The sequence below is a fragment of the Mucilaginibacter sp. dw_454 genome, assembly GCF_018449775.1.
Classification (GTDB): Bacteria; Bacteroidota; Bacteroidia; order Sphingobacteriales; family Sphingobacteriaceae; genus Mucilaginibacter.
The window spans coordinates 345,140-460,482 of sequence record NZ_JAAVVB010000001.1 but is presented as its reverse complement, the minus strand read 5'-3'; the positions used below and the strand labels follow the sequence as shown (position 1 = coordinate 460,482).

The following is a 115,343-nucleotide window of genomic DNA, read 5'->3' as shown; positions in this document are numbered from 1 at the left end:
GGTTTGTCTTTTAAGGCGATGGCTTTTTTTACATAATTGTAGCCTAACATATTTACCACAACCTGGTAGTTACCCGGGGTTAAGCGGTAAAAAACAAAATGGCCCTGATCGTCAGTCATAGTTGCTTGCTCAGTGCCGGCAATAAATACAGTAGCAGACTGCAGCTTTTTACCTGTAGTGTCTGTAACGGTGCCGCTAATGGTATAGGTAGTCTGTGCGAAAGCCCCGATCTGGAGACAGCACAAAATAATCAGACTAAATAAATACTTCATGGCCAGGCTTAGATTTTTACTAAGCCGAATATATCTATTTTAACTGTAAAGAAATGGTTAGTAATAAAAAAAGTCGCCATTAATGGGCGACTTCTTAAATATGCTTGTGGCTACTATTTCTGAAACTGAGGCTTCAAAAACGCTTTTTCGGCGGCACGCATTTTTAATACTTTGGGTAGCGATACCGACTCGATATAGGCACTGGTAGGGTGCTGTTTAAAATATCCCTGGTGATAACGCTCGGCACCGTAAAAAACGGTAAAAGGTTGTATCAAAGTAACCACCGGAGAATTGTACCGATGCGATGCATTGATATTTTTGATCAGCGCTTCTATCCCGGCTTTTTCTTGTGGCGTACGATAGAAGGCAATGGACCGGTAATCGGTGCCCTCATCAGGTCCCTGGTAATTTAATTCGGTTGGGTTATGAGCGTAAAAGAAAGCCTCAGCCAGTTTCTGAAAACTAATGATTTTAGGGTCATAATAAACCTGTACCGTTTCGGCGTGGCCTGTGGTGCGGGTACAAACTTCGTCGTAAGTGGGATTTTTGGTTGTACCGCCTGCAAAGCCGGCTATAACGTGGTCTACACCCTTTAATTCGGCCATGGCCTCGCCCATGGCCCAGAAACAGCCACCAGCAAAAGTAGCTACCGCCTGCCCGGCTTTGGGTTGCGGCACGGACACTAATTTCAGATCATTGGGATTATCCTGGCCGTTGGCACAACCAACTATCACTAAACTAAATAAAATATACAGAATTGAATTTTTCATAATCAAAGTGTTTAACCAATATACGCATCATTCTGTTTTGCAGATGGTCATGCAGCGGTCATCTCGTCTGCGCCTTCAAAGCATTTTTCACCATGATCAGGATACTGTTTAGTCCGTTGATCTTGATCTCATAAACACTCGACAACATCATGCCCATTTTGCCCGGAGGAAAACCTTTGTTTTTGAGCCACTCGAGATAGTAAACCGGCAGATCGCTGATGAAAGTGCCTTTGTACTTACCAAACGGCATACGGGTTTGTACAATGTCTACGAGGATCTTTGAGTCGGGTTTGATGGGCTCCATTGGGGTAAAGATAGGAGAATGAACTCACCATTAAACTTTTTTTGTCATTGCGAGCGTAGCGTGGCAATCGCAAGGAGAAAAGCTCGCGATTGCTTCGTCGTTCCTCCTCGCAATGACAAACTTGTGTGATTTCCTACTCGTACCTTAATGCCTCAATCGGATCCAATCGCGAAGCAGATTGTGCCGGGTAATAACCAAAAAAGATCCCGGTTATGGCGCAGACAAAGAATGATAATACCACCGAGGATTCAGAAATAATAGTTGGCCAGCCCAGCGTAGCCGTAACTACCCAGGTAGATACAAAGCCCAGGCATACGCCGATAACACCGCCCGTAATACTGATCAGTACAGCTTCCAGTAAAAATTGCATCATGATATCTTTACCACGCGCACCGATAGACATCCGCAGACCAATTTCTTTGGTACGCTCGGTTACCGATACATACATGATATTCATGATACCGATACCACCAATTACCAGCGATATCCCGGCAACAACGGTAAGCAGTACGGTTAATAAGCCACTGGTTGAGCTTAAAGTTGCAATCAGCTCTTGTTGGGTACGAACGGTAAAGTCGTTATCCTCGCTGTCGCGCAGGCGGTGCGAGGCACGCAGCTTATCGGTCATTTCCTGTACGGCTTGATCGGTTACGTCTTCGCTGGCGGCTGATGCGTAGATATTGGAGTAGTAAATGGTCGCCAGAATTCGTTTTTGCACTGTGGTATATGGCGCTATCAGGATATCATCCTGATCCTGCCCGAAAGTATTGAAACCTTTTGGGCTTAATACGCCGATGATCTGGAAAGGAATATGCCCGAAACGAATGATCTTGCCTATCGGGTTTTCGCCATTTGGAAAAAGATTATCAATAACTGTCTGCCCTATCAAACAAACTTTGGCCGATGTCAACACATCGTTCTCTGTAAATGCGATACCATCTTTAACCGTAAGTTTACGGATATCAAGGTACGCCGGATCAACGCCACTCATGGTGGTAGGCCAGTTAAGCGGACCATTGATAGCTTGCCCTTTTGAACTTACCGATGGCGATATTTCAGTGATGTATTGTGGATTGGTTTTTAAGGCCACAATATCTTTTATAGTCAGCGTCTGGAAGCTTGCGCCTGCTATCTTTACACCGCCGTTAAGGTTACTGGCCGGTTGCACGGTAAGCATATTGGTACCCATGCTCGATAGCTGGTCATGAATACTTTGCTTTGAGCCCTGCCCTATGGCCACCATCGCAATAACCGATGCCACACCGATGATAATACCCAGCATGGTCAAAAAGGCCCTCAGCTTATTTCTAAGCAGGGCACGGTACGCAATGCGGAACAGGTTAGCAATATTCATGATGATATGTTATAATCGTCTGTAACAGGTAAGGCAGCCAGCATTTCTTTAGCCGATTTCCTGTTTTCGTTTTTAGTATCTTTTTGGATGATGCCGTCACGCAATTGTATAGTACGGCTGCTAAACGCGGCAATATCCGGCTCATGCGTAACAAATACAATGGTTTTGCCTTGCGCGGTATTCAGATCCTGCATTAATGCCATGATCTCATACGATGTACGGCTATCCAGGTTACCCGTAGCCTCATCGGCCAGGATCATTACCGGCTGATTAACCAGCGCCCTGGCAATAGCCACACGCTGCTGCTGCCCGCCCGATAATTGATTTGGCATGTGGTCGAACCGATTATCCAGCTTAACGGCTTTCAAAGCATCCATGGCCCGGTCGCGGCGTTCGCTTACGCTGATATCTTTATTGTAGAGCAAGGGTAACTCTACATTCTCTAAAGCCGACGTCCGCGCCAGCAAATTATAAGCCTGGAACACGAAGCCTATTTTATGATTGCGCAACACCGCCAGCTCATCGCGGTTTAGTTTTTTAACATCGACACCATCCAGGAAATAATTGCCGATGGTGGGCTTATCCAAACAGCCCAGGATATTGAGCAAAGTGGTTTTCCCCGAACCGCTGCTACCCATAATGGTTACAAACTCGCCGGTATTGATATCAAAAGAGATCCCTTTGAGTGCGCGTACGGTTTCGCTGCCCATGATAAACTCGCGTTTAAGATCGCGGATCTCGAGTGCTTTTTTAGTTTCGCTCATCGGCCACGGCCTCCTCCACCGCCTCCGCCGCCACCACCACCACGGCGCGCCGGCATAAACGGACTACCACCTGCTGCTGTAGCACCACCTGAAGTGCTTAGTTTACCGCCGGTTGCGCTGGTTATTACAATATCATCAGCAGTTAAGCCTGATAATACTTCAACCTGGGTGTTATCATTCAAGCCAGTCTTGATTCGTGTTTGGACAATCTGTTTACCTTTTAGTAACCAAACGTACGATGTTTGTTTAACTACGCCACTGCTATCGCTGCGGCTACTCATGGCGTGTGGGGTTCCACCTGCTGCGCCGGCGGCGGCACCACCTGCTCCTGCACCGGCACGTTTATGTGCTTTATGTGGCAATTTACCCACGATTTGGTAGTCTTTCGACAAAGCAGAATCAGGCTGAAAAGCAATAGCTTTTGCCGAGATCAGCATGGCATCGTTAACCTCTTTGGTGTAGATGATAATGTTGGCTGTCATGCCCGGTTTTAGTTTCATATCATCATTCGGTGTGGTAATGATGGTAGTATAAGTCACCACGTTTGATGATACCGATGGGTGCAGACGAATTTCCTGCACTATACCCTTAAACTGATCGGTTATAAAAGCATCCACGGTAAATGCTACGCGGTTGCCCTGTTTTACCGCGCCGATATCGGCCTCGTCTACATTGGCTTGCACTTGCATTTTGGTAATGTCTTTAGCAATCACAAACAAGGTTGGTGTATTGAAGCTTGCCGCTACGGTCTGACCAACACTAATGCTACGATTTAGCACCACCCCATCAATAGGCGAATAGATATCAGCATAAGATAAATTTTTCTTAGCCGACCGTACCTGGGCCGCTGCACTGGCTACCTGCGCTTTAGCGGCACCGTAAGTATTCACCGCGCTATCATAATCGGCTTTGCTTATCGCATCGGTTTTGTAAAGCAGGCCCTGCCTGTTAAAATTATTCTGGGCAAAGAGCAATTGGCTTTGCGCATTCTGTAACTGGCCGGTGGCCTGATCCAAAGTCGCTTGTAAAAGAGATTTATCCAGTTCGGCCAGTAACTGACCTTTTTTTACCTGCGAGTTAAAATCGGCATATAATTTTGAGATAATGCCCGATACCTGGCTACCCACGGTAACGGTATCTTCAGGCTCTATCCTGCCGGTTGCCGTAACGCTTTGGGCTATGTAGCCGTGCATTGGCTTCTCGGTTTGTAGTACTATGGGGGCCTCGGGCTTACGTATAAAAAAGTACCATATCAACAGCAGTGCTACTACTATTGCTAAGATTATCAATATCCTTCTATAACCTGTTTTCATGTTGTGACGTTATAATTTAATAGGTTGGCCCCGGTAAAAATCGTATATTCTTAAGCTTAATATCAAGTTGTATTTGGCTTGTACAAAGGCCTGTTGCGCCTGCACGTACAAGTTTTTTTGTAATAAAAAGTCTACCGTGTTAGCCACGCCCACCTTTAATTGCTCGCTGGCTATGCGGTAGCTTTCCTTGCTGTATTTAAATTCCTCGTTGGCGGCATCATACTGTCCCTGCGCATTTTGCACGTTAATGTATGCCCGCTCAACTGTTTGCGACAATACATACTTGGTATTCTGTAAATCGAGTTTTGATTGCTGTACGTTGATCTTGGCTTCCTCAACCTGCGTCCGTACTACGCGGCGGGTAAAAATGGGTATAGCCAATGTTAAACCAATTTGCTCGGTTAAACCATTGCCAATCTGGTTAAAGTAACCACTGCCTGAACCCGTAGCATATCCTGAACCTATAGAGCCACCAGCCACGAGCGAAGGCAAATAGCCAGCCTGGGCCTTAGCTACATCATACTGTGATATTTGCACACCCAGTTGCCCATTCTTAATTTCCGGTCGGGTACGGTAGGCGCTGTCTTGTGCTTCATTTAATGGCGTAACAGCCACAGATGAGGATGTCACGATAGTATCCGGACGCACAATATCAAAATCTACATTTGACGGTAACAGCAGGTATTGTTTAAGCGTCAGCACATCGCTGCGTTGTGTGTTTTTGAGGTTGGTTAATGTGTACTGGTCTGCAGCTTGCTGGGCTTGCAGTTGAATCAGATCTTTACGCGCCACACTGCCCACATCATAACGTTGCTGCTCCAGCTTTACCTGCGCTATGGTGGTGTTCACCAGGTCGGTATTGTACAGTATATTTTCTTTGTCTAAAAGTATAGCCAGGTAAGCTTGTGTAATTTGCAGGGTGATATCATTCTCCTGCTGCAAAATATTCAGGTTGGATGATTGCAATACCAAACCCTTTTGACTGATGGTGTTATTGAGCAAGCCGCCGTTAAACAGGGTTACCGATGAATTTACACCGTAATTACCCGATGCCACAAAACCCGAGTTGCCATTGTTATTCAAGCCGCTACCATTATTATTGGTATTATAATGGCTGAAATTTTGTGTAGCAGAAGCCGACAGATCAGGCAATTTAGCGGCCCTGGCCAATTCCAGATCCTGTTGACTTAATTGTTTAGACAGGCGCAGCGAGTTTATCTGGATGTTGTTTTTCTTGGCATAGTCAATGCATTGGCTCAGATCCCATTTGATGGTTTTGCCCACCAACGTGCTATCCTGCGCATAAAGCCGGGTAAGGCCCAAAAGCAGCAGTAACGTACACGTGAATTTTAGTTTTAACAACATATTGTAAAGGCTACTCGGTTGAAATTCATTTGGATGATATAAGCTAAATTTCAGCAAATTGTTTTAACACAGCAGGTTAATTATGTAAAGAGTTTATTACTATCATCCGATAGTATCGATATTATACACAATAGTATACATGATTATGACAAACAGTACCTGGCTCCAGCTGTTTATAAACCCATGGAACAACAATTTAAAGCAACCTTAACCGGTACCGACGGACCTGTTAACGGTACAATAACACACATTACTTTTGAAGGGCATAAAAGAGCTTATCGCTTTGATGCCGTTGACGACACATTGCATTTGGTAATAGCACCCGATGAAAATGGTAACTGGCAAAAAGTTGCCGGTACCGAACCGTATCTTTTTGGTTGGGTAGATGAAATGGCCGAACAAATAACCAAATTGCACGCTTAGATTTAATCTCCCTATGGAAAAAAGAGAATTGGGCCGGTCTGGCATTAAAGTAAGTCCGTTTTGTTTTGGCGGCAATGTTTTTGGTTGGACGATTGACGAAAAGCAATCATTCGAAATTTTGGACGCTTACGTAGATTCAGGACTGGAATTTATTGATACTGCCGATGTTTACTCTAAATGGAAACCGGGTAATAAAGGCGGCGAGTCGGAAGCCATCATAGGCAACTGGCTTAAAAAATCAGGCAAGCGCGACCAGGTGATCATTGCTACCAAAGTAGGTAAACCTATGGGCGAAGGTAAGCAGGGGCTATCAAAAGCATATATCACCGAAGCTGTCGAAGCGTCGCTAACGCGATTGAAGACTGATTACATTGATCTGTATCAATCGCATGATGATGACCCGAACACACCATTCGAAGAAACACTGTCGACCTTTACCGACCTGATTAAACAAGGAAAAGTACGTGCAATTGGGGCATCAAACTATAATGCTGCCAGGTTACAGGAAGCTTTAAAAGTGAGCGAAACAAACGGCTTTGCGCGCTATGAAACATTACAACCTGAATACAATTTGTTTGATCGTGCAGGTTATGAAAAAGAACTGGAACCGCTATGCGTTGAAAACCACCTTGGTGTGATCACCTTTTTCTCTTTAGCCAGCGGATTTTTATCAGGCAAATACCGTTCTGAAGCTGATCTGGAAAAAAGCCAACGTGGTGGCGCCGTTAAAAAATATCTGAGTGATCGCGGTTTTAAAATACTGGACGCTCTAGATCAGGTTGCATCACAATACAACACTACACCCGCAGCGGCTGCGATAGCCTGGGTTATCGCCCGTCCGGGGGGTTACGGCGCCTATTGCCAGTGCAACTTCATTAAAGCAATTGCAGGATACTACGGCTGCGGTGCGATTAAATTTGGATAAAGCGGCGATTGAGTTGTTGAATGTGGCGAGTGGTTATTAATTAAGAGCCTGTCATTGCGAGCGTAGCGCGGCAATCGCGAACTTTATTCCACCACGTCATGGGGAGCGAGTACGAGCGTAACAATCTCCGGATCGGTCGCTTACTTATCGCTTTTATAGCGCTCTTGGCCGCTAGGGCCCATTACTTTTTCCTTGATGAAAAAGTAACAAAAAATCAAGTCAGTCGCAAGGCTTCTTTGCGCTCCGGGCCTCTGCCCTGCAAATCAGGTAAAACCTGGGCAGGGGCCTGTTGCCGCCGGTTGTCGCACCCGGGCCTGCGCTTCAGGCAACATTCCCGACAGCCCTGCAGCCGCACAAGGCCACTATTGTTTTACCCGCTTTCACCCGAAGCTCTGCGTCTGACAGATGTTGCACACGTTATAGATTTGTCATCCTGTACCGAATGTTCGGGACAAGAACCCGCACGCTGAGAGCGATCATTTATAGCGTGATGAGTTCATGTTGTTGTGCAGAGGTCAGCAAACCAGCTTCGGGTGAAAGCAAACAGAATAAGTTGGCCTTGCGGGCGGGAGAAGGCATTCAACTTTTTGCTGAAGCGGAGGACTAGTGCGAGCGAAGCAGGGCAAAAAGATTGCGGCCTTGTGATTCTGTTTGATTTGCAGGGCAAAGGCCTAGCGCGCAAAGAAGCCTTTTTGCTGACTTGATTTTTTGGTTCTTTTGTATCAAGACAAAAGAACAAAGCCTTAGCGGCGATTGAGCGCTAGACGAGCGATAAGCTAATCAAGCGATCCGCAATGATGGATGGAGATCAACAACAAAAAAGCCACCTTACAGTGGCTTTTTCTATTATATATGATGGAGGAAATTGCGCTTATTTACCAAATCTATGTCCCTGGTTTTGATCGCGGTTAGCGGCAAAATGGTCATCGTTGCGTTGTTGCTGGCCATTACCGTTTGAGCGTTGCGGCTGTTTGGTGTTTTGGCCACCGTTATCATTCCGGTTACCTCTGCCACCTTGATTATTCTGATCGCGGTTACCTTGGGTATGTTGTGCACCGCGGGGCTGATCACCTGGTCTTTCAAAACGTGGTTGCGCTTGCTGACGGTTATCGAAACGGTCGTCGCGTCTTGGGGTAAATCTATCGTCACGACGTCCGTCAAAACGGTTATCTACCCTATTGTTATAAGCTCTCCAGTCGTAGGCGCGGCCACTATAACGTTCGCGGTACATATCGGCACGTAAGAACGGACGAGGAGCGCGTACTTCATAGTGACGGGCAGCTCGCCAATCATAGTTACGATATTCACCCGGCAGGTAAGCGGCAGATACCCAGTTGTCGCCATTATTGTAATAATAGGCATGTTCTGGTACGCTATAATAAGCGTCAACATCCGGCAGGTAATAATAATCGTCGGCGTTGTTATAATCAACAGCTACACTTGGGGTAGCCAAAGAGGCTTCAACTACCGGGCGATGACCACCTAAGCGTAAACCAATTTGTAATATTTGTGCATTTGCGCTGGTGTAAAATAAACCACTTAATGCTATTGCTGATACTAAAGCTATCTTTTTCATAATCTTAATTTTTATACCATTAGGACGATACAAAACCGTTAAGGTTTAATCTACGCTTTGCCAATAAACTGTATATATTATCATATAACAAATTAAATATCTTAAAATAAATACAAAACGGAATAATATTTTACAAAGATGAAATTATGAAGCTATGTAAAAGCTTTGCTAATATTTAATTTGGTTGCAGGCCTTAAAATTTATTCCCTTAAATTTGATGAATAAACCATACTACTTGATAAACAAACAAGACAGCTTATGAAAAACAAGAAATTGCTCTCGCTATTGTTGCCGCTGGTGGCAGTGGGCGGATTCTTCACCCTGAACGCCTTAAAGACTGATACTAAACCCGCCGAGGTTCCTATTACCTTACCCGCAGGTTTTAGCTCTACCATTATTGCCGACAATTTGGGAAGCGCGCGCCACCTGGTAGTTACGCCGCAAAATGATATTTATATCCACATGGCAAGCACACGTGTAAGTAAAGGCATCATTGTATTGCATGAGGCAAATAATAAGGCTACCATAAAAACAAGCTTTGCAGACTACGGTGGCACCGGTATCGCCATAAAAAATGGTTACCTGTACGCATCTTCCAAAAATTCAGTTTTCCGTTACAAACTGGATGCCAACAACCAGGTTATTGATCCAAATCACCCGGAAACAATTGTACATGGCCTGGTAGAGATCAACCATCATCAGCCTAAAGCACTTACTTTAGATAACGACGGTAACATCTATGTAAACATTGGCGCCCCAAGCAACATCTGCGAAGAGTATGATAAGAAGAGAACCGGCTGCCCTATCCTGGATTCGACCGCCGGTATCTGGCAGTTTAAAGCCGATAAGCTAAATCAAACTTATAGTAAAGATGCACACTATGCCTGGGGATTAAGAAACGTGGTAGGTATTGCCTGGAATCAACAGGACAATCAGCTTTTTGTAATGCAGCATGGCCGTGACGCCTTGCATGATCTGTTCCCTAAATTGTATACAGCTGAGCAATCTGCAGAATTACCGGCCGAGTGTATGTTCGCTTTAAAAAAAGGTGACAACGCCGGTTGGCCATATGTTTATTATGACTGGCAAAAACATCAAAACATGATGGGCCCTGAATATGGCGGCGACGGCGTGAAAACTGCCGATCCGAAATATATCAACCCGGTTGCTGCTTACCCCGGTCACTATGCGCCTTGCGGTTTATTATTTTACACCGGAAATCAATTTCCCGAGCGTTACAAAAATGGGGCTTTCATTGCATTCCATGGTTCATGGAACCGCGCGCCGCTACCGCAAGCCGGTTACTGCGTAGTATTCCAGCCATTTAAAAATGGTATGCCTGATGGTAAATGGGAAGTTTTTGCTGATGGCTTTGCCGGTACTGCCGAGCAGAAAGCATCAGGCGCGGCGGTACACCGCCCATGCGGACTGGCACAAGGTCCAGACGGCTCCATCTATGTTACCGATGATAACAAGGGAACTGTTTATAAAATCAGTTATCAAAAATAACGCGCGTTAAAATGTTTTAAAGCGCTTTTAAATGTTTTAAAATGCAATAACGCAAAAAAAGCCGTTCTGCTAAGTGCAAAACGGCTTTTTTTATGCGGCGATATTCTGTTTAATAACCTCTATCACGAAATTGTTCTTCAACTCCTTCTCGGCAACCACCATGGCAAAATCGACATAGCGTATACCGTTGTCAATAGGGTATATAGTGTAACCTCTTTTGTTAGCGTCATATTCGCCAAGCTCAAAAAGTTCGTCTGCTTGTTTGCCTTTGATCTTGGCACCACCAACCAGTTGGTACGCATCAAATATATTTTGGAAATTTAAGTTCTTCATAGTGAATAGGGCATTGCAATAAGTTTGCCAAAAAGATTGAGTTATAAGAAACTTATTGTCATTGCGAGGAGGAACGACGAAGCAATCGCGAATAATATATGGCGGTGCCCTTCTACTTGCGATTGCCGCGCTACGCTCGCAATGACAGAGGGGCAATTCGTATTACGACGCTTTTTAGCAGTACTTAAGTGAAACAAAATAAGACTTAAAAGTCATTTTTACTGTTTCATTCTGTTTCACTCAATTCTTACAAACACTTAATTATCAAGAGTTTATTTAAAAATATTGTTTCACTTGTTTCATCTGTTGCAGACACGCGTGAAACAAAACACTCCACCCTCACGTCATCGTGAGCGAGGTACGAGCGTGACGATCTCTGAACGATATTATCCGCCTGGCGTGTAGAGATGGCTTCGTTCCTCGCAATTGACGTGGTGGGTAATAGAATACCAATGAACTAATGACTGTTGACCAATGAACCAACTAAGCAAACCACTCAAACAGATCGCTCTGCTTTAATGCTTTCTTGTGCGTAGCATCAATGTCCTTTAAGATATGCCCCTCACCCATCTGGATAATGCGGGTTCCATGATTGTAGGCATCTTTGAGGTTATGAGTGATTAGTATAGTGGTCAGCTTGTAGGCTGTCGTAAGTTTGTCAGCTATATTGATCACTATCTCTGCTGACTTTGGATCGAGGGCAGCGGTAGGCTCATCCAGCAGTAAGATCTTGCACTCGTCCATCACACTCATGAGCAAGGTTAAAGCCTGGCGCTGCCCGCCCGATAGCGTACCGATGGGTTGTTCCAGCTTGGTTTCGAGGCCCATACCTAGTGCGGCTATTCTTTGCTTTACATCGCGCTTAAAAGCCTCGGTAACGCCAATGTTTAAGCCCTTGGCTTTGGTGCGGATGGCCGCAAGGCGGAAGTTGTCCAGTATGCTCAGTTCGGACGCTGTACCACTCATGGGGTTTTGGAACACCCGGGCTATCCATTTGCTGCGCTGGTAGTCGGCCAGTTTGGTAACGTCGTCGCCATCAATGCTGATAGTACCCGATGATGGAATGACGCTGCCTGAGATGAGGTTAAGCAGTGTGGTTTTACCAGAACCGTTCGATCCTACAATAACCACAAACTCCTCACCATTGATGGTTAGATCAATGCCTTTAACCGCGTTCACCTCGTTGGCCTTGCCACGGTTAAAGGTTTTATGGAGATTGGTGATCTGGATCATGACAGCAATTATAAAAGATTGTCATTGCGAGCGCAGCGTGGCAATCGCGAACTTTGCAGCGTGCGATTGCCACGTCGTTTCACTCCTCGCAATGACAAACCAGGTTAGATACTTATCTTATCCTTAATGTACTTAGCACTTTGCGCAATGCTTACATAAGGGTCGATATTAGTATAGTTCTCTTGCTCAACGATGAAATGTTTAACACCGGCGCTTTTAGCCTGTGCCAATATCTTCACAAAGTCGATAGTGCCGCTGCCTATCTCGGTATTTAGCTCGTGGTTGCCTTTGTCCATATCTTTTATATGCACAAACTCATAACGGCCAGGGTGTTTAGCAAACAACTCTAAGGGATCTTTACCTGAACGTACAACCCAGTAAATATCCATTTCCATGGTCACCAGTTTAGGGTCGGTTTGGTCAATAATGGTATCGTAAAAGGTGGTACCATCAACCGGGCGCCACTCAAAGTTGTGGTTATGGTAGCCTAGTTTCAAGCCTGCTTTTTGACAGATCTCGCCTGCTTTGTTTAGCTGCTCAGCAACCTTTTTGAAATCGTCGACCGTCTTGATGAAATCGCCATTAATAGCCGGAACAATGATGGTTGATTGACCGGTAGCATGCGCAGCCTCGATATAAGTATCCAGGTTATCCGTTTTACCTGACCCAAAGAACTGGTTCATATCATAGTGACCGCTTGCAGTGGTCAGTCCGTTAGCCTTTAATACATCGTTAAACGCCTTTGCATCCAATCCCCAGAAACCTGCACCTTTGCTGTAGCCAAATGGCTCAACTTCTTTATAACCGGCCTGCGCAACTTTAGCTAACACACCTTTTGGATCTTTTGGTAATTGGTCTCGCAGACTATAAAGTTGCAGGCCCACATTTTTAACAGGCTTAGCCGAAAGGAACTTTGGCGCCATCATAGCTCCTGCCGATAGCAAACCTGCCTGGGTTAAGAACGTTCTTCTTGTTGTCATTGTGTTTGTAATTAGTTGGCTAAAATTAGTAATATCTGTGGATGAAGCCTATTAAAAGCATAAAAAAAGCGATGGGTATAAACCCATCGCTTGATAATTAATAACTTTCTAATATTATAAAGCTGCTGCCTTTACTGCTTCTTTATTTCTTGATCGCATATATAAAACCAATCCGCCAAATGCTATGATCAGCCCTACCGGGATTACCAATGTAGTTTTCAATACTTCAGGGCCAGATGCTGACATGGCAGCGTCAAAGCTTTTTGCCAAACCAGTACCTGGTGCAGCCGATCGATACGCATCGAGGCTAGCTCCCGCAGGCAGGTTTTTAGCCATTAGATTATCGTAATAACCGCCCATAAATATCATATACAACGACACCGCAAGCATACCGGCACCGCCCATCAGGTTTAAACCTACTGCACCCGTCCGTGGTAAGTTTTCTGCCACAAAACCGATCATACAAGGCCAGAAGAAGGCCACGCCTAGTCCGAATATCACAGCTGCAAAATAGATAGCTTCACCGTGTAAAGTGATCATTAAATAGATACCAAGAGCAGATAATATAGCCGAGATAAGTAATACTCCCTGAGGCGCAAACTTGTGTACAATCGGGCTTGCAAATGCTCTGCCCAATACTTGCATGGTTGCCACAAACGTCAATATTAAAATGGCATTATCTGTGACTGTCTTAAATAACACGCCAATCCATTGGTTAGTAAACAACTCAGTGATGGCTGTAGCAAACATGCAGATAATCATAAAAATGAAAAGCGGATTTAAAAGCGCTTTATACATATCGCGGGTACTTACACCCGAAGCAACACGTTCTGTAACCGGGAAGTCCAATTTTGAGAACAAGTAACCATAAGTAAGTGTAGGCAACAGCATAACAGCTATCTCCACCTGCGAAACCCAATAAGGTTTTACGTCGGCATGGCCGGCTAATACCTTATCTAACCCAAAAACTACCAGCGTACCAATAACAATACCTGCCGGGAACCATAGGTGAAAGTGATTAAGTTTTGTTGTTTTGTTATCGGTGTACAGAGACGCAACCAGCGGGTTACAAGATGCCTCAACCGTGCCATTAGCTATGCCAATCAACAGCGTTGATGCAAATAAAGTCCAATAACCGTTGGCAAAAATGGTAAGCACGATGCCTATTAAGTGAAAAATAAAAGCGCCAACCAGCAATTTTTTCATGCCGATTATATCAACAATAAAACCGCCGACGATTACTGCTAAAGGGAATCCCCAAAACGCAGTTGCGGTAATAGTACCGATCTCTGAGCCACTAAGATGGAACCGCACGCCCTGGTCGCTTAAGATACCCGCGCGAATACCAAATGATAATGATGTAACTAGCAGGGACAAGCAGCTCGCCCTGAATAGTTGGTCACGATTAATTTGCATTATGTTTTTGTTTAAGTTTATAATTGGTTGGTTAAATATATAGCTTTTAGCTTATTCCTAGTATCCGTTTGTTAAAATCCTCATCAGACCCCGCAGCGGCAAAGTCGTCGAATGCTTTGTCTGTTACACGGATGATGTGGTCTTTTATAAAGATGGCACCTTCTCTTGCACCATCTTCCGGATGTTTTAACGCGCACTCCCACTCCATTACGGCCCACCCGCTGAAGTTATATTGCGCCATTTTACTGAATATCAATTTGAAATCTACCTGTCCATCGCCCAAAGAACGGAAACGGCCGGCACGCTCAACCCAGTTTTGGTAACCACCATAAACTCCCTGGCGGCCTGTTGGATTAAACTCGGCATCTTTAACGTGAAACATCTTGATGCGTTCGTGGTAGATGTCGATATATTCTAAATAATCCAAACACTGTAATACAAAGTGCGACGGATCATAAAGCAAATTAGCACGTTTGTGATTTTTCACTTCTTTCAGGAACATTTCGTAGCTAATACCATCATGCAAATCCTCGCCCGGGTGAATTTCATAGCAAAGGTCAATGCCATTTTCGTCGAAAACATCCAATATTGGTAACCAGCGTTTGCCCAGTTCTTTGAAACCGGTTTCCACAACGCCGGCAGGGCGCTGAGGCCATGGATATACCATCGGCCATAATAAAGCACCGCTAAAGGTTGCATGTGCATTCAGGCCCAAATTTCGCGAAGCCCGCGCAGCGTATTTTAACTGTTGCACCGCCCACTCCTGGCGCGCTTTGGGGTTATTATGATATTGTGCCGGCGCAAAAGCATCGAACAACTGATCATAAACCGGGTTAACCGCAACCAGCTGACCTTGTAAGTGGGTCGACAGTTCGGTAATTTCCAGGCCGTGGCTGTTAACCAGACCTTTTATTTCATCAGCATAAGTCTTGCTTTCTGCCGCTTTTTGTAAGTCGAAATAACTGCTTGCCCAGCTTGGTATCTGTATCCCTTTAAAGCCTAAGCCGGCCGACCATTTACAGATCTCGTCCAAAGTATCAAATGGCGGTTTATCGCCTAAAAACTGCGCTAAAAATATAGCGGGGCCTTTAATTGTTTTCATATATTATACGTTGAATTTAGTCCACTTAATGTCTGATTTACCTGAGGCTATTACATTTTCAATGAAAGCCATCCCTCTTACCCCCTCGTCAATACCCGGATAATCCTGAGCCTCTGGCGATGCTTGCGTGCCTTCAATCTCGGCCTTAACACACAGCGCGAAATTATGGTACAGGTTAGCAAAAGCTTCCAGATACCCTTCCGGATGGCCGCCCGGTGTACGGGTATTATGCGACGCGTAAGAGCTTACATAACCTCCGCCTGTACGGTAGATTTGCCATGGCTCACCACTCATTTTCACCACTAGTGTATTGGCATCCCATTGCTGCCATTCCAGGCTGCCGGTTTCGCCGTATACTCTGATTTTGACGTTATTTTCTTCTCCGGCGGCTATTTGAGTAGCAGTTAATACTGCGCTGGCGCCATTGTTTAGTTTGATCAATACCGCGCCGTCGTCGTCCAGTTTGCGGCCTTCAACTACAATATTGATATCGGCGCATAATTGGGTTACTTGTAAACCGGTAACATATTCCATCAGGTTAAAGGCGTGGGTACCAATATCGCCCATGGCTCCTGCTATACCGCTTTTACCCGGATCTGTGCGCCATGAAGCTTGTTTGTTGTCTTCGCCTTCTAAAAAGGTAGCTAACCAGCCTTGCGGATACTCGACATAGATCTTACGCACTTTACCAATTTTGCCGGCTTTAACCAATTGCTTTGCTTCTTTTACCATTGGGTAACCGGTGTAAGTATGGGTAAGGCAAAATAATTTCCCGCTTGATTTTACCACTTTCTCCAGCTCTTTAGCTTCGGCCAGTGAGAAGGTCATCGGCTTATCCAGCACCACGTGAAAACCATTCTCTAAGGCCAGTTTAGTTGGGCCAAAGTGCATATGGTTTGGCGTAACAATACTGATCACCTGCACACGTTGGTCTGCCGGTAACTGTTTTTCTTTTTCGATCAGTTCTTCGTACGAAGCGTATGATCTTTCGGGCGATAAACCAAGCGCAACGCCGCTTGCTATCGACTTTTCGGCACTGCTGCTAAAAGCGCCGCAAACCAGTTCATAATCATCATCAATACGGGCAGCAATGCGGTGCACCGCACCAATAAACGCGCCTTGTCCGCCGCCTATCATTCCTAATCTTAGTTTCATCTTATTTTGTCAGCCTATTAATTTATCAGTGCCGAATGTAGAGCCGTCATCTAACAAATTGGTTATTAGTTTATTTGTAATAATCTGTTGGTTGTATATATGGTTTAACCGGCACAAACAAGGGTATGTGGGCCTGCTTGCCACAGGTTTACCAAACATAATAACTTTATCATTAAAAATCCTAATGCTATAAAGATATTACGCAATCGATTGTAATTATTCATTGTATAGCTATTTTGCCAGTACCGCTCGTTCGCCGGCCAGTAACGCTACACACGCTTCAATCCCGTCGGGCACAGCAATTCCTGCTACCTCATTTTTGTAATTTTGCTTGATCTCTTTTCGGCGCTTAGCTTCAATAAATCGGCGTACCTGGTCGCGGTTTTCCAGGATTAATCCGGGTATTTGTACAGGTTTGTTTTGTTCGTCCTTAGCCACCATGGTAAAGTAGCTGGTGTTAGTATGATTGATGACATTAGTCTTGATGTTTTCTGACACCACACGAATACCCACTACAAGCGATGTATTACCCACATAATTGATAGACGCCATGAGCGATACCAACTCTCCTACTTCAACCGGCTGCATAAAGTCTACGGTGTCGATAGATGCGGTTACACAATAATTACCGGCATGCTTGGCGGCGCAAACATAAGCTACCTTGTCCATCAGCGATAGCAAGATACCACCATGGATTTTACCGCCAAAATTAGAGTACGACGGGATCATCAATTCGGTTATAGTAGTTTCAGAAAAACGGACGGGTTTAAAGGCGGAAATATCGGTCATAGTAAATCAATTATGCTGCAATATAAAACTTTTACTTGCCAGCATATTCGTTAAAACTTAAATTGCCTTAAATTTTACGCCAGTGAAAAACCTGTTAACCTTACTCTTTTGTTTTTTTTGTGTAGATGCCTGCCTGGCACAACAAGTTCAGGAAAAGAAAAACGTCATTATTGATGATATTATAGAACAATACCAGGCGACGGTAGATAGCAACGGCATAGAAACCAAAGTTGGCAAGTACACCGCGCTTCGCAGCAAAAAAACTATTGCCAGCGGCCAATATAAAAATGGCAAACGCATAGGCACCTGGTATTATTACGACCACGACGGCAAGATGCAGCAGCAGTACGACCACGACAATAACAAGCTACTTTTTGAAGCACCCGAGCCCAACCCATCCAACTTTCATTATTTTATGGATGTCGATGTCAGAAATCAGGACAAACCACAGCAGCCCATTAAGATTGGCGGGCGATATTTTGGTTATTTGCCCTATTTGAAATTGATCAGGCGTATCCATGCGCTGCGAGGCATGGACGAGACCGGTTGTAATGCCGTTTTAACCATATTAGTAAGTCCTTTAGGAAGGATGGCAGATTGCTCGGTACAACTGTTTTGTAATAGTGCCGACCCAATTTATTATACCGTAGATGCTGCTGATTTACCGGAAATAGACAAGACATTTATACCGGGTACCTTTAACGGGCAGAAGATTGCAACACGCATTACTATACTTTGCAAGGCAGATAAAAATAGTGAGGTGAATATTTATTGATAACTCTTACTTTTTTGTCATCTCGAACGGAGTGAGAGATCTATACACACGCTGAGCATTGGCCAACAACTCGTGTATAGATTTCTCCCGTTGGTCGAAATGACAACCGTTATAATAAAAGAGTTCCCTGCTAAATAGCAGGGAACTCTTTTATTATATTCAAAAAATATTTCTTAGTGATGATGATGTCCATCTGCACCGTGTGCATGGCCGTGTGACAATTCCTCGGGAGTTGCCGGGCGAACGTTGATGATCTTACCTTTAAAGTGCAAAGGCTGACCAGCCATCGGGTGGTTCAGGTCTACAATAATAGAATCCTCTGCAACTGAAACAACCTGTCCCTGGAAATGATTTCCCTGGTTATCCTGCAAAGGTAAGATAGCACCAATTTCAGGCAAATCTGCACCCTGGAACATTTCGATAGGCAAATTTGCTACCGCTTCTTCGTCATGTTCGCCGTAGGCGTCTTCGGCGGTTAATCTAAAATCATAAGTATCGTTAGTTGATAGTGTGCTTAGGTTTTCTTCAAACTTAGGCAGCATCTGGCCTGCGCCAAATAAAAAAGTTAGCGGTTGTTCTTCGGTAGCACTTTCTACCAATGCTTCGGTTCCATCTTCCTGGTCAACGTACAGATCGTAAGTTAGTGACACTACATGTTGTGCTTCAATTTTCATTGTTAAATTTATTTTGTAAAATATTGGCACCCATGAGTGCTTGTTGCTTTAATAAATAATGTTTTAAGCCTTAATTTGTTTTAAGGCGTCGGCGATAGTATCGACGGGGAGACCGCAGGTTTTGTCCTTACAGACAAATATTTGCGTCCGGCCAGTAAACTTATCGCGCAGCAAAGGTAAACTTCCTTTTTTACCACCCAAGATAATTTTGTTGGGGACGTAATTTTTTTCCATTTCTATGCGCAGCGCCTCGGAATTTTCGCCCACAATCGCCACTTCCGATGTTCCGAAAACCTCTTCCAATAACAACATCCCCCAGTTTGAGTAAGCCGAACCATATTTGGCCATATGCGGCATAATATTGCGCAATAGCTGCTCGGCTATTTCGGTGTGTTGCTCGTTATCGAAGAGCAATCCTAGCTTGTGCAGGTTACGCGCCATCACCGAGTTTGAAGACGGAATAACACCATCCATGATCTCAGATTTACGGGCGATGAGTTGTTCGTCATCATCGGCAGTAAAAAAGAAAATACCGCTTACATTATCAAAATAATGGTCGATGGCGTTGTCTGCCAACTGCACGGCGTAGGTTAACCATTGCTCATCAAACGTTACCTCATACAAAACAATAAAGGCATCAATCACATTGGCATAATCATCCAGGAACGCTTCTTTACCGCCTTGTTCCGCATTCGCGGGACCTTTATAAACCCGGATAATACGGCCATGATTTAGCAAATGATCGACAATAAAACCGGCATTCTTCAAAGCCAATTCCAAATAATGCGCGTTATTAAACGCGCGATAAGCATCGCACAAACCTTTTAACATTAGTCCGTTCCATGAGGCCAGAATTTTGTTATCCAACCCCGGACGTATGCGCTTGGCCCGTACGTCAAACAGCTTTTTGCGCGATGCAGCAACGCTCTCCAGCATTTCTTCTACAGAGATACCGATTGCCTCAGCCAAATCGTTATCATGGCCCCGTTTAAACAGGATATTGGTTTCCTCCTCTTCCCAATTGCCTTCGTCGGTAATGTGGTAGTAGACGCAGAATAGCTCCGCTTCGGCGCCTAAGACCTGTTGTATCTCTTCTTTATTAAAAGTATAGAACTTCCCCTCTACCCCTTCACTATCGGCATCAAGGGCAGAGTAAAAGCCGTCCTCCGGTGAAAACAGTTCACGGGTAGCGAAGTCTACGGTTTCGGTGACTATCTGCTTGTATAACTCATTGGGTTGCCAGGTATACGCTTCAGAGTATAGACTAATCAGCTGCCCGTTATCATACAGCATCTTCTCGAAATGCGGCACATGCCAAAGGCCATCTACCGAGTACCGCGCAAAACCGCCGCCCAGATGGTCGTAAATCCCCCCTTCTGCCAGCTTTTGCAAGGTAAGTTTCGCCAGTTCGGCAATCTCCTCGTCCTGCATCAAATGCGCATAGCGGATCAAAAACTGCCAGTTATTCGGCATCGGGAACTTAGGCGCGGTGCCAAAGCCACCTTCTGTACAGTCAAAGTACTTCTTCCAGTTATTAACGATGGTTGCCAGATCCTCCTTATTGTATTCCGGCTGGGTAGTTACAAAAGGAATAGACTCATATTTTTGGATACCTTCTGTTAAGCGGGCGGCATATTCTAAGGCGTCCTCTGGTTTCTGTTTATAGTAGTCGGCCAGGTTAAAGAGCAGGCTCGTCCAGTCGTTCTTCTTGAAGTAGGTGCCGGCGTAGATGGGCCGCTGATCTGGCAGGCAGATACAATTCAAGGGCCAGCCGCCGCGACCGCTAATGAGTTGCACGGCGCTCATGTAGATCTGGTCGACATCAGGGCGTTCCTCCCTGTCTACCTTGATACACACAAAGTACTCGTTCATTACCGCAGCCACCTGTTCATCTTCGAAGCTTTCATGCTCCATTACGTGACACCAATGGCAGGCCGAATAACCTATGCTTACAATAATTAACTTGTTCTCGTCTCTCGCCCTCTGCAAAGCCTCTGGCCCCCATGGGTACCAGTCGACCGGATTATTGGCATGTTGTAATAGATATGGCGAGGAAGAATTAGCTAGACGATTCATGGGGTAAAGTTGCGATTATTAAAGTACTTAAATAATAAATGGATTGGCAAACCTAAAGTTTTGACAAATGTGGGATTAAGCAGATTGACAAATCTTAACCTTCTTTCCGCCAAAGGCGAAGAGAGGGTGGTCGAGCGAAGCAAAGACCGGGTGAGTCCCCGCATTAGCGATAGCAGCGGATACCGGCCCGTGATTAAGGCCCTGCGCAGTATGAGCGAATAGCGCGGGCCGCAGGCAATGCCATAAACCATAAGTCCGTACACACAATTGCGCGATATTATGCAATCACATTTTATTTCACTTTATTTGTTGTTCAAAAATTAACTGATCAATGCATTACTTTAAAAACTACTTGCTTTTAGCATGCGGAGTGGTTGCTATTGCCTTCACAGCATCGGCACAAACACCCGGCGACACTGTTAAATACAATCACTCGGACCTTTTCGGCCCTATTACCTGGCCAACTACCAGCAACGGCACCCGGTCTGCCGCCGGCAAACCGGGCCCTAACTACTGGCAAAACCGTGCCGACTATCTGATTCATGCCAGTCTGAATGAAACCGCGATAGATACCACTATTAACGGTGACGTTACCATTACTTATACCAACAACAGCCCTGACCAAATGGATCATTTGTGGCTGATGCTTGATCAGAACCTGTTTCGCCCCGACTCTCGTGGCGCTGCAGTAACCCCTATAACCGGCGACCGTTTCGACGTGAAAGGCTTTAGCCGCGGCGGCGTTAAGGTTGAATCTGTTACCGTTACCTACAAAGGCCAGAGCTACACGGTTACCCCGGTTATCACCGATGCCCGCATGCAGGTGCGGCTGAACGAGCCATTGGGTGCCAAAGGCGACAAGATCCAGGTTAAGGTGAACTATAACTTCTCGATACCTTTCTACGGCGCCGACCGTATGGGCCGCAAGAAGTTTAAACAAGGCTACGTATATGAGATTGCCCAGTGGTACCCGCGCATGTGTGTTTATGACGACGTGGAAGGCTGGAACACCCTACCTTACATGGGCCTTGGTGAGTTCTATTGCGACTATGGCGATTACGACTACTACATCACCGCCCCTGCTAACATGACCGTTGCCGGTTCTGGCGATTTGCTGAATGCCAGCGAAGTGCTTAGCGCTACCCAACAAAAACGTTTAGCCGATGCCCGCCAAAGCGACAAGACGGTAACCATCATATCAGAAAAAGAAGTTGGCGCTGCTGCCACCCATCCGTTTAAAGGTAGCCTGACCTGGCACTTTAAGATGGAGAATACCCGCGATGTATCATGGGCGGCCTCGACAGCGTTTATTTGGGATGCTGCTAAGGTTAACCTGCCGTCCGGACGTGCTTGTATCTCGCAGTCGGTTTACCCAATTGAGAGCGCTGGGTTTCATGCCTGGGGTCGCTCTACCGAATATTTGAAGAACAGCATCGAGATCTACTCTAAAGCTTATATTGAGTATCCATGGAACTCGGCAGTTAACGTGTCTGGTGTGGCTTTGGGTATGGAGTACCCGGGTATCATCTTCTGCTTAAGCGGCTTGAAAGACGGCGGCCTTTGGGGCGACGTTACGCATGAGATTGGCCACAACTGGTTCCCGATGATTGTGGGCAGTAACGAGCGTAAATACATGTGGCAGGACGAAGGTTTTAATACCTTTATCAATGAGTACTCAACCATGATGTTTAACAATGGTGAATATGCGCCGAAAGACGCTGCCAACCACCCGACTATGTATGGTGACGGACACGCACAGCAAGTATTGCGCGGTTATATCAGAAGTAAGGACCCATTGATGACGCCATCTGAGGCTATTGGCTTAAATGACTATGGCCAGTACTACAGCAAAACCGCTTTAGGTTTAGATATGCTGCGCGATGAGATCTTAGGCCCTGAGCGTTTTGATTACGCCTTCCACGAATACATCAAGTATTGGGCAATGAAGCACCCAACGCCTTACGACTTCTTCCGTGCCATGAATGATGCCGCCGGCGAGGACCTGAACTGGTTCTTCAAGCCATGGTTCTTCACTACCTGGAAACTTGACCAGGCTGTTACCGGCGTTAGCTATATGGGCGGAATGGAAAACGGCGCGATCATCACCATAGAGAACAAAGAGAAGATGGCCATGCCGGTTGATCTGTTGATTACGCAGACTAACGGCAAAACCGAACTATTGCACCTGCCGGTTAACGTATGGCAACGCAACGGTATCTGGAAGTTCAAATACCCTTCAACCTCTGCTATCAAATCTATTGTTATAGACCCGGATCATAGATTACCGGATATTGATTTGAAGAATAACGTTTATAAAGCAGAATAAGCGAAAAGCTTAAAGACTAAAGCAGAAAGCTTGTATAGCAAAGCCCCGGTTTCATCCAGAAACCGGGGCTTTGTTTTGTTTCACGCGTGTGTATGCCGGATGAAACAAGTGAAACAGTATTTTTAAATAAGTTATTGATTATTAGATATTTGATAATTCACAGTGAAACAGAATGAAACACTAATCCTGACTTTTAAGTATTTTTTTGTTTCACTTAGTTGTTAAGATTGAAACAAGTGAAACGCTTGCTGCAGCGTAAATTACTATCGCTTAGTAAATAACTTTTCATTCCTTTTAACACGGTTTACAAGGGTTTTTTTCTTTTAACCGAAGCGTATTAATGCTTATTAAAACTTATAGCCCACAGATACACTAATTACCCTGTTCTTTAAAGTATTGGTATCCGAATAAGACAGGTTACCCAGGCCGAGGCCGTACTGAACATCAACCAGGTATTTTTGGAGAACCAGGCCCGCGATGAAGTTTACGCCGTAGTCGGGGTTTTTATAGTAGTTGCCGGCGTAGGTTGGGTCGGCAGAATGGTCGCCGAAGCCGCCGTGGTATACGGTGCCGTCAAATGACTCTTTGGCCGCCAAACCATAGGCAAAATATGGACCGCCGCCAATGTGAAATTCGGCATCGGGCGCCAGCACCGCTTTGTAGAAGAAGTTAACCGGCAGCTCCAGGTACGTTAGTATAAATTTTGATGATGAGGTACCTTCTGTGGTTTGGTTTGCGTCTATCGTCCCGGTTACAAATCGCTCGCCTTTGGTGGTGAAAAACAAACCGGGTTGCAGGTAAAATTTGCCGTAGTCAATGTCGGCAATAACACCTAAGTTATAGTCGGTAAGCGCTTTGGCACCGGTTGGCAGTGTATTAGGGCTTAATACCTGTTTGGCAAAGTTTACGCCGCCCTTGATGCCCCAATTAATGGTTTGGGCGAAGGTGGTTGTTGTAGCAATAAGTAGTGTTAGGGTGATAAGGTTTTTTTTCATTGTATCAGTTAAATTTAGGTTTCGTTTGAAATTTTGTCATCCTGAGCATAGCGAAGGATCTTATCAAGTTTACTCAGCCAGGCGTATAAGATTCTTCGCTATGCTCAGAATGACAGTTTTTGTTTCCCCTCTTGAGAGGGGGCGCGTCAGTCGGTGCGGTGGCAGGGGTGTGTTAATGAAGCGGCTTAGCCTGTCGTCTAAACACACCCCTGCCCCTCTCAAGAGGGGAACCCTACGCGCGCCATCTCCACCACGTCATCGCGAGCATAGCTATCTCTACACGATAGATTGCTGCTTATCCGGAGATCGCCACGCTCGTACCTCGCTCGCGATGACGTGGTGGTAAATTTATCAACCTGACGCCTATTATTAAAATTGTCATCCTGAGCATAGCGAAGGATGTTATTCGTCATACTATTCCCACCGCGTCATCGCGAGTGTAACGTGGCGATCTCTGCGCGATAGGTGAACAGCCGACCTGGCGTGTAGAGATTGCTTCGTTCCTCGCAATGACGTGGTGGTGAGAGCTTACGGTTTCACCTCCACCATTTCCTCGCTCAAATTCCAACCCCTAACACTCACCTTCGGCTTAGCAACCGGCCCGTTGTAATCCAGCACCACCGTCTTTTGCTCACCCGGTAGCACAGACACATAGTTATCCGAGTAAAACACCGGCGTTACCCGTTTCTTGGTTGTAGGATTAATGAGCGACACGCGGTTAAAGAACGCCACAGGCGCGGCTTTTGGATTGCTGAGCGTTACAGCTATTTTGCCTTTGCTTAGTTGTTGGGCGGTAATCATCACTTTTGATGAGGCCATTTCATTGAGGCCCGAGTATTGTCCATATTTATCGGCCAGCCAATAGATATTATCGCTCAGAATTTTTTGACCCTCGCTCAGGCGCACATCAAGGAAAGCGCCATGATCTGCAGCTATAGTTTTGAGCTCTTTACGGATGTTGATGACATCGGCTACGCTGCTGGCATCCAGATCCTGGAAGAGCGTGGTGATGGGTTTTTCTTCGCCGTTGATCTCGTAGAGTTTTACGGTGGCTGTGAGGTGTTTATAGTTGGTAAATGTGTTGTTCACTACCTTCACCGTGCTGTCCGTAGGGTTAAACATAATGTGTACCGGCGCGCTGCCGTTGTGCAGGCCATACAGGCAGGCATTCACATCTAAATAATAATCGTACATCTGCCCGCGCATGGCGCTCCATGGGTTCTGTGTTTTCCAAATGATGGAGCCGGTGTACCAGTCCCACATATGCGAGCTGAAACCTTCCATCAAACCGCGGTATTGGTCGTAGTTAACCAGTTGAGCCTTTTCGGCAAAATCGCGCACATCTTTAGCCTTGCCATAACGGTCAATATAGTCTTGATAGCCAATATAGGTATGATAATCCCAAACAGAATCAGCATGTTCGCGGTGTTTAACGTTATCATATTGCGGCACTATCATGTTAGCTGCAGGTATGATACGTTGTAGCGATTCATAATCGCCTATCCCTACCGAACCTACCTCCGAGTTAAACGGATAAGTGCGCTTGGCCCAGAAAACCGACAAAGGCTGAATGTTATACGGCCCGTCGCCATTGGTGCCTTTTTCAGTTTTCGACATGTCCAGCGAGTTCGAGAAATCCACAAACCAGCGGGTGTTGTCCAATGCCGGCATCAAAGTATCGCGTACGGCACGCAGGATATCATCCGGCTGTGTAATTTCGTTACCACCGCACCATATGGTTAACGATGCGTAGTTACGTACCATTTTGATCTGGTCTTCTATCGATTTGATGTACAGCGCATGGTCGTCCGGGTATTTGCGGCGTGTGGCCTGATCTTCCAGTTTTTTCGGATCTTCCCAACGGCCATTGCAATCGCCCGATCCCCACATATCCTGGAAAACCATAATGCCGTATTTATCGCAGGCCTCGTAAAATTCAGGTCGCTCAATCAAAGCCCCGCCCCAAACGCGGATCAGGTTCAGGTTCATATCATGATGAAAATGCACCTCGGCATCATAACGTGCCTTGGTAAAGCGCAGCATCTCGTCGCTCACGATCCAGTTGCCGCCTTTGATGAAAATGCGCTGACCGTTAATATTGATTTGGCGACTTTGGGTATGGGCGTTCCATTCACTAGTAGTTTGGCGCACGCCTACTTCTATATTTTTTTGGTCGGATACTTTGTTAGCCCCCGTAACAAACTGTAGGTTTAAATGGTATAAATTCTGCGGACCGTAGCCGTTTGGCCACCACAATTTAGGGCTGTGTAACGAATAATCCTGTAACTGCACTTCGGTGGTAAGGCCCGGCTGCAGGGTTACTTTTTTAGCTACCGGTTTGCCATCCAAATTATATTTTAAATAACCGCTCACAGCTTTACCGGTAGCGTTTTGCAGTTGTGCCGATACTTGTATGATGGCCGGTTTCTGCGGACCATCAGGCTGCCTTACGCCTGGTACCAGCGTAACCACATGCGGATCGACTATGCGTACGCCGCCGGTTTTTTCGATAGTCACTTTATCCCAGATGCCGGTATTTCGGTCATGAATGGGTTGAATCCAATCCCAGCCCGGCGTGTATTGAATGCTCACGTTTCGGGCAATGGTGCCATCGCCACCCTGGCCGCCGTTGGGGTTGCCTACCGGGTCGGGCGGGAAGACAATTACTGCCAAACGGTTATTGCCATTCTTTGCCAGCCATTTGGTAATGTTAAAACTTCGGCGCAAAAACATGCCTTGCAGCACTTTGTCATTCAGCTGATGTCCGTTTAAAAAAATATTGTAGCCATAATTTACGCCGCGCATGTTCAGGTATACCTGGTTGCTGCCGGTGGTTTTAGCCTCTTTAAAATCTTTAATGAACCAATAGGTATAATAATCGCGACCCGTTACGTAAATATCCGGTATATGCTTATTATTCATCCCATAAAAAGGATCAGGAATTTGTTTGTTATTGAGTTGCGATGTGAGTACTGTACCCGGAACCGTCGCCGGCTACCAGCCGTTAAGTTGATAATTGGGCGCAGATATAATATTGCCGCCGTCGACCGCGCTTGCCTGTTTGCATTTCCAGCCGCTGTTTAGCTCGTAACTGGTTTGTGCCGATGAGCGCTCGGTCATCGCCATAAAAAATAGGAACGCTAAGATTATTGAGAATTGATTTTTAGGAGTAAAGAGGCGCATAGGCTTATTGGTTTGAAAGCATTGGATGGTAAATATAAAAATAATGCAGTTGCAGACTACAAGCATATTCGTCCGATTTAAAAACTTCGGACAGCGCAGGTAACATATTTTACCGTCATTGCGAGGCACGAAGCAATCTCTGCGCGCCAGGCGGATAATATGGCGCACCTATCGTGTAGAGATTGCTTCGTGCCTCGCAATGACGCGTTTAAATATTAAAACATGGTCTTCTTACAAGCTCCGAATTTTCATATTCCTGAACCTGATCTCATCGCCATGATCTTGCAACAAAATGCGGGTCGGTTTCTTTTTGCCAAAATCCGGTTCGTTTTTAAATTTGCTTTTGGCAATGGCCTTCAACAAAACGTCACCTCCCAGATCAAATTCTACGATCTTTTTTCCGTTTAGCCAATGCTCCACATGGTTGCCTTTTACAATAATGCGCGACTCATTGAACTGCCCGGCGGGATTTAGTTTTTTTGCATCATTAGGCGGAATAAGCGCGTAGAGCGCGCCAGTAGCATGAATGGGGCCGTTTTGCAATACATCCGGATGCCGTTCATCATCAACCAACTGATATTCAAATGCTACCGCGCTGGTGCCATCATCACCATTATACATTAAAAAGCCGGGGTTATGCTGGCGTTCCTGCAGCATGTAATAAATGCCGCTGTTGCCAACCTGCTGAATGTTCCATTCAAAACTAAACTCAAAATCTGTAAACAACTCGTCGGTCATCAGATCGCCGCCACCGGTGCGCGGGCGGCCGTTACCTTTGGCGTTTTTAAGGCAGCCGTCCTCAATTTTCCATCCCTTTGATGGGTTATCGGTTTCATAATAACTGCGCCAACCATTCAGGCTCTTGCCGTCAAAAAGCAGTTTCCAGCCTGCTGATTTTTCGGCGGCTGAAAGGGTATTCACTTGGGAATGTACTGAAGCCGCGCTAAAAATCAAAAAGGTCAGCATGATAATGCCAACGGCGCGTTGTATGTTATTTTTCATTTAGGTAATTGTTTAAGGTTAGGTTTATATAGCGATGGGTTTAGAACCTATCGCTATGGGTAATCTATAATATTAGTCTTTTGGCTCCCAGAGTTCAATGATGTTGCCTTCGGGGTCGAGGATATGAATGAACTTTCCGTAATCGTATTCGGCCAGTTCATCAACAATGGTTACGTTCTCTTTTTTTAGCTCCTCTACCAGCTCCACCAGATTCTCTACCCGGTAATTGATCATGAATTGCTTTTCAGACGGGTTAAAATATTTGGTATCCTGCGGAAAAAGGCACCAGGATGTTGATCCTTCTTTCGTAGTGTCTTCGGCATCCCGCCATTCAAAGGTTGTTCCGTATTCGCTTTGAGGTAGTCCCAAATTTTTGGCGTACCATTCGTTCATTGCTTTGGGGTTATCGCTTTTAAAAAATACGCCGCCCAGGCCCGTTACTTTTTTCATAATTTTGTGTTACAAGTATAAGTCTACGAGCAATTTCCGTGTATTTTGGGACAATAGCAAATGTTTTGTGGTAGTGCCTGAATAATAATATTAACATTAATCACTCTTGTCATTTCGAGCATAGCGAGAAAACTATACACATGCTTAGATTAGCGTGTGTATAGATCTCTCCTTTCAGTCGAGATGACAAAAAGAAGATAAAACGAACGCTAAAAACAGTAGCAAAATCTTTCGGCTTTCGCGGTAAAACCTTAATTTCGCAGACACAGAAAAAGAGGGAAAAGCATTGGACTACCTAGAAGGATTAAACCCCGAACAAAAAGCAGCAGTACAACAAATTAAGGGCCCGGTAATGATTATTGCCGGCGCAGGTTCTGGCAAAACGCGGGTTATTACCTACCGCGTGGCGCACCTCATTCGTAGCGGTGTCGATTCATTTAATATCCTGGTGTTAACCTTTACCAACAAAGCATCGCGCGAGATGCGCGAGCGGATAACCCATCTGGTTGGCCCCGAGGCGAAGAATATCTGGATGGGTACCTTCCACTCTGTTTTTGCCAAAATTTTACGTGTAGAGGCCGACAAATTGGGCTACCCCAGCAACTTTACCATTTACGATACCGACGATAGCAAAAGTGTGATCCGTGCTATTTTGAAAGAGATGAGCCTGGACGATAAGCTGTATAGTGTAAACCTGGTGCTTAACCGAATCTCGGCAGCAAAAAACAACCTGGTATCGTGGCAGGAATACCAGAAAAACGACCAGATCCAGGCCGACGATATTTCGTCAAACCGCCCTATGCTGGGCACCATTTATCAAACCTTTGTGCAGCGCTGTTATCGCGCCGGCGCTATGGACTTTGATGACTTGTTGTTCAAAACCAATGAGCTGCTGAAACAATATCCAGAGGTATTGAATAAATATCAGCATAAGTTTAAATACCTGATGGTGGATGAGTATCAGGATACCAACTTTTCGCAATACCTGATTGTGAAGAAACTGGCCGCTGTTAACGAGAATATTTGCGTAGTGGGCGACGATGCCCAGAGTATCTATGCTTTCCGTGGGGCCAATATCCAAAACATCCTGAACTTTGAGAAGGATTATCCTGATCTGAAGGTTTTCAAATTAGAGCAAAATTATCGCTCCACCCAAAATATTGTAAACGTTGCCAACAGCATTATCGCCAATAACAAAGAGCAGCTTAAAAAGAATGTTTTTTCTGAAAAGGACGAAGGCGATAAGATCAAAGTAATGCGCGCCTTCAGCGATAACGAGGAAGGTAAATTGGTTGCCGAAGAGATTATGCAGCAGCGCAGCTTGAAAGGCATGCGCTGGAATGAGTTTGCTATTTTATACCGTACCAATGCGCAGTCGCGTTCTATGGAGGAAGCCTTGCGCAAGCTGGGGATGCCTTATAAAATTTATGGCGGCCTATCCTTCTATCAACGCAAGGAGATTAAGGACTTGATCTCTTATTTCAGGCTGACGTTTAACCCGAATGATGAGGAAGCGCTAAAACGGGTGATCAACTACCCGCGCAGGGGTATTGGCGATACCACTATTGATAAAATTATTGTAGCTGCCGATCAGCACGGCATAACGCCATGGGAGGTGATTGTCGCACCCGAAAAATATTTGGAAGGCCGTGTATCGGCATCTGTCACCGGTTTTGCGGTGATGATACAGAGCTTCCAGGTACTTACCAAGACACAAACCGCCTATGAGGCGGCTTTATATATTGCGCAGCACTCAGGGCTTCTAAAGGACCTTTACGAGGATAAATCTGTAGAGGGGTTAAACCGCTATGAGAATATCCAGGAGTTACTGAATGGTATCAAGGAATTTAGTGAGCGCGAGGATCTCGAAGAAAAAGGCCTTGATGTATTTATGCAGGATGTTGCTTTGCTGACCAATGATGATAAGGATAAAGACAAAGACGCCGAGACTATATCGTTGATGACGATACATTCGTCTAAAGGTTTAGAGTTTCCGCAGGTTTATGTGGTGGGATTAGAGGAAAATCTCTTCCCGTCGCAGATGGCCTTGAACTCGCGTACCGACCTGGAAGAAGAACGTCGCCTGTTTTATGTGGCCGTGACTCGTGCCGAGCAGAAGTTAACCATTAGTTATGCTACCTCGCGCTTTAAATTTGGTACGCTGATCAGTTGCGAGCCAAGCCGTTTTTTGGATGAGATTGACGCGCAATACCTCGAGCTTGATTTTACCGCCCGACCTGCGCCCGGCGTTGGCAGTTTAAATTACGACGACGAGCGATCTGCCTGGAGCCGTACCGACGATAAGTTTTCTAAACCCAAACCTAAAAGCACCGCTGCGCCTGTTAAAACCACTTCTATTTTGGCCAAGGCCCACGTACCATCTGCCGACTTTAAACCGTCGGATACTTCAAACCTGCAGGTAGGTATGGAGGTAGAGCACGAGCGTTTTGGTTTTGGTAAAGTGATTAGCCTGGAGGGTAATAAACCCGACATTAAAGCTACCATCTTTTTTAAGGAGATAGGCCAGAAACAGTTGCTTTTAAAGTTTGCCAAGTTGAGCATTATAACCAATAATTAATAATTTACCCAGTTTTCGGGGAACCTATTCCCCATTTAAATCCACAGTTAATACAGTATTACGGTTTATAAGCTTAATAAGCAAGCTTTTTTTGGATGGCATGTATTTTGGATAGTTGATTGTGACCCTTTACCCAACAATTAAACTATTACTGAAATGAACGACAACCAAAAAAAGAAGACTAACAAAACCATCGGCAAAAACATCCGCACGTTGCGCCATCAACACGGGTGGAGCCAGGAGGATGTAGCAAATCGTTTGGGTATTTCAATCCCGGCTTTTTCAAAAATTGAAACCGGCGTTACTGATGTAAACCTGTCAAGACTGGAGCAGATTGCTGACATCTATGAAATAGACGTAGTGCATATATTAGCACTTGACAGTGAAGAGGTGGAGCAGCAGCCTTCAAATCTGAGTATTTTGCAGAAAAAATTGGTAGATCGCGAATCAGAAATTGTTAACCTGCAACGTAAAGTGATTTTACTTTATGAAGAACTGCGCAACGCAAAGACATCGGTACATGCTTAAGCATAACCGTTTAATAATTACAACACTATTCTGTATTAGCCTAATAATTGGGGTCTAAATAATTTACCGCAAGTTAATTTATTTAGACCCCAATTAATAAACACGTAAAATACAGACGAATACGTCCCCTTTTCTCTTTTTGATAAAACTTTGGAGCATCATTTGTTAGTATACAGATGATAAACATCTATTAGCTATGTCTAACTACCTGATATCTATACCGCAAAGCCAAACTAAGGTTACAGCAACTATACACGACCAAAAAAGCAATTTGAAAGTTAAAGCTGTGAAGCTGGCCACCTTAACTTACAAAACAGCTAAAGGCGAGGTGAGCTTTTTTGTTACGATAGGAAAAAAAATATTAGCTTTTGAAACCAAAGGATATAACAAACACAGGCAGTTATTAATTCTGCAAATGATATCCTGCTATTGTATGTATATGGGATGGGTTGAGGCGCAGATACACGCTACCCTGCCTGTTTAAAGCATTAGAGGGTAGTTTTACCCGGATCATGAAGCATATCGCTCATTTCAATGATCTTCTCGTCAATTTCAGACACACACTTATCCATCATATTAATACATTCTAACTGATCTACCAGGCCTTCTTTTTCCAGGTTCATCAAACCTTTAAGGGTGGCTATAGGTCCGCGGATCTGGTGCGATAGATAGGATGAATATTCTGATAATTTCTTATTCTTAACCTGCAGGTCCTTCGTTCGTTCATCAATAATTTCTTCCAAATGGTGATTAATGCGGTCAAGGTTGTCTTTCTGCCGCGATATCTCGCTGTTAAGCTCCTGCAATTGCAAGTTAGTAGTTGCTTTGCGTTTAACGTTGGCCACCAATAACACAATAACCACTACAAGCAGGCCAGCTGTAATGGTTATCGACCAAAATATCACTCTTGTCAGTTCGTCCTTTTTCTGCTGCGTAACGGCAGCAAGCAACCGGCTTTGCTCCTGCTGTAAAAAATTGAATTTTATGGAAGCATTTGTGCGGTAACTTGTGCTATCTTCCTGGTAAATATTAATTAGGTTATCCAGCGCAGCTTTATAATTTTTACGCTTGATCTCCATTTCATAAGCAGTATGCTTATAATCATAAATATCCTTTTCATTATGGATAAGCTGAGAATAGTTTCGCCCTTCTTCAAGATACTTCTCAGCTTCGGCATAATTGCCTTCAGATACATACAGATCTGTTAGGGTGAGGTTGATTGCGGCAACTGACGAGTTTAGGTCAAGCTCTTTAGCTTTATCGTGCGCCTTGATCAGGTATTCTTTGGCTTTTCCAAAATCGCGTTGATTATAATAAATAACCCCTATATCTTGCAGGCAAAAAATAAGCGAAGGCATATTTTTTAACTTTTCAAATAACTGATAGCTCTTGGTGTAAGAGTTAAGCGCAGAAACATTCATATTCTTACGATTATAAATGTTGCCCATATTAAGATAAAGGGATGCGATAAGTGATGAATCGCGAAACTTTTGCGCAATGTCTAATGATTGATTAAAGTAAGACAAAGCCTTTTCATAATCAACCATTTGGTAAAGGTTACCAATGTTATTGTAAACCTTGGCTGCACCGCGTTCGTCTTTTAGTGAATTATACTCTGCCAGGGCATCAAAATAGCGATTAAGGGCGGTATCCAGGTGGTTAGAATAATATTCGCCGATGCCCTTCATACGATAAGCTTCGGCAACCCCTCGTCTGTAGCCTATCTTATTGGCTAACGCTAATGCCCGTTCTGCGTAATCAATTGTCTCTTTGGCATTGGTAGTACGGCTATTGTAAGCGCTCTTATTTAGCGAAATTACTTCGGTGGTGTCTTTTGATGCAACATCCGGCGCGTCGGTTGCGTAAACAGTATGAGTAACCAATATAAAAAGTAAAATTGCGCAGGCTTTCTTCATTAACTCACTTTTACGTTTAATTAAGGTGAAAGTTATAAATAATACATTACATATTTTCTATTCCATAAAAAAAGTGTCCTTTTCGTGTTGAAAAGTTTTTATGTGTTTGCTTTGTAATTAACAAAACATATATATCTTTGCTTTGTTAAGTGTTTGACTATCAAAAAAGTATAAGCACAAATTAAAAAATAATTAAACATTAAAAAAATTAAAATATAGGAAAAACCAAAAGGGACACGTAAGAAAAAACCACAGTTTAGCGCCAGTAAAAAACGCGCAGATTGCAAATGCAAATCACATAAATTTGCTATATTGATTAACTAATGGTTAATACGAATAACTTTTGAAATATTTAATAAAACAAAGATTTAATAAATTTATAAATATGAAAAATATCGCCTTTGTACTGATTATCACTTTATCGCTTGGAATCTTAACTTCCTGCTCAAAAAAGGAAACGATTAAAGAAACACTGTCGATATTTTCATTCAATCCTTATACCCATAATAACATATTGGCAACAGCCGACTAATTAAAAATTGAACCCTATTAAAATTAACTATAACACAACCATTAAAATTTAAAGCCATGTTAAAAGTAATCTTCACCGCAGCAATCGTTTTATCAGTAGGAGTTTTGTCACTGTTAAAAACCTCAACTCCAGCAGTTGAAAAAGTAGCTACCCCATCATTAGCTAAAGCAATGGTTGATAGCAGAGCAAATGTTTTAGCATCTGCCGACTAAGTAAGAACCATCCTTAACAGGTTAATCAATAAAACAGGTATTAAATAATATTAATAAGCAACCAACAGCCTTTAAATAATAATAAGATCATGAAAAAATTAATTATAGCATCAGCAATCGTGTTATCAACAGTAGTATCAACAAGCTCATTTGCAACTGTAAGAGGTGGCGAGAAAAACACACTGGCTACTGCCGATAGAAATGGCGAGAAAAACACTTTAGCTACTGCAGATCGTAACGGCGAAAAAAACACACTGGCTACTGCCGACAGAAATGGCGAGAAAAACACACTGGCTACTGCTGACCGTAACGGCGAAAAAAACACTTTGGCTACTGCCGATAGAAATGGTGAGAAAAACACTTTAGCTACTGCCGACAAATTCTAATTACAACATAACAATTAACAGATCATAACTACAATACATACTCAATAATATCATGAAAAAATTAATCATCGCTTCAGCAATCATCTTCTCAACAGGTATCGTTTCTACTTCATTTGCTGCTACCACTGTTAAAGAGAAAAATACTTTGGCTACTGCCGACCGTGCTGGCGAGAAAAACACTTTAGCTACTGCTGACAGAGCTGGCGAGAAAAACACTTTGGCTACTGCCGATCGTAACGCTGAGAAAAACACTTTAGCTACTGCCGACAAATTCTAATCGTAACACAACAACTAACAGATCATAACTACAATACATACGCAATAATATCATGAAAAAATTAATCATCGCTTCAGCAATCATCTTCTCAACAGGTATCGTTTCTACTTCATTTGCTGCTACCACTGTTAAAGAAAAAAACACTTTGGCTACTGCTGACCGTGCTGGCGAGAAAAACACTTTAGCTACCGCTGACCGTAATGCTGAGAAAAACACTTTAGCTACTGCTGACCGCGCCGGCGAAAAAAATACTTTGGCTACTGCAGATCGTAACGCTGAGAAAAACACTTTAGCTACTGCTGACAAATTCTAATTACGACAACAAACAGATCATAACCACCCCGATATACTTTACAACATCATGAAAAAATTAATCATCGCTTCAGCAATCATCTTCTCAACCGGTATCGCTTCTACTTCATTTGCTGCTACCACTGTTAAAGAAAAAAACACTTTAGCTACTGCTGACCGTGCTGGCGAGAAAAACACTTTAGCTACCGCTGATCGTAATGCTGAGAAAAACACTTTAGCTACTGCAGATCGCGCCGGCGAAAAAAACACTTTGGCTACTGCTGACCGTAACGCTGAGAAAAACACTTTAGCTACTGCCGATAAATACTAATTTTCAACTACTCCATCCGCCATCATAAATTCAGTCATGAAAAAAATTGCCATCATTGTTGTAGCTATCCTTTTAACCACCGGTGTAACTACTTTTGCTTTAACCAATAAAGAAGCCAAAACCGACCCAATTAAAGTGGAAAACACCAATGCTAAAGTAACCACTCAAAGCGCTAATGCAGTTTTAGCTACTGCCGACTAAGTAATAACCAATACTTTCTTAGATCATCGGGCGATGATCATTTGCTTACCGGTTATCTGCCCACTTACTTGTAACTACACGCCTACACCTTCCGGATTGACATTAAGCAGCGAAACGCTGATTATAAAAAATCTTGTCTTCATAGAATCCTAAGGACGTTTTCAACGCTTGCCGCAGATTCAAACCCACAACAATAATCCATTTGTTATGGCGCGTTTAATGGCGTCAACCTCGCTACTGGTTTTGTCCATTTGCATTAACGTCTCTATATCGTACAAGGCAAATCCCTGTTAAAGTCCTTTTTATCTTGTCAGTAAATATCTAAAAGCTAACAGCCGTGGTATTTTATTAAATAGCCGTTATATTTGCCTCAAACAGAAAACCGCTATGCAAGAAATAAAACAATACGTTGAGCAGCATAAACAACGCCTGCTTGATGAGCTTTTTGAACTACTGCGTTTCCCATCAGTAAGTGCCGACCCAAAATACAAGCCCGAAGTTTTAAAAACAGCCGACTACGTAGCGCAAAAACTACGCGAAGCCGGTGCAGATAATGTAGAGGTATGCCCTACTGCCGGCTACCCAATTGTTTTTGGCGAAAAGATAATTGACCCCAATAAACCTACGGTATTGGTTTACGGCCATTACGATGTGCAACCACCCGATCCGCTGGAACTTTGGAAAACCCCACCATTTGAGCCAACCGTGCGCGATGGTAAGATCTATGCCCGCGGCGCCTGTGATGATAAGGGCCAGTTTTATATGCATGTAAAAGCTTTTGAACTGATGATGCAAACCAATACCCTGCCTTGCAACATCAAAATTATGATTGAGGGCGAGGAAGAAGTAGGCTCAAGCAACCTGGGTGTGTTTGTAAAGGCCAATAAAGAAAAACTAAAAGCAGACGTAGTACTGATATCTGATACTTCGATGATCAGCATGGAGAATCCATCTTTAGAAACCGGTTTGCGCGGTTTATCATATCTTGAAGTTGAGGTGGTTGGCCCTAACCGCGATTTGCACTCGGGTGTTTATGGCGGCGCAGTGGCTAACCCGGCTACAATTTTGGCTAAGATGATTGCATCGTTGCATGATGAGAATAACCACATTGCTATCCCCGGTTTTTATGACGAGGTAATTGCGTTGACCGAACAAGAACGTAAAGAATTAAATGCTGCACCTTACAACGAGGCCGAATACAAAAAGGACCTGGACGTAGCCGAACTATGGGGCGAAAAAGGTTATACCACTTTTGAGCGTACCGGTACCCGCCCTACTTTAGAAGTGAATGGCATTTGGGGCGGCTATATTGGCGAAGGCGCGAAAACGGTTTTACCATCAAAAGCCAATGCCAAGATCTCGATGCGTTTGGTGCCAAATCAAGGCTCAGAAAAGATCACCCAGTTGTTTACAGATCATTTTAAAAAAATTGCTCCTGCATCGGTAAAAGTAACCGTAACCCCGCACCATGGCGGCGAACCGGTAGTAACGCCGACCGATAGCATTGCTTATCGCGCAGCTCAAAAAGCCATAACCGAATCATTTGGCAAAGCGCCTATCCCAACCCGTGGCGGCGGAAGTATCCCTATTGTAGCGCTATTTGAAGCTGAGTTGGGCATCAAGACTGTACTAATGGGTTTTGGTCTGGATAGCGATGCCTTGCATTCGCCGAATGAGAAGTACGATATTTATAATTATTACAAAGGGATAGAGACTATCCCCTTGTTTCATAAATATTTTGCAGAATTGAGTAAGTAATAGTTCAGATTTGTCATTGCGAGGAGGAACGACGAAGCAATCGCATGCGTTTCGCTTTTCTCCTTGCGATTGCCACGCTATCGCTCGCAATGACAAATTTTAGAAATAAGTTATACAGTAAACCGCTCACACCCATCCAAAAAACCCTCATCAGCATCAGCCCCAATCCCAGATGCATCACTAATATCGAGTTTATAACCATCATAAGTAACCCCGCCAACACATGGGTCAATCAAATGCCCTAACATACAGGTATCCATATCGTAAAAATGAATATTAGGGCTACTATAGGCAAAATGTAGTTTTGAGCTAAGCGCGATGCGGCTTTCCAGCATGCCCCCCATCATACAGGCTATGCCATGCTGCGCAGCCAGGTCATGAATTTGCTTTGCTTCATAGATGCCGCCCGATTTAGCCATTTTGATATTGATGTAATGGCATGAGCCGCTTTCTATCTGTTTGCGGGCGTCATGATGGTTATACACGCTCTCGTCGGCCATGATTTTTACCGGTGATAACTTTATCAGCTCTGGCAGTTTATCATCATACCAGGTGCGCATGGGCTGCTCACAGAATTCAATTTCATAATCGCCCAGGGCCTGTAAAGCAAATACCGCATCGTCAAAACTCCAGCCCTGATTGGCATCTACCCTTATTTTCAATTCATAGCCTATTGCTTCGCGAATCTGTTTGATGCGTTCTACGTCTTCAACAGCCTTCTTACCCAGCTTTACCTTTAAAATATTAGCACCCGATTTTTTAAATTCGATGGCTCTTTTCGCCATGTATTCGGGCGTATTGATACCTATGGTGATGTCGCTTTCTACCACCCGTCGTTCGCCTCCCAGATATTTATAAAGTGGCTGATTAGCATTTTTAGCAGCTATATCATACAATGCCATATCGAAAGCACTTTTAATAGTGCCGTTACCGGCGATAGCGTCATGGAGTTGCTGTAAGCGTGCCGGGATATCTAGTGCATCTTTCCCCTTCCACAGTTTAGCAAAATCGCGCGCTACGGTCAGGCAGGTATCCTGCGTCTCGCCGACAATCATGGGGAAAGCAGAACATTCGCCCACGCCATAAAAACCGCCATCAGTATGCACGCGGATGAATACGTTTTGTGCATAATCCATGGTACCCGTTGCAATGGTAAAAGGCTCCATAGGGATGCTGAAACGGTAAATATCTATATGGGTGATGATAAGTTGTTGCGCCATAAACGAAAATACGAAAACCAAACGTAGAGACGCAACATTTTGCGTCTCCGGTAGGCGGTGATTGTTAAAGACGCAAAATATTGCGTCTCTGCGGGTTGCTTATTCAATATATAGCACTATCTTTGTTACGCTTCAGCAGATACGCGCATCGTTGCGTTTTTGCGATCATATAAAATTCAATTTTAGCCGCCTTTGCCCTTGTTAATTGGGTAAAGATGCCCGGGCTAACTTAAAACTTCTTAAAAACATACATTATATGGCATTCGAAAACACGCCTACAAATTTTGATTATAATTCAACCAGAAGCAAATTGCTGCTTTCTGAATATGGCCGTAACGTACAAAACATGGTTAAGTACATTGTTGCGCTGCCCACTAAAGAAGAACGTAACCGTTACGCACAGGTAGTGATAGACCTGATGGGTTTTCTGAACCCACACCTGCGCGACGTAGCCGATTTCAAACACAAGCTTTGGGATCACCTGCACATTATCTCTGAGTTTAAGATAGATGTGGATTCCCCTTACCCTAAACCGGCCGAGGATGCTATCCATATTAAACCAGAGCCTTTGCGTTACCCAAATCAGCGTATCCGTTACAAGCACTATGGCAAAACCATTGAGCTGATGATAGAGAAAGCCAAAAGCATTGAGGAGCCTGAGCGCCGTAAACACATGGTACAAGCTATAGCTAACTTCATGAAAATGGCTTATGTACAGTGGAACAAAGATTCAGTATCTGACGAAACGATTTTGGCCGATTTGGTTGCCCTGTCAAAAGGCGAATTGAAAGTAGATGAGTCTATCAACCTGAACAAAGTTGAGTATCGCCCGCCGGTGCAAACCAATAACAATAACCGTGGTGGCCGTACTAATAACAACCAGAATAACCGTGGCGGCGGCGGTGGCTCAAGCAATAATGGCGGCCGCAATAACAACAACAACCCGCGTAATAACAATAATAACAACAACAATCAGCGCAACCGTAATAACGGCGGCGGTGGTAAGAAGTTTTAGCCTTCTGTAATAATATTAATAAAGTCATGCTGAACTTGTTTCAGCATCCCATCATATAGGAACGCTGTACTTAGCGTGTGGGATGCCGAAATAAATTCGGCATGACTCGTTTATAGAACTACCCTACCACTTCTTAAATATCACAAACACGGCCAGCACAATTAGCCCAAAACCAATCAGGTGGTTCCAGCCGAAACGCTCGGTTTTGAAAAAAACCAGCGAGAAGATCATAAAGACGGTAAGCGTAATAGCTTCCTGAATAGTTTTTAGCTGTACCAAAGTAAACGGACCGCCATCGCCTTTAAAACCGGCGCGGTTAGCAGGCACCTGGAACATATATTCAAAAAATGCCAGCCCCCAGCTGATTAAGATAACCGAGATCAGGCCCAGGTTTTTACCCCATTCGTAATCTTTAAACTTTAAGTGCCCATACCAGGCAAAGGTCATGAAGGTATTCGATATGAGTAGAAAGATGATGGTTTTTAATCCGCGCATGTTATTTTGTAACTATATTACTTTAATCTTTTTTCGGCCAACTCACTTTTATAAACCGAGTTTAATGACGGTTTAGCGTTTACCAGTAAAAGTATAGCCGTACCTTTTTCTCTTGACATTGGGTTATCAACCTGGCTCAATTGCCGGCAAGTATCGGTAATTGCGGCAAATCTTTTTACTTTATCGCCCATGTCTTCATCCACATAAATTATGTAATGCGCATTTAAGTCGGTTGGCGCCCAAAGGGTAAAGCTACTGTTTAATGATATAATCTCAGGCAAGTTATATTGTTTGCCAAAATGATGTATTGCGCTTGCTTCGCCGTAGTTGTCGGCATATATCTGGGTGTTTTTTCTTTGCTCGGGGGTAAGGTTATAATAAGCTTTGGCAACTTTTTGCGCCATTTCATCCCAGCCCAGCATATCTGCATAATCCTGGGTAAGCGGGTGCACCTGCTGGTCTTCCCAGGTTACTGCAAACTTAAAAATGTCGGTATGGTTTCCCACATAATTAAACACCGCGAGGGTTGAGTTGAAGGGCAACACCGGCAACAGCATCGGCAGCAATATTAAATTGGGTAAGGTAAAAAACAACACAGCCAAGGCGCGCAGAGGCGTATACTTAATCTTTATCCAACGTTCAAACGCATATCCGCCGGCGGCAAACAACATGGGGTATGCGCCAAACAGATAATAGTTTTTGCCACTCATCTCCATCAGAAACAAAAATATCAGCACATAGGCAAACGCCAGGAACTGAAACTTGCGCAGCTTGAATGAAAATAACAGAAAGCCAAACCCAACCAACCATAAAAACAAACAGATACCGTTAACTGCAATTTGCTGGCGTATAAAATTACCGGGAGTAATATAATTCAGCTGATATTTTTGCAGCGTTTTCATGTGCGTAACCACCGGCAGGTGGTGGGTAAACTGCCAGATTATATTAGGCAAAAAAATGAGCAAAGCAAGCCCGGCAGCGCCAATGATATGCCTGTTCCACAACAACTTGCGTTGCTTTGTAAACAACAAACCTATTAGCAGAGCCAGGGTAAAAAAGCCCATAGTATATTTGGTGAGCAGCCCCACGCCAATTACCAGCCCTAAAAAATATAAATACTTTACCGAATGGCGGTTAATGTACCTGACAATGAGCCACACGGCCAAAACCCACCACAGCTGATCAAATACTACAGGTTGAAAAAGGTAATCGCTGGCAACAAACGCAGGTGCGAAAATAATACCTAAACAGGCCAGCGTAATAGCGAACATTTTGCCGCCAAATTCAACGGTGATTAAACCTACCAGCCAAACAATTAACGCACCGCCAATAGTGCTGAATATACGGGTTGCTACTACAGAGTCGCCAAATAGTGTGGTAGTGAGTTTAGCCAACACGGCAATAAACGGCGGCACTTCTTTATAGCCCCAATCCAAATGATCGCCCAGGGCAAGGTGCAAAAGTTCATCCCGATGGAAACCAAAATGCGAGATGGCCAGCGCGTTCAAGCCTATTTTAATCAATACAAAAATCAGGATAAAGTTGGTGTAACTCGATTTCCGGTTTTGGTAGGACATGCAGGTTATTAGTGGTTAGTACATAAAGATAGTTTTTTGAGGCGAAAGCAGAAAGACTAAAGCTAAAAGCTTTTTTTAAAGCCGAAAGCTAAAAGACCAAAATGGAAAGCATTTTTAAGCAAAAAGGTTAAAGCCTTGTGTGTAAAACTTTAACCTTCCGTTATTTTTTCAATCATACCGTAGCTTTCTGCTTTGGTCTTTCTGCTTTCAGCCTAAATGCGTTTAATATCGGCGCCTAAAGCTTGCAGGCGTTTATCAATATGCTGATAGCCACGCTCTATTTGTTCGATATTGTAAATAGTTGATTTTCCTTGTGCCGATAGCGCTGCGATAAGCAATGAAACTCCGGCGCGAATATCCGGCGAGGTCATAGAGATACCGCGCAGCTGCACTTGTTTATCCAAACCGATAACGGTAGCACGGTGCGGATCGCAAAGGATAATTTGTGCGCCCATATCCAACAGTTTATCCACAAAAAACAAACGGCTCTCGAACATTTTTTGGTGGATCAATACCGAGCCTTTGGCTTGTATGGCAACTACCAGCACAATGCTCAGCAGATCCGGCGTAAAGCCTGGCCATGGTGCATCGGCAATGGTCATGATAGAGCCGTCAATGAAGGTTTCTATCTCGTAATGATCTTGTGCAGGGATGTAGATATCGTCGCCCCTAAGCTCTAATTTGATACCCAAACGCTTAAATACATCAGGAATCATTCCAAGCTCGGGATAGTGTACATTTTTTATAGTGATTTCAGAACCGGTCATAGCCGCTAAGCCAATGAATGAACCTATCTCTATCATATCCGGCAGCATACGGTGTTCTGTACCACCCAGACGGGTAACGCCTTCGATAGTCAACAGGTTTGAACCGATGCCACTGATTTTGGCGCCCATCCTATTCAGCATTTTGCACAGCTGTTGCAGGTAAGGCTCGCAAGCTGCGTTGTAGATGGTGGTAGTGCCTTTAGACAACACCGCGGCCATCACAATGTTGGCAGTACCGGTTACCGACGCCTCGTCTAACAGGATATAGGTACCTTTTAAATCAGAAGCATCTACATTATAAAAGCCGTCCTCAGGATTATAATTAAACTGCGCACCTAATTTTTCAAAGCCCAGGAAGTGAGTATCTAATCTACGACGGCCAATTTTGTCGCCACCAGGTTTTGGGATAGATGCTTTGCCAAAACGGGCTAACAGCGGACCAACAATCATGATCGACCCACGTAAACCTCCACCTTTTGCTTTAAAGGCATCCGACTGGAAAAAGTCCTGGTCTATATCTTTTGCTTCAAAGCTGTAAGTATCATCGCCCAGGCGCTCAACTATAACGCCCATATCGCCCAAAAGCTCAATAAGCTTATTTACATCTTTAATATCAGGGATATTGCTGATCGTTATTTTCTCTTCAGTAAGCAGTACAGCCGAAAGGATCTGTAAGGCTTCGTTTTTGGCACCTTGCGGTGTTATTTCGCCTTTTAACGGCTTGCCACCCTGTATTTCAAATGCGTTTACCATGGGTTGATGTTTGATATTTAATAGTTTACAGGCGCGGTTATATTAGCACACGCTCTGTACAAAGATTATAAATATATTTTTGTTTTTGGGGGTGTGTAGAGAGGAATGTTTGCACATTAAAAATGTGCAAACATAGTTGTCATTGCGAGGAGGAACGACGAAGCAATCGCACGCGTTTATTCCTTTCTACTTGCGATTGCCACGCTACGCTCGCAATGACAAAAAGTTATTTATGCCGATATCGCATTAATAATATCGTACTGCGTAATAATAGCAATCTGGCCATTATGCTCAACCAATACGGCAATATTATCATTATTGATCATCGCCGAGATTTTATCAATCGAGGTATTCACATCCACAAACGGGAACGGCGCTGTCGTAATATTTTTCACGGGCTGAGATTTCAGTGATGGATTTTCTAACAACGCATTCAGGATATCGCTTTCGGTAATTTTACCCATTACCATACCCGCTTGCGTAACCGGGATCTGTGAAATATTGAGCGATTTGATAGTATTGATAGCTTCAAGGATAGTTTTCTCGATATCGATAGTTACAATTTCCTGGCTTTCTTTTTTGCGGATGATGTCTTTAGCGGTCAGTTTCTCTTCTTTCAGGAAACCACGATCGCGCAGCCAATCGTCATTGTACATTTTGCCCAGGTAGCGGGTGCCATGATCGGGGAAAATGATCACAACTACATCACCTTCTTTAAACTTATCCTTCATCTGTAGTAAACCAGCTATAGCAGAGCCTGTAGAGTTACCGGCAAAAATGCCTTCTTTACGGGCCACCTCGCGTGTCATTAGCGCGGCGTCTTTATCGCTTACTTTTTCGAAATGATCTATCAGCTCAAAGTTTACGTTGGCGGGTAAAAAGTCCTCGCCAATACCTTCGGTTATGTATGGATAGATCTCGTTTTTATCGAACTCGCCGGTTTCTTTGTATTTTTTAAATACCGAGCCATAAGTGTCAATACCCAAAATCTGGACAGCCGGGTTTTGTTCTTTTAAATATTTGGCGATGCCGGATATGGTCCCACCTGTGCCTACACCTGCTATCAGGTGTGTGATCTTGCCTTCTGTCTGCTCCCAGATCTCCGGGCCGGTAGACTCATAATGTGCCTGGCTGTTAGACAGGTTATCATACTGATTAGGTTTCCATGAATTTGGCACCTCGCGCTCTAAACGCGATGATACCGAATAGTAAGATCGAGGATCTTCAGGATCAACGTTAGTAGGACAAACTATTACTTCGGCGCCAAAGGCACGCAAAGCGTCAAACTTCTCTTTCGATTGCTTATCGGTACTCGTAAAAATACATTTGTAGCCTTTAATTACTGCCGCAATGGCCAGGCCCATACCGGTATTGCCCGATGTACCCTCAATGATGGTGCCGCCGGGTTTGAGCTTTCCGCTGCGCTCGGCATCCTCTATCATTTTTAGCGCCATACGGTCCTTAATAGAGTTGCCGGGATTAGTGGTCTCTATCTTAGCCAGTACCGTTGCAGGGATGTCTTTTGCTATTTTATTCAATTTCACCATGGGCGTATGGCCTATGGTTTCCAGTATATTATTGTACCACATGAGTTTAGTGATTAGAGATTAGTGATTGGAGATTAGTGAATGATGAAGATAGATATATTTAAAACTAATCACTATTCACCGCTCACTAATCACTTAAAAGCGCAAGTGTTTCACCGTTAAACCGCCATTAATTAATTGCTTCAGCGATTCTATACCAACTTTTAAATGTGTTTCAACAAACTGACCGGTAACTTTCGAGTCGCTTTCGCTGGTTTTAACACCTTCGGGGATCATTGGTTGATCTGATACTAAAAGCAATGCGCCGGTTGGTATTTTGTTGGCAAATCCGCAGGTAAAAATAGTAGCGGTTTCCATATCAACAGCCATAGCGCGCAATTCTTTCAGATAGCTTTTAAACTTCTTGTCGTGCTCCCAAACGCGGCGGTTGGTGGTGTAACAGGTTCCGGTCCAGTAATCCAGCGAGAAGTCGCGAATAGTGGTCGATATGGCTTTCTGCAAAGCAAACGAAGGCAACGCAGGCACTTCAGCCGGCAGGTAATCATTAGATGTACCCTCACCTCTGATGGCTGCGATTGGCAGAATTAAATCGCCTACATTATTTTTACGTTTTAAGCCACCGCATTTACCTAAAAATATCACTGCTTTAGGGTGAATTGCGGTCAGCAGATCCATCACCGTAGCTGCTACCGAGCTGCCCATACCAAAGTTGATGATGGTGATACCTTTAGCTGTAACGCTTTGCATTGGTTTATCAACACCCATAATTGGCGCATTGTCATTCCATTCAGAGAATAGCTGAATGTACTTTGAAAAATTGGTGAGGATAATGTACTCGCCAAACTCTTCCAGTGGGCGGCCGGTATAACGTGGCAGCCAGTTGGCAACAATAGCATCCTTTGTTTTTAAGCCCGATTTTACCGGGCTGCTTACTTCTTTTACTTTCGGAAGGTCTTCTCCTTCTTTCTTTATGTTCAGCTGTTCGTTCATAGTACCCCCTCTAAATCTCTCCCAAAGGGGAGACTTCTTTATGGTTATAGTTATATTTTAAAATTAGTCAAATTTTTCTGTTAGCCCTCCCCCTCGGGGAGAGTTGGGAGGGCTTTTATACAGCAAACCCCGGTTGTAAAACCAGGGCTGCAGTTTAATTTATAACAAATATCGCCGTTGGGCTTTGCTTTGTTGTTAAGCCACTTTTAACTTTTTAAGGTCAGAACGGTCAAATTTCTCGTGAGCGTAATCTAAAGTAATGTTCAGTTTCTTGATGTCTTTTTTAGACGGGAACTCAAACATCGCATCAATCATTATCGCTTCGCAAATTGAGCGTAAGCCACGGGCGCCTAATTTAAACTCCATTGCTTTATCTACAATAAAGTCAAGCACTTCGTCGTCAAACTCCAGTTTAACACCTTCGTATTCAAATAACTTTTTGTATTGTTTTAACAATGAGTTTTTTGGCTCGGTTAATATATTGTGCAGGGCTTCCCTATCCAACGGATTAAGGTAAGTCAACACCGGTAAACGGCCAATCAACTCGGGTATTAAACCAAATGATTTCAAATCTTGCGGAGTAATGTATTTGTAAAGGTTCTTTAAATCAACCTCGCCTTCGTTACCTTTTAATTTGTAGCCCACGGTTTGTGTGCGCAAACGGTTAGCTATTTTTTTATCGATGCCATCAAAAGCTCCACCGCATATAAATAAAATATTGCTGGTATTAACCGTAATCATTTTTTGGTCGGGGTGTTTACGTCCGCCTTGCGGTGGTACGTTAACCATAGTACCTTCCAGTATTTTTAATAATGCTTGCTGTACACCCTCGCCGCTAACGTCGCGGGTTATAGAAGCATTATCGCTTTTGCGGGCAATTTTATCAACTTCGTCAATGTATACAATACCTTTTTCGGCAAGGGCCACATCATAATCTGCAGATTGCAGCAAACGGGTTAATATACTTTCCACGTCCTCGCCTACATAACCCGCTTCTGTTAACACAGTGGCATCGCAAATGCAAAACGGAACGTTTAATATTTTTGCTAAAGTTTTAGCTAATAAGGTTTTACCGGTGCCGGTTTCGCCCACCATAATGATGTTGGATTTTTCAATCTCAACCTCATCTTTATCAATACGCTGATTTAAACGCTTGTAGTGGTTGTAGGTAGCAACAGATAAGATCTTTTTAGCATCGTCCTGGCCGATAACATATTGGTCAAGATGACCTTTAATTTCGGCAGGTTTTAGTATTGCGGGAGAGCTTGGCGAGGCTTTAACCTTACGCACTTTTAATTCTTCGGCTAGTATTTCATTAGCCTGGTTAACGCATTTATCACAAATATGTGCATCCAACCCCGCTATAAGCATCAGTGAATCTTGCTTGCCTGCGCCGCAAAATGAACACCTTATCTCTTTACTATTTTTATTCATTGTGATACTTTGTTATTTAGCAAAAATACTTATTCAATATTGATATTACAAATAGTCGGGAAGTCCGAAAGTCCGGAAAGTCTGATGGCCAAAAAAATTGACTTACGGACTTATCCGACTTACGGACTTCTGACTACTCAACTATTGAATTACTTCTTTGTTTTGTTACCTCTTAATATTTCGTCGATCATACCAAACTCTTTGGCTTCTTCGGCTATCATCCAGTAATCGCGGTCTGATGCATCGTGTACTTTTTCGTACGATGCACCGCTATGATCTGCAATGATCTGGTATAATTCTTTTTTCAATTTAGTGATCTCGTGGTAAGAAATCTCAATATCAGATTGCTGACCTTGTGCACCGCCCGATGGCTGGTGAATCATCACCCTTGAATGCGGTAATGCAGCGCGTTTACCTTCGGCACCGGCTACTAACAACACTGCGCCCATTGAAGCTGCCAAACCTGTACAGATGGTAGCTACATCATTCGATATCAGTTGCATGGTATCATAAATACCCAGACCAGCATAAACAGAGCCGCCCGGAGAGTTGATATACAATTGAATATCGCGTTTAGCATCGGCAGATTGCAGGAATAACAACTGCGCCTGGATAACATTGGCATTTTGATCATAGATGGGATCGCCCAGGAAAATAATACGATCCATCATTAAACGAGAGAACACGTCTAATTGCGAAATATTTAACTGGCGCTCTTCAATAATGTAAGGCGTGTAACCGGTGATGCCCGGGCCAGTGGCTATACCGCTTGGCGCGTTGCTGCGGTTTACATTGCCGATAAATTTATCTACATAAGTGCTGCTGATACGATGATGTTTTACAGCATATTTTCTGAATTCGTTTTTATCTGGATTACTGTTCATGTGTATATGTATTTAGCTTTTGTTGTGATGCGGGCAAGCCCGCGATAAATATAGTTTTTAGTTGAATATATTTTAAATTATAAAGTTTAGAAAAAGAAAAAATACTACCCCCTTTTCTTCAACAAGTCATCGTGAGCGAGGAACGAGCGTGACGATCTCCGGATCGCTCGCTCAGAGATTGCCACGCTACGCTCGCAATGACGCTTTTTTTATTTCATTTAAACAAAAAAAGCATCCTCTTTTTTGGAGGATGCTTTTCTCATTAAAGTATAAAACTTGTCTTACTTAGCCAGCTCTTTAAACTCGTTGTAAGGTATTTCTTTTTGATCTAAAGTAACTACGCTCTTAATGTAATCTATTGTTTTAAGGGCTTTTACTTCGTCAAATACTTTATTAGCATTCTCTTTGTTTTGCAGGTATTGTACCGTGTACTGGCCTAATTGCTCGTCTGTTAACGGGGTTGGGCTGTACATTCTGAACTGTGCGTCTAAGCTTTGTTTTGCCGCTGCAAAAACTTCATCATATTGAATCTGGATATTGTTGTCTTTAATGATTTTGTTTTCAATTAAAGTCCATTTCAAGTTTTGAGCAAAATCTTTGTAACCACCTTCCAACTCTTCTTCGCTCAGCTTTTCGTTTGTAGCTCTTAACCAACGTTTCAAAAACTCGTCAGGTAACTCAAACTGAACTTTGTCTATGCTGTAGTTATAAACGTCGTTCTGTAATTTCCTGTCTGCGTCCTGAGCCATCATGCTTTCTAACTCTTCAGTTATCTTAGCAGTAAAACCAGCTTCGTCAGTTACCACACCTGCACCAAATAATTTATCAAAGAACTCCTGGTTCAGATCGCTTTCTTCTAAACGGTTAACGTTTTTTACAATTAATTTAAAGTTTGATTTTAAATCAGCCGCTTCGCTTTCGTCTATGCCTAAAATGGCAGCAACTTTTGGCGTATCGTTACCATATGCTTTCTGGATATCCAGTACTACTTCATCGTCTTTTTTAACACCAACTAAAGATTTCAAAATCTTGGCATCTTTAATTTGCTCTAATCTAACAGATGTAGTATTGCTTATGCCACCATCAAAAACAGAACCATCAGGCGAAAGCTGCTCTAATTGCGCATATAATACATCATCCTCTGCCGATACGTCAGGATTTGTCATTTTGCCATAGCTTCTGCGGATATTTTTAACGCGCTCGGCCAGGGTTTCTGCATCAATCTTGATCACATATTGTGTTAGTTTATCTTTTGATGAAAAATCGATAGCAAACTCAGGCGCCAAACCAATTTCGTAATTAAACTCAAACTGGTCGGCAAAGTCCCACTTGTATTCTTGCTTGTCGTCTACTTTCGGCAATGGCTGGCCCAACACCTCTAATTTTTGTTCGGCGATGTAGTTATTTAAAGTATCAGACAACAGGTTATTCACCTCGTCAACCAAGATACTTTTACCATACATTTTTTTGATGTGTGATGGCGGAACCATACCCGGACGAAATCCTGGTATTTTTGCTTTTTTAGCGTGGTCTTTTATTGCTTTATCAACACGAGCCTGGTAATCGGCAGGGTCTATATTAACTTTCAGAACAGCGTTCAGGTTATCGATCTTTTCCTGTGTAATATTCATCTTTAATGGATAATTTATTTTTAAGTATCTGCGTTACAGCCCCTGTATTAGGGCTCTAATTTTAGAGGTGCAAAGGTACTAATTTATTTTCAATTAAATTTATGCAGATACAAATCATAACGTAATCAGCGCTTTAACGTTTTAATGCTATTCTAATGTTACAGACACATACGTCAGTATTTTGTAATTATGTTGTTATAAAGGTAAAATATGTACAATATCCGCAAACTTGTCGTTAACATTGGCGTGTATTTATTGTTAATAATAAGTTACTAATAATACAATACACATCCCTACCTGATTAATCTACACTTCAAGGCAGCATAATGTCTGCGCCTGATGTCATTTGATATATACGTCCCTTCAGGGCCGGCATACATCATGGCAATTGCTTAATTTTTTTTTGCAACTCAACTAAATCAACACAATAAACATTCACTATGAAATTTAAAAAATTATTACCTATGAAAAACATTTTAAAGCCCGCAACATTGCTGTTGTGTGTGGGTTTGATGGCATCATGCTCAAAAAACAGCGTTGTCGTTCCAAGCGACCAAGAAGTTGTTAACCCAATCTCTGATTATACCGTTACGCCAGACGCTAACGACGGTTTCACTTTTAAATTCAACAGCCTTGCACAAAACTTTACTAAACTAGAGTGGAGATTTGGTGACGACACATTAAAAACCGACACCAATCCTACGCACACGTATCTTGCTCCCGGCACCTATGACGTGGATTTAGAAGTATATTCAAAAACGGGTAATTTTTCTCACAAAGAAGTTCCTTTAGTTATCGATCCGGAAAAAGTGTTAGCATTAAACGCTGTAAAGACTGGTGTAGACGGCCAGTTAAAATTTTCTGCCACCTTAAAGGGCAACATCGCATCAATTTTATGGACATTTAACGCGGTTGACCCAGTTACCGCAGCGGTAACCACAACTACAAGTACAGACTTATCGCCGGTAGCAAATTTTGCCTTTGGTAGCTTTAACAACTTTACGGTTACTGCAACTTCAGATAAAGGAAGTATTGTTACCTTAAGCAGAAGCGCTACAACCGATGGCATAGTTATAGACATTACACCAACCAATATTGGTTTCCATTCTACTTACGAAGACACCGGTAACTCTAACGAAAACTCACCAAAACTGATTGACGGCAATACGCAAACCAAATTTGGTTACTATTCTGCTTTCCCTGGGGTTGAAAACTATGATGTTTATTTCCCGGCCCCTGTTGTTGTTAAAACATACGGTTTGGAAAATGGTAACGACTCTGAAAGTACCCGCGACCCTAAAGAATGGTATATCCAAGGCTCAAACGACAATGGCCAAACCTGGGATAATCTTGATCACCAAAACTTAACCATTGGCTTTGCCGACTACCTGACCTCAATTGGTCAAAGTGGTACCAGATATTACAGATTCTTCTATTATCCGATAGCAAGTCCAAAAGCATATACCTGGTACAGATGGTCTATTTTGAGCACATTTGCAGGTGCGTTCCAAATGATGGAATTCAGATTATATAAATAATAGTTCTTTATATAAAAGCAAAAAGCCTGTGTCGATATCGACACAGGCTTTTTGCTTTTAGCTTGTTTGCTAACCTAAGCCATCAAATCATTTGGAGTAATACGCAACTATACTACCATTCAATGTAACGTTGCCAGACGACTCGTGTATTTTATTTGTAAGCGCCAATTCGCCACCGCTAAAGGCCACTGTTTCTTCAACGGGGGTACTGCTCTGCGCAAAATTAACTGTTAACGCGCTCCCGGATAATTGATAGGTAAAATTACCAGCATTTATGTCATTCAAATTGGGCGCACCGATAGATATGCCAATACCTACATTAGCGTTGCCGGTATTATTGCTGTTAAATTGGATGTAAGCAGCAGTATTGGTATTTAAAATAGTGGTGTCTTTATAGACATTCCCGTTTTGGTCGGCAAAAGCAATCTCGCTTTTAGTAAGTTTCCACTTACCGATAATAGATGATTGATCGTCTTTTTTGCACCCGGCGATAGCCGCGGCGCCTATTAAAAGCGCAGGTATTAATTTTTTCATGATGTGATTATAGGTTTATTAGGTTTGATAAATATAGTTTTTCAATTGATCAACAGCCGTTACTGAGCAATTAGGTTCTAACTCGATATTTATTTTGTATAATAATTAACTGTCTCTGAAACCACAGCTGATGGGTTACCCGGCAAAAATAATTTATTACTGATGAGCATCTCCTTTCCGTTGAAGGACACAGTTTCGCTTGCACCCGGTGTGGCCTGATTATTAAATGTTAAGACATTGCCCGAAAGCTTATAATTAAAGGCCCCTGTTTGCTGCGGCGCTGAATTAGGATCGGTTGTTGTAGTTCCGCCGAATGTAGAATATCCCGAACCATCGGTATTAAATTCAATATAACCAGTGGGATTGGTATTTGCAAAGGTGGTGTCCTCAATTACCTCCCCTTTACCACCGTAATCATAAAGTTTAAAATCTAGTTTAATCAGACTCCATTTGCCTACAATGGCCGACTGGCTATCTTTTTTACAACCGGCTATTGCCAAAGCGACTATTAAAACGGAAAGTACTATTTTGTTCAAGCTGTGATAAGTTTCAGCTAATTTATTAAATATTGCAACAACCTATCTTACAATTTTAAAATCCTAACTTATAAGTCAGCAAAAAGCCAACATCAGTTATATTGATGTTGGCTTACAAGATTTGAACCAACGTGATTTAATTAACCTTAGTTAGGGTTGATACGCCTGATTTTTTATTATTAATGGTAGTAGGATTTCCTTTGTATTTAATAGTCGACGCGCCGGTGGTGTTAACGGTCAGCTCATGCAGTACATTGATTTCAAAATCGCCTGCTCCCGATGATTGCAGGTTGTAATTACCCACAATAAAATCAAAGGCCTGCAGTTTACCCCCGCCTTCAAAGTTTGCAGTAAAGGTGCTGGCCTGTCCTTTCAGATCAACCTCGGTTGCGCCGGTGCTGGTTGTTGTTAAGTTAGCGGCGTCAAGTTCCATGTTAATCTTTGAAGCCCCTGCCAGATCCAAATCAAAATTTTGAGTTATCAGTTTTCCTTTAGTACCTATATTTACTGCCCCTGAGGCTTTAAGTTCTTCCAGTTTCTTTACGCCAATACTGACCGTGATCGTGCTACCCTCACAAACGCTTTTTTCGCTTTTAATAGTCAATACTTCGCCATTTACTTTAGTGGTTACGTTTTTAACCAGGTTGTCATCGCCGGCGACAGAAACATTTAGCGAGCTATCCTGCGTCAATGAAATATTAAAATCGCCACTAATGTCCAGCTTAGAAAAGTTGGTCACCTTTCTATTTTCTGTAACCACATTACCAGATCCTTTTAAACATCCTGGTTTACATGATGCTAATGCAAGCATTGATATGCCGGTAATTAAGGTAAGTGTAGTTTTGAAAGCGATATTCATGAGAAGTTTATTAAGTTGATACGAAGTTACATAAAACAAAACAGGAGTCTAAGACTCCTGTTTTAAAAAATATATAGTGAACTTTTGCAAAAGTGTGCGCTTGATTATAAGCTGGCCATTTTCTCTGCGGCTTCGCGGGTAGCATTAACTTTGGTAGTGTTTTTTTCGCTGGCATTAACAACGGTTAAGTTGGTTTTATTTAAGGTTGATGACTGCGTGTAAGCTACATTGTAATCAACTACGCTACCTGAAAGGTCGGCTGCGGTACGGTTGTTTAAGGTTACATTAGCGGTAAGTGCATCAAAGTTTAAATGTGCTGTTGCAGTATTATTTAACACCAGGTTCAAATCAATCAATGATAATTTACCGTATGATTTTATTGTCGCATTGTCACTAGCGGTGATGGCATGTAAATCTGTTACAGTTACCAATACTACCAGTTTTTCGGTGTTATATGATGCAATACGCAACACGCCGTTTTTGTCTTGTACAAAAGCATTTTGTGCATAGTATTTATCGTAAACTTTTACGTCGTCTTTGCTGCCGGTGGTTACATAAACTTCAACGTTTCCGGAAGCTTCAATTTTGTTAATGTTGTTGGTTGCAACAGTTACAGGGGCCATATTGCCATTGTCGTTTTTTGTTGCCGCGTTGCTAACTGATACACTTAATATAATGGTTAACAGGGTGATTAGGGTTACTATTCTAGTTTTCATGATCTTATGAATTATTGTAATTTTCTTTTTTAATATTTTTAAATACATCCATAAGACGACACCAATTACAAAACGTTACAGGCAGATAGTGTAAAAACGACACAATGCCTTTTTTACTCGGTGAACGCCGTAATAGTGTCGGTGAAAACGGAAAGAAAATTATAGGGTGATGACAATGAGCGACTGATTTTCAGCGTTTTTTGCAGTCTAACCGGGCGCTTTACAGGTAATAGCGCTCGTTATTGAATTTAATTTTGCCGGCGTCAAGCAGCAAACGAATGGTATCCAGACGTTCTTTTTCGGTACCGATGCGAATTGTCTCCATCAGTTCGTTAATATCCAGCGACTCTGTAGTGAGTGATTGTACAATTTCATTAGTGATATCGTCTACAACATCAACCGCACTTTGGCGGCGCTTCTCTTCCAGGCATACATCGCAGACACCGCACTTCTCGGCGGCAGTCTCGCCGAAATAGCCGAGTAATTGCTGACTGCGACATTGCCTGCGGGTGCAATAACCAAATACAGATTCTATTTTTTTGCGATAAGTAGCCTTGCGCTGTTCTATATAAGCTTTGTCGATATACAGATCTTTCGGTTGCAGGCGCGATCTGAGGTACGTAACCTGCGGCTGATCATTTTGCGGCAGATAATTAATCACACCATATTCCTGCAATTGCTTTAATCCCTCTATAACCTGTTGCACACTCATGTTGGCCCGGCAGGCCACATCAAACTCCTTTATCCGCACATAGCTTTCAAAAGCGCCGCCGTACGATCTGAGCAAAGTTTTTATAAAAGCATCCCAACCGGCATTTTGGATCTGGAAGTTATACAACTGATCATGCTGTATCTCAAACCTGAATCGCGATGGTAAAAACACACTCTCGCTGAATGACAGGTATTCGCTTTGCTCCAGGAATTTTAGGGCATTCAGCGTCCTGATCACATCCAACTGATATTTTGAACAAAAAGCGCCCAAATCAAGATCATAACTTACCCCCCCGCCTGCTCCATAAGCAACGGAGTAATAGTTGGATAACTGATGATATACCAGCTTGATCTCATCAACCGACGGAAAACTGAGTTCAAAGATCTTTTCTTGCCGGGCATGGTCGGCGTTATTATATAATAGTACAGCGTAGGCTTTTTGTTCATCCCGGCCTCCGCGACCAGCCTCCTGGTAATAAGCTTCCAGGCTTTCGGGCGGGTCTTTATGAATCACAAACCTAACGCCCGGTTTATCAATCCCCATCCCGAAGGCATTCGTGGCAACCATAATTCGGGTTGCGTTGCCTTTCCAGCTTTCCTGCTTTTTAGAGCGTTCGTCGGGCGTTAGTCCGGCATGGTAATAATCGGCTTTAATATTATTATCATTATAAAGCTTGGCTATCTCGGCACACTCCCGCCGACTGCGTACATAGACTATACCCGTGCCTTTAACACCTTTTGCTACGTCTAACAGTTTGCGGAACTTATTTTCTTCGTGCTGCACCACATAGCTGATGTTCTTGCGCTCAAAGCTTTTCTGAAAGACTTTAGCATTTTTAAACAGTAGTTTTTCTTGTATGTCGATTTTAACCTCTGCAGTGGCGGTGGCGGTAAGCGCTAAAACAGGCACGTCCGGATGTAATTTGCGTAGGTCGGCAATGTGCAGGTATGCCGGTCTGAAATCATATCCCCATTGCGAGATACAATGCGCCTCGTCTACCGCAAACAAATTTACCCGCATGTATTTAATGCGCTCCTGTACCAGTTCAGACAATAAACGCTCGGGAGATAGGTAGAGAAACTTTACATCGTTATAAACACAGGCGTCCAGGGCTACGTCGACTTCGCGTTTGCTCATGCCGGCTGTAATAGCTATAGCTAATATACCTTTTTCGGTCAGGTTTTCTACCTGATCTTTCATCAAAGCTATCAGCGGCGACACCACAATGCAGATCCCGTCCTTAGCTAAAGCAGGCACCTGGAAACAAACCGACTTACCGCCGCCCGTAGGCAAAAGTGCCAGCGTATCGTACCCCAACAATACAGATTGGATGATATCCTCCTGCATGGGGCGAAAGGTATCGTGGTTCCAATAGGTTTTGAGGATCTCTTGTATAGTCATAGTGGAGTCTGCAAACTATCGCTTCGGAAAACATTGTGGGCCAACTGCACCACCACCGTATTCTAGTATCAACTTGCTGTTTACATAGCGATAAAGGCAACTATCGCTATATTGTTTTTTTAAACTGTCGGACATGGGTTTGTCGAAGACAACAAAAGAGTACTCCCCCAATCCGCTACGCTGAAAACCAATTTCTGTGGGTTCGCCGCTTTTAACTGAAATACAATGAGCAGCTTTCAGTTTTTCTTTCAAGACATTTAGCTTATTTTCAGTTATGCCCAAACCTACTAACAAAGAATCTAATTTTTTCGATCCCATGTCTTTATACCAAGAAGCACCTGTCAAATCTGAACCTTTACCTGTATCGACAGGAATAATTTGCAATCTATTGATAGTGCCATCATCATCAAATTCGACATCAAAGTTTTCGAACTTTGGTGCTATTTGTTTAGCATAACTTTTCACCTCGTAAATTTCTACTTTTTTATCATTAAAGGTCTCGATCAAGTCCTTTATATTGTACGTTTTATCAAACAATCCGAAAGCGCTTAACAACATCACCCAATAGGTAACGAACCCTATGCCTAGAAGCACAAGCAATGCTATTACTGTTCTGAAGATTATTTTGAGTGCCTTTGCGCGACTTACCACTAGAATTATTTTATGACTTCCCCAAAACTATTAAAATGCGTTAATAGTTTTAACTTAGCATTTGTAAAATTCTGCTCAATGAAATTACTCAGACTAACAACTATACTTTTACTTGCTGTGTGTACCGCTAACGCGCAAGCACCAAAATGGAACGTCGAGACCCCGCCGGGCGTTCAAAAGAAAGTTACAATAACTACCGACGAAGGCACCTGGATGAACCTGGACGTCAGCCCAGACGGCAAAACCGTAGTATTTGATCTTTTAGGCGATATTTATAGCGTACCTATTGGCGGCGGCAAAGCGGTTCTGCTGGCCGGCGGTAAATCTTACGAAGTACAGCCGCGTTACAGCCCTGATGGTAAATCTATATCGTACACCAGCGATAAAGAAGGCGGCGACAATATTTGGGTAATGAATGCTGATGGCAATAACAAACACTCCATTACCCACGAAAATTTCCGGTTATTAAACAACGCCAGTTGGACACCTGATGGCCAATACCTGGTGGCCCGTAAACATTTTACCGCCTCGCGCTCATTAGGCGCCGGCGAAATGTGGCTATATAATAAGAATGGCGGCGACGGTATCCAACTAACCAAACGCAAAAACGACCAGCAAGATGCCGGTGAACCAACCGTATCGCCCGATGGCAAGTTTGTTTACTGGAGTGAAGACGTAACCCCCGGACCCAATTTTCAATACAGCAAGGACCCTAATGCGGGTATCTACGCTATAAAAAGGCTAAACCGCGAAACCGGAAATATAGAAACCGTTACAGGCGATGCAGGCGGCGCATGCCGTCCACAGATCTCTCCGGATGGTAAACTACTGGCTTTTGTAAAACGTGTACGTTTAAAATCCGTACTGTATCTGCATAATTTAGCCACGGGCGAAGAATGGCCGGTATACGACGACCTCTCGCACGATCAGCAGGAAACCTGGGCTATTTTTGGTGTGTATCCAAACTTTGCCTGGACACCAGACAGCAAGAATATCATCTTTTACGCAAAGGGTAAAATCTGGAACCTGGATATCACCTCGTTACAAGCAGTACAAATACCATTTGACGTTACCACTACCCAAACCATTACAGACGCGCTGCACTTTCCGCAGCGTGTTTTCCAGGACGATTTTACTGCCCGCATGATCCGCCAGGTAACCACCTCGGCCGATGGTAAAAAGATTGCCTTTAATGCTGCAGGCTATGTTTATACCAAAGATCTTCCGGCGGGTGTACCAACGCGTATTGATACGTTGACAGATTTTGAATATGATCCCTCTTTCAGTCCTGATGGTAAGCAACTGGTTTACATATCATGGAACGACGCTTTAAAAGCTTCAATCAATACTGTAGACCTCACTACCCATGTAGTTACCCGGGTTACGGTTGATAAAGGCTATTACTATACCCCAAAATTCTCAAACCATGGCGATAAGATCATCTACCGTAAGGGCGAGGGTAATGAGGTTTTAGGATTTGCCTTTGGCGTTGCACCGGGCATCTATACTATTCCGCCTGCCGGTGGTACACCAACCATGATCATTGACAATGGTATCAATCCAACTTTTTCTGCCGATGATAGCAAGATCTATTATCAAAGCAGCGAGGGTGGCAAAAAAGCATACAAGATCATGGATGCCAACGGTGCTAACCAGCGTACGCTATTTACTTCGCAATATGCCACGCAATTTGCACCAAGCCCCGATGGTAAATGGATGGCCTTTACCGAACTGTTTAATTGCTATGTAACACCCATGGTAAATGCAGGGGCACCGCTTGATTTATCAGCTAATAATAAGTCGTTGCCGTTAACTAAGTTGACCAAAGACGCAGGCACCTCATTACACTGGAGCAAAGACAGCCAAAAACTGATGTGGGTACTCGGACCAAAATATTACACCCGCGACATTCACAACGCGTTTTCGTTTGTTGACGGCACCGCCCCTGCCCTGGATACTACCGGCGTAGACATCAACCTGAAATTAAAAAGCGATGTACCTGACGGTAAAATAGCCTTCACCAACGCACGTATCATTACCATGAAGGATGACGAGGTGATTGAGAAAGGCACCATTATCATTGATCATAATAAAATAGTGAACATAGGCAAAACCGGCGAAGTGCCTGTGCCTGACGATGCTAAGGTTTATGACATCCCCGGTAAAACTATTATGCCGGGTATTGTTGATGTCCACGCGCATTTGCACCCCAGCCAGGACGGTATTTCGCCGCAGCAGGACTGGAATTATTTTGCCAACCTATCTTACGGTGTAACCACCGCGCATGATCCTTCGAGTAATACAGAAATGGTATTTAGCCAGTCGGAAATGCTGAAGGCGGGCCGTATGGTGGGTCCTCGGGTGTATTCAACCGGAACGATATTGTATGGTGCCGATGGCGATTTCAAAGCAGTAATCAATAGTTTAGATGATGCGCTTTCTGCACTGCGCCGTTTAAAAGCTGTTGGTGCATTTTCTGTAAAAAGCTATAATCAGCCGCGCCGCGAGCAGCGCCAGGAGATTATTGAAGCTGCACGCCAACTGCAAATGCAAGTGGTGCCAGAGGGTGGTTCAACTTTCTTTACCAATATGAATATGATCCTGGACGGGCATACCGGTATTGAGCATAACATACCTGTATGGCCGGTTTATAAAGATGTAAAATCATTATGGAACAATAGCAAATCCGGCTATACCCCTACACTGATTGTAAGCTACGGCACTCAATTTGGCGAGAACTTTTGGTATGACCGTACCGAGGTTTGGAAAGACGAGCATTTGTTGAACTTTACGCCGAAATATATCGTCGATTCACGTTCACGCCGTCGCACTACCTCAGAATACGGAGAATACGGCCATGTAGAGGTTTCGAAATACGTGAAGCAAATTGCTGACGGTGGTACCAAAGTAAACCTTGGGTCGCATGGGCAACTACAGGGTTTAGGTGCACATTGGGAAATGTGGATGCTGGCACAAGGCGGCATGACCCCGCTGCAGGTTATTCGCTGCGCGACGATAAATGGAGCCTCATACTTAGGTATGGACAAAGAGATTGGCTCATTACAAAACGGCAAACTGGCCGACCTGATCGTTATGAATCAAAACCCATTGGACGATATCCGTAACACCAACAATATTAAATACGTAATGCTTAACGGTCGCCTATATGACTCGGACAGTATGAACGAAATAGGCAACCACGAAAAGCTGCGCCAGCGTTTCTGGTGGCAGCTAAGCCGCGGTGATAGCGTTACCCTTCCTGTTGGTAATACAGAAACTTATTTGTACGGTACTAATGATGGTGATTAAGCTATTATAAAACAATTTGTCATTGCGAGCGTAGCGTGGCAATCGCGAATATTGCATCCTTGCGATTGCTTCGTCGTTCCTCCTCGCAATGACAATTATCGGATTTCTACAAAATCACCGGCGATTGCGCTCCATCCATGGTAATGGTCGTACCCGTAATATACCGCGCTTTATCAGATGCTAAAAACAGCACCAAGTCCGCTACCTCTTCCGGCTTAGCTAAACGCCCCATCGGGATTTTTTGGACGGCCTTTTCCAGCGCTTCATCTACTGTTATACCTAAAAAACGAGCCTCGGCTTCCATACCGCTGGTTACCCGGCCGGTTTCTGTTAGTCCGGGGTTAATGCCCACTACCCGGATGCCCGAGGAAGCATAGGCATTGCCCAGCCCTGCTGTAGCCAACATCAGCGCAGCGTTAGCCGAGCCACCTGCCAGGTGTGTCGGACTGGCCACTCTACCGCCTGATCCGATAATATTTACGATAACGCCCCTACCCGCAGCAGCCATCAGTTTAACCACCGGATCGAGCACATTAATGGTGGTAAAGTATTTGGCATCCATAGCTGCGCGCCAAGATGCCGGGTTAAGTTCAGCAACCGGTGTACGTTTAGCCGCGCCGGCTGAGTTTACCAGTACATCTATCACACCAAATTGCTGTTGAACATGCGCCACCAACGCAGCAGCCTGATCGGCATCAGACACATCGGCACTAAAACCTGAAGCGCCTGGTAGTTCTTGCAATGCCTGATCAATATTGGCTTGTTCGCGCGAGCTGATGATCACTTTTGCGCCGTAGGCAACAAACTGCTTAGCGCAGGCAAAGCCAATGCCTTTTGAGCCGCCGGTAATTAGTACTACTTTATTTCGGTAATATTCTGCCATTTTGTTTACATATCTAATTCTTAAAATTTGATATAAGGTTTGGCTTGCATTTTTGATTAAGGTAAATAGCCAACTCTCGCACTAATTAAAGTAAAAGTCAGTACAATTTAGAACGAAATTGCATTATTCTCATTTTCAAACAGTTGAAAAACTTGGGTGGGATAATGACAAATTTGATAAATCCGGAAACAAACACCGTATTTTAATTAGTAAAAACAATTATTTCATAAAAAATAATACAAATAATAACTCAAAAAGAAATTTGAATGTCGTTTAAATACATATTGATAACAAAACAGAAACGTGCATAACTAATTGTTAATTAATAGAATAAGTAAAAAATATTACTTATTTTAATTAAAATATGTTACAAGCAAATCTTTTTTGAATTATATTTAAAAGGATTTAAACTATTACGATTATGAAACTTAGAACCCTAATTATCGGCTTATTATTAATAAGCCCATTTCTTCTGAAAGCTCAAACCGTACAAATATCGGCATCAGAGCCCGACGCTAAAATAATTGTTGATGGTCAGCAAATGGGCACCGGCAATGTCAAAATTAAAGTGCCCAAAAACTCTTGTGTGGATGTTAAAGTGATTAAAACAGGATTTTTAAGATATGAACAGAATTTTTGTAATACAAAAGGGATGGCCGAGCCACCAAAAAAACAGTTTTTTGACATGAAAAAGGACGATGCAGAGGAAGCATCAATCAAAACAGACCAGGCTAACATAGACTTTTCTGTAGAGGTAAATAAAAAGCTTGATCCTAATGACGTTTGGAAAAGGGTTAATCAGGTAGTAACAGATTATTTTGATGCTATTGAAGTAGCAGACAAAGAAACTTCTTATTTAAGAACAGCCTGGAGTATACAAACCTTCGCTCAAAATACCATCAGGACAAGACTGATTATTAAACTTGCAAAAAGCGACCCATTGACCTATAAGGTAAAACTGGTAAGTGAATTCTCCGGAGCACCGCTTACTAGTGTAAAAGCAGATGAGTTGTTTCACGAGTGGGACCGGATTCTGAGAAAATATCAGAATGTGATATCAGATTTCAACACCCGTTTGGGTAATCAATAGGCTGCGTTATAGCCGAAGGCTACAATTGATATTAAACCATGTAAGAAGGCTCACTTTACTGTGAGCCTTTATTGTTTCTAGCTGAGTACTTAGGCTTGTTTCGCTATGTTCTCTTCGCAGTTGACGTACTTTTTAGTTTATGACAATTAAATATCCCCCCTAATTAAAACCAGATAATGACTTGTCCTGAAATAAGAACCGGGTGATCCAATTGATCCACATTTTTGCGTGGATCACTTATAGAACAAAAAAGCCCCCGACTACTCGGGGGCTTGCAAGCTAAAACCTCAGCTTATTATCTTTTCTCAATGGCAACGTATTCGCGGTTTACAGCGCCGGTATAGATCTGGCGTGGGCGACCGATTGGTTCTTTGTGCTCTTTCATTTCCTTCCATTGTGCAATCCATCCCGGTAAGCGGCCCAGTGCAAACAGCACGGTAAACATATCGGTAGGGAAACCTAAAGCACGGTAAATGATACCTGAGTAAAAATCTACGTTAGGGTATAGTTTACGTTCAACAAAGTATGGATCTTTTAGGGCCACTTCTTCCAGGCGCTTGGCAATCTCCAATACTTCGTCGTTAATACCTAATTTCTCCAGGATATCGTCGCAAGCTTTCTTGATAATCTTGGCGCGTGGATCGAAGTTTTTATACACGCGATGACCAAAACCCATCAAACGGAAAGGATCATTTTTATCTTTTGCTTTATTGATCCATTTGTCGGTATCGCCGCCATCTTCCTTAATTTTCTCCAACATCTCTATAACCGCCTGGTTAGCACCACCGTGCAGCGGACCCCACAATGCAGAGATACCTGCAGATACGGAAGCATAGATGTTAGATTCTGATGAACCTACAATACGCACCGTAGAAGTAGAGCAGTTTTGCTCATGATCTGCATGCAGTATCAATAAGGTATTCATGGCGCTAACTACAACCGGGTCAACCTCCAATTCTTCAGTCAATTGGCCAAAGGTCATGTTCAGGAAATTGGTTACATAGTCATACTTATTCAGTGGGTACATAACCGGGTGGCCCAATGATTTTTTATAAATCCATGAAACTATGGTAGCCATCTTGCTTAGCATTTTAATAATGCTTTGGTTCAGCTCTTCCTTAGTTTGGTTTGATTTTAATGATTCAGGATAAAAAGCCGACAATGAGCATACCAGCGAAGAAAGCTGACCCATAGGGTGAGATTTTGACGGGAAACCATCAAAAAACTTCTTCATATCCTCGTGCACCAAGGTATGGCGGCTTATTTCGTATTGAAAATCTTTCAGCTGTTGAGCGGTTGGTAATTCGCCGTAAATCAGCAAATAAGCAACTTCGATAAAGCTTGATTTTTCAGCAAGCTCTTCGATAGGATAACCACGATATTTTAATATACCCAGCTCGCCATCTAAAAAAGTGATAGAACTTTGGGTAGCACCTGTATTTTTATAACCGATATCTAAAGTAACAAAACCGCTTTGATCTCTTAACTTTGAAATATCAATGGCTTTTTCGCCTTCTGTACCTTCAATTATCGGAAGATCGTATGTTTTATCACCTATTTTAAGTTGTGCTGATTCAGACATAGAAAGAATGTTAGTATGTGCAACAAATATATACAATCTGCGTATAATTCAACCGTACCCGGTGTTGTGAAATTGTAAAAAGTTTGTCTTATTAAACTTATTTCGGTCAAAAGCCTTCCATTTGGTATATTCGTACTTATAATCAAATAAAATTAACTGTTAATGGCGATTACCTGCGGGCTGGTATTATTAATTCCCTTTATTTATGATGTTGGTGCGCCCTTGTTAGTTTTACTTGTTGCCGGTGCCTGGATGATAGTAACTTATCGTCGCAATATCCGCGCTGCTGTTAAAGCCTACGCGGCACAGCTCCCTGAACCATCGCCACAAATTGACTCACGTCAGGTCCATTCGCTTATCAACTCACTCGACGATATTATTTTTGAATTTAATGAAGACAAAGTTTGTTTAAACGTTTGGTTCAATGAGTTCAAACAGCGTGTAGTTGACCCCAGATCGTTGGTAGGTAAAAAGATAGAAGATATCTTATCCCCGGAAAAAGCAGAGAAATTTAACCGTGCGCTCGATTATGTAATTACTAATCGTAAACCTACATCGCTGCAATACCCGTCAGACTATGGCACAGGCAGATGGTTAAATGCCAAACTTACCCCGGTTTTTGATCATGAAAGAAATTACACGCACAGAATCTCGGCATCAGTAGCAGATATTACCGAGCAAATGCTGGCCGCTGAGGCTTTGAAAGAGAAAGAGTCGTTGTTGATTGAGGCTCAAACCGTTGCTAAAATTGGCAACTGGTTGTTTGATGCCGTTACCCGCCACACTTATTTATCTGATAACTTATTCTCGATACTGGAGATTGACAGATTCCCGGAAGATATCGATCAATTTGCCTATTACCTTAGCCTGGTGCACCCGGATGACAAGGAAACCTGTGGCAGTTTTTTACAAACCATTGCAGTTTCTGAAGGCAAAGAGCATGAGCACAAGCTTATTACCCCTACCGGTAATTTAAAATATATACGCATCATTATAGGTAACAAAGTATTAAATGCCGATGGCAGCGTGAAACGTATTGCAGGCGTTATACAAGATATTACCGATATCAAACTATCAGAAAAAGCCATTCGCAAGGGTCGCACCGAACTGATAGAAGCGCAAACAATAGCCAAAATAGGTAACTGGAGCTGGGATATCCCTACCGTTACACTTACCTTCTCTGAGGAGATCAGCAATATTTTTGAGGCTGACCCTACTGCCCTCGAGTTTTTAGGCATCAAGAGATTTCTTTTAAAGTATGTTCATAAAAACGACAAGTTTATTGTTCAGCATCTGTTTAAAAGCGCCGCTCACATACCTAATTACACCTGCGTATTTAGGATTGTAACACCAGACGATGCCGTTAAATATCTAAGTGTGATTGTAGGTAAAGTACTGTTTATAGAAAATGGCGCTCCACGTAAAGTAATAGGCACGTTACAGGATGTTACCGACCGCAAGCGCGTAGAAATTGACTACAAACGTACCGAAAATAAATACAAGCTGGTTTTAGAAACCATTAAGCTCGCGGCTATCTCTCTGGACAATAATGGGTATGTAACCTTTTGTAATCAGCACCTGGCTAATATGCTGGGGTACACGCAAAAAGAGATTGTAGGGATGCATTGGTGCGACAATTTTATTCCGGAAGAACTAAGAACCACTATCGGTGACATGCTCACTCACAACGCTATTCCGTCGCAACATACCAATCCTATAATTTGCAGAAACGATGAGCAGCGTATCATCAGCTGGCAAAATACCATGACCTATGACGAGAATGGTATATTGAGAGAGACCACCGCCATTGGCGAAGATATCACCGATCAGCAAAAAGCTACACTGGAGTTAATCTCCGCTAAAGAATTGGCCGAGAAATCATCTAAATTCAAGTCGGATTTCCTGTCTATTATGAGCCACGAAATCCGAACACCGATGAATGCGGTAATAGGCACCACCAACCTGTTGCTGATTGATTCGCCGCGGCCCGAGCAGATGGAATATCTGAATATTCTAAAATTCTCTGGCGAAAACCTGCTAGCCATTATCAACGACATCCTGGACTACAATAAAATAGAGGCTGGCAAACTGGAGCTTAACGAATTAAAATTCAATATCCATACGCTGGCACAGAAGATCAAACAAACATTCTCTGCAAAAGCGGCCGAGAAAAAGCTGGTACTTGACCTATCTATAGACGAATCTATACCAGAACTTTTAAATGGCGACCAGATACGACTGAGCCAAATATTGAATAACCTTATTAGCAATGCGGTTAAGTTCACGTTTAAGGGCCATATTGATATTGCCCTTAAACTTCAAAACGAAGACCAAAATCAAGTTACTGTATTATTCACGGTTAACGACACTGGAGTAGGTATCGCCCCCGAGAATCTGGCGATGATCTTCGATCCGTTTACCCAGGAGCCTACAATTATTGATAATGATCACGGAGGTACAGGCCTCGGCCTGGCTATTACCAAACGGTTAATTAATCTGCATAATAGTGATATTACGGTGGAAAGCACCGTTGGCAAAGGCACGTTATTCTCGTTCACTATCACATTTAACCGCCCTAATGATGAATTAAATAAGGAACTTTTGGCAGCCCCGGTTAATGCCATGCTTAACCTGGAAGGTATGAAGCTATTAATTGTTGACGACAATAAAATGAACCTGCTAATTGCCTCGCGTTTCCTGAAAAAATGGAAGGCAGAGGTTGATGAAGCACAAAATGGGCAGATAGCGGTTGACATGGCCAACAGTAAAACTTACGATCTGATTATTATGGACCTGCAAATGCCGGTAATGGATGGGTTTGAAGCTACGCGAGCTATTAAAAAGCTATTGCCCCTGTTACCTATTATTGCGCTAACAGCAGATGCAATGCCCGAAACTTACGACAAGGCCCTGGCCGCAGGCATGAGTGATTATTTGAGTAAGCCGTTTGTACCCGGTGTGTTGTTTGATAAGGTGTCGAGGTTTTATAAGCAATAAAACAACAGCCCCTCTAAACGGCAAAGCCCTCATGAATACCTTTTAATAAAAAATTAACTTGAATAATCTTCCCCGGTTGGGGAGACTTTCTTAGTACTCTTGTATTATCGCTCTGGTTCCCTCCTTACCGGGGAGGGTTAGGGAGGGGCTGGCTAATTAGACCTTATCGCTTCTACCGGATCTAATTTAGATGCAAACCAGGCCGGAATGATCCCTGAAATGATACCGATACCTACAGAAGTCCCGATACCAATAATCACATTTTTAAGATAAAGCACAATAGCTACGCCCGACGCCCATTTGACAGCAAATGTCCCGAGGTAAACCAATAACAGCCCTATCATCCCTCCCATTAAACAAAGAATTACCGATTCTATTAAGAATTGCAGCAGGATAAAATAGTTCTTTGCGCCCAATGATTTTTGTATGCCGATGATATTGGTACGCTCTTTAACCGACACGAACATGATGTTGGCAATACCAAATCCCCCCACCAAAATGGAAAACAAGCCAATGATCAAGCCGGCCACGTTAATGATCTTAAACACAATGTCCAACTGATCTGAAAGCATGGTGCTTTCATTAAGGGCAAAGTTATCATCATCGTTGGGGCGCAGGCTGCGTATGGAGCGCATTAATCCCTTAAGCTCGCCTTTTACATCCTCGATAGGGATACCAGGCTTACCTTTCACCATGATGGATGGATGATACTTTTCATTCTGCACATCAATCATGTTATGCGCAAAATTCAAGGGTAGCAGTACTTCCTTGTCCGACGATATACCCAGCATATCTTTACCCTCTTTGGCAAACACACCAATGATGGTTACATATCGGCCCATTACCTTTATTTTTTTGCCCACCGTTGTGCCACCCGGGAATAAATTATCGGCAATGTCACTACCTATAATAGTAACGGGCGCGCCGGTTTGCGATTCCATTTCGGTAAAATATCGTCCATCCTGAAAATTAACCGTCCAGGTTTTGTCGTGATCCTGGGTACAAGCATCAATCTGTGCGCCGTCTACGGTATTACTGCCGTATTTGATGGTGCGGTTATCAATGCCTATTTCGTAAGAAATCGCTAAAGCAGTTTGACTGCGGCGCTGCAATTCGTAAAAATCGCGCAATTTAGATACGGGGCGCTGCATGTATTTCCACCACGGATATTCGCCATCTGATGTCCATGGCCATTTTTCAACATACACACTGTTGCTACCCAGCTTGTCTACACTTTTCTGCAAGTTGTCGCGCAAGGTATCAACTGCCGAGAATACGGCTATGATGGTAAATATGCCAATGGTAACTCCCAGCAGCGACAATAGTGTGCGCAAACGATTTTGCCTGAGCGCATCAAACGCAAATAAAACACTCTCCCTGAAAAGTTTTAAAAATATCATTGATCTTAATTACACTGATTTTTAATTGATTTCACAGATTTCAAACTCATTTAGAATTTTGGTGTTATATAATCTTAGATGTTTATATTGCAGTTAAGTTACAGCAACAAATTAATAAACCTAATAAGTTTGCCTAAATCAACAAAAGCAAATAACATATCGGTGTAATCATCAAATATAATCGGTGGAATCCCTAATTATATTAGTACATTTGCGCCCTGAAAATTCATATACACAAGCATGAAATTATCTCAATTTAAATTCAATTTACCAGAGTCACTAATTGCCCACAGCCCATCTGCCGCTCGCGACGAGTCGCGCTTAATGGTGTTACATAAAGACTCCGGAAAGATTGAACATAAAGTATTTAAAGACGTACTGGACTATTTTGACGATAAGGATGTAATGATCCTTAATAACACCAAAGTATTCCCGGCACGCATGTACGGTAATAAAGAAAAAACCGGCGCTACCATTGAAGTATTTTTGCTGCGCGAGCTAAACAAAGAACTTCGTTTATGGGACGTATTGGTTGACCCGGCACGTAAAATACGTGTAGGTAATAAATTATATTTTGGCGATGACGATTTGTTAATTGCCGAGGTTGTGGACAATACTACATCACGTGGACGTACTATTCGTTTCTTATTTGATGGTACTGATGAGGAATTTCGCCGTAACGTGGAGATCCTGGGCGAAACACCACTGCCAAAATACATTAAACGTAAAGCTACTGCCGAAGATAAAGAGCGTTACCAAACCATTTTTGCTAAACACGAAGGTGCAGTTGCCGCCCCTACCGCAGGCTTACACTTTAGCCGTGAGCTAATGAAACGACTTGAATTGAAAGGCGTTGAATTTGCTGAAGTTACGTTGCACGTTGGTTTAGGTACTTTCCGCCCGGTGGAGGTTGAAGATCTGACCAAACACAAAATGGACTCAGAGCAAATCATCATTGAGCAAAAACAAGCTGATATTGTAAACAGAGGCATTGAGAACAAACGCCGTATTTGTGCAGTAGGTACTACCAGTATGCGTGCTATCGAGTCGGCAGTATCGGCTGGTAAGAGTTTAAAATCAATTAACGATTGGACCAGCAAATTCATCTTCCCGCCATACGAGTTTAGCATTGCCAACTCGATGATCACTAACTTCCACACGCCAGAGTCGACTTTGTTGATGATGATTACCGCTTTTGGTGGTTATGATCACGTAATGAATGCTTACGAAGTTGCTATTAAAGAAAAATATCGTTTTTACAGCTATGGCGATGCCATGCTGATTATCTAATTTTTAGATTTGAGACGTGAGATACAAGATGTGAGACTGGAAACGGTTTCACATTTTTTGTTTATCAGTATTATTAAGATATTTACCGAAGCAAGTCTATGTCGCACACCTCACAACTTACATCTATCCCTAAGTACGCCATCATTGTAGCTGGAGGTTCGGGTACGCGCATGGGTGCCGTTGTTCCCAAGCAGTTTTTGTTACTAAATGGATTACCGGTTTTGATGCATACATTATTGGCTTTTTACAACAGCCCGTCAAAACCTGGGTTAATATTGGTGTTACCTACAGCATACCATGAATACTGGGTAGAACTTTGCAAAAAGCACCATTTCGAGATTCCACATCAACTGGTTGGCGGCGGCGAAACCCGCTTTCATTCTGTAAAGAATGGCCTGGATTTGATTTCTAGCGATGAGAAGAGCCTGATTGCTATTCAGGATGCCGTAAGGCCGCTTACCAACGCACAAATTATCGATGAGGCCTATCAGAGTGCCGCAGTGCATGGAAATGGCGTGGTAGCGGTTAAAAGCCGTGATTCCATCCGTCAACTAAAAACCGATACATCAGTTGCGCTTACGCGGGATGAGATTTACCTGGTGCAAACGCCGCAAACCTTCCAATCCGCGCAGTTAAAAAAAGCTTACGAGCAAGAATATAATAGCAGTTTTACTGACGATGCCAGCGTGGTTGAAGCCACAGGAGTTAACATCCATTTGGTAAACGGCAGCTATCAAAACATCAAGATCACTTTCCCGGAGGATATTGCGATTGTGGAATTGTTGATGAGGCAGGCTGATTAAGCATCGTCTTTAGGCGAATCGTAAAAAACCAGCTTACCGACGTTTTCTTTTACCTCATTCCAACTTTTGATATCAAACTCTAATAAACCTACCGCCCCAGGCGGAACATCTGCGGGCTGACCTGATAAGTAATACAATACCTGCGCTATAGCAGGGTTGTGGCCTACCAGCCCTATAAAATCAAACCTATCATCCAGTTCGTTAATTACATCAACCAGCACATCCTGTTCGGCATCGTAGATCTTTTTAACCTCATGAGGTTTTGCCAGGCTCATATGCTCGGCAATCACATCGGCCGTAGCCAGCGTACGCAGCGCCGGACTACTTATCAATATTTGCGGTACAATTTTATGCTCCAATAATCGACCGGCCATCATGGCTGCGTCGCGCAGACCTTTGGGTTTTAGCGGGCGCTCAAAATCATCATAACCCGGTTCGTGCGTGGCCTTGGCGTGGCGTATTAAAAGTAGTTTTTTCATAGCGGCAAATATTTATTGAATGAGATATCCCAGTCTGATTACTAACAACAGCTATGCCAGTAATCTTTTACAGAATTATAATTAACTATTTACAAATGCGGTGACCTGGCTTTCGTCAATATCATTCATACATTTAAAATGCCCAAGCGGGCAAGCAGGTAAGCCAAATTTTGAACATGGGCGACATTCCAGTTCTACACCGGCTACCAATACTTCTTTCACTTTGTAAGGCTGCACGCCCAGCAATTCGGGCACGGTACCGCCCCATACTGAAACGATCGGCCTGTCAAATGCTTCGGCAATGTGCGTAAGGCCGGTATCAAAGCCAATTATTTTGTTTGCTTTTGATATGAGGAATACAGACTCATCCAAAGAAGTAACTCCGCAGGCGTTGTAGGCTTTATCTCCCAAAGTAGCGGCAATTTCATCCCCATTGGCTTTAACATCATTCCCGCCCAATAAAACTATCGGTAAATCAAGCTCTTTACAAATGCTGATGATCTTCTGATTTGGCATCCGTTTGGTAAAATGCGTAGCCCCAATCACAAAAGCAATAAAGCCCTTTTGGTGCGATACAGGCAATAGTTTATCTAACTGGTATTTGGCTTTGATATAATAATCAATGGGCTGATCATCGTTCTTAACACCCAACACAGCCACGGCTTTCATGTACCTGTCAACCAAATGCACGGGCGGCACCAGCTTTAAGTTAAATTTAAGACTGAGCCATTTACGGATAGTCTGTTTTTTGTAGGTGGATGATGGAATGCCGATCCGAAATTTAATAATGGCAGTGCGCAGGTTATTATGTAGGTCGACAACGTGATCGTAACCCTCAGCTTTGATATCAGCTATAGTGTCCGACAATTTTGGCTTCAGCAGTAGCAGTTTGTCGACATAAGGATTATTATCGTAGATATACTTAAAGGCGGGTTTAGTAATAAAATGCACCTCGGCATCCGGCAGCTGTTTTTTAAGGCATCGCACAACCGGGGTTGTGTAAATGATATCGCCCATTGAGCTAAAACGGATCACCAATATCTTCATCTGTTGTTATTAGCTCCCCTGACTTTGTATGCGTTTAATGATAGAGGTTGATGAATAGCCTTCAACCAGGTCAATGGTCTTAACCTCGCCCCCATTGGCCAGCACCTCTTTACCTCCAACAATATTTTCAATTGAATAATCGGCACCTTTTACCAGGATATTAGGCATTAAGGCGTTGATCAGGTCAAGCGGCGTATCTTCTTCAAAAACTACAATGGCATCTACAAAAAACATGGCAGCCAATAATGCGGCGCGATTTGCCTGGTCATTAACCGGGCGACTCTCGCCTTTGATACGTTTTACCGAGCTATCGGCGTTTAAACCAACCACCAGCTTATCGCCTAAATTAGCGGCTTTTGCCATGTAAGTTATATGGCCAATATGTAGCAGATCAAACACGCCATTGGTAAAAACCACCTTATCACCTTCGCTTTTCCAAAAGTCGACCTTGCTTTTGATGGTGGGCAAATCGCCTATTTTATCTAAAAGTGCGTGTTCTAAATTCGTTCTCATGGTGTTGGGTTAATACAGATCGTCAACGGCCTGGCAAAGTATATGCCCTATCAGGATATGCATTTCCTGGATACGGGCGGTAGTATCAGCCGGAACAACGATATTCAGATCGCACAGGCCAGTCATTTTACCACCATCGCGACCCGACAAGCCTAATGTTTGGCAACCCATTTCGGTAGCCGTTTTAAAGGCTCGTAAAACCACCTCGCTGTTACCGCTGGTTGATATGCCGATAAATAAGTCGCCGGGCTGGGCAAGCGCCTCTATCTGGCGGGCAAATACGTAGTCGTAGCCATAATCATTAGCTATGGCCGTAAGTGCCGAGGTGTCGGTAGTTAAAGCTATGCCCGGCAAAGCTTTTCGGTTTTTAACAAAACGTCCACTTAGTTCGGCAGCCAAATGTTGGGCATCGGCAGCACTACCACCATTACCTGCAATTAAAACCTTATGGCCATGTTGTAGTGTCGAGGTTATCAAATCGCAGGCGCGCTCAATGTCGGGCACTAGTGTGTCTATAACCTTTTGTATGGTATCCTGATGATCTTTAAGTTGCTGAATAATCACGGGCTTATTTTTTCCTGTCTTTAAAAAATTGTGTTATTTCTGGTAAAGATAACGTGTTTAAGCACCTTTCCTTATACAAGCCGCCTTTACGGCCAACAATAACACCGTAGTGCATATCTAAAAAGCCTTCGTTACGGTGGGCATCCGGGTTAATAGTTAGCCAAACACCTTTATCCAAAGCGTATTGGTGCCAGCGCCAGTCCAGATCTAATCGCAGTGGGTTGGCGTTAATTTCAATCACTACGCCATTAGCAGCACATGCATCTATCACTTTTTTATAATCGAAAGTATAACCATTACGGCTTAGTAGCAATCTACCCGTTGGATGGCCCAGTATGGTTGTGTATGGATTTTCGACAGCTTTGATCAAACGTTCGGTAGCTTTCTCTTCGCTCATTTTCAAATTACTGTGAATAGAGGCTACTATAAAATCAAACTTCCTCAAAATCTCATCCGGGTAATCCAGCGAACCATCGTTCAAAATATCTGATTCAATACCTTTAAACACATGAAAGCCATCCAGCTTTTTGTTTAAGTGGTCGATTTCTTCTTGTTGCTGCAGTACACGTTCAATGCTCAAGCCTTTGGCATAGAAAGCACTCTTGCTATGATCGCACAAACCCAGGTATTGCAGGTTTAGTTGATCTTTGCAATAGGCAGCCATTTCTTCGATGGTGTTTACCCCATCGCTCCAGGTGCTGTGATTGTGTAGCGTGCCACGTAAATCGTTATAAGATATTAGCGTTGGCAACGCGTTTTTTGAAGCTCTTTCAATATAGGTATCACCTTCGCGCAGCTCGGGTTTTATAAATTGCAGTCCGGCTTTTTGGTAAATCAGTTCTTCATTTTCTGGTTGATCGGCATCATCTCCGCCGCGTTCTAACACCGCTTTAACATGCTCGTCATTACCCGTTTTGTTGAATAATGTCTGAAAGAAAAAGCGTTTCTCCACTACGTAAATAACAACCTTTAAGCCGTTATCGGTTACCCCAACAATATGATCGCCTTCTGGCTTGATATCATTTACCAATTCAGATTGAACAATACTGTTGTAGGCTATTTCGCAATCGCGGGCGCCTATTACTACTACCAGCTCATTTATAATTTCACAAAGTCTGCGGTATTCGCCGGCAAACTCAATCAGGAAATTGGTGAAAGTAAATTTTAATTTTTCAAGGATCTTATCAGCCTCCGGTTCAACCTGTGCATACAGGAACTTACCTGTACTGGCCATCTTAAATTCAATGGCTTTGCGGATATCGTCCTGCGTTTTTAAACCGAATCCTTTAGCTTCGATCAGCCTATTTTCGTTACAAGCGTAGAACAACTCTCCTACGGTTTCAATAGCCATGTCGTGCCAGATAACGGCCACTTTTTTAGCGCCGATACCTTTAATGCCCATCATTTCTACTACGCCCGGTGGCGTTGCAGCCATGATCTCTTCCAGTTCGACCATAGTACCGGTTTGTACCAGCTCAATGATCTTACCCGCTACGCTTTTACCTATGCCTGATATCTTCTCTAATTCTTCAAAAGTTTTATCGGCGATCTTTCCATTAAATTTATCAACATTGAAAGCAGCGTTGGCAATCGACTTAATTTTAAAAGGGTTTACCTCATGCAGTTCCATGAGTTGCGACAGCAAACGAAGTCTACGGGCTATGGTCTTATTTTCCATAAATAGAATAAGTGATAAAAGTACGAAAGGTTTGTATTAGTTCATAGTTTTGAAAGAGTCCATAGACGATAGTCCATGGACCATAGTTTGCTTAGCGCTATACTATCGACCATGGACTATGGACCATCGACTAAATCTACTTCACCACCACATCATACTCCATACGGGCAAGCGGAGTACGCATCATGGATGTCAGACTTTTTATCTTCTCGTAAACCGGGTAGTTTTCGCCCAGTTCAGATTTAAGCATGCGGGTTTTCATTTGCACGCTGAAGCTTTCACCCAGTTTATTTAACACGCTTTTTTGTTCAGGATAAGCTACCAGCTTGTAGTCTTTAACGTTAGCCTTTTTAGCTGCAGATTTAATAGCATCATCAATATTACCCAAGCGGTCAACCAAGCCTATTTTCAGGGCTTGCTCGCCGGTCCATACCCGGCCCTGGCCAATGCTGTTAATATAAGCTTGTGTCTTATGACGACCTTGCGCTACGGCTTTTGTAAAATCGTCATAACCATGATTGATCTGATTCTGCAAAATTTGATGCTCGGCCGGGGTTAGCGGGCGACTGGTGTTACCCAAATCGGCATACTGACCGGTTTTTACATCATCGAATGTTATACCTAACTTGTCGTTAAATAGCTTCTGCATATTAGGCAAAATGGCAAAAATACCTATCGAGCCGGTAATGGTATTTGGCTGCGCGTAGATAGAATCGGCAGCGCACGAGATATAGTAACCGCCAGATGCTGCTACATCGCCCATCGATACAATAATCGGTTTCACTTTTTTAGTCAGCATTACCTCGCGCCAAATCACGTCGCTTGCCAAAGAACTACCCCCCGGCGAGTTTACGCGCAGTACCACAGCTTTAACTTTGTCGTCCAATCTTACTTTGCGCAATGCTTTTGAGGTAGTTTCAGAACCTATGCTATTGTCGTCACCATCACCGCTGGCAATATCGCCCGATGCATAAACTACAGCAATACGGTTGGTAGAAACTTCTTTGGTATCATCATCGGTTGATGTGTTGCCATAATCGCCAATCTCAACGCTGTTTAAATTGGATTTTTGCTTAACGCCTAATTTGGTTTTCAACTCAGCCAATACCTCATCGCGGTATTTAAGGCCGTCAACCATTTTTAGTTTCAAAGCATCCTCGGGCTGCTGTATGCGCGCCTCGTTAGCGTAGTTAAATAGCGAATCTTTGTTAATGCCACGTGCTTTGCCTATACCGGTTAAATAATGACCATATAAAGAGCCAAGGTATGAGGTTACCTGCAAACGGTTAGCATCGCTCATTTTGGTCAGGATCATAGGCTCTACAGCGCTTTTAAACGTACCTACTCTAATAACCTGTGCTTCAATGCCCAGTTTATCTAACGCGCCTTTAAAGAACATCTGTTCAGAACTAAAACCGTCAAACTCAAAAATGCCTTTGGGGTTAATGTAAACCTTATCTGCTACAGATGCCAGGTAGTAAAATCCTTTGGTATAAACCTCGGCATAAGCAATTACAAATTTGCCTGATTTTTTGAAATCTATCAGGGCATTGCGGATCTCTTCGGTAGTAGCCTGGCCAGATAGCATATAGCTTTCATCCAGTAAAATCCCTTTAATATTATCGTCGGTTTTGGCTTTCTTAATGTTAGCCAGGATATCTTTTAGTCCGATTGATTTATCGCCATCTAAACCTAAAAAGTTAAGGTTAGCTAATGGGTTGTTTGGTGTGCGTTCTGAGATGGGGTATTTTAGCTCGATGTGTAATATGGAGTTTGCATCAACTGTCGGGCTCTTGTCGCTACTGGCGCCGGCTATTATACCTGCAATTACAAGGATGATAATTATGGTAGATAAAATTATGCCAACCACAGTGGCCAGCACAAATTTGAAAAATTGCTTCATTTACTATTATAAATATTTATATCTATGCAAACTTAATAAAACCCTTGGGATAATATTTATTAAGAGCGCCATCTATAATATTTGTTACAACAATGAATAACGTTTTTTTGCTTTTAGGCAGTAATATGGGCGACAGAAAGGAATACCTGCAACAGGCCGTCTTACATATATCGTTTGATGTATCGCCTGATATGCGGATCTCGTCTGTTTACGAAACCCAATCATGGGGTAAAGTTGATGAACCCGATTATCTGAATATGGTTGTGGAAGTAAAAACAGATTTATCGGCCCAAACAATTTTGGATAAAATATTGTCTATTGAACAGGTGATGGGAAGGAAACGCGAGGAGAAATGGGGATCGCGTACTATTGACATCGATATTTTATATTACAATAACGATATTATTGATACGCCGGGGCTGAGCATTCCGCACCCGCAATTGCAAAACCGGGCATTTACCTTAGCCCCTTTAGTTGAGCTGGCACCCAACTTTATTCACCCGGTTTTGAAGAAAACTAACCTTCAACTCAAAAAAGATCTAAAGGATAACTTAATTGTAAAAAAATTATAAATTTGGATATAAAGCTAAAATATGGCAGTCGATTTAACCAACCTTGACCTTGACCTTTCGCTCCTTCAGGAAATTGCTGATGGCAGTGATGAGTTTATTATTGAGTCGATTGATATGTTTTTGGAACAAACCCCTATATCAATGCAGGAAGTAAGTAATGCATTCGAGAAGATGGATTGGGCCACGGCCGCATCAGCTGCGCATAAAATGAAGGCTACGTTGGGCTTTTTTGGTATGCTGAATAGTCAGGCTTTAATCCAACAAATTGAATTAGCCTGCAAATCAGGCCAGCCGGATGTAGTGGACGTTATTGCCAGGTTTGAACAAGTGCAAACATTAATTAACGCCAGCGCTATTGCACTTCAGCAAATAAAAGCAGAAGCACAAGGCTAAGCCTTAAACCTGCTCTAGTTTAAAAGTATAACTCTCCATAATTAAATTAGCCAAAAGGTTTTTACAGGCTAAGTCAACTTTTTCGCGAGCAACTTCTTCGCTTTCAGCTTCAATTTGTAAAGAGACGTGTTTGCCGATACGGATATTTTGAATTTCGGCAAGGCCCAAATTTTTCATGCTACCTGTCACCGCCTTTCCTTGCGGGTCAAGTATTTCTTTTTTAGGCATTACATCAATTTCGGCTTGAAACGTTTTCATGGAGTGATTTTATTTTGTGAACGATGTTATTGTGACTCTTTTTGAGCGCCTGCAACATCGTCGTGGGCTATTTTAAATTGAACAATTGATAAGGTGATATAGATAAATATAACCACCGGAACAGCGGCAAATTTAAAAAATAGTATCAATATTGCCGAGAACAACAGCAGCAAATAGCGATAAATATTTTTGTTAAGGTCTTTATTCTTGAATTTGAGCGACATAAGCGGCAATTCAGCTACTAATAATGCGCACATCACCACCACAAATGCAGAAAGAACAAATGGATTTAATATGATCTTGGAAAGACCCGGGTGCTGATCGATAATTAATGGGAATGACGCTATTAAAATAGCATTTGCCGGTGTTGGTAAGCCAATGAAAATTTCAGCCTGTCGGGTATCGGTATTAAACTTAGCCAGCCTGAGCATAGAAAATACCGCGATCAAAAACGCGCTGAAGTTTAAAAACTGGCTAACGGCATGGATTTGCGGAGCCTGTAAGAAAAGCTGGTATAATATCGCTGAAGGCAAAACGCCAAAACTTACCACATCAGCCAACGAATCCAGTTCCTTCCCTATTCCCGAGAACGATTGTAGTACACGTGCAGCAAATCCATCAAAAAAATCAAATATAGCTGCCAGGAAAACGGCATAGGCCGCGGTAACTAAATTGCCTTGCACGGCAAATACAATCCCCACACAACCGCTAAACAGGTTGCAACAGGTTATTGCGTTAGGGACATGCTTTTTTACCCGCTTTCTCATTTCAGGGGTGAAGGTATTAGTATTAACTTAATAAATCAATAACAGTCGATTAAGTTATGATTAGAAATTAGTGATTGGAGATCAGAGATTAGTTAAAACGCTAATCACCAACCTCCAACCTTTAATCTCTATCTACGAATTCATCGAGATTAAGAACTCTTCATTAGTTTTTGTGCCTCTAACCTGGCTCTGCAAGAACTCCATAGCCTCTATCGAGTTCATATCGGCCAGGTGGTTACGTAGTATCCAGATGCGTTGTAAAGTCTCTTTATCCAACAGCAAATCGTCTCTACGTGTGCTTGATGCAGTAATATCAATAGCCGGGAATACGCGTTTGTTTGATAGTTTTCTATCCAACTGTAACTCCATGTTACCGGTACCTTTAAACTCTTCAAAGATAACCTCGTCCATTTTAGATCCGGTTTCTGTCAACGCTGTCGCAATGATGGTTAATGAGCCACCATCCTCAATGTTACGGGCAGCACCAAAGAAACGTTTTGGTTTGTGTAACGCATTAGCATCAACACCACCTGATAATATTTTACCAGATGCAGGTGCTACCGTATTGTAAGCACGAGCTAAACGGGTGATAGAATCTAACAAAATTACCACGTCATGACCACACTCAACCATGCGTTTAGCTTTCTCTAAAACGATGTTAGCAATTTTCACGTGACGCTCGGCAGGTTCATCAAATGTTGACGAAACAACCTCGGCGCGTACGCTGCGGGCCATATCTGTAACCTCCTCAGGGCGCTCATCAATCAATAGAATGATCAGGTAAACTTCCGGGTGATTTTTGGCGATAGCATTAGCCACATCCTTTAATAACATGGTTTTACCTGTTTTAGGCTGTGCCACGATCAAACCACGCTGGCCCTTACCTATTGGCGAGAAAAGGTCCATGATACGGGTTGAATAATTACCCGGATCTGTAAATAAATGTAATTTCTCTGAAGGGAAAAGCGGTGTCAAGTGATCAAAAGGAACACGGTCACGTACTTCGGCAGGGATACGGCCGTTAATAGCTTCAACACGTACCAACGGGAAATATTTCTCGCCTTCTTTTGGCGGGCGGATGCTGCCACGAACGGTATCGCCTGTTTTAAGACCGAATAATTTTATTTGCGACTGTGATACATAAATATCATCAGGCGAAGTTAGATAGTTATAGTCAGATGAGCGCAGGAAACCATAACCATCAGGCATGATCTCTAATACACCTTCATTTACAATTACGTTGTCAAAATCAAGATTGATAGCGGGTTCAGGCGCTTTTTGCTGCTGCACGCGACGCTCAAATTTTTGAGGACGTTCAGCATTAGGATCGGCTGAAGATTCAGCAGCTATTTCGCCTTCCTGTTGTGGTGATTGACCTTCATCCTCACTAACAGGAATATTTTCGCTAATTACCTCGTCATCAGCTTGCGGCTCGTCATCTTGTGCATCAAATAAATTAGTATCGTCTAACGGAACCTCAACACGTGGTTTGGTTATTTTAGTAGTAGTGGTGCGTATTCTGGCGCGTACTTTTTTCTCGCCGGCTTCTTCTTTTTGTGCGCCTATCGGCGTATAGTTATTTTCAACAACTTGTTGTTGTGCTCTGGCAGCTTCGATAAGCTGTTGCATTTGTACAATATTAGTTATTAAGTCGGGCTTGCGTAGCGAGTCGGCATCAGGAACACCTAAACTTTTGGCAATTTCGCGCAACTCAGAAACGAGCTTGTCGTTCAATTCGGTAGTATCAGACATGATATGAATTATGGGTTCAAAAGGGGTTTTATTACAACAGTTATACGTGAGACTTACAGTATGCTCAGATAGTTATTTGAAAAAGAAATTTTTTGCAGCTTGTTTTTGCACTGTTAAAACCAGGTATACTAATGATATATAACGTGGGATTGAAAAATTATTCTTTAGTGCAAGAAAAACTCAAAGGAAAACACTGCAATTCTAATCATTAAAATTCAGAAAACAAACTTTTAAAAAAAATATCTTTTTTAACTGAACAATTAAGCTAATTTTTAGTTTTTTTGGGCGATTAAAACTCATCTTCCAGATTATCTTATGATTACACGCCAGCAACTGATAGACCAGATTAAACAAAAAAAATCATTTCTATGTGTTGGTTTGGATACAGATGTCGACAAGATCCCCGAGTTTTTAAAACAATACCCCGATCCTGTTTTTGAGTTTAATAAACGTATTATAGACGCCACTAAAGACCTTTGCGTGGCTTATAAGCCCAATTCTGCCTTTTATGAAAGCTATGGTGTGAAGGGCCTGCAAAGCCTGATAGCCACCTGGAAATATTTACCACAGGATACTTTAAATATTATTGACGCCAAACGCGGCGACATTGGTAATACCTCTGATAAATACGCACGTGCCTTTTTTGATGAAACAACATCGGGCATGAGTTTCGACGCTATTACGGTTACCCCATATATGGGCAATGACAGCGTTACACCGTATTTGAAATATGAGGGCAAATGGGTGATCATCCTGGCGTTGACATCATCTATAGGCAGCAAAGATTTTCAATATCTTAACACCGGCGATGGCCATCTATACGAAACCGTTATCAAAAAGGCCAACACCTGGGCCGGTGCAGACCGTATTATGTACGTTGTAGGCGCCACCAAAAGCACCGAATTTACCGACATACGCAAATACGCCCCCGATAACTTTTTACTGGTACCCGGCGTTGGCGCACAGGGCGGCAGCTTAGAAGATGTTTGCAAATATGGAATAACCAAAGATTGCGGCTTACTGGTTAATGCATCACGTTCAATTATTTACGCTGGCAATGGTGAGGATTTTGCAGACGCTGCGCGTGAGGAAGCGAAGAGTTTGCAAAAGCAGATGCAGCTGGAGTTAGAAAAAGCCGAAATTATACCGAGGGATTCTAATTAATTGATTCAATTATTTTAATTTCTGATTTACACGCACTTAAAATACTTTCACTAATTTTCTCAAATTCTTTCGAATTATTAAAAGTACGCTTGATGTATATTCTGACTGTTAATGTTATTAAGTTTAAATTTTTAAATTCCAAACTGTGCGTTAACCACTTGTCAGATATTTCGTATCCTGCTGCACCTTTTTTTATCAAAAGAACCGCTTTATCTTCACCAGAATCTTTATAATTTTCATTTTTACTAAGGTCAATTGCCGAATAGGTGTTATTTTCTCTGTCGGCATTTAACGCGGTTAGTTTATTTCTAATCTCTTTTACCGTCTCGTTAACCTTAGCGAAAGCTTTTGTGTCTTCTGCACTTATTGTTATACGTTTTCTATAAATTCGTTTAAACAATTTCCTGTTTATTAAGCTGTTAAGAATTTCGTTTTCGATAGTTTTCCCGCTCTTATCATTATATTTTTTTATAGTTTCTCTTAAGAAAAACTCATCTCCATTATCCACATAAAACTTTACTATATCTGTTAGTTTTTCACAATCATCAAGCAATTTAGTTTCAGAGCCTGTCAAAGTAAGGGTAGAATGAGTAAGCATTAGATTTGCCCCCCGATTTGTTTTGTGAAAATATATTTGATTATATAAGTGAGATCTGGATTGGATGAATCTCAACATAGAGTCAGATCCACTTTCTTTATATCCCAGTTTTACAACTTGATCTTCAATTATCGGTATAAACGAAGAAAAAATTCTATTGATATCATAAATCCCGTAAGTTACACCCGCAAAATAACTATCTCTTAAGAAATAGTCCATTCTATCAGCATCAATAGGAAACGCTGTTATAATTCGAGAAAAAAAACTCGTATAATCAACGCCGTTATCATCAATTATATTTGTTATCCCCACAAATTTGGGTTCTATCATTTTCACAATTCTTTCAGCTTCAATATTGCTTATATTTTGCTGTACTATTGGCGAGAATTTATCAGGATCGTCAATGTTCTGTTTTTTCAAAGTATCGATTAAGTAAAACACAAATAAACATGAAATCAATTCATGTTCGACTTTGCCGTCGCTTGCTTCTATAAGCTTTTCAAATCCTGATCTATATTTATTTACTACTAGGTCATTTTCGATTACGTCTAAAAAAGTTTTCTTGGATATTGCAAACGAATCAAACAAATGCGACATCGGCCCGTGCCCAATATCATGAAGAAGCGCTGCAAGTCTAAGTTCCTGATAAAAAATACCTTCTTGGGTTCCTAAGCGATCTAGATCGAAAAACAATTCGCTCTCCGCCTGGAAATATTTTTGAGCTTTTTTTATCCCGGTATTGTAGTTTTCTTTACAAGAATTGTAGATCCTGCCTGCAGTGTGCATCACACCTACAGAATGTTCAAATCGTGTATGATTTGATGAAGGAAATACATAATATAAAAACGAATTCTGTTTGACTTTTCTCAACCGTGAAAATATCGGTTGAGCCAAGATCCACTTTTCGATTTCGGATAATTTAATGTCACCATGTAACGGATCTAATATAGACCCGTAATAGTTGTTGAGATGTGATTCAGGCATATAATTGGTTATCAAACAGGTTGACAAGAGCAAGTATAATTTAAAAAAACTGTTATCAAAAATAAAGTGAAGTAAATTATTGCGGATGTAATTTCGTTAGGTAATATCGGATCTTAAATAGTTATCTTCCCTTCAACAGAATCATCCAGTGTTTTACCAATGGCTGCTCCGGCTAGTTGTTTAATGAAAGCTACAGCATTACCGTGTTTGTTGTCCCAATAGTAAGCTTCGGTAGGTTCCAGTTTCACTACGGCTATGCGCGGGTCAGCCTCTCCTTCCGTAAACCAGGTTTTTAGTATCGGTTTCCAGAATTCTTTGATTTTTTCTTTATCGGCGCTTAGTGTAACCAAGCCATATACATTCAGGTAGTCAGAATATTTCGATCCCTGAAAGAATAACTGGGCAAGCGGTTCACTTTTTAGTTCGTGGTAGGTTTCGCTGTCGTTTGCAATCAGGAACCACAGGTTACCTTCGTCGTCAACCTGCTGCACCGTCATTGGACGTGCCGATGATGGCAAGCCTGTTTTGATATTGCTGGTAAAGAAACAGGTTTTAGCATCTTCTGCCAGTTCTTTCAACTTGGTTAATGCTTCCGGACCATTCAGGTCTTTAAAATTATCTTCGGGTTGATTTTGATTAATGCTGTTCATAATCTTAAGTTTTTAATAGTTTGATGTATTAAAGACTTACCAATTATGATGCCGAAGGTGGATTTGTTAACTATACTCTCGATAACCACATTATTTTCCAAGCCGTCATTGCGAACGAGGTACGAGTGTGGCAATCTCTCGCCGCCTATCCGTTGTCAAGAGATCGCCACGCTATCGCTCGCGATGACGGGTTGGGGATAAACCCCTACCCAAACACCACCTTACGCTGCGGAAACTTCTCGGCATAATTAGCTACCAGGTTCTTAATGTAATCGTTACCGGGATATGGGGTGATGTAGTCTTTAAGCTGCTGCACATTCTCTACCTGGAAATAATGAGAGATATAACCCATGCCATAAAACTTACCCTTCTCAACCAAAATACAGCTGTGCTCATCATCTGTTCTGCCGTCATCGCGGATGGCGAAGGTTGGTAAAGCGTTATTAAGTTCGGCTATGGCCAGGTTAACTTTTTCATTATAGGCATCGGCAGGCTCAATACCGGTACAGGCGCATTGCTCTTTGGCAACACCGGTGCATGGCCCGGCATTGCTTTGGATAAAGCAGAGTTTTGGGCACAGCGCAAACATTTCTATCAGTTGGTTCAATATCGTCCTGCCTTCAAATATGGTATTACAGGTGTATATTGCGCCGGTGTCTTTGCGGTATTTGTCCACCGCCAGGCGCATGTAGCCACGCTGATCTTCGAACATATATAAACCATAGGCATGTTCAAATCGTTTCAGTGAGCGGTTGTATTTAGGCCACAGGCGTTTAATCTCCACAGCTTCCAATACAAAGGCTATAAGCTCAGTACCGCAAATCTGGTGGGTGATCTGGTGTATGTTCTTCAAAAACTCCTGTCGTTGCTGACCGGGGTTATTACCTGTAAAGTGGCTGCTTACACGTTTCTTGATATTCTTAGCCTTCCCTACATAAATGACTTTGCCTTTATGATCGTGAAAGTAGTAAACGCCGGGCGTATCGGGCAGATCCTGCACCGCCTTTTTAGGCAAATGTGGTGGTAGTACCTGTTCCTTAGAATTTTGTTTTAGCGCCTGTTTAATATGGTCGTCGCGGTCATTACGTATCAGCAGGCTAAACAGCTCGGCGGTTGCTTCGCAATCGCCCATAGCACGGTGACGGCTTTCATTGTCTATCCCCAAGTGATGACAAAGCTTACCCAGGCTATATGATGGCAATCCGGGCAAGATCTTGCGTCCCAGCCTTACCGTACATAGCTTATTGCATTGCAGTTCATACCCGGCTTGCGCCAAATGGTATCGAACAAAAGAAAAATCGAAGTTGACATTATGGGCAATAAAGATCTTGCCATGCAGCAAATGGTAAATATCTGCTGCCACGTCTTCAAACGGCGGGGCATCGGCCACCATCTCGTTGGTAATACCTGTTAACGCCCGAATATAGATAGGGATATCCCTGCGGGGATTTACCAGTGTACTAAAGCGTTTGGTTATCTTTTTACCATCATGCAGGCAAATGGCTATCTCTGTGATGCCGTTAGCATTAGCATGCCCCCCTGTTGTCTCTATATCTACTACCGCGTACACAATTCAAATCTAGCAGATTTTACTAACATTTTTAGTTAAACGAAAAATTAATTTGATGGGATATATCAATTAACGTCATTGCGAGGTACGAAGCAATCTCTGCAACAGACAGTCAATAGGATAAATCTAATTTGGCGATAGCCCGCACGATGACTACGGACATTGATTAACATGTGTAGAGATTGCTTCGTACCTCGCAATGACGCGCGGCGGATGGGTTATTAGACGCAATGCGTCTCTACGAAAAAAGGCCTGCTAATGCAGGCCTTTTCCTATTCTCTTATCACTAGCCACTATTTCTTCTTAGTCGTCGCCTGTACCTGTTGTTGCTGGCGCATCATCTCTTCCATTTTAGCGGCGAAACCTGATTTTTTCTTTTTGGTATCTTCCGGTTTCTTTTTGTTTTCCTGGATCTGCGCATGGATCTTCTTGTCATCAACCATTAAACGGATAATGTATTGCTGTAAGAAGGTAAACATGTTTGCCAGGAAATAATAATAGTTTAAACCTGCCGGGTAGCCGTTCAAAGCACCCAGGAAGATGATCGGCGTGATGTAACCAATATACTTCATTTGTCCGCTTACGCCCGAGATCTGGTTGTTGAAATAAGTATAGATCAGCGTTGATATCGTCATCAACACGCACATCAAACTTAAGTGATCGCCCAGGAACGGTATGTTAACACCAAAGTTGATGAATGAGTCGTAAGTTGATAAATCGTGCATCCACAGGAAGCTTTGTCCGCGTAGTTCAAACAGTCCCGGGAAGAAACGGAAGAATGCAATAACAATAGGCATTTGCAGCACTAAAGGCAAACAGCCACCTAGTGGATTTACACCTGCCTTTTTATAGAGCTTGAGATATTCCTGTTGTAACAATGTAGGATTGTCCTCACCTACTTTACCTTTGATCTCGTCCATCTCTGGCTTTAACACACGCATCTTAGCCATTGACAGGTAAGACTTGTACGTTAACGGCGACAATACCAGTTTAAGGATAACTGTCAACGCCAGGATGATTAAACCGTAGTTCCAGTTAAACTTGGTTAATACGTTAAATACCGGCAATACCGCTATACGGTTGATGTACTTTAATGGACCCCAACCCAGGTTAATTTGCTTTTCAAAGCCATGGCCCTGGGCAGCTAATAACGAATATTTGTTAGGACTAAAGTAAAAATCAAATGGATAAGAACCATCGCTGTTGCGGGCTACGGTTAAGCTGGCTTTCAGTTGTTTAATATCGGCATGATTGCTGGTATCTGTACTGACAGAAAGGCTTGATTTGGTAAAGCCATCTTTGCTTAGCAGCACGCTCGAGAAGAAGTGTTGTTTAAACGATACCCATTCTAATTTTTTGTCGGCAATATCTTTCTGATCGTCCTTAGTATCGCCAAAAAAATCAAAATCGTTATTAGTATCGTAGTATTGGATCATGGAATACTGATGATCCAGTTGTGCACTTTTCTCTAAACGATGCAGGCTGCTTTCCCAATCCAATGTTAAGCTGCTGGCATTGGCTATGATATTATCCAGGCCGGTAGCTTTAATGGTTAAGCCAACTTTATAGCCTTCGCCTTTCAGGGTGTATATATAATCAATATACTGTGTTGGGCTATAGCTTAAACGCATGGTGATAGCCGACGAATCCTGACCTGCAACCTGCAAACCTGCTGCACTTGGGGTAAAATAACGCTCGCTGGTATTGATCGTAGCAACGCCCGTGGCGAAGCTAAAACCAAACTTATTGGCATCACCCTCAAATAAAATCAAAGGTTTTTGGTCGGCAGTTTTGAAGTTTTTCAACTCTACCGAATAAATGCGACCACCCAGGCTGCTCAATTTAACGCGCAGGTCCTTATTTTCGATGGTAACCAGTTTTTCAACCCCTTGTAAGCTTGAACCAAAAGGCGTTTTCAGCATAGCCGAATCAACCGGTTTAGGGCCAAGTTTTGTGGTGTCAAGCACTGCTGTTTTTTTATCAGCACCAGCACCGGCAGTTTTTCCTTTTTTTAATTGCGCCTGTAATGCGGCCTCTTTCTTTAATTGCGCATCAGATGGTTTTAACAACCAGAATGACGCGAAAATAATAATCATGATCAGGAATAATCCTGTAAACGTATTTCTATCCATTGCTATCGTATCGTACTCAAAATTACTTACTTCTTACGGGCATAGGCCATTGAAGCGGCGACAAAGTTAATAAAAAGTGGGTGCGGATTAGCAACTGTTGATTTTAATTCGGGGTGAAACTGTGCGCCCACAAAAAACGGGTGATTTTTCAGTTCCACAATCTCTACCAGGTTATTCTGCGGGTTAATGCCCGAAGGTTGCATGCCTGCAGCATCATATTGTTTAAGATACTGATTATTAAACTCATAGCGATGACGGTGACGCTCGCTAATGTGTTGCTCGCCATAAATAGCGAAGGCTTTTGTACCCTTTTTGATATCGCAAGGGTATGCACCTAAACGCATGGTACCGCCTTTATTTACTACTTTTTTCTGTTCTTCCATCATGGCAATAACCGGATTCGGCGTTTCCGGGTTCATTTCCGTACTGCTTGCATCCTTTAATCCTAAAACGTTACGGCCAAATTCAACCACTGCGCATTGCATCCCTAAACAGATACCAAAAAACGGAATGTTATTTTCGCGCACATAGCGTATTGCCTCTATCTTACCTTCAAAACCACGCTCGCCAAAGCCAGGTGCAACCAGCACACCATGCAGGCCCTGCAGCTTTTCAATTGCGTTTCCGGTAGTTAGAGTTTCTGACGGGATATATGTTACATGCACCTTGCACTCGTTTTTAGCGCCGGCGTGGATGAATGATTCTATGATTGATTTATAAGCATCAGGCAGTTCAACGTATTTACCCACCAGGCCAATTTTTACTTCGGATGTCGGGTTTTTTAAACGGCCCAGGAAATCTTTCCAGCTGTCCAGATGCGGTTCTGTTTTATGCGGAAGTTTTAACTTGGTTAATACGGTTTTGTCCAACTGTTCTTTCAGCATCAGCAAAGGCACGTCATAAATGGTCGATGCGTCAATCGACTCGATAACCGCATTGATATTTACATTACAAAATAAGGCTATCTTTTTGCGGATATCCATATTTAGGTGATGCTCTGTACGGCAAACCAAAATATCCGGTTGGATACCATATTCCAGTAACATTTTAACAGAGTGTTGGGTTGGCTTGGTTTTCAACTCGCCGGCAGCAGCCAAAAAAGGGATCAGCGTTAAGTGAATTACCAGTGAGTTACCAGAGCCTATCTCCCATCTAAACTGGCGAACGGCCTCGATATAAGGTAACGACTCGATATCGCCTACGGTACCGCCCAACTCGGTGATTACGATGTCGTATTTACCATCCTCGCCCAACATACGGATGTTGCGTTTAATCTCGTCGGTAATATGCGGAACAACCTGTACGGTTTTGCCTAAGAAAGCGCCCTCACGCTCTTTATTGATGACATTTTGATAAATGCGACCAGTGGTAATATTATTAGCCTGCGATGTTGGCGTATTTAAAAAACGCTCATAGTGGCCAAGGTCAAGGTCGGTTTCTGCACCATCCTCGGTAACATAGCATTCGCCGTGTTCGTAGGGGTTCAACGTTCCGGGATCGATGTTGATATAAGGGTCGAACTTTTGGATGGTTACGCTGTAGCCGCGCGATTGAAGGAGCTTTGCCAGTGAGGCCGAGATAATGCCTTTCCCCAACGAAGAGGTAACACCGCCCGTAACAAATATGTATTTAGTCATCTGAAATTTTGAATTTTGATACCGGTTTTAGGCCTGTATCAATTGTTTGTGTACGGGATACAAAAGTAAGATTTTTTTTGGTGTTTGGACGAAGAAAATGGAATTGTTGAAAAGCACTGTGTAATAAACACTAACGACATTTTATTTAAACAAAACAAGAAATTTTCTCTTTCTACATAACCAAGAAATCAAAAATTCGACATGAAAAAGATACTGCTGCTACTCATTTTTTTACTAATAGCCCAAATAAACTTTGCCGGTACTACTCCTTATTTGCGTTACCTGCATTCGTTAAATTTAGTGTCTAAACTTTGCTCACAACTGACAGACAATGCCGACATGATTGCCCATCGCCCCGACCGTATAAACATTAAAGCATTTGCGGTAAGTTTCAATAAAAAAGCGGGTACCATTATCGTCAATCAAAACAACCTCATCAACCTCATTAATCATGGCGGGCTTAAAGACCATCACTTTCCTAACACCTATCGTATCCTGCAGCAAAACGTGGTAGATCTGAAAAAGATCCTGACGGATAATCGCCCGCAGATTGATAACCTAAAACTTCCAAACTTTAATAGCGCCGAAATCTATAATGCGTTGGATTTTAAAGCTTATGAAAATGATGAATTACTGCGCCAGGTTGCTCAAAATCACCGCAACAAAGCATTTAAGCATAATGTGGTTGATAACTTAACGCAAGGTGTAATTTTGCTCAATGAGTGCCGCAGTAAGGTGGCGGCATTGTATAGTAAAATAAAATAAGTCTTATTTGGGCTAAAGCCAATTAGCTTCATTTTAGTGTTCCGTCCCATAAATGGGGCGGCAATGAATTACTTTTTGCGATTTGGTATTCATTGCCGTTGACTTTAGTCAACGGTTTCAGGAGCAAAAGTCCGGCTTTAGCCAAATCTTGCGAATTAAAACTTCAACTTTAACAAATCCTCCGGCGTATCCACTGCATAGGTTTCCAACTCGGTTTCAGCAACTTTTATGCGATAACCATTTTCAATCCAGCGTAACTGCTCCAAAGCCTCTGCTTTTTCAAGGCCGGAAATAGGTAAACGGGTTATCTGCTGCAAAACATCGGCCCGATAACCATAAATGCCGATATGCTTGAAATAAGGATAAAACTCCAGCCAATTTTGCGGCTCTTCGCTGCGGATATGCGGTATGGCCGAGCGTGAGAAATAAGCGGCCTCGCTTAATTTAGTGACAATAACCTTCGGCGTGTTGGGATTATGCAATTCCTGCTCGTCTTTTATGCGTTTTACCAGTGTGGCAATCTGCACGTCGGCCGAACTAAAGCAAGTTGCCAGTTTAGTAATTTGTTCGGGGTCGATATAAGGCTCATCACCCTGTATATTAATTACAACATGATATTGGGGATGCGCCGCAGCAACTTCGGCACAACGGTCGGTACCGCTTTGGTGGTCGGCGCTGGTCATTACGGCCACTCCGCCAAAGGCCATTACGTGGTCGAAAATACGGTCATCGTCGGTAGCAACTATAACTTCAGTTAAATGATCGCACTTTTTGGCCTGCTCATATACCCGTTGGATCATACTCTTGCCCCCGATATCTACCAAAGGTTTACCGGGAAAACGTGATGATGCATAACGTGCTGGTATGATACCTAGGATTTGCATGTTGATTATGTTATACGTTTGACGTTATACGTAATAGTGGATTAATCAGAAAGGCTACGTAAAACGTATAACGTCCCACGTAAAACCCTTTAAAACAACCCGTTTATCTCTCTTTCAACCGCCTGGATGATATTACCTAAATCTTCCGGGTTATTGGCAAAGTCCAGATTATCTTTATCCAGCACTAAGAGCTTACCCAGTTTATAGTTATTGATCCATTTGTCGTATTTCTCGTTGAGCTTAGACAGGTAATCAATCCGGATACCGATCTCATACTCACGGCCGCGGCGTTGAATGTTATTTACCAACGTAGGTACAGATGCTTTCAGGTATACCAGCAAATCCGGCGGTTTAATGTATTCGGTTATATTGTCGAAAATAGATTCATAGTTTTCGTAATCGCGACTCGTCATGAGGCCCATGTCGTGCAAGTTTTCTGCAAAAATGTAAGCATCCTCATAAATAGTACGATCCTGTATAATATTGCGCCCGCTTTTCTGAATCTCGATGATCTGGCGGTAACGGCTGTTCAAAAAGTAGATCTGCAGGTTAAAGCTCCAACGCTTCATGTCGCTGTAAAAATCTTCCAGGTATGGGTTGTTATCAACAGCTTCATATAATGGTTCCCAACCATAATTTTTGGCCAGCAGCTCTGTAAGCGTAGTTTTACCGGCTCCAATATTTCCAACAATAGCTATGTGCATATATTTCTTAGTTCGTGGCTAATGGTTCATAGTTAATAGTGTTATTGTTAGCATACAACCACCAGAATGAACTCCGACTAATATACACCATGAACTATTAACTATCAACAATGATCTGACTTAAAAATTCCTAAACCCAATGATCTCTCTCACCTCACGGATAGTTTTCGAAGCGCTTTCGCGAGATTTTTCGGCACCATGACGGGCTACTTTGCTTAGATAAGCAGCATCACCGGCAATATCATTAATCCGCTCACGGATTGGCGCAGTGGCAATGATCATATCTTCGGCCAACTGCTTTTTAAGGTCGCCGTAACGGATCTGCATGGTGTTGTACAGGTTATCAAAATGCGCAATGGTATCGGGTGTTGAAACCACCCTCATCAGGTCGAAAAGATTTTGAATTTCGTCAGGTTTCTGTTGATTTTCTGTAGTTGGGCCACTGTCGGTAACGGCACGCATCACTTTCTTGCGGATAGCCTCGGGCGTGTCCGAAAGGAAAATAGCATTGCCCTCTCCTTCCGATTTACCCATTTTACCCTTACCATCCAATCCCGGAATCTTTACCAGGTTGGCGCTAAAGTTAAAGGCATATGGCTCCGGGAAATATTCATGGTTGTATAAACGATTAAACCGATTGCCAAAGGTGCGGGCCATTTCCAGGTGTTGCTCCTGATCTTTACCTACAGGCACTTTAGTAGCACGATGAATCAAAATATCGGCAGCCATTAACACCGGATAGGTTAACAAACCGGCATTCACGTTATCTGGATGCGCACGAACCTTGTCTTTAAATGAGGTACTCCGTTCCAACTCACCCAGGTAGGCATTCATGTTCAAATAAAGGTAAAGTTCGGCAACTTCAGGGACATCTGATTGCACGTAGATAGTGGCTTTATCCGGATCAATACCTGCAGCCAGGTACTCTACCAATACGCTTTTTACGTTACTGTGCAGGTTATCCGGCGTTGGGTGTGTGGTAAGCGAATGCAGATCGGCAATAAAAAAAAAGCAGTTATATTCATGCTGCATTTTTACAAAATTCTGTATAGCACCATAGTAGTTACCCAGGTGCAAATTTCCGGTTGATCTTATTCCGCTAACAACAGTTTCCATAGCGGCGAAAGTAAGTATTTTTTATATTTTTGAGGACGATGAAAATAATATTGAGGAAACTACACTGCTATTTATACATAGCCTCGGTAGCTTTAACCTATGCAGTAGCTTTCCCGTTTTTATATATTTTATCGCGTAATAGTCGTTATTATAAGTACATGAACGCCATCAGGCGCACCTGGGGGTTCGCAAGTTCATTGCTGGTTGGCATTTTTTACGGTTTTGAGTACGAGGAGCCTATCGACTGGAACAGAACCTATATTGTTTGCCCCAACCATACATCTAATTTGGACATTACGGCCATGACTATCCTTATCCGCAATAACAACCATTGCTTTATGGGTAAAGATGATCTGCTGAATAACTTTGTGACCCGCCTGTTTTTTAAAACGGTGGATATCCCGGTAAATCGCGAAAGCAAGATGTCATCCTATCGGGCTTTTAAGAAAGCATCTGAGGCACTGGCGGCCGGTACTTCGGTAATTATATTTCCGGAAGGCCGTATCCCTGATCAATACCCGCCTCAGCTACATGATTTCAAGAACGGCCCCTTCCGTATGGCTATTGAGATGAAAGTGCCCATCATCCCTGTATCGTCTGCCAATACCTGGAAAGTTTTGTGGGATACAGGCCTTGACCATGGCAGTAAACCGGGAATTTGCCATATATTTGTCCATAAGCCTATAGAAACGGCTGGTTTAACGGTTGATGATGCCGATGCACTGCGCGACCGCGTGCATAATATCATCCAAAATAAATTAGTATAAGCATGAATATTGACAGCGAAACCGTAGATAAGATAGCCCACCTTGCCCGCCTGGAGCTTGCCGAAACCGAAAAGCAGGAAATGATTGGCGATATGAACAAGATCCTTGATTTTATGGCCAAGCTAAACGAGATTGACACTGCCGGTGTTGAACCGCTGGTATACCTGTCTAAAGAGATCAACGTGTTCCGCGAAGATGTGGTGAAGCAAGACATCACTATAGAAGAAGCCCTAAAGAACGCACCAAAGCACGATGATAAGTACATCTTTGTTGCCAAGGTGATTGGATAGTTGATGGATCATAATTGATAGTTCATGGATATTTTGAATGTTAATGGCATTCCCATACTATGATCTATGACCCATTAACCATGAACTATCTGTAACAATCCCCCATATTACGCGTCAAACAACAAAAACGCATGGAGCCATTAATTAGCCTTAAAGATATCGGACGCAAATATGTGATTGGTGCTGAAGTAATTCACGCGCTTAAATCGGTATCGCTGACTATCAATAAGGGCGAATTTGTGGCGCTGATGGGTCCGTCGGGTTCGGGTAAATCAACCCTGATGAACATATTAGGTTGCCTGGATACACCGACCAAAGGCGAGTACATCCTGAATGGCATAAACGTAAGCCACATGACCGACAATGAGCTGGCCGAGGTGCGTAACTCAGAGATCGGCTTTGTTTTCCAGACTTTTAACTTACTGCCCCGTAACACTGCTTTAGATAATGTGGCACTGCCGCTTATCTACGCCGGCATTAGCAAAGACGACCGTAAGGCACGCGCCCGTAAAGCTTTAGAGAATGTAGGCCTGGGTAACCGTACCGATCACCGCCCTAACGAGCTATCGGGGGGGCAGCGCCAGCGTGTGGCCGTGGCCCGTGCGCTGATTAACGATCCATCTATTATCCTGGCCGATGAACCTACGGGTAACCTGGACACCAAAACATCAATAGAAATCATGAGCCTGGTGGAAGACATCCACGCCAAAGGCAACACGATTATATTAGTTACTCACGAGGAAGACATCGCCATGCATGCCCACCGCATCGTCCGCATGCGCGACGGTTTAATTGAGCGCGATTACATTAATACTAATGTGCAGATTGTAGATAGAAGCGGGATAGTGTAGGCGATCCTATTTTGTCATTGCGAGGAGGAACGACGAAGCAATCGCACGCGTTCAAACTATTCTCCTTGCGATCGTCACGCTGCGCTCATGATGATGTATTGTTTAATTTTATTACGCCACTGCGGCCAACCTCTCCACAAACTCCGCTATTTGCAATGATTTTTCGGGATTAATTGGACCGCCATCGCCAATGATTAGCGTGTTGTTCACTATCTCAATTACCTGGTCGTCTTTTAACATCGGTAATATTACCTTTCTGAAAGCGGGCGTCATCGCTTTACCTGCCTTTGCAATATCATTAGCAACCACATAAAACCTACTGCTAAATTCCTGATCGTCAGTAAATTTGAGCGATACGGACTGAAACAGGCCCATCATCTTATCGGCAAAGGTTTTCTTTCTGATCAGCACCCGTCCAAAATCGTTACTTAAATTAACAACGCCCCAAACCTGGTATTTGCTGTAATTGGCAGTTTGCGATGCGCCGCCCCGGCCGCCTGCACTTAACGCGTAGTCTGTCTTAATAAAAGTTAAATAACAATTATTTGTCGGCGCGTCAAGAATCAACGTGCCGCCTATGCTTGATTTGGGATTATTATTAAATAGCTCGAATTTGTTAATATGCAGGTTTACATTGCCCTGTAAAGTAATATTGAACTTTGTTTTTAATGCTTGATAGGTTTCCTCAAGTACTTGTAGGTCATCAACATCAATACCGTCAACCTCAAACGGTAAGCCATTCAGCAATATGTTTTTCATACCCCACCCCAGCAAGCTTCGGCAACACGCTCCACAAACTCGGCAATATGCAGCGATTTTTCAGGAACGATCGGATCATAATTACCGATGAGCAACGTATGGTCAACAATCTCAATCATGAAATCATTGTCACGGATATCCATTACCGCGTTGCGGAAATCACGAGTCATGCAAGTGGTGGCTTTGGCGTGGTCGTTTACAACCACGTAGAATGTATCGCTGAAAGGCTTGTCCTCGTCGAAATCCAGCTCATGCGGATGGATGAGTTCAAGTAGTTTATCGGTCAGCGTTTCGCGGCGGATCACTACGCCGCCAAAATTATTCTTCAAATAGGTAAGGCCCCAAACCTGCGCTTCTGAGTGATGCGTTATATGCTTATTGCCTATTTTATAGTTTACCTGTAAAAACAGGATGTAGGAATCGCCGCAATCGCGCTTGATTACGTATGATCCGCGCAGGTTAACGTCGGCACAATTTCTGAAAGCCTTAAACTGGTGCAAATCGAAATCAATATGTCCCGTAGGCATTACATTAAATTCTTCGCGTAGTTTCTGATAGGTTTCGCTAAAACGGTTTATAGCATCCTGACTAAGGCCTTCTGTATCAAAAGCATAATTTTCCATAAGGTGAAGAGTGGTTTTTGCTAAAGTAGAAAATCTTTTTGAGGATTTGGAAACACCTCACTTTATTGTCATTGCGAGCGTAGCGCGGCAATCGCAAGGAGAAAAGCCGGAACGCGTGCGATTGCTTCGTCGTTCCTCCTCGCAATGACAAAATTGCGATTAATAATGCTGCATTTTACCACAAGAGCAAACACAATTAGCATCACTTATCCCCAACTTACTTAAAAAGTGCTGGTAAAAACCAATCCGATCTACCATACCTACATTATTCTCGCCCAGATTACACTCTAAGGCACCGTTAATAATGTTAATCACCATACCAAAACCTGGCGCGCGGCCTGCGGCTTTGTCGGCGGTGTTGGGTTGCCACTTGCCTATCATTACGTCGTGGGCTGATGGCTTGTGGGTTTGCGGTGTCATCCAGAAATAGATGGCGGCTTTAAAAGCAACTACCGGGTCCTGGGTGATCAAGTCGGGGTTGTTAAGCAAGATCTGATGATCGCCAAAAATACAGTCGGACGCGTACCCGTAGTTTCCGTTAAAGCTTAACTGCATTGGCCCGCGGCCGTAATATTTTTTTCCTTTTACCGGGGGATATTCATCGCTATCGCCAAAATAATCTAATGATGTATTGTCCTCGTGGGTAAGCATCAGTCCGTCTGTATAACTGCCGTTCATACCATGGCGGGTTTCGTGCGCTATATTGGCGAAGAAGGCTGCCAGTTCTTTTTTATTGGTCAGCGGGTCGCTCGCGGTACAGAACAAACCGTAATCAATATAATAGGTGCTATCTGGTTTTACTTTGGCCCAGGCTTCGTTCCAGTCTACATCCTGGCGTATGGTGGTAGTTTTACCGGTTGACCTATCGGTACGCACAAATTGATAAACCGACACCGCGCGGCGGGTAATTTTCATCTTGATCAGGCCTAACTCTTTGATGGCCTTGATAAAAGCCGGGTAAGTATAAAATTTATCGCGTTGCGGAAACAACTCATCGAACTGTTTTTCTGTAATTAAGTTAAACACAACCGGGGTATTGGTTGTAGTTGCAGGTGCGGTGGTATTACCACAGCTTACACTAACTAACACAATGGCAAAAGCGGCTAGTATTATAAATTTGGTTGAGGGGATGATGTTTTTCACGATATGTTTTTTGGTATATGTTAACCGACTGTAAATATAAAGGCTAGTTTAGCCCAACCCATAAATTAATGCGTAATTATTATAATTGTTTACATCAATATTTATAAATTGCTTCAACGCATTATATGAAGATATATACCAAAACAGGCGATAAAGGTTTTACCTCATTAATAGGCGGCACGCGTGTACCCAAGCATCACCTGCGTATTGAAAGCTACGGCACGGTTGATGAGCTGAACAGTTACATAGGCCTGATACGCGACCAGGATATTACCACGCATGACAAAGAATTTTTGAAGGAGATACAGGATCGATTGTTCACCATAGGTTCGTCGCTGGCAGCCGATCCTGAAAAATCAAGGATGGTGATACCCGACCTGTATACGGAAGATATTGAGACGCTGGAAAAGGAAATGGATCAAATAAACACCCAACTGCCAGAACTTAAGCATTTTATTTTGCCGGGCGGCAGCACTACAATATCTTATTGCCACATAGCCCGTTGTGTTTGCCGGCGTGCCGAGCGGCTTACTGTACACCTGGCCAACGAGAGCGAGGTGGAAGAAAAGGTGATTATTTACTTAAATAGATTGAGCGACTACCTGTTTACCCTGGCCCGCAAGCTGGCAAACGACAATCAAATACCTGAAAATCAATGGATACCAAGACTTAAAAAAAATTAAAAAAATATATTGATAATCAAACTAAAAATATTATACTTTTGCCAAAATTGACAGCTTTAAAAATTAACTAACATTATCAGATAAAAATATGTACTGGACACTTGAATTAGCATCTCACCTGGAGGATGCACCATGGCCTGCCACTAAAGACGAATTAATTGATTACGCTATACGCTCTGGCGCACCTGTTGAGGTGATTGAAAACCTGCAAGCATTAGAGGATGATGGCGAGCCATATGAGAATATTGAAGAAATATGGCCTGATTACCCTACAAAAGATGACTTCTTTTTTAACGAAGACGAGTACTAATCGTCCATAAATTGACATAAAAAACCCTGTGCTGAACATATTGGCACAGGGTTTTTACTTTTTATACCCGTTTGGAATAGTTTTGGATATAAGCCTTACAATTACTCACAAAAAAACATAAAACAATGAGAGGCTTATTATACATCATCGCAGTGATCCTGATTATAGGATGGGCATTAGGATTTTTTTACTACTCGGCAGGTGGCATTATCCACGTGTTATTGGTAATAGCTATTATAGCTTTAATATTAGGTGTGATTAGAAGAGCATGATCTCTTAGATACAAGAATCAAGAGACAAGAATCAAGAGTTACGATTTTATTGTACAATAATCATCTAATTCAAGAAAAGAGCCGGGAAACTATGCAAAAGCATTTGTTTCCCGGCTCTTTATTTTAATAATGTCTTGATTCTTGGCTCTTGATTCTCGACTCTAACTAACCTTATACATCTTCCCCGGTAACGACCGGATAAAACCCTGCATTTCCATATTCAATAAATTCATGGCTAGCTGGCTCATGGGCATATTAGTTTTAATGGTGAGGTCGTCAATTGCTATAGGCGCATTATTTTGCTGCAGGATATAAAATATAGCCCGCTCATCGTCCGACAGATCTAACGGTAACAGAAACTGCTCTACGGGTTTGGCATCGTCGGGTCGCTCCCAACCCATGGCGTAGGCCAGATCGGCCATACAGCTTAATAAACTGGCTTTATTATTACGGATCAGGAAGTTACAACCTTCAGAATAGGTATCATTCAATCTTCCCGGAAAAGCAAATACATCCCGGTTATAAGAGTTGGCAATTTCGGCGGTAATCAATGCACCGCCTTTAATACTGGCTTCTATAACAACCGTGGCATCGGCCATGCCTGCCACAATACGGTTACGTGCCGGAAAATTTGCCGGACCAGCGGGTACGCCCGAAGGATATTCGGTCAATAGTCCTCCCCGCTCCAACATTTTATCGGCGGTATTCTTATTAGCTGCCGGATACATTTTATCTAAACCGGTGCCCAATACACCAACAGTGCTGATGTTCTGTTTCAAACATTCTTTATGGGCAATAACATCTATACCGTGGGCCAATCCGCTTACCACCAGTACATCGTATTGCTGTAGTTCGGCTACCAATTCCTCGCATAGTTCTCTGCCGTAATCTGTAGCGTTACGGGTTCCTACAATGCTTACAATCTTGCGGGCGTTCAGATCGGCATTGCCTTTACTATATAATAAAGCAGGCGCATCGAAGCAGTTCTTTAATCTTTTAGGATAACGCGGATCAGTATAAAATAAAACGTCGATGTTGTTCTTTTCAACAAACTTCATTTCTGCTGCTGCTTTTTGCAGTGCTTCTTTAAAGTTCAGCTCACGCACGGTCTTCTCTCCCACACCCGGGATAGTCAACAATTTAGCAGGCGATGCATTGAAAACCGCCTCGGCACTGCCCAAATGACTTACCATCACCTTGCCCAGCGTAGCGCCTATATTTTTTAAGAAAGTAATTGCTATTTCGTGAAGTTGCGACATGGTATAAGTAAGGCATGCAAAATAAGATATGGGCGGCGGAAGTACAAATAATTTCTTCATTGCTCATTAAATTTAACAACACGTCATTGCGAGGAACGAAGCAATCTCTACACATGCTAATCAATTGGGTAAAATCTCAGTTCAGTAACGAGCCATGTAAATGTTTCCATCTAACTCATTATTAATAGCAATTTGATACTGCTGGTTATCACCAGACGAAGTCTGTACTTTTGACTTTCTGTTGTAGAGATTGCTTCGTTCTTCGCAATGACGGGAACTATATTGGCTCATTTTTCATCCCTCCTCCCCTATAAATCAACCTATTTTAATAAAACTATAAAAATAGTTTGCAAACTATAAAAATAGTTTATACCTTTATTTAACCCAACTATAAAAGTAGTTTGCTATGAACATTAAAGAATTAACAAAAGCCGAAGAACAAGTGATGCAAATACTATGGCAGCTAAATGAAGCCATTGTAAAAGACATCATCGAGAAAATGACAGACCCTAAACCTGCATACAACACCGTGTCGACGGTAGTGCGCGTGCTGGAGGGTAAAGGGTTTATAGACCATAAATCTTATGGCAATTCGCATGTATACTACCCGCTCATCAGCGAGGCGCAGTACCGCAAATTTACTTTTGATAAGATGATGACCAATTACTTCAGCAACTCTTACGAGAGCCTGGTATCGTTCATCGCTAACGAAAAGAAATTGGGCGTCAAGGAGCTTGACGAGCTGACCAAACTGATAGACGACCTTAAAAACAAGAAATCATGAACTGGCTGCATTACCTGATAGAAGCAAACCTGTACCTGGTAGTGTTTTACCTGGCTTACAGTGTACTGCTGGCAAAAGACACCCATTATCAGCTTAACCGTGTTTTTTTATTATTAAGCAGCGCCGTGGCTTTTGTATTACCGCTGATACAGTTAAATTTTTTGAAACCGACGGCTTATGTTTATGAAGCTACGGCAACTTATATGCAGGCAACAGCATCTTCTCCCCCTCTTTGGCAAGCCGTATTGTTTGATGCTTATTTAGCTGGTGTATTGGTGTTGGCCACAGGTTTTGCAATCAAACTGATCAGATTAAAAAGATTAAAAAAATCGGGGACTATCATTAACAGTAAAGATCATCATTTAGTGCACCTCAAAGGTTCAAATACAGCCTTCTCCTTTTTTAATTACTTATTTATTGGCGATGATACGGGCAACGAATCGCTCATCATCAGGCATGAATTGGTGCATATCCGCCAAAAACATTCGGCCGACGTGTTATTTATGGAGCTGCTGAAGATCATCAACTGGTTTAATCCGGTGGTTTACCTGTTGCAACGAAGCATCCGCACCCAACATGAATACCTTGCCGACGAGCAAACCGCACTAGCTACGCACAACACGGTAGCTTATGCTTCCTTTTTGTTAAATAATGCTTACGGTCTTAGCGGCCCTGCTATAACACATTCATTTTTCAATCAAAACTTATTAAAAAAGAGAATTATCATGTTAGATCAAAAACGCTCAGGGAGTTTAGCGAGGCTAAAATACCTGGTGGCAGTGCCGCTGTGCGCTGCCTTGTTAGCCGAGTCGACTTTAGGATTCAGCAAATCGTATGGCTTTATTGGTATCGGCCAGCAAAAAACTGCTATAGTTAGTACTACAGATACTGCGAAAAAATTTAAAATAGTACCCGACGGTCACAAAGGCTCCAATAAAAAGGGCAAAAAAGGCACCATGGTTATAAAAAGAGATACGGTAGTAACTATGCGCCCAACGCAGGCACCAACGCCGCCTAAAAATCCGGCAGGAAAAAGTACCGCCCTGCATGGTACTCCTACGCCGCCATTGGCTAAAAACGCTAAAGTTAAGGTAACAGATGTTATACTTACCCCACCGCCACCACCGCCGCTACCCGCAAAGAAGACATCGGGAAAGAAAAAAGTGATCATAACTGACGTCATTCTTACTCCGCCGCCGCCGCCACCGCTGCCATCAAAAAAAGCTGATACAAAACCGGTACAAAAAGCTGACATACGGATTGACGAGCCGGTGAAAACAACAGCAAAGCCAACCAGCGAAATCAGGATTGATGAGCCTGTTGTAACATCAGATAAGAAAATCAGCCCCGATATAAGGATCGATAACCCTGCACCAGTAAAAAAACCATAAAACCAAACAACCTAAACCTTACATCTACCCAGACCAAAATTTAAAAAAACAGAAGCTGATGAACTGGTTACACTACCTGGCCGAAGCCAACTTGTATTTGGCGGTATTTTACCTGGCCTACCGCGCACTTTTAGCTAAAGAAACCTATAATCAGCTTAACCGCGTTTACCTGCTGTTTAGTTGTGTGGCGGCGTTTACATTGCCGGTTTTGCAATTGGGCGTGTTAAAACACGTTGAATCGGTTGAGTCCGTTAGCCAGGTTAGCTATACCATAATGCCCGCGAAATTTGAGCCATTAACGGTAACGCCATCGCATGTTACGATTGCGCCGGCAATGGTTGCAGAACAACAGCATCTAACCTTGCAGGATTATCTAATCTATGTCTACGCGATAGGATGCTGTGTATTATTGATGGTGCTTATGGTAAAGCTGTTCTCGCTCATTAAACTGATCCGCAATGCCAAACGCCGCAGGCAGGATAATTATAAGCTGATCTATCTGCCCGAAACTGATGTAGCCTTTTCATTTTTTAACTACCTTTTTATTGGTACCGATGCTAATGGTGCTAATACCATTATCAGGCATGAATTGGTGCATATCAGGCAGAAACACTCTTTGGATATTTTATTCCTGGAGGTTTTAAAGATCATCAACTGGTTCAATCCATTCATATACCTTTTACAAAACAGTCTTAAAACCATTCACGAATATATTGCCGACGAGCAAACCGCCACCCACGAAACCGACCCGATAACGTATTCAACCTTTTTGGTGAATAACGCCTACGGTGCAGGCGGCTCGTCTATCACCCACTCCTTCTTCAATTACAACCTACTTAAAAAACGTATTATCATGCTTAATCAACAACGCTCAGGTAGCTCAGCCAGGCTGAAATACCTCATTGCCGCTCCGCTTTGTGCAGGCCTGCTTTGTGCATCGACACTGGCTTTTAGTAAAGATTATGGATTTATTGACCTGGACCCGGCAAAAGTGAATGCCGCTGTCTATACTATCAAATCTCCGGCTATTGTTAACGAAATACCTAAACCTACATCGCCTAAAGCAATAGTCCCAAATACTGCTGCTAAAATTAAAGTTACAGGCGACGATCCGGCAGGAAAAGTTACACCGAGCGGTTATAAAGAGGGCTATGAAAAGCTTACCTGGGCCGTTATTGAAGACAACCGTTTTTCAGCAGGATTAAGCTATTACCAGTCTTTTGCTACCACTACCCCGCACAGCCTTAAAGACGCCATTGTTGCGGTTGGCTTTACGGTTACTAAAGATCAAAAAATAGCCAACGTAAAAGTTATTAAAAGCTCGGGAACTGTGATGGATGGCGCTGTTGCAGCTGCCTTTAGCGCATTCAACGGTACCATTATAGATAAACCTGGCAGGCACAGCTATTTAATCCACATATCTACCCATGGCCATACCGAGGCAGAAGATGATGTAACCTGTAAAAAGTACGGTTACGAAAATCATATAACGGTAGCTATTGCCGACCATCTGACTATTGGCCCTCCGCCCATTTCAATCAAACCGGCAAAAATTATTCCGGCTGTGATAGACACTGTTGGCCAGGCAGACTTACAAAAATTTTATAACGACCTGAAATGGTACATCCAGTTCCCAAAATCAGAACGTGATAAAAATATTCAGGGCCGAGCCATTGTACGGTTTTGTGTAGATGATAAAGGCGAGCTTCAGTACCTATCTATTTATAAATGGCCATCTATTACTTTGGGTTACCAAGTTTTTTGGGCCATGCAACACAGCGCCTTTTTAAAACCATTAAAAGGTAATTGGGCCATGTCAATAAACTTTGATATGGGTGGTGTACCTGCTTTAACCACCCCAATTGCCGACATACCGCAAGATACTACGGGGTTATACCATGATAGTTCGAAAGACCCCGGCTTCAAAAAGGGCGACATATATACCGTCGTTTCGAAAAAAGGACCATTGTTTGTCTATGATCCGCAAAAAATGAAAGGACCTTACCAAGCACCGGTTAAAGTACTAAGCGAACTGGTTATTAAAGCACCTGTCAATTAAAAACAATACACCTAAACCTTATCACACCAAACCTAAAAAGAAGATCTCATGAACTGGTTACACTACCTCGCCGAAGCTAACTTATACCTTGCGGTATTTTACCTGGCCTATCGCGTATTCTTAGCTAAAGAAACTTACAATCAGCTAAACCGCGTTTACCTGCTGTTTGGTTGCGTAGCAGCGTTTGTGCTGCCGATCTTACAATTGGGGATCTTGAAACCTGCCGAGCCGGTTGCTACAGTTAGCTATGCGGTTGCACCGATAGATTTTGAGCAACTGCCGGTAATATCGCAAAGCGTTACGCCATTGGTGATTGAGCATCAGTTAACGTGGCAAGACTATTTAGTTTATGCTTACGCGGCAGGATGCTGTGTATTATTGCTGGTTTTGGCTGTTAAGCTTTTTACGTTGATCAAACTGATTAGCAATGCTAAGCGTGGGCAGCAAGACAACTACAAGTTGATTTATCTGCCTGAAACCGACGTAGCCTTTTCTTTCTTTAATTATCTTTTTATTGGTACCGACGCTAACGGTGCTAATACCATTATCAGGCATGAGCTGGTGCATATCCGTCAAAAACACTCACTGGATATCTTGTTTCTTGAGGTTTTGAAGATCATCAACTGGTTCAATCCTTTTATCTACCTGCTACAAAACAGCCTTAAAACCATTCACGAATATATTGCCGACGAGCAAACCGCCGCCCACGAAACCGACCCAATAACGTATTCAACCTTTTTGGTGAATAACGCCTATGGCGCAGGCGGCTCGTCTATCACCCACTCCTTCTTCAATTACAACCTACTTAAAAAACGTATTATCATGCTTAATCAACAACGCTCAGGTAGCTCAGCCAGGCTGAAATACCTCATTGCCGCTCCGCTTTGTGCAGGCCTGCTTTGTGCATCTACACTGGCCTTTAGTAAAGATTATGGATTTATTGATCTTGACCCGGCGAAAGCCGCGGTAACATCGGCTCGGACTGCAAATTTGTCGTCACCAGACGAAAAATTTCCTCCCCCAATGATAACAACCGGCGGTTACGATGCATTATCGCATTACCTAAACAAGAATATCCATTACAAGCCCTCAAAATCTGACCGGGGTGGCATGGCGTTGATAAATTTTACGATAACTGCCGATCATAAAATAGCAGATGCCAAAGTAAGTAAGAGTGCAGGTAAACCGCTTGACGCTTTAGCATTAAATGCACTAAGTGGATACAAATTGCCTGTTGGCGATCAACCGGGAACCGGGCTGGTACGCATTTATTTTTATACTACCGACTATAGCATATTCAATAATAACGCCGGGTTGTCGCCTAATCATAAACTTGATATATTAATAACCGACAAGCCTCATTTGTATGATGTTACCAGCAAAGGTTATGACTACCAGCTTAGTGAGCAATATAGTAAAGACGGCAACGGTAAATATACCCGTCACATACACTCGGTAACGATCTTTGAAAAAAATGGTGAAGCGAAAACGTTTATTTCGGGAAAAGACAACATGGGAAAGCTGATAACCAAATATGGTTTTAGTTGGCCCGAAGGCACACCGACTGTTAAGTTCCCGCCGCCGGTACCCTCAAAATTAATTGTTGTAGATGGTAAAATACACAGCCCCCAACCCGAAGAAACTATAACGGCCGATTCTGTAACCGACGTGCCGGCCAATACCGATTGGGCCATTAAAAAATGGGGAGTCCAGGCAAAATATGGTGTCCGCATATATAGTGGCCATGGCCAAATCATCAAAAAATCGGCAGCGCAGCGCACCCATTCTGATAAACACGGCGGTCGCGTTAGCACGAGCAAACTGTACGGTGCCACGTTACCCTACGATGCTAACGTTATGTATGTAGTAAATGGCAAAAAGCAAGAACCAAATCCTAATCAAAACAAAGAAAAAACCCTGGTAGATATCAACTGCGATTCGATGACCGTTTACGAAAAAGGGAATGCTTATGCCCGCGCTAAATGGGGAAGCGACGGAAAAAAAGTTGTGGCTTTACATGGAAAGGCTGCTGTTACTTTTATTGATTGGAGTGCCCCTAAGACTGATGAAACACCAAAGTCGCCAGAAGTAACTTCAACGGTAGTGCCCGATTCGGAGTATGCAACATTCGAGCAATTAGGCAAAGACTTTTGCGACCGTATCCATTATAACAAAATTGATCGTGACCGGAGATTGGCAGGCCGCGTAATTGCTGCCTTCTCAACTGATGGCAAAGGCAATTTGGTGTATCTCAAAATAGTGAGAACGCCATCTCGCCCAATGGCTGATGAAGTATTTCGGGTGATAAAGGGCAGCGAGGTGGTGAAAAGATTGCGCAAAGGAAATTGGGTGATACCCATAACGTTTACTTTAGGCATCACCCAGCCAGGTGGTAATATAGCTGATTTAGTACCCGATCCAAAGGTAATAGCCGCGGCAGCCGCAGAACCTGGCAACTTTCTGGTTTATAACCCCAATAACATAGCACAACCAGAGGATGACACCAGGCAATTTAACGAAGTCGTTATCCGCGGTTATATCAGAAATCAAAATTAAAAAAGCTAAACCTCATCACACAAAAAGCCGGGCAAATTTGTCCGGCTTTTTTGTTAGTTTTATTTAAAGATCCTAATCGCCTTATGAAAGTAATTGCCGCCTGTTTTTTGTTGATTTTGTTGATCTGCATTACCGGATGTGTTCAAAAGCAACTCGCCAAACACCGGCAGGAAGATTTTTGCGATTATCTAACCTCTCATATCAAATACCCTGTTAGTGAGCGAGAATGGCAAATATCGGGACTAGCCACTGCTGTTTTTGTAATTGATGCGCACGACAGTTTGAAATTTTTAAAGATTGTTGAGTTCCCTACCAATAATATGGGGCGCGAAATTTTCAATAAAATAAAAACGGCTATCACCGTAAAAAAATTAGGTAAAGGAAATTGGATGCTACCTATACGCTTTTCGATGTTTATTGTCGATCGGGGTAAAACCCAAATCAGTATTTCATCGGGCCAGGAAGCGCAGGCATTTATAATAAGGAATCACGATTGGAAAAATGATTTTATTTATAACCCCCATGATATGCCACTGCCTAAAGACATTAAACACCTAAGCGAAGTAGAGGTAAATGGTTATATAGTGCGGGCGCACGAAGAAACGGTAGATTAACGATTTGTAAAAAAATCTTAGATCGAATTCTAATAAACCAAAAGGTTACTAACTTGTTACCCTTACAGTAAATCATTTTAAACCACTTACCATGCGGACCAACAAAAAAAGATCGATAAAAAAATCGACAGCAAAAATGTTGCTGGCCGGTGTATTAAGTTTTGGTGCTATGGGTATTGCGCCAAAAGCATTTGCACAAATGCCGCCCCCACCACAGGCTCCGCCGCCACCGGGCGAAGTGTTGGAGAAGCTAAATCCGTTTAAAAAGAAGAAAAAGGAAACAGCTGCCGATAAAAAGAAGAATAAAGCCAAGAAAGATTCAACCATATCGGCTGATGACCCGACGGCCCCGCCGCCACCGCCAAATCCTATCGATCTGATCAAAAAGAAAAAAACGCCTCCACCGCCACCACCCGCCGGCGGTAATGAAGGAATATAAAACGTAGAGACGCAATATATTGCGTCTTTTTTATATTGCCATTTAATGTTTTCGGAACCTAAACGCGCGCCGGAGACGCAAGATATTGCGTCTCTACAGTGTATGTTATCCTTTAATATAAATTACCTGCTTGGTCTCAAAAAACTCGCCGGGATAATAATCCTTCAGGTGGTATTGAATTACCTTCAAACCAGATTCTTTAATCTCGTCAGTAAGGTCGCCGCCTTTTAGGTACAGGATGCCGTTAGGCAGCTTATTTTTTGAAGTCTTGCTAAATTTCTCTTTGATCCATGGGTAAAATTCGCCCAGGCGGGTTACCGCGCGCGATACAATAAAATCAAATTTCTCATCAATCTGCTCGGCGCGTGAGTGAGTTGCTCGTACGTTTTCAAGCCCTAATGCGCTTGCTACTTCCTGCACTACTTTTATCTTTTTGCCGATAGAATCAACCAGATAAAAACTAGTCTCAGGAAACAAAATAGCCAGCGGAATTCCCGGAAAACCGCCGCCCGTCCCTACATCCAGCACACTTTCGCCGGGTAAAAAAGGCATTACTTTGGCTATACCCAACGAATGCAGCACATGGCGCTCAAAAAGCTGATCGATATCCTTACGTGATATTACATTGATCTGGTTGTTCCAAAACTCATACAGGGCCGGCAATTGTTCAAACTGTTGCTTCTGCTTTTCAGTAAGATTGGGGAAATAGGTAAAAAGGTCTTCAGATGTCATCCCTGTCTAAACGGTTTATGATATTGCCAAGCAAGTACCTGGCTCTGAATAATTGTGCTTTAACTGTACCCAAAGGCAGGTCAAGCTGCTGGGCAATTTCTTCGTACGATAGTTCATCAAAATAACGCAGCGTAATCAGGTTGCGGTAACGTGGCGGTAAGCTTTGTATCAGCAGCTTTAACTCTTCGGTCTGCTGTTTTTTGATGGATGTTTCTTCTGGGTTCAGCGTGTCTGATTTGATCTGTAATGGTACTTCTTCGCCCTCATCATCAACCATGCCATGTATAGAGGTGGTATGCAGCTTTTTCTTGCGGATAAAATCGATACAATTATTGGTGGCTACCCTAAATAGCCAGGTACTAAAGGCAAATTCGGGCTGGTATTTATCTAGTTTTTCGAAGGCTTTGGCAAAGGTTTCAACGGTAAGGTCCATAGCATCCTCTTTGTTGTTCACCATCTTTAGCACCATGAAATAAATAGAGTCTTTATAGCGCTGCATCAGGTCGGCATATGCCTTTTGGCTACCCTCCCGTGCTTTGACTACCAGGTGGAAATCATTCTTTGCATTCTCGGTAAAATTGGAATTTATTTCCATTGGGTAGTTTTTACAAAGGTGCCGATTAGTCCAAAAACATTGATATAAATGTAATAAACAAAATCAAGAAAAGGCAGATACCAGATCTGCGACATCGCATTTAATTTCTTAAATGTTTTACGGTAAATCAATATTTGTACTAACCATCTAAATACAAACAAACCTAGTGCCAGTAATGGTTCGAAGTAATATACTAAGCAGCATATAAACAGCGCGTAAAATAAAAGTCCGGTCAGGGCATCTAAACTCAACATGCGGCGGTGGCTGCCCTTATATAGCTTACCTACGCCTGAGTGCCTTTTTTTCTGCCGATATAGTGCGCCGAAACTGGTTTTGGCCTCGGTATACATAAAACTATCCGGATGGATCTCTATAGATGTATTGCTTGGGGTAGCATTTTGGTTCACAAACAAGTCATCGTCGCCAGATAGCACATGCATATGCGCCGCAAAACCTTTATTAGCAAAAAACAAGGTTTTAGTATAAGCCAGGTTACGGCCTATCCCCATATAAGCATCGCCATTAAGCGCCGCAGAAAGGTAATTAATAGCAGTTTTTAAAGTCTCAAACCTAACAATGCCGTTTAATAAACCACCGGTTTTATAATAAGGCGAGTAACCTAATACTATTTGTGTATTTCCGGTAAAACGGCTGGCCATGTGAGCTATCCAATTGTTTGACGCAGGCTTGCAATCGGCATCGGTAAACAGCAGGTGTTCATTTTTTGCCGCTTTTATACCTAAAGTAAGCGCGAATTTTTTGCCGGTTTTAAAGCGGACATGCTCGGTTATGGTAACTACTTTAAGCCGCGAATGATTGGCTTTTAAGGCATCCAACACATCGTCAGAATCGTCGTAAGAGCAATCGTTAACTACGATAACCTCAAAGTCAGGATAGTCTTGTTGCAGGATATAGGGTAGATTTTCTGTCAGATTTTTCGACTCGTTACGTGCGCTGATAACAACGGAGATGGGTATTTTAGCTTCAGGCAATTCATCAGAAACCTTGTACGCCGAAAGCGATTTATAATTGCTGATGAGATAGTACAACTGGACTATGAACACCAGCAGGAAGAGCACAAATAACGCAAGCCTAATATATGTTTCCAACACGTCTTAAATATCGCGCAAAGTTGCTAAAAAAATGGCACATTTTTTTAGTCATTGTGTCATTGTGCGCTTTGCGCGTCATTGGTCATTTGCTGTGCGTCATTAGGTCATTAAATAGCTTCCGAACAACCAATGACCAATGACGCGCAGCAAATGACAGCGTAGCGAAATAACCAATGTCCTACTCCGCTCTCAAATTTTTAACCGGGTTTGTCAGCGCGGCTTTTACAGATTGATAACTCACCGTTAATAAGGCAATGGTTACAGACAGCCCGCCGGCCAATGCAAATACCCACCAGTTTATGCTTACGCGATAGCTGTAATCCAGCAGCCACTTATTCATGCCCCAGTATGCAATCGGTGCCGCTATCGCGAATGAAATCACGACAAGTATCACCAGGTCCTTTGATAACAAAGTGGTTATACCGGCTACCGAGGCACCCAGTACTTTACGCACCCCAATTTCTTTAACCCGGTTTTCGGCCATGTAGGCGGCCAGGCCAAACAGCCCCAGGCACGATATAAATATAGTTAGCCCTGCAAACAAGGCTACCAATTCGCCTAAGCGTTGTTCGTTATCAAATTTGCGGGCATATTCCTCGTCAATAAAATTAATGTCGGGCGTATACTCCGGATTGTACTTTTTGAAAATAGCCTGCGCCTTTTTCAAGTTATAGGCAGTCGGGTTTTTTCCGTTTAATTTAAACTGCACGGTATGAAAAGTCATAAATCCGCCGTTTTTGGCGCCGCATATTAATATGGGCCGGGTTGGCTCGTAAGGGCTGGTCAAAATAAAATCTTTCACCACACCTACAATATGCCAGTCTATCCCCAGGTCACTCACTTTTTTTCCTATCGGATCTTTAAACTTCATGATCCTCAACGACGATTCATTAATAATCATGCCTGTCGAGTCTGTCGGATATTGTTTCAGATCAAAATCACGGCCTTGTACAAACTTTAATCCGGCGGTTTTACCCAGCCCATCGTCTGCCAGGAAACGGTCGAATGAAACATTTAGATTAGGGTCCTTCCCTTCCCAGTTCTGCCCCCATCCATCGCTCCAACGTTCAGTAAGCGGCGAGTTTGTTTTGGTTACCGATGTGGCTATGCCCTGTGACAATAGCTCATTTTTTATTAACATGTAATTTTTACCGATATCGCCGTTCATGTGCTTATACACCAGGTGGTCGCGGTTGTAGCCTGTCTCGCGGGCCTGGGCATAATCAATCTGTTGTTTAATGACAATGGTACAGATAATGAGCACTATAGCAAATGTAAACTGTAATACCACCAGTACCTTCCTGGGGTTAACCAAAGAATTAGCCCGTTTAAACGTACCTTTTAAAACCTTAACCGGCTTAAAAGACGACAGAAAGAAGGCAGGGTAACTACCCGCCAGCACACCGGTAAACAGAATAAACCCAACAGAGGCCAGCCAGGTATTGATACTTGTGAAACTGATAAAAAGGTGCTTCTGTGTAAACGTATTGAACGCTGGCAGGCACAACAGCACAATTACTAAGGCAATGACACCCGACAGCAAAGCCAGTATAACAGACTCGGTAATAAATTGTGCAACAAGCGACATTTTGCGTGCGCCGGCCACCTTGCGGATACCTACTTCTTTGGCACGTTTTTCACTTCGGGCCGTACTCAGGTTCATGAAATTGATACAGGCAATCAGCAATATAAATAGCGCTATTACGCCAAACATTTGCACGGTTTTGCTGCGGCCGTTGTTGTCTTCAACCCCGTTGGTAAAACTTGAATATAAGCGCCAGCGTTCCATCGGATACAGAAAATACTCCCACTTAAACTTGCGGGCTTCATCGCTGTAATGCTGTTTTAATGGTTTTATTTGTGCCGATGCCGATGCAAAACTTGCATTCTTCTTCAGCATAACAATCGTAACTGTGCTGTTATCGCCCCAGCCCAGGTCCTGTGCTTTATCTACCTTAAAATAATCCCACGGAATCAGATAACTAAAGTTAAAACGGGTATTCTGCGGCATATCCTTCATTACCCCGGTTACCAATAAATCATCTTTATTTTTTTCATTCCTCACGGTTTTGCCCATAGGGTTTTTATCGCCAAATAAAGCCTGCGCCATCGTTTGTGTAAGCACGATAGAATGCGGATCATTTAATGCTGTTTTGGGGTCGCCCATCAGCATCGGGCAGGTAAATACCTGCAGAAAACCGGTGTCGACCAAGCCTCCAGACATCGTTATTTTTTTATCGCCAACGGCAAACCTCACCTCATTAATATCACTAACGCGCACCGCATGCTCAACCTGGGGCACATCTTTTTCAATAATGCGGGCCGCCGGTGCTGATATTCCGTTAGACACGCCTATGTCGCTATGATCTGTAGCACGGTTCCAAACCTCATAAATACGATCTTTATTTTCCTGGAAATTGTCATAGCTCACCTCGTTCTGTATCCACAATAAAATCAATACAGCCGCGGCCATACCAATGGCCAGCCCGGTAATATTTAAAAACGAAAAGCCTTTGTTACGCAACAGGTTACGATAGGCTATTTTGATAAAATTTTTGATCATGATATGTTGATGAAGGTAGTAATCCTTTATTAAGACTTTTTTTAATACTATTGACTCTTTAAGCTTTTAACCGGATTGATCATGGCAGTTTTAAATGCCTTATAGCCTACCGTGAGCCAGGCCATCATAATAGTTATTGCCATCACCAGTAAAAATATAGCAGGTTTAAGCTCAATTCTGAATGTATAAGATTGCAGCCATTTATCGGCAAGATACCAGCCAACAGGTGCTGAAATGGCAAAAGCAACGATAATAAGCAAAGTAAACTCTTTAGAAAACAGGTAAACTATATGGCCTACCGAGGCGCCCAACGTTTTGCGGATCCCTACTTCGCGCGTACGCTGTACCGCCATGAATGACACCAGGCCAAACAACCCCAGGCAAGAAATAAAGATAGCTATACCGGCAAATACCTGGTATAATAAGGATAAGCGAATATCGGCCTGGTAAAAATGCGCAACCTGGTCATCAATAAAATGATATTCATAGAGGGCGTCCGGGAAAGTTGCTTTCCATTTACTTTCAACCACAGCAAGCGTTTGTTGTATGTTGGCCTGATCTATTTTCATATTGAGTACGCCATAGGCATTTTTATGCGATGCCATTAGCACCGGCGGTACCGCATCTTTAAATGATGCCACATTATAATCTTTCACCACCCCAACTATAGGCGCTTCAAGGTGTTTATTGTTCCATAAACTAATGTATTTGCCTATGGCCTGCTGCGGATTGGTGATGCCTAATTTTCTGATTAAAGTCTCGTTAACCACATAGCCCTGAACGGTATCGCTGGCAGCATAAGGTTTCCCTGCCAGGAAATGCAGCTGATACAATTTAAAGAAATCGGCATCGGCCCATTTAAGGCTCACGGCAAAATCAGTTTCTTTATGAACATGATTAAATTGAATACCGGTGAACCAGGCATTATCGTCAACCGGGCTGTAGCCGCTAAAACTTACGTTCTTAACCCCCGGTTGTTGCCGTAGTTCAGTCTGTAAGAAACTGTATTTACTTTGGCTCAGGCTGTCCTGGGGAATATTAATGACCACAACAGCATTTTTGTTAAAGCCCAATGGCTTATTCTTGAAATAGTTAAGCTGCGAGATCATAACCAGGGTACAGATAATTAATACCTGGGCTATGCAAAACTGTAAAACCACTAATGTTCTGCGCAAAGAAAGCCCGCCCGAACCGGCCGCGCTAATCTTATTTTTCAGCGCGGTAACCGGGTTAAAACCGGATAGCACCAGGGCTGGGTAAAAGCCTGATAACAACGTAACCGTAACCCAGAGCAGGCCAAGAAAAATAAGTACAGCCGGGTTAAATAAAACCTGCTCGTTTAGCTTAATGTCCAACAATTGGTCTAGAAAAGGCAAGGTTGCCCAACTAACCACAACTGCCAATACCATAGCGACAAACGTAACAATGGCGGTTTCGCTAATAAACTGCAGCGCTAATTGTTTACGGCCGCTCCCCAGCACCTTACGGATTCCAACTTCTTTTGAGCGATTAATAGCTTGTGCGGTTGATAGATTAATAAAGTTAACGCAGGCAATAATCACCAAAAACAACCCGATGAGGCTGATGGCGTTGATTAGCTGTTTGCTGAAAGGATGCGCGGTGAAAATATCCATGCGGGCATCGTAATGCATTTCGGTTAGGGGCTGCAATTGAATGCGCAAGCCTTTTTTATAATCGTAAGGGTTATGACGCTGAATAAAAGCATTGAGTTGTTGCTCATAATTGCCGGCGCCTGCACCTGTGGGCAACGTCAAAAAACAATAATTCTCGCCAAAAGTCGCACCCCAATTTTGCATACTATCGTAGTTTTCGCCTCCCTTTGAGCGCATGGTAGCATAGGACACCACAATTTTTAGCGGGAAATCTGTATTAGCCGGCATATCCTCTAAAATGCCGGTTACTTTCAGGTCTGTTTTACCTTTATAACTAATGGTTTTACCTGTCGCATGGCGCCAATCGCCAAAAAATTTATCGGCCTCGCTGCGGGTAAGTGCTACGGTATTTGGTTCTGTCAGGGCCGTCTTTTTATCGCCGGCCAACCAGTTAAAGTCGAACATATCAAAAAACTGCGGCTCGGCATAGTAGGCTTCGTCCTCTTTGAATTTTTTGTTGTTTACACTGAAGAAATTACCCTCATTACGCAAAATAGTGGCTACCTGCGGCAAGGTCGGAAAGTCTACACGCAAAGCACCCGGTATAGGGAATGACACCCCGGTGCCGTAGCTAACCACCGGTTTGGTCGACACTTCTATTACTCTATAAATACGATCCTTCTTTTGATGAAACGTATCAAAACTGGTTTCATAACGTACAACTAAAAAAATAAGCAGGCATGCCGCTATACCAACCGTAAGCCCGGCAATATTGATTGCTGTATAAAGCTGGTGCCGGCGGATACTTCGCCAGGCTGTTTTGATATAGTTTTTGATCATAACAAACAGATAAAATATTGATACATACGCTATTGATTGATAAACCAAGCCAACTGAATGCCTAATATCTAAATAATTGATTTAAAGATAATTATATTGATATAAAATTAAATAGCTGTTCGGTTTTGATACAAAAAAGTGTTCGGTTTTGATGGCGACCGATTCATAGATTATTGGCAACTAAGGCGCGGTTGTCATGCTGAGGCCCTCGAAGCATGAGGGCAAAGGCCACCGCTCACCCTTCGAGGGCCTCAGGGTGACAGCCATTTT

At 42.9% G+C, this 115,343-nt stretch carries 106 protein-coding genes (1 of these 106 cut by a window edge); 39 read left to right on the top strand and 67 right to left on the bottom strand.

Annotated elements, in window-relative coordinates; translation table 11 throughout:
* The 7 genes from HB679_RS02200 to HB679_RS02170 form a co-directional block, all read right to left on the bottom strand.
* Positions 1 to 272 carry the start of a carboxypeptidase-like regulatory domain-containing protein gene (locus tag HB679_RS02200; RefSeq protein ID WP_214070297.1) on the bottom strand. The gene continues 832 nt to the left of window position 1, outside the view, so the window shows 272 of its 1,104 coding nt (coding positions 1-272); it begins with the start codon at positions 270 to 272; the stop codon falls past the left edge of the window.
* Positions 273 to 385: 113 nt separating this feature from the next.
* The gene (gene msrA, locus HB679_RS02195; RefSeq protein ID WP_214070296.1) at positions 386 to 1,042 is read right to left on the bottom strand and encodes a peptide-methionine (S)-S-oxide reductase MsrA; all 657 of its coding nucleotides are present in this window, start codon (positions 1,040 to 1,042) and stop codon (positions 386 to 388) included.
* Positions 1,043 to 1,100: 58 nt separating this feature from the next.
* Positions 1,101 to 1,346 (bottom strand): DUF3820 family protein, encoded by a 246-nt coding sequence (locus HB679_RS02190; RefSeq protein ID WP_214070295.1) that lies wholly within the window; start codon positions 1,344 to 1,346, stop codon positions 1,101 to 1,103.
* 133 nt (positions 1,347 to 1,479) lie between these two features.
* The gene (locus HB679_RS02185; protein ID WP_214070294.1) at positions 1,480 to 2,700 is read right to left on the bottom strand and encodes an ABC transporter permease; all 1,221 of its coding nucleotides are present in this window, start codon (positions 2,698 to 2,700) and stop codon (positions 1,480 to 1,482) included.
* On the bottom strand, positions 2,697 to 3,464 hold the full coding sequence (locus HB679_RS02180) for an ABC transporter ATP-binding protein (RefSeq protein WP_214070293.1): 768 nt from the start codon (positions 3,462 to 3,464) through the stop codon (positions 2,697 to 2,699). Before HB679_RS02180 ends, HB679_RS02185 begins: the two co-directional genes overlap by 4 nt.
* The gene (locus tag HB679_RS02175; RefSeq protein WP_214070292.1) at positions 3,461 to 4,777 is read right to left on the bottom strand and encodes an efflux RND transporter periplasmic adaptor subunit; all 1,317 of its coding nucleotides are present in this window, start codon (positions 4,775 to 4,777) and stop codon (positions 3,461 to 3,463) included. The genes HB679_RS02180 and HB679_RS02175 overlap by 4 nt, the downstream gene beginning before the upstream one ends.
* A gap of 9 nt (positions 4,778 to 4,786) precedes the next feature.
* Complete coding sequence (locus tag HB679_RS02170; protein ID WP_214070291.1) at positions 4,787 to 6,142, bottom strand: TolC family protein; 1,356 nt, start codon at positions 6,140 to 6,142, stop codon at positions 4,787 to 4,789.
* A 183-nt stretch (positions 6,143 to 6,325) separates the two neighbouring features.
* Between HB679_RS02170 and HB679_RS02165 the strand changes: the two genes are divergently transcribed.
* Both HB679_RS02165 and HB679_RS02160 read left to right on the top strand, forming a co-directional pair.
* Positions 6,326 to 6,565 carry a hypothetical protein gene (locus HB679_RS02165; RefSeq protein ID WP_214070290.1) on the top strand — a complete coding sequence of 80 codons (240 nt, stop codon included), beginning with the start codon at positions 6,326 to 6,328 and terminating at the stop codon, positions 6,563 to 6,565.
* A 13-nt stretch (positions 6,566 to 6,578) separates the two neighbouring features.
* The gene (locus tag HB679_RS02160) at positions 6,579 to 7,490 is read left to right on the top strand and encodes an aldo/keto reductase (RefSeq protein WP_346345128.1); all 912 of its coding nucleotides are present in this window, start codon (positions 6,579 to 6,581) and stop codon (positions 7,488 to 7,490) included.
* An 871-nt stretch (positions 7,491 to 8,361) separates the two neighbouring features.
* Here HB679_RS02160 and HB679_RS02155 read toward each other — a convergent pair.
* Positions 8,362 to 9,066, bottom strand: a complete 705-nt coding sequence (locus HB679_RS02155) for a hypothetical protein (RefSeq protein ID WP_214070289.1) — start codon at positions 9,064 to 9,066, stop codon at positions 8,362 to 8,364.
* A 258-nt stretch (positions 9,067 to 9,324) separates the two neighbouring features.
* Here HB679_RS02155 and HB679_RS02150 point away from each other — a divergent pair, with 258 nt between their 5' ends.
* The gene (locus tag HB679_RS02150) at positions 9,325 to 10,575 is read left to right on the top strand and encodes a PQQ-dependent sugar dehydrogenase (protein ID WP_214070288.1); all 1,251 of its coding nucleotides are present in this window, start codon (positions 9,325 to 9,327) and stop codon (positions 10,573 to 10,575) included.
* 90 nt (positions 10,576 to 10,665) lie between these two features.
* Here the strand turns inward: HB679_RS02150 and HB679_RS02145 are convergent, their stop codons facing one another.
* The 7 genes from HB679_RS02145 to HB679_RS02115 form a co-directional block, all read right to left on the bottom strand.
* Positions 10,666 to 10,908, bottom strand: a complete 243-nt coding sequence (locus HB679_RS02145; protein WP_214070287.1) for a hypothetical protein — start codon at positions 10,906 to 10,908, stop codon at positions 10,666 to 10,668.
* Positions 10,909 to 11,391: 483 nt separating this feature from the next.
* Entirely contained in the window at positions 11,392 to 12,141 is a 750-nt protein-coding gene (locus HB679_RS02140; RefSeq protein ID WP_214070286.1) for an ATP-binding cassette domain-containing protein, read from the bottom strand.
* 104 nt (positions 12,142 to 12,245) lie between these two features.
* Positions 12,246 to 13,121 carry a sugar phosphate isomerase/epimerase gene (locus HB679_RS02135; RefSeq protein WP_214070285.1) on the bottom strand — a complete coding sequence of 292 codons (876 nt, stop codon included), beginning with the start codon at positions 13,119 to 13,121 and terminating at the stop codon, positions 12,246 to 12,248.
* Positions 13,122 to 13,235: 114 nt separating this feature from the next.
* Positions 13,236 to 14,537: an MFS transporter gene (locus tag HB679_RS02130; RefSeq protein ID WP_214070284.1), complete on the bottom strand. Its 1,302-nt coding sequence runs from the start codon at positions 14,535 to 14,537 to the stop codon at positions 13,236 to 13,238.
* Between the two features lie 46 nt (positions 14,538 to 14,583).
* Positions 14,584 to 15,639: a sugar phosphate isomerase/epimerase gene (locus tag HB679_RS02125; RefSeq protein WP_214070283.1), complete on the bottom strand. Its 1,056-nt coding sequence runs from the start codon at positions 15,637 to 15,639 to the stop codon at positions 14,584 to 14,586.
* Positions 15,640 to 15,642: 3 nt separating this feature from the next.
* A complete protein-coding gene (locus HB679_RS02120) occupies positions 15,643 to 16,794 on the bottom strand; it encodes a Gfo/Idh/MocA family oxidoreductase (RefSeq protein ID WP_255547522.1) in 1,152 nt (383 codons plus the stop codon).
* Positions 16,795 to 17,025: 231 nt separating this feature from the next.
* Positions 17,026 to 17,583 carry an acyl-CoA thioesterase gene (locus HB679_RS02115; protein WP_214070282.1) on the bottom strand — a complete coding sequence of 186 codons (558 nt, stop codon included), beginning with the start codon at positions 17,581 to 17,583 and terminating at the stop codon, positions 17,026 to 17,028.
* Positions 17,584 to 17,665: 82 nt separating this feature from the next.
* Between HB679_RS02115 and HB679_RS02110 the strand changes: the two genes are divergently transcribed.
* Positions 17,666 to 18,358 (top strand): hypothetical protein, encoded by a 693-nt coding sequence (locus HB679_RS02110; protein WP_214070281.1) that lies wholly within the window; start codon positions 17,666 to 17,668, stop codon positions 18,356 to 18,358.
* Between the two features lie 173 nt (positions 18,359 to 18,531).
* Here the strand turns inward: HB679_RS02110 and HB679_RS02105 are convergent, their stop codons facing one another.
* Positions 18,532 to 19,032 (bottom strand): peptidylprolyl isomerase, encoded by a 501-nt coding sequence (locus HB679_RS02105; protein ID WP_214070280.1) that lies wholly within the window; start codon positions 19,030 to 19,032, stop codon positions 18,532 to 18,534.
* Positions 19,033 to 19,095: 63 nt separating this feature from the next.
* Positions 19,096 to 21,108 carry a thioredoxin domain-containing protein gene (locus HB679_RS02100; RefSeq protein WP_214070279.1) on the bottom strand — a complete coding sequence of 671 codons (2,013 nt, stop codon included), beginning with the start codon at positions 21,106 to 21,108 and terminating at the stop codon, positions 19,096 to 19,098.
* Positions 21,109 to 21,439: 331 nt separating this feature from the next.
* Here HB679_RS02100 and HB679_RS02095 point away from each other — a divergent pair, with 331 nt between their 5' ends.
* A complete protein-coding gene (locus tag HB679_RS02095) occupies positions 21,440 to 23,434 on the top strand; it encodes a M1 family metallopeptidase (protein ID WP_214070278.1) in 1,995 nt (664 codons plus the stop codon).
* Between the two features lie 347 nt (positions 23,435 to 23,781).
* Here HB679_RS02095 and HB679_RS02090 read toward each other — a convergent pair whose 3' ends face one another.
* From HB679_RS02090 to HB679_RS02075, 5 genes are all read right to left on the bottom strand, one after another.
* Positions 23,782 to 24,429 (bottom strand): outer membrane beta-barrel protein, encoded by a 648-nt coding sequence (locus HB679_RS02090; RefSeq protein ID WP_214070277.1) that lies wholly within the window; start codon positions 24,427 to 24,429, stop codon positions 23,782 to 23,784.
* A gap of 528 nt (positions 24,430 to 24,957) precedes the next feature.
* On the bottom strand, positions 24,958 to 27,351 hold the full coding sequence (locus tag HB679_RS02085) for a glycoside hydrolase family 2 TIM barrel-domain containing protein (RefSeq protein WP_255547521.1): 2,394 nt from the start codon (positions 27,349 to 27,351) through the stop codon (positions 24,958 to 24,960).
* A gap of 72 nt (positions 27,352 to 27,423) precedes the next feature.
* Complete coding sequence (locus HB679_RS20560) at positions 27,424 to 27,612, bottom strand: hypothetical protein (RefSeq protein ID WP_255547520.1); 189 nt, start codon at positions 27,610 to 27,612, stop codon at positions 27,424 to 27,426.
* 231 nt (positions 27,613 to 27,843) lie between these two features.
* Entirely contained in the window at positions 27,844 to 28,614 is a 771-nt protein-coding gene (locus HB679_RS02080; protein ID WP_214070276.1) for a DUF1080 domain-containing protein, read from the bottom strand.
* Between the two features lie 72 nt (positions 28,615 to 28,686).
* Positions 28,687 to 29,064: a VOC family protein gene (locus HB679_RS02075; RefSeq protein WP_214070275.1), complete on the bottom strand. Its 378-nt coding sequence runs from the start codon at positions 29,062 to 29,064 to the stop codon at positions 28,687 to 28,689.
* Between the two features lie 286 nt (positions 29,065 to 29,350).
* Between HB679_RS02075 and HB679_RS02070 the strand changes: the two genes are divergently transcribed.
* From HB679_RS02070 to HB679_RS02060, 3 genes are all read left to right on the top strand, one after another.
* Complete coding sequence (locus tag HB679_RS02070; RefSeq protein WP_214070274.1) at positions 29,351 to 31,642, top strand: UvrD-helicase domain-containing protein; 2,292 nt, start codon at positions 29,351 to 29,353, stop codon at positions 31,640 to 31,642.
* A gap of 156 nt (positions 31,643 to 31,798) precedes the next feature.
* The gene (locus tag HB679_RS02065; protein ID WP_214070273.1) at positions 31,799 to 32,170 is read left to right on the top strand and encodes a helix-turn-helix transcriptional regulator; all 372 of its coding nucleotides are present in this window, start codon (positions 31,799 to 31,801) and stop codon (positions 32,168 to 32,170) included.
* A gap of 196 nt (positions 32,171 to 32,366) precedes the next feature.
* Positions 32,367 to 32,654, top strand: coding sequence for a hypothetical protein (locus HB679_RS02060; protein WP_214070272.1), 288 nt, complete (start codon positions 32,367 to 32,369; stop codon positions 32,652 to 32,654).
* A gap of 4 nt (positions 32,655 to 32,658) precedes the next feature.
* Here HB679_RS02060 and HB679_RS02055 read toward each other — a convergent pair whose 3' ends face one another.
* A complete protein-coding gene (locus HB679_RS02055) occupies positions 32,659 to 34,086 on the bottom strand; it encodes a tetratricopeptide repeat protein (protein WP_214070271.1) in 1,428 nt (475 codons plus the stop codon).
* Between the two features lie 385 nt (positions 34,087 to 34,471).
* On the opposite strand from HB679_RS02055, the gene HB679_RS02050 reads away from it, so the two are divergent.
* The 8 genes from HB679_RS02050 to HB679_RS02015 all read left to right on the top strand — a co-directional run bounded on the left by HB679_RS02050 (position 34,472) and on the right by HB679_RS02015 (position 38,074).
* Positions 34,472 to 34,618: a hypothetical protein gene (locus HB679_RS02050; RefSeq protein WP_214070270.1), complete on the top strand. Its 147-nt coding sequence runs from the start codon at positions 34,472 to 34,474 to the stop codon at positions 34,616 to 34,618.
* A gap of 56 nt (positions 34,619 to 34,674) precedes the next feature.
* Positions 34,675 to 34,830 (top strand): hypothetical protein, encoded by a 156-nt coding sequence (locus HB679_RS02045; protein ID WP_214070269.1) that lies wholly within the window; start codon positions 34,675 to 34,677, stop codon positions 34,828 to 34,830.
* Positions 34,831 to 34,919: 89 nt separating this feature from the next.
* Entirely contained in the window at positions 34,920 to 35,216 is a 297-nt protein-coding gene (locus tag HB679_RS02040; RefSeq protein ID WP_214070268.1) for a hypothetical protein, read from the top strand.
* A gap of 52 nt (positions 35,217 to 35,268) precedes the next feature.
* Entirely contained in the window at positions 35,269 to 35,493 is a 225-nt protein-coding gene (locus tag HB679_RS02035) for a hypothetical protein (RefSeq protein ID WP_214070267.1), read from the top strand.
* A gap of 52 nt (positions 35,494 to 35,545) precedes the next feature.
* Positions 35,546 to 35,806 carry a hypothetical protein gene (locus HB679_RS02030; RefSeq protein ID WP_214070266.1) on the top strand — a complete coding sequence of 87 codons (261 nt, stop codon included), beginning with the start codon at positions 35,546 to 35,548 and terminating at the stop codon, positions 35,804 to 35,806.
* A 48-nt stretch (positions 35,807 to 35,854) separates the two neighbouring features.
* Positions 35,855 to 36,115: a hypothetical protein gene (locus tag HB679_RS02025; RefSeq protein ID WP_214070265.1), complete on the top strand. Its 261-nt coding sequence runs from the start codon at positions 35,855 to 35,857 to the stop codon at positions 36,113 to 36,115.
* A 36-nt stretch (positions 36,116 to 36,151) separates the two neighbouring features.
* Positions 36,152 to 36,316 (top strand): hypothetical protein, encoded by a 165-nt coding sequence (locus HB679_RS02020; protein ID WP_214070264.1) that lies wholly within the window; start codon positions 36,152 to 36,154, stop codon positions 36,314 to 36,316.
* A 387-nt stretch (positions 36,317 to 36,703) separates the two neighbouring features.
* Complete coding sequence (locus HB679_RS02015) at positions 36,704 to 38,074, top strand: dipeptidase (RefSeq protein WP_214070263.1); 1,371 nt, start codon at positions 36,704 to 36,706, stop codon at positions 38,072 to 38,074.
* Positions 38,075 to 38,184: 110 nt separating this feature from the next.
* On the opposite strand, the gene HB679_RS02010 is transcribed toward HB679_RS02015, so the two are convergent.
* Positions 38,185 to 39,294: a dipeptide epimerase gene (locus tag HB679_RS02010; protein WP_214070262.1), complete on the bottom strand. Its 1,110-nt coding sequence runs from the start codon at positions 39,292 to 39,294 to the stop codon at positions 38,185 to 38,187.
* Positions 39,295 to 39,550: 256 nt separating this feature from the next.
* Here HB679_RS02010 and HB679_RS02005 point away from each other — a divergent pair, with 256 nt between their 5' ends.
* Positions 39,551 to 40,309, top strand: a complete 759-nt coding sequence (locus HB679_RS02005; protein ID WP_214070261.1) for a DUF4290 domain-containing protein — start codon at positions 39,551 to 39,553, stop codon at positions 40,307 to 40,309.
* Between the two features lie 123 nt (positions 40,310 to 40,432).
* Here the strand turns inward: HB679_RS02005 and HB679_RS02000 are convergent, their stop codons facing one another.
* The 8 genes from HB679_RS02000 to tig form a co-directional block, all read right to left on the bottom strand.
* Positions 40,433 to 40,804 (bottom strand): DMT family protein, encoded by a 372-nt coding sequence (locus tag HB679_RS02000; protein ID WP_214070260.1) that lies wholly within the window; start codon positions 40,802 to 40,804, stop codon positions 40,433 to 40,435.
* Between the two features lie 17 nt (positions 40,805 to 40,821).
* Positions 40,822 to 42,381, bottom strand: coding sequence for a glycosyltransferase family 39 protein (locus tag HB679_RS01995; protein WP_214070259.1), 1,560 nt, complete (start codon positions 42,379 to 42,381; stop codon positions 40,822 to 40,824).
* Positions 42,382 to 42,593: 212 nt separating this feature from the next.
* Complete coding sequence (murA, locus tag HB679_RS01990; protein ID WP_214070258.1) at positions 42,594 to 43,901, bottom strand: UDP-N-acetylglucosamine 1-carboxyvinyltransferase; 1,308 nt, start codon at positions 43,899 to 43,901, stop codon at positions 42,594 to 42,596.
* A 230-nt stretch (positions 43,902 to 44,131) separates the two neighbouring features.
* On the bottom strand, positions 44,132 to 45,490 hold the full coding sequence (locus HB679_RS01985; protein ID WP_214070257.1) for a cystathionine beta-synthase: 1,359 nt from the start codon (positions 45,488 to 45,490) through the stop codon (positions 44,132 to 44,134).
* A gap of 93 nt (positions 45,491 to 45,583) precedes the next feature.
* Positions 45,584 to 46,438: an AMP nucleosidase gene (locus tag HB679_RS01980; protein ID WP_214070256.1), complete on the bottom strand. Its 855-nt coding sequence runs from the start codon at positions 46,436 to 46,438 to the stop codon at positions 45,584 to 45,586.
* A gap of 195 nt (positions 46,439 to 46,633) precedes the next feature.
* Positions 46,634 to 47,872, bottom strand: coding sequence for an ATP-dependent Clp protease ATP-binding subunit ClpX (gene clpX, locus HB679_RS01975; protein ID WP_214070255.1), 1,239 nt, complete (start codon positions 47,870 to 47,872; stop codon positions 46,634 to 46,636).
* Positions 47,873 to 48,021: 149 nt separating this feature from the next.
* Entirely contained in the window at positions 48,022 to 48,756 is a 735-nt protein-coding gene (locus HB679_RS01970) for an ATP-dependent Clp protease proteolytic subunit (protein WP_218625282.1), read from the bottom strand.
* A gap of 281 nt (positions 48,757 to 49,037) precedes the next feature.
* On the bottom strand, positions 49,038 to 50,387 hold the full coding sequence (gene tig, locus HB679_RS01965; protein WP_214070254.1) for a trigger factor: 1,350 nt from the start codon (positions 50,385 to 50,387) through the stop codon (positions 49,038 to 49,040).
* Positions 50,388 to 50,851: 464 nt separating this feature from the next.
* Between tig and HB679_RS01960 the strand changes: the two genes are divergently transcribed.
* Positions 50,852 to 51,925 (top strand): PKD domain-containing protein, encoded by a 1,074-nt coding sequence (locus tag HB679_RS01960; protein WP_214070253.1) that lies wholly within the window; start codon positions 50,852 to 50,854, stop codon positions 51,923 to 51,925.
* A gap of 87 nt (positions 51,926 to 52,012) precedes the next feature.
* Here HB679_RS01960 and HB679_RS01955 read toward each other — a convergent pair whose 3' ends face one another.
* The 6 genes from HB679_RS01955 to HB679_RS01930 all read right to left on the bottom strand — a co-directional run bounded on the left by HB679_RS01955 (position 52,013) and on the right by HB679_RS01930 (position 57,190).
* Entirely contained in the window at positions 52,013 to 52,459 is a 447-nt protein-coding gene (locus HB679_RS01955; protein ID WP_214070252.1) for a lipocalin family protein, read from the bottom strand.
* 89 nt (positions 52,460 to 52,548) lie between these two features.
* Positions 52,549 to 52,995 carry a lipocalin family protein gene (locus HB679_RS01950; RefSeq protein WP_214070251.1) on the bottom strand — a complete coding sequence of 149 codons (447 nt, stop codon included), beginning with the start codon at positions 52,993 to 52,995 and terminating at the stop codon, positions 52,549 to 52,551.
* A 136-nt stretch (positions 52,996 to 53,131) separates the two neighbouring features.
* Entirely contained in the window at positions 53,132 to 53,854 is a 723-nt protein-coding gene (locus HB679_RS01945; RefSeq protein WP_214070250.1) for a head GIN domain-containing protein, read from the bottom strand.
* Positions 53,855 to 53,958: 104 nt separating this feature from the next.
* Positions 53,959 to 54,570: a DUF2807 domain-containing protein gene (locus tag HB679_RS01940; protein ID WP_214070249.1), complete on the bottom strand. Its 612-nt coding sequence runs from the start codon at positions 54,568 to 54,570 to the stop codon at positions 53,959 to 53,961.
* A 220-nt stretch (positions 54,571 to 54,790) separates the two neighbouring features.
* On the bottom strand, positions 54,791 to 56,683 hold the full coding sequence (locus tag HB679_RS01935) for a RecQ family ATP-dependent DNA helicase (RefSeq protein ID WP_214070248.1): 1,893 nt from the start codon (positions 56,681 to 56,683) through the stop codon (positions 54,791 to 54,793).
* Positions 56,684 to 56,698: 15 nt separating this feature from the next.
* A complete protein-coding gene (locus HB679_RS01930; RefSeq protein WP_214070247.1) occupies positions 56,699 to 57,190 on the bottom strand; it encodes a hypothetical protein in 492 nt (163 codons plus the stop codon).
* A 222-nt stretch (positions 57,191 to 57,412) separates the two neighbouring features.
* On the opposite strand from HB679_RS01930, the gene HB679_RS01925 reads away from it, so the two are divergent.
* Positions 57,413 to 60,643 (top strand): amidohydrolase family protein, encoded by a 3,231-nt coding sequence (locus HB679_RS01925; protein WP_214070246.1) that lies wholly within the window; start codon positions 57,413 to 57,415, stop codon positions 60,641 to 60,643.
* A gap of 106 nt (positions 60,644 to 60,749) precedes the next feature.
* Here the strand turns inward: HB679_RS01925 and HB679_RS01920 are convergent, their stop codons facing one another.
* The gene (locus tag HB679_RS01920) at positions 60,750 to 61,526 is read right to left on the bottom strand and encodes an SDR family oxidoreductase (RefSeq protein WP_214070245.1); all 777 of its coding nucleotides are present in this window, start codon (positions 61,524 to 61,526) and stop codon (positions 60,750 to 60,752) included.
* A gap of 421 nt (positions 61,527 to 61,947) precedes the next feature.
* Between HB679_RS01920 and HB679_RS01915 the strand changes: the two genes are divergently transcribed.
* Entirely contained in the window at positions 61,948 to 62,616 is a 669-nt protein-coding gene (locus HB679_RS01915) for a hypothetical protein (protein ID WP_214070244.1), read from the top strand.
* A gap of 295 nt (positions 62,617 to 62,911) precedes the next feature.
* Here HB679_RS01915 and HB679_RS01910 read toward each other — a convergent pair whose 3' ends face one another.
* On the bottom strand, positions 62,912 to 64,198 hold the full coding sequence (locus HB679_RS01910) for a citrate synthase (RefSeq protein ID WP_214070243.1): 1,287 nt from the start codon (positions 64,196 to 64,198) through the stop codon (positions 62,912 to 62,914).
* A gap of 162 nt (positions 64,199 to 64,360) precedes the next feature.
* On the opposite strand from HB679_RS01910, the gene HB679_RS01905 reads away from it, so the two are divergent.
* Positions 64,361 to 67,195 (top strand): PAS domain-containing hybrid sensor histidine kinase/response regulator, encoded by a 2,835-nt coding sequence (locus tag HB679_RS01905; protein ID WP_214070242.1) that lies wholly within the window; start codon positions 64,361 to 64,363, stop codon positions 67,193 to 67,195.
* 152 nt (positions 67,196 to 67,347) lie between these two features.
* Here the strand turns inward: HB679_RS01905 and HB679_RS01900 are convergent, their stop codons facing one another.
* Positions 67,348 to 68,595, bottom strand: coding sequence for an ABC transporter permease (locus HB679_RS01900; RefSeq protein ID WP_214070241.1), 1,248 nt, complete (start codon positions 68,593 to 68,595; stop codon positions 67,348 to 67,350).
* A gap of 240 nt (positions 68,596 to 68,835) precedes the next feature.
* Here HB679_RS01900 and queA point away from each other — a divergent pair, with 240 nt between their 5' ends.
* Positions 68,836 to 69,885, top strand: a complete 1,050-nt coding sequence (gene queA / locus HB679_RS01895; RefSeq protein WP_214070240.1) for a tRNA preQ1(34) S-adenosylmethionine ribosyltransferase-isomerase QueA — start codon at positions 68,836 to 68,838, stop codon at positions 69,883 to 69,885.
* A gap of 98 nt (positions 69,886 to 69,983) precedes the next feature.
* The gene (locus tag HB679_RS01890) at positions 69,984 to 70,688 is read left to right on the top strand and encodes a 2-C-methyl-D-erythritol 4-phosphate cytidylyltransferase (protein WP_214070239.1); all 705 of its coding nucleotides are present in this window, start codon (positions 69,984 to 69,986) and stop codon (positions 70,686 to 70,688) included.
* Here the strand turns inward: HB679_RS01890 and HB679_RS01885 are convergent.
* The 6 genes from HB679_RS01885 to sppA all read right to left on the bottom strand — a co-directional run bounded on the left by HB679_RS01885 (position 70,685) and on the right by sppA (position 76,872).
* Positions 70,685 to 71,167 (bottom strand): histidine phosphatase family protein, encoded by a 483-nt coding sequence (locus HB679_RS01885; protein ID WP_214070238.1) that lies wholly within the window; start codon positions 71,165 to 71,167, stop codon positions 70,685 to 70,687. The two genes, HB679_RS01890 and HB679_RS01885, sit on opposite strands and share 4 nt — an antisense overlap.
* Positions 71,168 to 71,248: 81 nt before the next feature.
* Positions 71,249 to 72,214, bottom strand: coding sequence for a glycosyltransferase family 9 protein (locus HB679_RS01880; protein ID WP_214070237.1), 966 nt, complete (start codon positions 72,212 to 72,214; stop codon positions 71,249 to 71,251).
* A gap of 9 nt (positions 72,215 to 72,223) precedes the next feature.
* Positions 72,224 to 72,727, bottom strand: a complete 504-nt coding sequence (gene rfaE2 / locus HB679_RS01875; RefSeq protein ID WP_214070236.1) for a D-glycero-beta-D-manno-heptose 1-phosphate adenylyltransferase — start codon at positions 72,725 to 72,727, stop codon at positions 72,224 to 72,226.
* Positions 72,728 to 72,736: 9 nt separating this feature from the next.
* Positions 72,737 to 73,291 carry a D-sedoheptulose 7-phosphate isomerase gene (gene gmhA / locus HB679_RS01870; RefSeq protein WP_214070235.1) on the bottom strand — a complete coding sequence of 185 codons (555 nt, stop codon included), beginning with the start codon at positions 73,289 to 73,291 and terminating at the stop codon, positions 72,737 to 72,739.
* Between the two features lie 4 nt (positions 73,292 to 73,295).
* Entirely contained in the window at positions 73,296 to 74,969 is a 1,674-nt protein-coding gene (locus tag HB679_RS01865) for a DNA polymerase/3'-5' exonuclease PolX (RefSeq protein ID WP_214070234.1), read from the bottom strand.
* A 136-nt stretch (positions 74,970 to 75,105) separates the two neighbouring features.
* Positions 75,106 to 76,872 (bottom strand): signal peptide peptidase SppA, encoded by a 1,767-nt coding sequence (sppA, locus tag HB679_RS01860; protein ID WP_214070233.1) that lies wholly within the window; start codon positions 76,870 to 76,872, stop codon positions 75,106 to 75,108.
* A 92-nt stretch (positions 76,873 to 76,964) separates the two neighbouring features.
* On the opposite strand from sppA, the gene folK reads away from it, so the two are divergent.
* Positions 76,965 to 77,444 carry a 2-amino-4-hydroxy-6-hydroxymethyldihydropteridine diphosphokinase gene (gene folK, locus HB679_RS01855; protein WP_214070232.1) on the top strand — a complete coding sequence of 160 codons (480 nt, stop codon included), beginning with the start codon at positions 76,965 to 76,967 and terminating at the stop codon, positions 77,442 to 77,444.
* 21 nt (positions 77,445 to 77,465) lie between these two features.
* Entirely contained in the window at positions 77,466 to 77,837 is a 372-nt protein-coding gene (locus HB679_RS01850; RefSeq protein WP_214070231.1) for an Hpt domain-containing protein, read from the top strand.
* A gap of 3 nt (positions 77,838 to 77,840) precedes the next feature.
* Here the strand turns inward: HB679_RS01850 and purS are convergent, their stop codons facing one another.
* From purS to rho, 3 genes are all read right to left on the bottom strand, one after another.
* Entirely contained in the window at positions 77,841 to 78,095 is a 255-nt protein-coding gene (gene purS / locus HB679_RS01845; protein ID WP_214070230.1) for a phosphoribosylformylglycinamidine synthase subunit PurS, read from the bottom strand.
* Positions 78,096 to 78,121: 26 nt separating this feature from the next.
* Positions 78,122 to 78,862, bottom strand: a complete 741-nt coding sequence (pssA, locus tag HB679_RS01840) for a CDP-diacylglycerol--serine O-phosphatidyltransferase (RefSeq protein WP_214070229.1) — start codon at positions 78,860 to 78,862, stop codon at positions 78,122 to 78,124.
* A gap of 132 nt (positions 78,863 to 78,994) precedes the next feature.
* Positions 78,995 to 80,614 (bottom strand): transcription termination factor Rho, encoded by a 1,620-nt coding sequence (rho, locus tag HB679_RS01835; RefSeq protein WP_214070228.1) that lies wholly within the window; start codon positions 80,612 to 80,614, stop codon positions 78,995 to 78,997.
* Between the two features lie 318 nt (positions 80,615 to 80,932).
* Between rho and pyrF the strand changes: the two genes are divergently transcribed.
* A complete protein-coding gene (pyrF, locus tag HB679_RS01830) occupies positions 80,933 to 81,778 on the top strand; it encodes an orotidine-5'-phosphate decarboxylase (RefSeq protein WP_214071235.1) in 846 nt (281 codons plus the stop codon).
* Here the strand turns inward: pyrF and HB679_RS01825 are convergent.
* The 5 genes from HB679_RS01825 to HB679_RS01805 form a co-directional block, all read right to left on the bottom strand.
* Positions 81,771 to 83,360: an HD domain-containing protein gene (locus HB679_RS01825; protein WP_214070227.1), complete on the bottom strand. Its 1,590-nt coding sequence runs from the start codon at positions 83,358 to 83,360 to the stop codon at positions 81,771 to 81,773. The genes pyrF and HB679_RS01825 overlap by 8 nt on opposite strands.
* A 113-nt stretch (positions 83,361 to 83,473) precedes the next feature.
* Complete coding sequence (locus HB679_RS01820; protein ID WP_214070226.1) at positions 83,474 to 84,010, bottom strand: pyridoxamine 5'-phosphate oxidase family protein; 537 nt, start codon at positions 84,008 to 84,010, stop codon at positions 83,474 to 83,476.
* Positions 84,011 to 84,215: 205 nt separating this feature from the next.
* Positions 84,216 to 85,580 (bottom strand): exonuclease domain-containing protein, encoded by a 1,365-nt coding sequence (locus HB679_RS01815; RefSeq protein ID WP_346345127.1) that lies wholly within the window; start codon positions 85,578 to 85,580, stop codon positions 84,216 to 84,218.
* 293 nt (positions 85,581 to 85,873) lie between these two features.
* Positions 85,874 to 87,712, bottom strand: coding sequence for a membrane protein insertase YidC (yidC, locus tag HB679_RS01810; RefSeq protein WP_214070225.1), 1,839 nt, complete (start codon positions 87,710 to 87,712; stop codon positions 85,874 to 85,876).
* A 26-nt stretch (positions 87,713 to 87,738) separates the two neighbouring features.
* Positions 87,739 to 89,349, bottom strand: coding sequence for a CTP synthase (locus tag HB679_RS01805; protein WP_214070224.1), 1,611 nt, complete (start codon positions 89,347 to 89,349; stop codon positions 87,739 to 87,741).
* Positions 89,350 to 89,550: 201 nt separating this feature from the next.
* Here HB679_RS01805 and HB679_RS01800 point away from each other — a divergent pair, with 201 nt between their 5' ends.
* Entirely contained in the window at positions 89,551 to 90,114 is a 564-nt protein-coding gene (locus HB679_RS01800) for a hypothetical protein (RefSeq protein ID WP_214070223.1), read from the top strand.
* A gap of 155 nt (positions 90,115 to 90,269) precedes the next feature.
* On the opposite strand, the gene kdsB is transcribed toward HB679_RS01800, so the two are convergent.
* The 3 genes from kdsB to trpS form a co-directional block, all read right to left on the bottom strand.
* Positions 90,270 to 90,998, bottom strand: coding sequence for a 3-deoxy-manno-octulosonate cytidylyltransferase (gene kdsB, locus HB679_RS01795; RefSeq protein WP_214070222.1), 729 nt, complete (start codon positions 90,996 to 90,998; stop codon positions 90,270 to 90,272).
* Between the two features lie 89 nt (positions 90,999 to 91,087).
* Complete coding sequence (locus tag HB679_RS01790; protein WP_214070221.1) at positions 91,088 to 91,702, bottom strand: deoxynucleoside kinase; 615 nt, start codon at positions 91,700 to 91,702, stop codon at positions 91,088 to 91,090.
* Positions 91,703 to 91,822: 120 nt separating this feature from the next.
* Positions 91,823 to 92,818, bottom strand: coding sequence for a tryptophan--tRNA ligase (gene trpS / locus HB679_RS01785; RefSeq protein WP_214070220.1), 996 nt, complete (start codon positions 92,816 to 92,818; stop codon positions 91,823 to 91,825).
* Positions 92,819 to 92,856: 38 nt separating this feature from the next.
* Here trpS and HB679_RS01780 point away from each other — a divergent pair, with 38 nt between their 5' ends.
* From HB679_RS01780 to HB679_RS01770, 3 genes are all read left to right on the top strand, one after another.
* Positions 92,857 to 93,585, top strand: a complete 729-nt coding sequence (locus HB679_RS01780) for a lysophospholipid acyltransferase family protein (protein ID WP_214070219.1) — start codon at positions 92,857 to 92,859, stop codon at positions 93,583 to 93,585.
* Positions 93,586 to 93,587: 2 nt separating this feature from the next.
* The gene (gene gatC / locus HB679_RS01775) at positions 93,588 to 93,875 is read left to right on the top strand and encodes an Asp-tRNA(Asn)/Glu-tRNA(Gln) amidotransferase subunit GatC (RefSeq protein ID WP_214070218.1); all 288 of its coding nucleotides are present in this window, start codon (positions 93,588 to 93,590) and stop codon (positions 93,873 to 93,875) included.
* 131 nt (positions 93,876 to 94,006) lie between these two features.
* Entirely contained in the window at positions 94,007 to 94,726 is a 720-nt protein-coding gene (locus tag HB679_RS01770) for an ABC transporter ATP-binding protein (protein ID WP_214070217.1), read from the top strand.
* 111 nt (positions 94,727 to 94,837) lie between these two features.
* Here HB679_RS01770 and HB679_RS01765 read toward each other — a convergent pair whose 3' ends face one another.
* The 3 genes from HB679_RS01765 to HB679_RS01755 all read right to left on the bottom strand — a co-directional run bounded on the left by HB679_RS01765 (position 94,838) and on the right by HB679_RS01755 (position 97,251).
* Positions 94,838 to 95,485 carry a hypothetical protein gene (locus HB679_RS01765; protein ID WP_214070216.1) on the bottom strand — a complete coding sequence of 216 codons (648 nt, stop codon included), beginning with the start codon at positions 95,483 to 95,485 and terminating at the stop codon, positions 94,838 to 94,840.
* A complete protein-coding gene (locus tag HB679_RS01760) occupies positions 95,482 to 96,108 on the bottom strand; it encodes a hypothetical protein (RefSeq protein WP_214070215.1) in 627 nt (208 codons plus the stop codon). Before HB679_RS01760 ends, HB679_RS01765 begins: the two co-directional genes overlap by 4 nt.
* Positions 96,109 to 96,267: 159 nt before the next feature.
* Positions 96,268 to 97,251, bottom strand: coding sequence for a chitinase (locus HB679_RS01755; RefSeq protein ID WP_214070214.1), 984 nt, complete (start codon positions 97,249 to 97,251; stop codon positions 96,268 to 96,270).
* 125 nt (positions 97,252 to 97,376) lie between these two features.
* On the opposite strand from HB679_RS01755, the gene HB679_RS01750 reads away from it, so the two are divergent.
* The 3 genes from HB679_RS01750 (at position 97,377) to HB679_RS01740 (ending at position 98,516) form a co-directional block, all read left to right on the top strand.
* On the top strand, positions 97,377 to 97,934 hold the full coding sequence (locus tag HB679_RS01750) for a cob(I)yrinic acid a,c-diamide adenosyltransferase (protein WP_214070213.1): 558 nt from the start codon (positions 97,377 to 97,379) through the stop codon (positions 97,932 to 97,934).
* A gap of 88 nt (positions 97,935 to 98,022) precedes the next feature.
* Entirely contained in the window at positions 98,023 to 98,244 is a 222-nt protein-coding gene (locus HB679_RS01745) for a DUF2795 domain-containing protein (RefSeq protein WP_002996718.1), read from the top strand.
* Between the two features lie 125 nt (positions 98,245 to 98,369).
* A complete protein-coding gene (locus HB679_RS01740; RefSeq protein WP_214070212.1) occupies positions 98,370 to 98,516 on the top strand; it encodes a lmo0937 family membrane protein in 147 nt (48 codons plus the stop codon).
* A gap of 161 nt (positions 98,517 to 98,677) precedes the next feature.
* On the opposite strand, the gene dprA is transcribed toward HB679_RS01740, so the two are convergent.
* On the bottom strand, positions 98,678 to 99,835 hold the full coding sequence (gene dprA / locus HB679_RS01735; RefSeq protein WP_255547519.1) for a DNA-processing protein DprA: 1,158 nt from the start codon (positions 99,833 to 99,835) through the stop codon (positions 98,678 to 98,680).
* 346 nt (positions 99,836 to 100,181) lie between these two features.
* Between dprA and HB679_RS01730 the strand changes: the two genes are divergently transcribed.
* From HB679_RS01730 to HB679_RS01705, 6 genes are all read left to right on the top strand, one after another.
* Positions 100,182 to 100,559, top strand: a complete 378-nt coding sequence (locus tag HB679_RS01730) for a BlaI/MecI/CopY family transcriptional regulator (RefSeq protein ID WP_214070211.1) — start codon at positions 100,182 to 100,184, stop codon at positions 100,557 to 100,559.
* Positions 100,556 to 101,950 (top strand): M56 family metallopeptidase, encoded by a 1,395-nt coding sequence (locus HB679_RS01725; RefSeq protein WP_214070210.1) that lies wholly within the window; start codon positions 100,556 to 100,558, stop codon positions 101,948 to 101,950. Before HB679_RS01730 ends, HB679_RS01725 begins: the two co-directional genes overlap by 4 nt.
* Positions 101,951 to 102,008: 58 nt before the next feature.
* Positions 102,009 to 104,009: a M56 family metallopeptidase gene (locus tag HB679_RS01720; RefSeq protein ID WP_214070209.1), complete on the top strand. Its 2,001-nt coding sequence runs from the start codon at positions 102,009 to 102,011 to the stop codon at positions 104,007 to 104,009.
* 48 nt (positions 104,010 to 104,057) lie between these two features.
* Positions 104,058 to 106,565, top strand: coding sequence for a M56 family metallopeptidase (locus HB679_RS01715; protein ID WP_214070208.1), 2,508 nt, complete (start codon positions 104,058 to 104,060; stop codon positions 106,563 to 106,565).
* An 83-nt stretch (positions 106,566 to 106,648) separates the two neighbouring features.
* A complete protein-coding gene (locus HB679_RS01710; RefSeq protein ID WP_214070207.1) occupies positions 106,649 to 107,179 on the top strand; it encodes a hypothetical protein in 531 nt (176 codons plus the stop codon).
* Positions 107,180 to 107,270: 91 nt separating this feature from the next.
* Positions 107,271 to 107,618: a hypothetical protein gene (locus tag HB679_RS01705; RefSeq protein ID WP_214070206.1), complete on the top strand. Its 348-nt coding sequence runs from the start codon at positions 107,271 to 107,273 to the stop codon at positions 107,616 to 107,618.
* Positions 107,619 to 107,723: 105 nt separating this feature from the next.
* On the opposite strand, the gene rsmG is transcribed toward HB679_RS01705, so the two are convergent.
* From rsmG to HB679_RS01680, 5 genes are all read right to left on the bottom strand, one after another.
* On the bottom strand, positions 107,724 to 108,350 hold the full coding sequence (gene rsmG / locus HB679_RS01700; protein ID WP_214070205.1) for a 16S rRNA (guanine(527)-N(7))-methyltransferase RsmG: 627 nt from the start codon (positions 108,348 to 108,350) through the stop codon (positions 107,724 to 107,726).
* Positions 108,340 to 108,945: a sigma-70 family RNA polymerase sigma factor gene (locus HB679_RS01695; protein ID WP_214070204.1), complete on the bottom strand. Its 606-nt coding sequence runs from the start codon at positions 108,943 to 108,945 to the stop codon at positions 108,340 to 108,342. Before HB679_RS01695 ends, rsmG begins: the two co-directional genes overlap by 11 nt.
* Positions 108,936 to 110,057 carry a glycosyltransferase gene (locus HB679_RS01690; RefSeq protein WP_214070203.1) on the bottom strand — a complete coding sequence of 374 codons (1,122 nt, stop codon included), beginning with the start codon at positions 110,055 to 110,057 and terminating at the stop codon, positions 108,936 to 108,938. The genes HB679_RS01695 and HB679_RS01690 overlap by 10 nt, the downstream gene beginning before the upstream one ends.
* Before the next feature lie 178 nt (positions 110,058 to 110,235).
* Positions 110,236 to 112,620 carry an ABC transporter permease gene (locus HB679_RS01685; RefSeq protein WP_214070202.1) on the bottom strand — a complete coding sequence of 795 codons (2,385 nt, stop codon included), beginning with the start codon at positions 112,618 to 112,620 and terminating at the stop codon, positions 110,236 to 110,238.
* Between the two features lie 47 nt (positions 112,621 to 112,667).
* The gene (locus HB679_RS01680; RefSeq protein WP_214070201.1) at positions 112,668 to 115,073 is read right to left on the bottom strand and encodes an ABC transporter permease; all 2,406 of its coding nucleotides are present in this window, start codon (positions 115,071 to 115,073) and stop codon (positions 112,668 to 112,670) included.
* Positions 115,074 to 115,343: the final 270 nt, after the last annotated feature.

Bases quoted from the DNA above. Each gene is read 5' to 3' on its own strand.
- msrA (WP_214070296.1), bottom strand. From the start codon at position 1,042: ATGAAAAATTCAATTCTGTATATTTTATTTAGTTTAGTGATAGTTGGT.
- HB679_RS02190 (WP_214070295.1), bottom strand. From the start codon at position 1,346: ATGGAGCCCATCAAACCCGACTCAAAGATCCTCGTAGACATTGTACAA.
- HB679_RS02185 (WP_214070294.1), bottom strand. From the start codon at position 2,700: ATGAATATTGCTAACCTGTTCCGCATTGCGTACCGTGCCCTGCTTAGA.
- HB679_RS02180 (WP_214070293.1), bottom strand. From the start codon at position 3,464: ATGAGCGAAACTAAAAAAGCACTCGAGATCCGCGATCTTAAACGCGAG.
- HB679_RS02175 (WP_214070292.1), bottom strand. From the start codon at position 4,777: ATGAAAACAGGTTATAGAAGGATATTGATAATCTTAGCAATAGTAGTA.
- HB679_RS02170 (WP_214070291.1), bottom strand. From the start codon at position 6,142: ATGTTGTTAAAACTAAAATTCACGTGTACGTTACTGCTGCTTTTGGGC.
- HB679_RS02165 (WP_214070290.1), top strand. From the start codon at position 6,326: ATGGAACAACAATTTAAAGCAACCTTAACCGGTACCGACGGACCTGTT.
- HB679_RS02160 (WP_346345128.1), top strand. From the start codon at position 6,579: ATGGAAAAAAGAGAATTGGGCCGGTCTGGCATTAAAGTAAGTCCGTTT.
- HB679_RS02155 (WP_214070289.1), bottom strand. From the start codon at position 9,066: ATGAAAAAGATAGCTTTAGTATCAGCAATAGCATTAAGTGGTTTATTT.
- HB679_RS02150 (WP_214070288.1), top strand. From the start codon at position 9,325: ATGAAAAACAAGAAATTGCTCTCGCTATTGTTGCCGCTGGTGGCAGTG.
- HB679_RS02145 (WP_214070287.1), bottom strand. From the start codon at position 10,908: ATGAAGAACTTAAATTTCCAAAATATATTTGATGCGTACCAACTGGTT.
- HB679_RS02140 (WP_214070286.1), bottom strand. From the start codon at position 12,141: ATGATCCAGATCACCAATCTCCATAAAACCTTTAACCGTGGCAAGGCC.
- HB679_RS02135 (WP_214070285.1), bottom strand. From the start codon at position 13,121: ATGACAACAAGAAGAACGTTCTTAACCCAGGCAGGTTTGCTATCGGCA.
- HB679_RS02130 (WP_214070284.1), bottom strand. From the start codon at position 14,537: ATGCAAATTAATCGTGACCAACTATTCAGGGCGAGCTGCTTGTCCCTG.
- HB679_RS02125 (WP_214070283.1), bottom strand. From the start codon at position 15,639: ATGAAAACAATTAAAGGCCCCGCTATATTTTTAGCGCAGTTTTTAGGC.
- HB679_RS02120 (WP_255547522.1), bottom strand. From the start codon at position 16,794: ATGAAACTAAGATTAGGAATGATAGGCGGCGGACAAGGCGCGTTTATT.
- HB679_RS02115 (WP_214070282.1), bottom strand. From the start codon at position 17,583: ATGACCGATATTTCCGCCTTTAAACCCGTCCGTTTTTCTGAAACTACT.
- HB679_RS02105 (WP_214070280.1), bottom strand. From the start codon at position 19,032: ATGAAAATTGAAGCACAACATGTAGTGTCACTAACTTACGATCTGTAC.
- HB679_RS02100 (WP_214070279.1), bottom strand. From the start codon at position 21,108: ATGAATCGTCTAGCTAATTCTTCCTCGCCATATCTATTACAACATGCC.
- HB679_RS02095 (WP_214070278.1), top strand. From the start codon at position 21,440: ATGCATTACTTTAAAAACTACTTGCTTTTAGCATGCGGAGTGGTTGCT.
- HB679_RS02090 (WP_214070277.1), bottom strand. From the start codon at position 24,429: ATGAAAAAAAACCTTATCACCCTAACACTACTTATTGCTACAACAACC.
- HB679_RS02085 (WP_255547521.1), bottom strand. From the start codon at position 27,351: ATGAATAATAAGCATATACCGGATATTTACGTAACGGGTCGCGATTAT.
- HB679_RS20560 (WP_255547520.1), bottom strand. From the start codon at position 27,612: ATGCGCCTCTTTACTCCTAAAAATCAATTCTCAATAATCTTAGCGTTC.
- HB679_RS02080 (WP_214070276.1), bottom strand. From the start codon at position 28,614: ATGAAAAATAACATACAACGCGCCGTTGGCATTATCATGCTGACCTTT.
- HB679_RS02075 (WP_214070275.1), bottom strand. From the start codon at position 29,064: ATGAAAAAAGTAACGGGCCTGGGCGGCGTATTTTTTAAAAGCGATAAC.
- HB679_RS02065 (WP_214070273.1), top strand. From the start codon at position 31,799: ATGAACGACAACCAAAAAAAGAAGACTAACAAAACCATCGGCAAAAAC.
- HB679_RS02060 (WP_214070272.1), top strand. From the start codon at position 32,367: ATGTCTAACTACCTGATATCTATACCGCAAAGCCAAACTAAGGTTACA.
- HB679_RS02055 (WP_214070271.1), bottom strand. From the start codon at position 34,086: ATGAAGAAAGCCTGCGCAATTTTACTTTTTATATTGGTTACTCATACT.
- HB679_RS02050 (WP_214070270.1), top strand. From the start codon at position 34,472: ATGAAAAATATCGCCTTTGTACTGATTATCACTTTATCGCTTGGAATC.
- HB679_RS02045 (WP_214070269.1), top strand. From the start codon at position 34,675: ATGTTAAAAGTAATCTTCACCGCAGCAATCGTTTTATCAGTAGGAGTT.
- HB679_RS02040 (WP_214070268.1), top strand. From the start codon at position 34,920: ATGAAAAAATTAATTATAGCATCAGCAATCGTGTTATCAACAGTAGTA.
- HB679_RS02035 (WP_214070267.1), top strand. From the start codon at position 35,269: ATGAAAAAATTAATCATCGCTTCAGCAATCATCTTCTCAACAGGTATC.
- HB679_RS02030 (WP_214070266.1), top strand. From the start codon at position 35,546: ATGAAAAAATTAATCATCGCTTCAGCAATCATCTTCTCAACAGGTATC.
- HB679_RS02025 (WP_214070265.1), top strand. From the start codon at position 35,855: ATGAAAAAATTAATCATCGCTTCAGCAATCATCTTCTCAACCGGTATC.
- HB679_RS02020 (WP_214070264.1), top strand. From the start codon at position 36,152: ATGAAAAAAATTGCCATCATTGTTGTAGCTATCCTTTTAACCACCGGT.
- HB679_RS02015 (WP_214070263.1), top strand. From the start codon at position 36,704: ATGCAAGAAATAAAACAATACGTTGAGCAGCATAAACAACGCCTGCTT.
- HB679_RS02010 (WP_214070262.1), bottom strand. From the start codon at position 39,294: ATGGCGCAACAACTTATCATCACCCATATAGATATTTACCGTTTCAGC.
- HB679_RS02005 (WP_214070261.1), top strand. From the start codon at position 39,551: ATGGCATTCGAAAACACGCCTACAAATTTTGATTATAATTCAACCAGA.
- HB679_RS02000 (WP_214070260.1), bottom strand. From the start codon at position 40,804: ATGCGCGGATTAAAAACCATCATCTTTCTACTCATATCGAATACCTTC.
- HB679_RS01995 (WP_214070259.1), bottom strand. From the start codon at position 42,381: ATGTCCTACCAAAACCGGAAATCGAGTTACACCAACTTTATCCTGATT.
- murA (WP_214070258.1), bottom strand. From the start codon at position 43,901: ATGGTAAACGCATTTGAAATACAGGGTGGCAAGCCGTTAAAAGGCGAA.
- HB679_RS01985 (WP_214070257.1), bottom strand. From the start codon at position 45,490: ATGTGGTACAATAATATACTGGAAACCATAGGCCATACGCCCATGGTG.
- HB679_RS01980 (WP_214070256.1), bottom strand. From the start codon at position 46,438: ATGAACGAACAGCTGAACATAAAGAAAGAAGGAGAAGACCTTCCGAAA.
- clpX (WP_214070255.1), bottom strand. From the start codon at position 47,872: ATGAATAAAAATAGTAAAGAGATAAGGTGTTCATTTTGCGGCGCAGGC.
- HB679_RS01970 (WP_218625282.1), bottom strand. From the start codon at position 48,756: ATGAACAGTAATCCAGATAAAAACGAATTCAGAAAATATGCTGTAAAA.
- tig (WP_214070254.1), bottom strand. From the start codon at position 50,387: ATGAATATTACACAGGAAAAGATCGATAACCTGAACGCTGTTCTGAAA.
- HB679_RS01960 (WP_214070253.1), top strand. From the start codon at position 50,852: ATGAAAAACATTTTAAAGCCCGCAACATTGCTGTTGTGTGTGGGTTTG.
- HB679_RS01955 (WP_214070252.1), bottom strand. From the start codon at position 52,459: ATGAAAAAATTAATACCTGCGCTTTTAATAGGCGCCGCGGCTATCGCC.
- HB679_RS01945 (WP_214070250.1), bottom strand. From the start codon at position 53,854: ATGAATATCGCTTTCAAAACTACACTTACCTTAATTACCGGCATATCA.
- HB679_RS01940 (WP_214070249.1), bottom strand. From the start codon at position 54,570: ATGAAAACTAGAATAGTAACCCTAATCACCCTGTTAACCATTATATTA.
- HB679_RS01935 (WP_214070248.1), bottom strand. From the start codon at position 56,683: ATGACTATACAAGAGATCCTCAAAACCTATTGGAACCACGATACCTTT.
- HB679_RS01925 (WP_214070246.1), top strand. From the start codon at position 57,413: ATGAAATTACTCAGACTAACAACTATACTTTTACTTGCTGTGTGTACC.
- HB679_RS01920 (WP_214070245.1), bottom strand. From the start codon at position 61,526: ATGGCAGAATATTACCGAAATAAAGTAGTACTAATTACCGGCGGCTCA.
- HB679_RS01915 (WP_214070244.1), top strand. From the start codon at position 61,948: ATGAAACTTAGAACCCTAATTATCGGCTTATTATTAATAAGCCCATTT.
- HB679_RS01910 (WP_214070243.1), bottom strand. From the start codon at position 64,198: ATGTCTGAATCAGCACAACTTAAAATAGGTGATAAAACATACGATCTT.
- HB679_RS01905 (WP_214070242.1), top strand. From the start codon at position 64,361: ATGGCGATTACCTGCGGGCTGGTATTATTAATTCCCTTTATTTATGAT.
- HB679_RS01900 (WP_214070241.1), bottom strand. From the start codon at position 68,595: ATGATATTTTTAAAACTTTTCAGGGAGAGTGTTTTATTTGCGTTTGAT.
- queA (WP_214070240.1), top strand. From the start codon at position 68,836: ATGAAATTATCTCAATTTAAATTCAATTTACCAGAGTCACTAATTGCC.
- HB679_RS01890 (WP_214070239.1), top strand. From the start codon at position 69,984: ATGTCGCACACCTCACAACTTACATCTATCCCTAAGTACGCCATCATT.
- HB679_RS01885 (WP_214070238.1), bottom strand. From the start codon at position 71,167: ATGAAAAAACTACTTTTAATACGCCACGCCAAGGCCACGCACGAACCG.
- HB679_RS01880 (WP_214070237.1), bottom strand. From the start codon at position 72,214: ATGAAGATATTGGTGATCCGTTTTAGCTCAATGGGCGATATCATTTAC.
- rfaE2 (WP_214070236.1), bottom strand. From the start codon at position 72,727: ATGAGAACGAATTTAGAACACGCACTTTTAGATAAAATAGGCGATTTG.
- HB679_RS01865 (WP_214070234.1), bottom strand. From the start codon at position 74,969: ATGGAAAATAAGACCATAGCCCGTAGACTTCGTTTGCTGTCGCAACTC.
- sppA (WP_214070233.1), bottom strand. From the start codon at position 76,872: ATGAAGCAATTTTTCAAATTTGTGCTGGCCACTGTGGTTGGCATAATT.
- folK (WP_214070232.1), top strand. From the start codon at position 76,965: ATGAATAACGTTTTTTTGCTTTTAGGCAGTAATATGGGCGACAGAAAG.
- HB679_RS01850 (WP_214070231.1), top strand. From the start codon at position 77,466: ATGGCAGTCGATTTAACCAACCTTGACCTTGACCTTTCGCTCCTTCAG.
- purS (WP_214070230.1), bottom strand. From the start codon at position 78,095: ATGAAAACGTTTCAAGCCGAAATTGATGTAATGCCTAAAAAAGAAATA.
- pssA (WP_214070229.1), bottom strand. From the start codon at position 78,862: ATGAGAAAGCGGGTAAAAAAGCATGTCCCTAACGCAATAACCTGTTGC.
- rho (WP_214070228.1), bottom strand. From the start codon at position 80,614: ATGTCTGATACTACCGAATTGAACGACAAGCTCGTTTCTGAGTTGCGC.
- HB679_RS01825 (WP_214070227.1), bottom strand. From the start codon at position 83,360: ATGCCTGAATCACATCTCAACAACTATTACGGGTCTATATTAGATCCG.
- HB679_RS01820 (WP_214070226.1), bottom strand. From the start codon at position 84,010: ATGAACAGCATTAATCAAAATCAACCCGAAGATAATTTTAAAGACCTG.
- yidC (WP_214070225.1), bottom strand. From the start codon at position 87,712: ATGGATAGAAATACGTTTACAGGATTATTCCTGATCATGATTATTATT.
- HB679_RS01805 (WP_214070224.1), bottom strand. From the start codon at position 89,349: ATGACTAAATACATATTTGTTACGGGCGGTGTTACCTCTTCGTTGGGG.
- HB679_RS01800 (WP_214070223.1), top strand. From the start codon at position 89,551: ATGAAAAAGATACTGCTGCTACTCATTTTTTTACTAATAGCCCAAATA.
- kdsB (WP_214070222.1), bottom strand. From the start codon at position 90,998: ATGCAAATCCTAGGTATCATACCAGCACGTTATGCATCATCACGTTTT.
- HB679_RS01790 (WP_214070221.1), bottom strand. From the start codon at position 91,702: ATGCACATAGCTATTGTTGGAAATATTGGAGCCGGTAAAACTACGCTT.
- trpS (WP_214070220.1), bottom strand. From the start codon at position 92,818: ATGGAAACTGTTGTTAGCGGAATAAGATCAACCGGAAATTTGCACCTG.
- HB679_RS01780 (WP_214070219.1), top strand. From the start codon at position 92,857: ATGAAAATAATATTGAGGAAACTACACTGCTATTTATACATAGCCTCG.
- gatC (WP_214070218.1), top strand. From the start codon at position 93,588: ATGAATATTGACAGCGAAACCGTAGATAAGATAGCCCACCTTGCCCGC.
- HB679_RS01770 (WP_214070217.1), top strand. From the start codon at position 94,007: ATGGAGCCATTAATTAGCCTTAAAGATATCGGACGCAAATATGTGATT.
- HB679_RS01765 (WP_214070216.1), bottom strand. From the start codon at position 95,485: ATGAAAAACATATTGCTGAATGGCTTACCGTTTGAGGTTGACGGTATT.
- HB679_RS01760 (WP_214070215.1), bottom strand. From the start codon at position 96,108: ATGGAAAATTATGCTTTTGATACAGAAGGCCTTAGTCAGGATGCTATA.
- HB679_RS01750 (WP_214070213.1), top strand. From the start codon at position 97,377: ATGAAGATATATACCAAAACAGGCGATAAAGGTTTTACCTCATTAATA.
- HB679_RS01745 (WP_002996718.1), top strand. From the start codon at position 98,023: ATGTACTGGACACTTGAATTAGCATCTCACCTGGAGGATGCACCATGG.
- HB679_RS01740 (WP_214070212.1), top strand. From the start codon at position 98,370: ATGAGAGGCTTATTATACATCATCGCAGTGATCCTGATTATAGGATGG.
- dprA (WP_255547519.1), bottom strand. From the start codon at position 99,835: ATGAAGAAATTATTTGTACTTCCGCCGCCCATATCTTATTTTGCATGC.
- HB679_RS01730 (WP_214070211.1), top strand. From the start codon at position 100,182: ATGAACATTAAAGAATTAACAAAAGCCGAAGAACAAGTGATGCAAATA.
- HB679_RS01725 (WP_214070210.1), top strand. From the start codon at position 100,556: ATGAACTGGCTGCATTACCTGATAGAAGCAAACCTGTACCTGGTAGTG.
- HB679_RS01720 (WP_214070209.1), top strand. From the start codon at position 102,009: ATGAACTGGTTACACTACCTGGCCGAAGCCAACTTGTATTTGGCGGTA.
- HB679_RS01715 (WP_214070208.1), top strand. From the start codon at position 104,058: ATGAACTGGTTACACTACCTCGCCGAAGCTAACTTATACCTTGCGGTA.
- HB679_RS01710 (WP_214070207.1), top strand. From the start codon at position 106,649: ATGAAAGTAATTGCCGCCTGTTTTTTGTTGATTTTGTTGATCTGCATT.
- HB679_RS01705 (WP_214070206.1), top strand. From the start codon at position 107,271: ATGCGGACCAACAAAAAAAGATCGATAAAAAAATCGACAGCAAAAATG.
- rsmG (WP_214070205.1), bottom strand. From the start codon at position 108,350: ATGACATCTGAAGACCTTTTTACCTATTTCCCCAATCTTACTGAAAAG.
- HB679_RS01695 (WP_214070204.1), bottom strand. From the start codon at position 108,945: ATGGAAATAAATTCCAATTTTACCGAGAATGCAAAGAATGATTTCCAC.
- HB679_RS01685 (WP_214070202.1), bottom strand. From the start codon at position 112,620: ATGATCAAAAATTTTATCAAAATAGCCTATCGTAACCTGTTGCGTAAC.
- HB679_RS01680 (WP_214070201.1), bottom strand. From the start codon at position 115,073: ATGATCAAAAACTATATCAAAACAGCCTGGCGAAGTATCCGCCGGCAC.